This window comes from Micromonospora sp. NPDC048999, from assembly GCF_040649295.1.
GTDB lineage: Bacteria > Actinomycetota > Actinomycetes > Mycobacteriales > Micromonosporaceae > Micromonospora.
In genome coordinates this window covers 1-113,114 of record NZ_JBEZFI010000010.1, presented here as the reverse complement: position 1 = coordinate 113,114, position 113,114 = coordinate 1, and the positions used below count along the sequence as shown (strand labels likewise).

Below are 113,114 nucleotides of genomic sequence, written 5' to 3'. Positions count from 1 at the left end.
CACTTCCGGGCCCGCCGCTTACCGGGTCGTGGTCACGTCCGGTGAGTTACGGCCGGATTGGATGTCGCGTTCGGCGGTTTCGCGGATCCGCTCCACCGTCTGCTGCATGCCTGCCCGGATGCTGGCGCGGCGGTCGCGGTCCCCGTACAGGCGGCCGATGATGAACCAGCCCAGGCGGGAGATGGGTTGGGTCACGTCGTAGGACTCGGTGAGGCGGGTGGCGGCGCCCTCGGGTTCGATCAGGTAGCGCCAGACGAGGGTGCCGGAGAACTTTTCGGTGCGGGAGAAGGTGAACTCTCGCCCCAGTTGGGCGGCGATGACGACCGGTCGGTTCTTCCATGCCGGGCCACGGCCAGCCTTGTTGACCGCTTCGAACCGGGCCCCGACAGCCGGGCCGGTGGCGCCGTCCAGCCAGGTGCAGCGCAAGATCTCTGGGCTGAACTCGGGGGTACGGGTCACGTCGGCCACGAGGGCATATACCACTTCGGGTGGGGCGTCGATGTGTACGGTCACGTGATCATGGTCGAGGGATTGCATCGGGTCCTCCAGGCGTGTAGCGGGCGAAGAACATGTCCAGGGCGGCGTCGGTGAGGCTGCTGAAGATGCCGGTGTCGTAGCCGGCACCGGGCTCGTTGGCCATCTGCTGGGAGATGACGCCGCTGAGTACGACCGTGTACAGGCGCAGCGCCTCGACGGACGCAGCCTCCGGGCGCAACTCGCTTGCACGTACCGCCTCGGTGAACTCCGCGTGCACCTGCTCCATCTGCTGGATGCTGGCGGCGAACGTGGCCTCGGTGGGGGCGAACCCCGGCACGGGGCGCCAGACCAGCAACTGGGCCAGGGCTGGATTGTCCACCGCCCAGCGGACCCAGGCCCTGGCCCCGGCCCGGATGCGCCGCACTCCGGCCGGCTGTGGCTCGGCGGCGGCCAGTACGGCGGCGTGGCTGCGGGCCAGACCGCGAGCGAACAGGGCGTCGTAGACCGCGTGCAGTGAGGGGAAGTACTTGTACAGCGACGGCTGGCGGATTCCGAGCCGACGTGCGATCTCCGACATCGACAGGCCGCCGACTCCGACCTCCGTCATGATCGCCGCGGCGATGTCGAGGGCCTCCTCGATCGTCTGCTGGCGTCGGATGAGTCGCCGGTTCAGCCCCACCCCAACGCTAGGTGTGTTAGCCACAGCTATAGCCTATAGCTCATCTGAAGTCTGTCAATTCTCTACGGGTCGCAGCGAATCAAGGCCATGCATGTTCCCGCGTCTCCATCGAGGTGCGCGCCAACAGCGCTGCGGCCTCTCGCTGGCAGGTCCGTACCGCACGGTGCTTTCGCGTTGCAGCCATAGCACCCGCAGCAGCGCCAAGTGCGCGAAGTCCAACCCGGTCACGGCCGTCTCATCCTCCGGCCAGGGGGCGCGGGCGGCGAGGTCAACGTTCGCCGGCTCGCTGACACGCCGGGCGGTGCCCGCATGGACGAGGCCACCACCGGTCGGCCAACCTGGATAAGTAGTTGCCGAAGACCGAGGGCTAGGTGTCGTACTCGCCGCTGTCCCAGGGCGCGGTGAAAGCCATGTAGTTGCCCGGGTGCAGCTCCACCCACCAGGAGTCGCCCTCGTCCTCGGGCGGGCGGGGGATCAGGCCGAAGGTGGTGCCGAACCGCTCCACCGCGAAGGGCGCCACCTCGACCCGGCCGAACGTCACCGGCCCGAGCTCCGCCAGCCGTGCCTCGTACGCCCGCCGCCGCGCGTCGCGGTCCATCAGGTGCCGGGGGCCGAACGCCTCGATCGCGGCGTCGAGCAGCCGACCTGAGGCGTCGAACAGGAAGCGGGCGACGAACTCGCCGCCTCCGCCGGTCTCCCCGCTGCCTGGCTCGAACGGCGTGGTGAGGAAGAACTGCCGGCCGTCGGCGGTGTGCCCCACATGTTCGGCGTGGTAGTCGTCGTGGTCGATCGCGATGAGCTGCGGTGGCCCGTCGTCCACGGTGTCCTCCCTGCTGCCAGCGGGGTGCCGGTCAGCGTGCGGAGGGTACCGACCCACACCGACATTCGCCCGGCCATGGCGCCGTGGGATGGCGTCGCAGGAACGCGCCGCCGCGTGCCGGTCCGGGCATAGCAGCCCGTGGCCGGCGGGTCGCGTTCTGGCATACCCGCACGATACTGCCTGTCCGATCGAGCCTCGGCAATCCGCCCAGCCGCTCTTCTTGATCTAGCCATTTGCATGTGGAGCTATCTGGATTGATTGCGTAGGGTTCCGTCAGCACCACGGGGAGCGCATCTGTTGGGCGTATTTCGCCCATTTCTGAGGATGGGTGGTGGGCGGTCGTGACTGGGCAATCTGAAGCGCAAAATCCGTCGGGGGCAGCGGCGAGCTGGGTGGACGACATTCTGTTCACCGGGCATTCCAGTGACATATGTCTGCGCCTGCCGGATTTAGTGGATAAGGGCACCCTGCATCGTCTGGTGAGCGAGGCGCAGACCCGGCTGGCCGACGCCGGCCTGCGCCGCGGCGGCGCCGCCGCACTACGCCTGCCGCCGTCCCTGGCGTACGTGGTGAACCTGCTCGCCACCTGGCGCAGCGGCGCCCAGGCCATCCTGCTGGACCACCGGCTCACCGACCACGAGGTCGACCGGGCCCTGCACCGGCTGACCCCGCAGGTGGTGGTCGCCCCCGTGCGCACCGGCGGGGGCGCGCTGCGCATCTTCGTCGACGTCACCGAGGGGATCACACCGTGGTCCGACCGCCCGGCCGGCAGCCCGCACGCGGTCATCCAGCTCAGCTCCGGCTCCACCGGCCCGTCCAAGGTGATCGGCCGGACCGCCGAGGACCTGGTCGGCGAGGTGCGCCGGTACACGCTGATCGACGGGGTGGCGCTGCCCGGCGAGCGGATCATCCTGCTGCCCTCCATGGTGCACGTGCTCGGCCTGGTCGGCGGCCTCCTCTACGGGCTGCACGCCGGCGTCGAGCTCTGCCCGCCGCAGCGCCTCAGCGGCGACGCCATCCTCGCCGCCGTCGCCGCCCAGGACAGCCCGGCCACCGTGCTCGGCGTGCCCTTCCACATCGGGCTGCTCGCCTCCACCGCACCGCCGGGAAACCTGCCGCAGCTCAAGCGGATGACCACCGGCGGCGAGCTGGTCCCGGCCGCGGTCGCCCGCGCCTTCACCGACCGCTACGGCGTTCCGCTGGGCAACATGTACGGGATGACCGAGGTCGGCGTCATCGGCACCGACCTGTACGGGGCGAACCGCCCGGCCATCGCCCCCGCCCCCGGCATCCAGGTGCGCGAACAGGGCGGCGAGCTGCAGGTGAGCTGCCCGGCTTCCCCGTACGTGGGGCTCACCGATCCGACCCGCTGGGCCGACGGCTGGCTGCACACCCGCGACGCCGGCACCGTCGACCCGGACACCGGGCTGGTCACCGTCAAGGGCCGCCTCGACTCGCAGGTGTCGGTCGGTGGCATGAAGGTGGACCTCACCGAGGTGGAGACCACCGTCGCCGGGCTGCCCGGGGTGGGCGCCGCGGTGGTGGTCTGGGACGACGGCATCACCGCGTACGTGCAGCCCGACGGGCCGCTGTCCGAGGAGACCCTGGACAAGCTGCTCGCCGAGCGCCTCGCCGGCTACAAGCGACCGCGCACCCTGCACCTGCTCGACCAGTTGCCGCGTACCACCACCGGCAAGCTGGTCCGCTCGGCCGCCGTGCTGAGAGACGCGGCGTCGTGACCGGCCCGCTACGCGAGGGCGACGTCGACCTCCCCGGCCGCCCCGACGACCGCCACCGCGAGCACCAGGCCGTCCCCGGCCTCCGGGTGGCCCACCCGTACGCCGGGGCAGCCGGGCACCGGGCGCAGCAGCTCAGCCGGGCCGCCGGGGGCAGGCATCCGGCGGCGCAGTCCGCCGTCGCGCAGCCCCGTGCCGAGCGCCTTACCGACCGCCTCCTTCGCCGTCCACAGGCGCAGGAAGTCCAGGTCCCGGCCGGCCTCCGCCTGAGTCGCCAGCCAGGCCGCCTCCTCGGGGTCGTACCAGCGGCCCGCGAGGGGCACGGCGGGCAGCGGCCGACGTCGCTCGACGTCCACCCCGACCGGTCCATCCGCTCGGGCGGCGACCACGACCAGCCCCTCGCCGTGGCTGACGCTGACCGGCAGCGTCCGCCCGCCGTCGGCGTACACCTCCGGGCGTCCGCCGGGCGTCCGCCGCACCCCGATCTCTGCCCCGGACCGGCCGAGCAGCGCGCCACCCGCGCGCCGCAGCAGCCGCCGCACCAGCTCCGGCCGATCGCCGGCGCTACGGCCGATCCACACGTACACGGTGTCCCGACCGGGCACCGGTAGCTGGTTCACGGAAAGAGGTTAACGCCATGCGAGATGAGGTCCGCGCCTTCGTCATCGAGCAGCTCGCCGACATGAACTACGACGTCGAGGACGTCGACGACGACACCACCCTGGGCCCCTCTGGCGTCGACCTCGAGTCGCTGGCCCTGGCCGACCTCGCCGTCCGGGTCGAGGACCGGTACGCCCTGAAGTTCGCCGACGACGAGTCGGAGCAGCTGGCCCTGATGACGGTCGGCGAGTTCACCACGATGGTCGCCGACCGGGCGGCCGGCGCGAAGAGCGACGCCGTCTGATGGCCGGTCAGCCCGACCTGGGGCGAGCTGACCTGGTGAGCATGCTCGCCGAACTGACCGCGAAACCCGTCGACCAGGTGTCGGACCGGGTCGGCTCGATGGAGCTGGCCTGGCTGGTGCACCTGGTCGAGCAACGCTACGACCGCCGGATGGAGCTGACCGACGACCAGCTCGCCGGCATCCGCACCGTCGACGACGCCCTGGCGGTGTTCCAGACCTCGCTGACCGTACCCGCCGATGGTTGAGCGGGAGCAGGTCCAGATCACCGGCGTTCACGCGCTCAGCGCCCTTGGTCGGGGCGCCGACGCGCTGCTCGCCGGGGTGCTCGCCGGCACCCCGGCGTTCGCGCCGGTACGCCGCTTCGACACCACCGGCCGTCGGGTCACCGTGGCCGCCACCCTGCCGGAGGTCGGCACCCTCGCCGACGAACTGGCCGACGCGGTCGACGTCGCCTGCCGGACCGTCGGGCTGGACCGGGCCGGGCGGGCGGAGGCGGCGCTGTTCCTCGCCACCCACGGCGGACCGCCCTCGTTGCCCGGTGGCGGGCCGGAGACGCCGGCGCTCGCCGGCCACCTGGCCCGGCGCGGCGGGCTCGCCGACCGCACCCGGGTCTACACCACCGCCTGCGTTTCAGCGAGCACCGCGGTCGCTGACGCGGCGACGCTGATCGGCCGGGGCGACCTGGACCGGGTCGTCGTCGCGGCCGGCTACCTGGTCGAGCCGGACCAGTACGCGCTCTTCGACGCCGGCCGGGCGTTCGCCGCGGACGGGGCGGTCCGCCCGTTGAGCGCCGGACGGCAGGGGCTGCTGCTCGGCGACGGGGTGGTCGCGGTGGTGCTGGAGTCGGCCACCGCCGCCGTACGCCGCGGCGCCCCGGCGCTGGCCACGGTGCGTGGTTGGGGGCGGGCCGGGGACGCGTACCACCCCTGCCAGCCCGACCCCGACGGTCGCGGGCTGGCCCGGGCGGTCGACGCGGCGCTGCGCCGGGCCGGGCTGCCGGCCGGGGCCGTCGGCTACGTCAACGCCAACGCCACCGGCACCTCGTACAGCGACGCCTCCGAGGCGGCGGCGCTGCGCCGGGTGTTCGGCGACCTGGCGGACCGGCTCCCGGTCAGCTCCACCAAGTCCGTGCACGGGCACGCCCTCGAAGCGTCCGGCCTGCTCGAACTGGTGGTCACCGTGCTGGCGTTGCGGCACGGCAAGCTGCCGGTCAACGCCGGGTTCCTCGCCCCCGACGAGGCCTGCCCCCTGGACGTCATCACCGACGCCCCCCGCCCTACCCCCACCCCGTACGCCCTGACCCTCAACGCCGCCTTCGGCGGCGCCAACACCGCCCTCCTGGTCGGTGCACCGTGACCGGGGCGGCCGGGCTCCAGGTACTCGCCGAGGCGCGGTGGCCGGAGGCGGGGGACGGGGCACCGACCCCGGTGGCGGGGTTCGTCCACTCGGGGTTTCCGCCGGTGGTGGCGGCGGTGGCCGAGCGGTGCCTGGGCCGCCGGTACGGCGACCGCCCCCTGCCGCCGGGTAACCGGACGGCGGTCGTGCTGCTCAGCGCGAGCGGCGACCGGGCCAGCGCGGAACACGTCCGGGCCACCGTCGCCGGCGGCGGTCGGGTCGGCCCGCTGTTCTTCTTCCAGTCGGTGCCGAACAGCGTCGCCGGGCACGTCGCGGCGCGCTGGGGGCTGGACGGCCCGGTGGTCTGCCTGAGCCCGACCGGCGATCCGCGGGCCGACGGCATCGCGGAGGCCGAACTGCTGCGGTACGACGGCGACGCCGACGAGGTGTTGCTGGTCCTTGTCGAACAGGCATCCGACGGTACGCCGGGCGAGGCGGTCGCGGTGCTGCTGGGGGAGGGAACAGACCCATGAGGAAGGGAATACGCGGCGCGCTGGCCGCCGACACCGAGCTGGGCGCGGGCAACGTGCTCGCCCGGGTGCTGGCGCACGGCGCCGACCCGGACGGGCCGGGGCTCACCTTCGACACGGCGGTCGACGGCCACCCGGCCGAGCACCCGCTGACCCTGGGCCAACTCGACGAACGGGTCGCCGCCCGGGCCGGCTGGCTGCACGAGCGCGGGGTGAAACCCCGCGACCCGGTGGCCGTCTGGGCGGGCACGGCCGCCGACATGGTGCTGTCGTTCCTGGCGCTGACCCGGCTCGGCGCGATCCCCGCGCTGATGAACGGCAGACTGCGCCCGGAGATCGCCGCCGAGTACATCCGCCGGCTGCGGGCCGCCGGGGTGCTCGCCGACGCCGCCCACGCCGAGGCCCTTGAGGGGCACGACCTGGGCGCCCCGCTGCTCGGCCAGCCCGCCGAGGCGGGCACCGGCGACCCGGCCGCCGCGCCGGCCCACCACCGGCACCACCCGGACGATCCGATCGTCATCACCCACACCTCCGGCACCACCGGGGTGCCGAAGGCGGTGCTGCACTCGCACGCCAGCCTCTTCGCCGCCACCCGGCACCTGCTGTCGATGCCGCAGGCGCAGGGCACCAGCCGGATCCTCAACGCGCTGCCCGCCCCGCACACCGCGACGGTGCTGATGGTCAACCAGGCGCTGGGCAACCGGGCGGAGATGTTCCTCCTCTCCGAGCAGGGCGGCGAGCAGGTGCTGGAAGCCATCCAACGGTGGCGGCCGGACGGCGTCTTCGGCTTCTCGGTCACCTGGGCGGAACTGGCCCGCTTCGACCTGTCCGCGTACGACCTGGACTCGGTGCGGCTGTGGTTCAACACCGGTGACTGCTCGCACGAGCCGCACGTACGCGGGCTGGTCAAGGTCGGCTCGCGGGACGTGATGACCCGCGACGGGGTGACCCGGGTGCCCGGCTCGGTCTTCATCGACGGCCTCGGCTCCAGCGAGATGGGGCACTCGATGTTCCACATCACCCACACCGTGGACACCGACCGGTATGGCCGCTGCATCGGCCGCCCGTACCGGTTCACGAAGGTGGCCGTGCTCGACGCGGAGGGCAACGAGCTGCCACCCGGGCAGGTCGGCTGGCTCGGCATCGACTCGCCGTCGCTGTTCCGCGGCTACTGGAACGACTCGGTCACCACCTACCGGTTCCGGCTGCGCGGCTGGTACGTCACCGGCGACCTGGTCCGCGCCGACACCGACGGGCGCTACTACCACCTGGACCGGGCCGTCGACTCGGTCGAGGCCGGCGACGGGAAGCGCTTCTTCACCGCACTGTCCGAGGAGCGGGTCCTGGCCGCCTGTCCCGACGTCACCGACTGCACCGTGGTCATGGTCAAGGAGAACGACACGATCGAGCGACCACTCCTGCTCGGCGTGTCTGACGCCACGCCGCGACCCGGAGTAGTCGTCACCGATGTGCTGCTCGAACTGGCCGCCGGGGCGGACCCGACGGAGGACCGCACCGAGCGGGTCCGCGCCGCGCTCGGGCCGGACGTGGGCGCGACCCTGCGCCGGGTGGTGCCGGTCCGCCCCGACGACATCCCGGTCACCGTGACCGGCAAGGTCCGCAAGGTGGCGCTGCGCGAGCGCTACCTGACCGAGGCGCCCTCATGACCGCCGTCATTACCGGGATGGGGCTGTTCACCCCGGCCGGTCGGGGCGCCGAGGAGACCTTCGAGGCGCTCACCACCGGCCGCTCCGGGCTGCGCCGCCCACCCGAGGAGCACCCGGCGCGGGACTGCCTGGAGGTGGCCGGGGTGCTGCCGGACATCGACCCCCGCAGCGTCGCGTCCGGGCCGGAGACCAAGGTGCTCGACCGGGTCGTGCTGCTCGCCCTGATCACGGCCGCCGAGGCGCTCGCCGACGCCGGCATCGAGGTGGGGCGGGACGTCCACCCGGACCGGATCGGCGTGATCGTCGGCGGGGTCGGCGGGATGTCCACCCTGGAGAGCCAGGTCCTCGCGCGGGCCGCGCGCGGACGCGCGGCGGTCAGCCCGTACCTGCTCACCGGGATCCTGCCGAACATGCCGTCGGCGCGGATCGCCATCGCCCACGGCATCCGGGGCTACAGCTCGTCGGTGGGCACGGCCTGCGCGTCCGGCGCCCAGGCCGTCGCCGACGCGGTACGCCTCATCCGGGCCGGCGAGGCCGACGTGGTGCTCTGCGGAGCCAGCGAGGCGCCGCTCTTCCCGACCTTCGCCGACACCTTCGGCAACGCCCGCGCCCTGGCCCGGGGCTGGGACAACCCCGCCGAGGCCAGCCGGCCGTTCGACAAGCGGCGCAACGGGTTCGTCCTCGCCGAGGGGGCGGCGCTGCTGGTGCTGGAACGCGCCGAGCACGCCGCCGCCCGGGGCGTCACCGGCTACGCCGAGGTCGCCGGCTACGGGGTGAACACCGACGCATACCACCCGACCGCGCCGCGACCGGACGGCGCCGGGGCGGCCGAGTGCATGCGCCGCGCCCTGGCCGGCGGGGCGGTGGCAGCGGCCCAGGTCGGCTACGTCAACGCGCACGGCACCAGCACCAAGCTCGGCGACATCGTCGAGACCACCGCCCTCGCCGACGTCTTCGGCGTCGGTGGGGTTCCGGTCAGCTCCACCAAGGGGCTCACCGGGCACCTGCTCGGCGCCTCCGGGGTGCTGGAAGCGGCGGCCACCGCGCTCGCGCTCGGCCGGGGGCTGCTGCCGCCCACCTACCACCTCGACGACCCGGATCCGGACTGCGAGGCGGACCACGTCCGCGGCACGCCTCGGACCACCCGGGCCGAGTACGCGCTGACCAACTCGTTCGGGTTCGGCGGCCAGAACGTCAGCCTGCTGCTCAGGCGGGCCGCCGGGGCGGGGAGGTGATCCGACGTTCCATCCCGGGCCAGGGGCGTCCGGGGCCGGCAGGCACGGGGGACATCGGAGAGGGCTGACAGATGGACATCAACGGCATAGACCACATCGAACTGTACGTGGGGGACGCCCGGCAGGCCGCTTACTACTACCGCACCGCGGTCGGTTTCCGATTGCGCGGACAGGGTGGACCCGAGACCGGGCTGACCGACCAGCGTTCGCTGCTGCTGGCCCACGCCGACATCCGGATGCTGCTCACCACAGGGCTGACCGCCGAACACCCGGCCTCGACGTACGTGCAACGGCACGGCGACGGCATCGCCGTGGTGGCCCTGGAGGTCGACGACGTCGCCGGGGCGTACGCGGAGCTGGTGGACCGGGGGGCGACCGGGGTGACCCCGCCGCGCACCTTCACCGGCGCGGACGCCGAGGTGGTGATCGCCGAGGTCGGCGGCTTCGGGGACGTGCTGCACCGCCTGGTGCAGCGGCGGGGCGACCGGTCCGAGTTCCTGCCCGGCGCGATCGAGCCGTTGCCGCCCGGCGGCGACGACAAGCTGCTCGCCGAGATCGATCACCTGGCGGTCTGCGTGCCGCCCGGCCAGCTCGACGAGACGGTACGGCACTACGAGCAGGTCTTCGGCTTCACCCAGACCTTCGAGGAACACGTCGAGGTCGCCGGGCAGGCGATGAACTCGAAGGTGGTGCAGAGCCCGTCCGGCCGGGTCACCGTCGTGCTGCTGGAGCCGGACACCAGCCGACGGCCGGGGCAGATCGAGGACTTCCTGCGCTGGCACGCCGGCGCCGGGGTGCAGCACCTCGGGCTGCGTACCGACGACATCGTCACCGCAGTCGGCGCCCTCGCCGATCGGGGCGTGCGCTTCGCCGGCACCCCGGCCGCCTACTACGACGACCTGGAGCGGCGGGTCGGGCCGATCGACGCGCCGCTGGACCGGCTGCGCGACCTGAGCATCCTGGTCGACTCCGACCACGGCGGCCAACTGCTGCAGATCTTCACCGAGTCGATGCACGTGCGCCGCACCCTCTTCCTCGAGCTCATCGAGCGGCGCGGGGCGACCACCTTCGGCAGCGGCAACATCAAGGCGCTCTACGAGGCCAAGGAACGGGAGCTGGCCGCGGCGGGGGCGACCCCCGCCGTCGCGGCCGGCACGGCAGAAGGAGCTGGGGCATGACCATCACCCATCCGACCCTGACCGCCGAGGAGGAGGCGCTGCTGCCCTCCGACTCCGACGTGCGTCACTACGCCGAACACGGCTGGTACCTGTCGAAGAAGCTGCTCACCGACGACGAGGTGGACCAGCTCGTCGCGGCGACCGACCGCTACTACGCCGGTGAGCGCGACCGCCGGCTGCCCGTCCGGCCGCCCAAGCTGGCCTACTGGGAACCAGGCAAGGGCGACGTGCAGCGGCACAACGACTACGTGCACTACGAGCACGACGCGATCAGCCGGATCCTGCGCAAGCCGCTGATCGGCGCGGTCGCCGCCCGGCTGGCGCAGGCCGACGAGATCCGGGTCTTCCAGTCCACGCTGATCTACAAGCCGCCGATCTCCGGCGAGCCGTCCAACATCGTGCCGTGGCACTTCGACAAGCACTACTGGGCGTCCTCGTCGTCGGAGAACATGCTCACCGCGTTCATCCCCTTCCACGACTGCGGGGAGGAGATGGGCACCATCACCATGGTCGATGGGTCGCACCGCTGGCGGGAGATCGGCGCCGACGACACCGTGGTCCGGCACTTCGCCGACCGGAACCGCGACCAGCTCGAGGAGATGCTCGCCCAGAACGCCGCGTACAACGACGCGGAGATCCGCAAGATCCCCATGTTGATCCCCAAGGGGCACATGAACTTCCACCACTGCCGCACCTACCACGGCAGCGGCGCGAACGTCAGCGGGCGGCCCCGGCGGGCCATCTCGCTGCACCTGCAGGACGGCGGCAACGCCTGGCGGGAGTTTCCGCTCTCCGACGGCACGCTCGCCGCCTACAACCACGACGTGCTGGTCCGGCGCACCCACGAGGGGCGGCCGGACTACGCGGACCCCGAATTCTGTCCGGTCATCTGGCGCGACCGCGCCCAGCAGGGAGGCTGACAATGTCACGGTACGACTGGGGTAAGACGCACCCGGGCATCGAGCGGCTGGAACGGGCGGTGACCGAGCGCCGCGACCTGGTGGTCCAGCACCCGCTCTACGCCAACCTGGACACCCACGACGCGCTGGTCACCTTCATGGAGCACCACGTCTTCGCGGTCTGGGACTTCATGTCCCTGCTCAAGTCGTTGCAGCGCCAGCTCACCTGCGTCACCGTGCCGTGGATCCCCACCGGCCCGACCGGCAGCCGCCGCCTGATCAACGACATCGTGATGGTGGAGGAGAGCGACGAGCTGGGCGACGGCTACATCAGCCACTTCGAGCTCTACGTGCAGGGCATGGCGGAGGCCGGCGCGGACACCACGGCGGTGGACAAGCTGGTCGACCTGCTACGCGCGGGCCGGCCGGTGACCGAGGCGCTGGCCGAGGCCGGGGTGCCCGGCCCGTCCGCGGCGTTCGCCGGCACCACCTGGCGGATCATCGAGAGCACCCCGGTGCACTGCCAGGCGGCGGCCTTCGCGTTCGGCCGGGAGGACCTCATCCCCGAGATGTTCACCCAGGTAGTCGCGGTCAACGAGCGCAGCCGACGGCTCAACAAGTTCGTCGACTACCTGGAGCGGCACATCGAGGTCGACGGGGAGCAGCACACCCCGATGGCCATGCAGATGCTCGCCGATCTCTGCGGCGACGACGACGCGAAGTGGCAGGAGTGCGCGGACACGGTCAACGACGCGCTCGCGGCCCGGGCCCGGCTCTGGGACGCCATCCTGACCGCGATCAAGGAGGGTCGCCCGGCGTGACCGACTCCGACCCGGTCCGGCTCTACCGCACGGTACGGCTGATCCGCCGCTTCGAGGAACGGGCCATCGAACTGGTCCGCGCCGGCGAGATCGTCGGCGGCATCCACCCGTACCTCGGGCAGGAGGGGATCGCCGCCGGGGTCTGCGCGGCACTGCGCGGCGACGACCTGGTGACCGGCACCCACCGCGGGCACGGGCACGTGCTCGCGAAGGGCGCCGATCCGGCCCGGATGCTCGCCGAACTGTGCGGCCGGGTCACCGGGCTCAACCGGGGCCGGGGCGGGTCGATGCACGCCGCCGACTTCGGCGTCGGGGTGCTCGGCGCCAACGCCATCGTCGGGGCCGCCGGCGCGATCCTCACCGGAGCGGTGTGGGCGCGCCGGCGGCGCGGCGACGACCTCGTGGGGGTGACCTTCTTCGGCGACGGCGCGGTCAACGAGGGGATGCTGCTGGAGGCGTTCAACCTGGCCGCGCTCTGGCGGGTGCCGGTGCTGTTCGTCTGCGAGAACAACGGCTACGCCACCACCATGCCGGTCGCCGGCGCGGTCGCCGGCACCATCGCCGGCCGCGCCGAGGCGTTCGACATCCAGGCCGCCGCCGTCGACGGGCAGGACCCCGAGCAGGTACGCGCGGCCACCGCCGCCGCCGTCGACCGGATGCGCGCCGGCGGCGGACCGGAGCTGCTGGAGGCCCGCACCTACCGCTTCGACGCCCATCACACCTTCGAACACGTGGTACGCCTCGACTACCGCCCGCCCGAGGAGGTGGCCGCCGGTCGCTCCCGTGACCCGGTCGACATCCAGGGCGCCCGGCTGCCGCTTCCCGTGCGGGAGTCCGTCGACGCCGAGGTCGAGGCGACCCTGGCCACGGCCGTCGAGTACGCCCTGGCCAGCCCCGCACCCGACCCGGCCGGGGCTCTGGAGCACCTGTACGCCAGTGGGCTGACCGCCCGGACCGGAGGTGGCTGATGCCCCGGCTCTCCTATCGCAGGGCGCTCACCCGGGCGCTCGCCGACGAGATGACCCGCGACGAGTCGGTCTTCCTGCTCGGCGAGGACATCCGGGTGGCCGCCGCGAACGTCACCTCCGGGCTGCTGAAGAAGTTCGGGCCGGAGCGGGTCATCGACACCCCGCTGTCGGAGCAGGCGTTCACCAGCTTCGCCACCGGCGCCGCGCTGGCCGGGCTGCGGCCGGTGATCGAGTTCCAGATCTCGTCGCTGCTGTTCCTGGTCTTCGAGCAGATCGTCAACCACGCGCACAAGTTCCCGCTGATGACCGGGGGGCAGTGTGCCGTGCCGGTCACCTACCTGGTGCCCGGGTCCGGCTCCCGTACCGGGTGGGCCGGGCAGCACTCCGACCACCCGTACAGCCTGTTCGCCCACGTCGGGGTGACCACCGTGGTCCCGGCCACCCCGGCCGACGCGTACGGGCTGCTGGTGTCGGCGATCCGCTGCGCCGACCCGGTGGTGGTGTTCGCCCCCGCCGGGGCCCTCGACGTGCGGGCCGACGTCGACGAGTTCACGCCGGTGCCGTTGGGGCGGGGCGTGGTGCGCCGCCCGGGCGCGGACGTCACCGTGGTTGCGGTCGGGCACCTGGTGCACGACGCGCTCGCCGTCGCCGACGAACTGGCCGACCAGGCGTCGGTGGAGGTCTTCGACCCCCGGACGCTCTACCCGTTCGACTGGGACGGGCTCGTCGAGTCGGTGTCCCGCACCGGGCGTCTCGTCGTGATGGACGACTCCAACCGGTCCTGCGGCATCGCCGGCGAGATCATCGCGACCGTGGTCGAGCGGGTGCGGCTGGCCGCGCCGCCCCGCCGGGTCACCCGCCCGGACGGCGCCGTCCTGCCCTTCGCGCCCGCCCTGGACCAGGCCGTGCAGCCCGGCCGGGACCAGCTCACCGCCGCTATCCAACTGACCCTGAAGGACGGATGACCGATGGACCCGAACTACGCCTGGCCGCCCCTCGGGCAGCCCTGGATCGACCTTCCCGAATCCACCCGTACGGCGATGGTCGCCGCCGGCGCCGAGGCCTGGGAGAAGATCTTCTACGGCTGCGCCTCGTACAACAAGCAGTGGCGGCTGGCCCGGCCGCCGGCGCTCACCGCCGACGCGTTCCGCGAGCTCAACGAGGTGTGCGACCGGATCGTCCAGCTCATTTTCGAGGCCTGCCAGCGGCGGGCCCGGACCGCGGGGGAGCTGCGCCGCAAGCTCGGCGTGCCGCAGGGGGAGACCCGGCTGCTCGACGAGGACGAGGTCCTGCACGACGGGCTGCTCGCCGCGTACCGGCCGGACGTGCTGTTCTCCGGCGGGGTCCCGTGCATCGTCGAATACAACATCGACAGCAGCCTCGGCGGCGGCTTCGACGCGGACACCGTCATCCACCGGTACGCCGACCTCTACCGAGAGCAGGGCCTGCTGGACGGGTTGTCGGCGCGCCCGGCACCGTCCCTGCTGGACCAGCGGTTCGTGGCGATCCGGGACACCCTCGGGCTGGCCGACGGCGCGCGGGTGGCGCTGCTGCTGGACTTCGAGGCCGACTACCCGGGGCTGGAGACCCCGGACGACTTCCTCCGAATCCTGTCCCCGCTCGCCGACCGGGCCCGCAACTTCGGGATCGACCTGATCATCGCCCCGGTCGAGACCTGCACCCTGAGCGACGACAAGCGGCTGGTCGTGGGCGGCGCCCCGGTGGACGCGCTGTTCCGGCTCTTCGTGCCCAATCGCGTCACCCCCAGTTCCGGCGTGGACGCGGTGGCCGACGCCCTGGCCGCCGGCACCCTGCCGATGTACGTCAGCAGCGCCGCCTGGCTGCTCAGCAACAAGCTGAACTACGCCTGGCTGTGGGAGGACCTGGACCTGCTCTCCACGACCGACCAGGCGCTCATCCGCCGGTACGTGCCGCACACCGTGGCGCTCACCGCCGACCAACTCGACCGGGCCCTCGCCGAGCAGGCCGACCTGGTGGCGAAACCGGCCGGTGGCTCGGCCGGGCACGGGGTGCTCATCGGCCGGGAGATGAGCGCGGTGGCCTGGGAGGACGGCGTACGCGCCGCGATCGACGCGGGCGGCAACATCCTGCAGCGCTACCACGAGGCGGACCGGGTGGCGATGGACTTCGTGCAGATCGAGACGGGTGAGACGGTCAGCGCGGTGGTCCCGTACAGCCTGGCCCCGTACCTGTTCGGCCGGACCGGTTCCGGCGCCCTGGCCCGCGTCGGCTACCCCGGCTGCGAGCAGGTGCTCAATCTGGCCCGCGGCGTCCTCATGACCGGCATCCTCCTCACCGACTGACCCTCCCACCCCACTCTTGCCACGTTGATCAAGGAGTTTGCGTCAGGATCCGGGCTCCGGCTGACGCAAACTCCTTGATCGGCGTGCGTGGGTCGCAGCTCGACGTTGAGCCGGGTACCGGGCAGAATGCGCCGGTGAATGGGGTGCGGGGGCGGCTGGACCGCGGGGAAGTGGGCGCGCTAGTGCGCCAGGTGTACGGCGGAGCGCGCACGCTGCGGGAGGTGGCGCGCCTTGCCGGCGGTACGAGGAAGGGCGTCTACCGGCTCACCCTGGACGACGGGACGAGCTGTGTCCTGCACTGCTGGGACGACGCCGAGAACTGGTGGCCTGCCACCGACGAGGACACGACCGGGCCCTTGGCCCCCGCCAGTGGCCTCGACCTTTTCCTTGCCGCGCACGGCGAGCTGACCGCAGCCGGCGTTCGCGTAGCCGAGATCCTGCTGCTCGACCGTAGCCGGGGTGACCTGGCGATCGTGGAGGACGTCCGGGGCGGAAACCTGGAAGCCCTGCACGCCCGCGATCCCGGCCGGGCCGCGCCCGTGCTGGCCCTGCTGGCCGAGCTGGTGCGTGCCCTGCACGACCGGCGCGGCGACCGGTACGGCCGCCCCCTCACCCTCGCGCCCGCGGACGCGCCACCGCCGCAGACCGTCGTCCGCGACCGGGCGCTGCGCCACCTGGCCGAGTGCGCCCGCCGGGTGCCCCGCATCGCCGCGGCCCGGGACCGGATCGCCGCGCTGGTCGACACCGCGTACGCCGCCGTGGCGCCCCGGACCGGGTACGCGCTGATCCACGGCGAGCTGGGCCCCGATCACGTCCTGGTCGACGACCGCGACCGGCCGGTGCTGATCGACATCGAAGGCGCGATGTACTTCGACCCGGAGTGGGAGCACGCCTTCCTGCGGCTGCGCTTCGGCGACACCTACCACCACCTGGCGGTCGACAGCCTGGACGAGGCCCGTCTGCGTCTCTACCGTCTGGCGCTGGATCTGTCCCTGGTGGAGGGCCCACTACGCCTACTCGATGGCGACTTCCCCGACCGCGCCTTCGCGCAGTTCATCGCGGACCAGGCCACCCGCCGTGTCCTGGCCCGCGTCCTGCCCCGTTGATCACCCTCGGTCGGCGGACGCGCCGAGCCGGGTGTCCAGCACCCGCAGCGTTTCGGCGGTGGCGATGGCGTCGCTGCGGGCGCTGCCGTGCCGGCCGTCGCTGCTGTACATCGATGGTTCCGGACCGGCCGGATGATCAGTCAGGTGTACGTGCAGGGTGCCGAGCCGCTCGGCCAGCCGGCCGGTGTGGGTGGAGAGCAGGCGCATCCGCTCACCAAGGCCGGCCCGCAGCGTCGCCGGCACGGCGGGGCTGTGCGAGACGTCGAACATGCCGACCGTGATCACGTCCGCCCCGGCATCCTGTAGCGCCGTGACCATCACCGTGAGTTCGGTGTCCACGGCGTCCGGGTCGTACCCGGACCGGAAGGCGTCGTTGCCGCCGCAGACCACCAGCGCCAGGTCCGGCCGGTATGCCAGCGCAGGCGCCAGCTGCGTCGCCCGCACCTCGTACGCGCGCAGCCCGCGCCGCCCCAGGTTGAGGTACGCCAGCTCAGGCTGGACCGCCCGCAACTCGGCGGCGATCCGATCGGCCCACTGCAGGTCGGGATAGCCGTCGACCGGTTCGCACATCCCCTCGGCCACGCTGTCGCCCAGCACCACGAACCGCCGCCACCGATGCCCCCGCAACAGCTCCTCGGCCTCGCCCGGCCGCAAACACCATGGATCCGACGCTTCGCCCAACACCGCTCCCACCCCCGAAACGCTAACCCACCCGCCCCCGACCCGTCGATCATGAGGTTGGCGGTCTCCCAACCGGCGTGTCGTGCGGCCAACCTCATGATCACCGGCCGCAATGGAGGGATGCGGGTGCAGGTGGCGGTGTGTGGGCCGGCGGAGGCGACGCCGGTTGAGGTGGCGGGCGCGCGGCGGGTGGGGGAGTTGCTGGCCGGGCGTGGAGTGACCGTGTTGTGTGGCGGGGGCGGCGGGGTGATGGCCGCGGTCGCTGCCGGCGCCCGGTCCCGCGACGGCCTGGTGATCGGTGTACGCCCCGACGACGGCACTGACCCGGGCGAGAGCGACGTGTCCGCGTCGGTGGCGACCAACATGGGGCAGGCGCGTAACGCGATCCTGGTGTGGAGCGCCGACGCGGTGATCGTCGTCGGCGGCTCTTGGGGAACGCTCAGCGAGATGGCGCTGGCGTTGCGGCGGGGCGCTATCCCGGTGGTGGTGCTCGGCGGCTGGCAGGTCCTCGACGCCCACGGCTACCCGGTTGCGGGGCCGGTCCACGTGGACACCCCCGAGGCGGCGGTCGCGGCCGCGCTCGGCGCGCGGCGCTGATCGAAACGACTGTCACGACCCTGGTCGACCGTGCGCCCAGCGGTCCCTGGTCGCGGAGCAAACGCACCGGCCCGGCCGCGCGCCGGGGGGATGCCCACGCCGGAATCCTGGCAGACTGGCCTCCCGCCCGCCGAGCGAATTGGTGCGAGATGCGCAAGATCATCGTGTGGATGTCGATTTCGCTCGACGGCTTCTTCGAGGGGCCCAAGGATGACCTGAGCTGGCACCGGGTCGACGACGAGCTGCACCAGCACTTCAACGACGAGCTGCGCACCGCAGGGGCCTTCCTGGACGGCCGGCGCACCTATGAGCTGATGGCCGGGTTCTGGCCCACCGCCGACCAGGATCCGCAGGCCAGCGCGACAACTCAAGACTTCGCCGCCATCTGGCGGGACATGCCGAAGATCGTCTACTCGCGCACCCTGGACCGGGCCGACTGGAACGCCACGGTGGTGCGCGAGGTCGTGCCGGAGGAAGTGCGGGCGCTCCAGGAGCAGCCCGGCGGTGACCTGATCCTCGGCGGGGCGGAGCTGGCGGCCGAGTTCGCCCGGCACGGGCTGATCGACGAGTGGCGCATCTACCTGCACCCGGTCGTCGTCGGGGGTGGCAGGCCGCTGTTTCCCGCCGGCACCACGCTCGACCTCGAGCTGACGGAGACCCGCCGGTTCGGCAACGGGGTGGTGCTGCTGCGCTACCGCTGACCGCTCAGGCCGGCGTGGACACGGTCGGTTCCGGCTCCGGCTGGTCGGCCCGCGACCGGGGCAGCAGCAGCGGCCCCACGGTGAGCACCAGGCAGGTCACCGCCATCACCAACAGCGCCGGGGACAATCCGAGCGCCGCCACCGACCAGCCGCCGACCAGGGCGCCGACCGGCATGCCGACGAAGGCCACCGAGCCGGAGATGCCCAGCACCCGGGTCTGCAGCGACTCCGGCACCCGCTCGTAGAGGGCCGCGCCGAGCAGCGGGTTCACCGTGGCGATCGCGATGCCGGACACGAACGTCACCGTGAGCACCACCGCCAACCGGTCGGTGAGGGCGAGCGTGACCAGCCGGGGCGCCCCGCTGAGCGCCAGCCCGAGCGCGAACATCGCCCGGCGGGGCAGTCGCGGCCCGGCCACGGTGAAGAGCAGGTTGCCCAGCAGCGCCCCGCCGGAGAACACCCCGAGCACCAGGCCGAATCCGGCCGGGTCGCCGAGCACCCGGCTGACCCAGAGTGGGATCCACACCGCGACGCTGGCGGTGGCGAACATGTTCGTTGCCGAGACCGCCACCAGCATGGTCAGCAGCGTCCGGTCGCTTCGCAGGTAGCCGAAGCCGCCGCGCAGCGCGCGCAGGTAGCTTTCCCGGGGGGCCGGGTTCGCGGGTGCGGGCGGGCGGACCAGCAGGCCGATCAGCAGTGCGCACACCACAAAGGTGGCCGAGTCGATCCAGATCGCCCGGGTCACCCCGACCCAGTCGATGAGCAGCCCGCCGAGCACCGCCCCGAACAGCATCAACCCCCGGACCAGCCCGTCGTAGGCGGAGGTGAGCCGGATCAGCGGCACCCCGGCCCGCTCGGCGGCGGGCTTGAACATCACGTGCTTGACCCGGTCGCCGATACCGCGCAGGCCGCCAGCCACCGCCACCAGCGCCACCAACGCACCGAACCCCAGCCAGGGTGCCAGCGCCACCACCGCCATCGCCGCCGCGCTGGCCGCGTCCACGGTGACGGCGGTACGTCGTACCCCGAACCGGTCGGCCCACGGGGTCGCCAGGGCGCTGGAGAGCATGTACGGCAGGGTCTCCGCCGCCGCGACCAGACCCATCCGGGTCGGGCTGCCGGTGGTCTCCAGCACCAGCCAGGGAATGGTCACCACCGAGATCCGGGTGCCCAGGTTGGACAGCAGGTCGGCCCCGACCAGGGTGTACAGCTCCCGGCGCGGGTTCACGCCCGGGTGCCGATCGTCGTCGCATCGGTGTCGGCGGGGCGTGCGGCGGCGTACCGGGCGCGCAGGGCGCGTTTGTCCACCTTCGCGGAACGGTTCAGCGGCAGCGCGTCGACGAACTCCACCGCGCCGGGAGCCCAGGTCTCGCTCAGTTCCCGGGTGACCAGCGTGATCAGCTCGTCCCCGGTCACCGTGGCCCCCGGTGCCGGCACCACGTACGCGTACGGCAGTTCCCCGGCCACCGGGTCCGGCACGCCGATGACGGCGGCGGCGCGTACCTGCGGGTGGGCGGCGAGCGCGTCCTCGATCGGGCGGGAGTAGATCGGCCAGCTCCGCTGCCGGGTGAGGATCCGGTCCTGGAGCCGGTCGACCAGGTAGAGATAGCCGTCGGCGTCCAGGTGGCCGATGTCGCGGGTGCGCACCCAGCCGTCCACGAGCGTCTCGGCGGTCAGCTCGGGCTGGCCGTGGTAGCCGGCGAAGCTGAGCTTGGTACGCGCCCACACCTCGCCGTCGGAGCCGGGCGGCAGCACCCGGCCGTCGGCGTCGCGGATCTGGACCGTCACGTCCCCGTACGGCCGGCCGCAGGACAGCAGCCGCTCCGGGTGCTCGGGGTCGTCGGTCAGCCCCGGCAGCGCGCAGATCACCACGGCCTCGCTGAGCCCGTACACGATGCGCAGGCACGGGCCGAAGCGGGCGATGGCCTGGCGCAGCCGGGCGGGCGCGGCGGGCCCGGCGCCCACGTTGAACATGAACATGGCGGAGAAGTCGGCGCCCGCCAGGGCAGGGTGGTCGAGCACCTCGTAGAGCATCGGCGGGGTGACAAAGGTGGAGGTGAGCCGCTCGGCGTCGACGGTACGGATGAACGCGGCCGGGTCCCACCGCTCGCGCAGGAAGAGCACCCCGCCGGTGAACAGGTTGAACAGCGTGGTGATCTGGCCGCTGGCCAGCCACATCGGCGAGTGCGACAGGTGCCGCAGCAGTGGGAAGCCGGCCGTCCGGAAGTCGGCGGCCAGGGCGAGGATCTGGCGGTAGAAGCTCTCCCGGTGGTGCACCAGTTTGGGGGTGCCGGTGGTGCCGCTGGTCTGCAGGAACGACTCCGGCGCCGGCACCTCGGCGGGCAGTTCCACCGGTGCGGGCCCCCGGGCGGTGAGATTGGGCCCCACGCCGCCGGGCCCGAGGCAGAGCACCGGTACGCCGGACAGCCCAGCGGCGATCTCCGCGCCGAGCGAGTCCGTGGCGCGCGGGTCGTGGACGAAGGCGTCGGGGCGGGCCAGGGCGACGAACTCGTCGATCTCCCGTCGGGAGGTCACCGGGGCGATCCACATGCTCCGGCAGCCGAGCAGGTGCAGCGCCAACTGGAGCAGCGGCGACTCCACGGTGTTGCCGAGCATCACCAGCACCGCGCCGCCGGGGCGTACGCCGTGCCGCAGCAGCGCGCCGGCCAGGCCGCGCACCTCGGTGGCGACCTGGGGGTAGGTCAGCCGGCGGCCCCCGCCGACGAGGGCCTCCCGATCGCCGAAGCCGGCGAGGAGATTCAGCGCTTGGTGCACGTAGTTCGGCTGATCAGTCATCGCAGCGCCCCCATCGTGATCCAGGCATCGAGACTAGGCACCGCAGGTCCGGCGTGGACAGAGCCGAACGGCGTCCGACCGCACCCCCCGGACATTTGATCATGTCGATCAGGTTGATTGACGCTCTTCACCGGCGGCGGCTAGTTTCCGGTCCATCGTCCGGGCGGTGCCGTCGATGGGACCGTGCCCCGGGCCGCCAACGATGGAGGTTCAATGTCGACCCCGAAGAGATGGCACGTCATAGCCGTCGCCGCGACGTTGCTGATCGCCACTGCCCCGGCCGTCACCGCGAGCGCCGGCCCCGCCGACACCGACAGCGCCCCGAAGGGGAATGCGGAGTGGGCGGCCAGCTGGGCCACCGCGGTGACCCGTGGAAACAACGTCGGCCTGACCGACACCGGCCTGAACAACCACAGCATCCGGATGATCGTGCACACCTCGGTGGGCGGGGATCGGCTCCGGGTGCGGCTGACCAACATCTATGGCGAGAAGGCCGTGAAGGTGGGGCACGCCACCATCGCCCGCCCCAACACCGCCACCGTCAACGACCTGTCCGACATCGACCCGGCCAGCCTGCGCGAGCTGACCTTCAACGGCGCCACCTCGGCCACCATGAACCGCGGCGCCGAGCTGCTCAGCGACCCGGTGGGCTTCCGGGTTCGCGAGCAGGAGGACCTGATCGTCACCCTGTACTTCCCGGTGCTGACCGGCCCGGTCACCTTCCACGGCCAGTCCCGGTCCACCAACTTCATCGGCGCCAACGACCTCACCACCGCGGCGGGCGGCGCGGGCTTCACCACCAGGCCCGACTGCTGTTGGATGTTCCTGTCCGGCATCGACGTGGAACGCAAGAAGACGCCCGGCGCGGTGGTCGTCTTCGGTGACTCGATCGCCGACGGCAACGGCAGCACGGTCAACGCCAACAAGCGCTGGCCGGACCTGCTCGCCGGCCGGCTGATCACCTCCCGCCCCGAGGTGCACCAGCCGGGCGTGCTGAACATGAGCCTGGCCGGCAACCGACTCAACCACGAGGGGCCGGAGCCCGGCGCGGACAACTTCCCCGGCTACTACGAGCTGGGCCCGAACGCCCTGGCCCGGCTCAACGAGGACGTCTTCCCGCAGACCGGGGTGCGGACCGTCATCACCCACCTGGGCATCAACGACATCTGGATGAACGGCGACAGCGCGGAGAGCATCATCGCCTCGCTGCGGCAGATCAACCAGCAGGTCCAGGCACGCGGCCTGACCAGCCTGGTCAGCACCCTCACCCCGTACGAGGGCAACGGGGGTCCCGGCGTGTGGACGCCGGAGAAGGAGGCCACCCGGCAGACGGTGAACTCCTGGCTGCGCGGCCAGGGCGCGAAGGAGTTCGACGGGTTGATCGATTTCGATAAGGTGCTACGTGACCCCGGGCGCCCCAGCCGGCTGCTGCCGGCGTACGACTCGGGTGACCACATCCACCCGAACGACACCGGCAACAAGGCGATGGCGGACGCCGTACCGCTGAAGCTGCTCGATCTGTGACATCGCAGGGGGCGGCGTGCGACCCACGCCGCCCCCGGCGCCGATTCCGGGGAGGCACCAGAAAGTGGACGTTGGTCAGATCCTGACCGGCCTGTACAGCGAGCAGGGCCGGCAGAATCCCTATCCGTGGTACGCGGCCCTGCACGAGCAGGCGCCGATCAGCGCTCTCCCGAACCGCCCCGCACAGAGCACCCTCACCGCGGTGGCCGGCGGGTACGACGTGGTCGACCAGGTGCTCCGCGACCCCGCCTGGTACAAGGGGGCTCCGCCCGGCTGGCAGGAGCAGGAGATCCTGCGTACCTTCCTGTCCTCGATGATGTTCATCAACCCGCCTGACCACACCCGGATGCGGGCGGTCTTCGCCAAGACGTTCACGCCGCGCCGGCTGGGCGCGCTGGAGCCGGTGATCGTCCGGATCGTCGAGGAGCGGCTGGACCGGATGGCCGAGGCGGGCGCCGACGGCGGCGAGGTGGACTTCGTCGCCGACTTCGCCTACCCGGTGCCGGCGCTGGTGATGGCCGAGTTCATCGGCCTGCCCGAGGCGGATCTGGCCTGGTACCGGCAGCGGGTCGACTGGATCGACGAGTACATGGACGTCGCGGGCAAGACCCCGGAGCGGGTGGCCCGCGCCAACCAGGCCGCCGAGGAGCTGCGCGCCTACTACCGTGACCTGATCGCCCACCGGCGCCGGCAGCCCGGCGAGGAGCTGATCAGCGGCCTGGTCGAGGTGCTGGACGCGGGCGGCATGGAGCTGACCGAGGAAGAGTTGATCAGCAATCTCATCGTGCTGTTCAACGCCAGCTTCGTCACCACCGTCTACATGTTCAGCAACGGGCTGCCGCTGCTGCTGGCCCGCCCCGACCTGGTCGCCGCGCTGCCCGGCGACGACGCCCTCGCCCGAGGCTGCGTCGACGAGATCCTGCGGATGGAGAGCCCGGTCCACTTCCTGGCCCGCTCCGCGCCGTACGACACCGAGCTGGGCGGGGTGCCGGTCAAGCAGGACGAGGACGTGCTGCTGCTGATCGCCGCCGCCAACCGGGACCCGGCCCGGTTCCCCGACCCGGACCGGTTCGACCCCCACCGCACCGGCCCGCCCTCCCTCGCCTTCGGGGTGGGGCTGCACTTCTGCCTCGGCTCGGCGGTGTCCAAGCTGGAGGGGCGCCTCGCTCTGCCCCGGCTCTTCGCCCGCTTCCCGGACCTGGCCGTCACCCAGCCCTACACGTACAGCGGGAGCCTGTTCCTGCGCGGCATCGACAAGCTCTTCGTCACCGCCGACGGCCGGGAGCACTGATGGCGCTCGACCCGCAGGTGGTCGCGTGGCGGGCGGCGCGGGCGTCCGCCGCCACCGCGCCGCTCTACACCCAGACCCTGGCCGAGGCCCGCGCCGCCGACCTCGCCGCGATCCGCGCCGGCGCCGGCGCGGTCGAGCCGGTTCACGAGGTACGCGACACCCACCTCCCCGGCCCGGGAGGGCCGCTGCCGGTGCGGATCCACCGGCCGGCCGGCGACGGCCCGCTGCCCACCCTGGTCTACTTCTTCGGCGGCGGCTGGACGCTGGGCAGCGTGGACACCGCCGACGGGATCTGCCGCCGGCTCGCCAACGCCACGCCCTGCCAGACGGTGACCGTCGGCTACCGGCTGGCCCCCGAACACCGTTTCCCGGCGGCCGTGCACGACTGCCACGCCGCGCTGCGCTGGCTGGCCGGGCACGCCGACGAGTACCGGATCGACCCGGACCGGCTCGCCGTCGGTGGGGACAGCGCCGGCGGCAACCTGGCCGCCGCGGTCACCCTGCTGGCCCGCGCCGACGGTGGTCCCCGACTCGCCGCCCAACTGCTGGTCTATCCGAACACCGACCAGCGGCCCGGCCCGGGTCCGGCCGACGACGAGGATTCGCTGCTGTTCAACCGGCACTCGGTGGCGTGGTACCGGCGGCACTACCTCGCCGACCCGGCCGACGCGGCCGACCCGCTCGCCTCGCCGCTGCTCGCCGAGGAGCTGTCCGGGCTGCCCCCGGCGCTGGTCATCACCGCGGAACACGACCCGCTGCGCGACGAGGGGGAGCGGTACGCGGCGCGGCTGCGGGAGGCCGGTGTGCCCACCGAGGCGACCCGGTACGACGGGATGATCCACGGCTTCTTCGCCATGCCGGGCGTGTTCGACGCGGGCCGGCGGGCGCAGGAGCAGGCGGCGGCCTTCCTGCGTGACCGGTTCGGGCTGGACCCGGCCACCTCGGCGGCCGGCGCGACAGTGGGCGGGGCGGACCATGGCTGAGCCGATCAGCCTGGCCGACTTCGCCGAGTTGGCCCGGGCCGTGCTGCCCGCCGCCGTGTGGGACTTTGTCAACGGCGGCAGCGGCACGGAGACCACCCTCGCGGGCAACCGGGCGGCCCTGGACCGGGTGGCGGTGCTGCCTCGGGTGCTGACCGGGGTGGACCGCCCGCGCACCGACGCCGTGCTGCCCGGTGGGACGTACGCCATGCCGGTGGCGGTCGCGCCGATGGCGTACCAGAAGCTGCTGCACGCGGACGGGGAGCCGGCCCTGGCCGCCGCCGCCCGGACGGCCGGGGTGCCCTACGTGGCGAGCACCCTGTCCAGCACGCCGATCGAGGAGATCGCCGCGGCCGGCGGCACGGTCTGGTTCCAGCTCTACTGGCTGCGCGACCGGGGCCTGGTGGCCGACCTGCTGGACCGGGCGCACAGCGCCGGCTGCGCTGCGGTGATGGTCACCGTCGACGTGCCGGTGCTCGGCCGGCGGCTGCGCGACGTCCGCAACGGCTTTGCCCTGCCACCGCACGTCAGCGCGGCGAACCTGCCCGAAGGCCGCGACGAGCTGGCTCACCAGGGCACGCCCGGGGTGTCCGCGGTCGCGGCGCACACCAGTGCCGTCTTCGCCCCCGCGCTGAGCTGGGCCGATCTGGCCTGGCTGCGGGCGCGTACGACGCTGCCCCTGCTGGTCAAGGGGGTGCTGGACCCGCGCGACGCGGTCCGCGCGGCCGAGACCGGCGTGGACGCGGTGGTGGTCTCCAACCACGGCGGCCGGCAGCTCGACGGGGCCCCGGCCGCCGTCGCCGTGCTGCCCGAGGTGGTCGCGGCGGTCGGGGAGCGGTGTGCGGTGCTGTTGGACAGCGGCGTGCGCAACGGCACCGACGTGCTGCGCGCTCTCGCGCTCGGCGCGGCCGGCGTGCTGGTCGGCCGGCCGTTGCTGTGGGCGCTGGCGGCCGGTGGCCGGGCCGGCGCCGAGGCGGCCCTGGCGTTGCTCGCCGCCGAACTGCGCGACGCGCTCACCCTCACCGGCTGCGCCGACCCGGCGGCGGCCCGGCACCTGCGCACCCTGATCGGAGGTTGACGTGCAGCCGGTTGACCTGACCGTCGACAGCCTGCACGCCGCCGTCGACGATCCCGCGCTGAATTCGATGAACTTCCTCAACGAGGTGGCGCAGCACTACCCGGACGCGGTGTCGCTCGCCGCCGGCCGGCCGTACGAGGAGTTCTTCGACTCCGCCGTGCTGCACCGGTACCTGGACACCTTCCGCCGGCACCTCGCCGACGATCTGGGGCTGAGCCCCGACCAGGTCGACCGGACGCTGCTGCAGTACGGCCGGACCAAGGGCATCGTGCACCACCTGATCGCCCGCAACCTCGCCGTCGACGAGCAGCTCACCGTCGACCCGGAGGCGATCGTGGTGACCGTCGGCTGCCAGGAGGCGATGTTCCTGGTGTTGCGGGCGCTGCGGGCCGGGCCTCGGGACGTGCTGCTCGCCGTCGCCCCCACGTACGTCGGGCTGACCGGCGCGGCCCGCCTGGTCGACCTGCCGGTGCGCCCGGTGGCCGGTGGGCCGGCCGGGATCGACCTGACCGACCTGCGCGAACAGCTGCGCCGGGCCCGGGCCGAGGGGCTGCGCCCGCGCGCCTGCTACGTGATGCCGGACTTCGCCAACCCGTCCGGGGTCAGCATGGACCTGGCCCAGCGGCGGCGGCTGCTCGACCTCGCCGCCGACGAGGACCTGCTGCTGATCGAGGACAACCCGTACGGCCTCTTCCCGGCCACGGACACCGAGCGCCCGCCCACGCTCAAGGCGCTGGACACCCGCCGCCGGGTGGTCTACCTCGGCTCGTTCGCCAAGACCGTGCTGCCCGGGGCCCGGGTCGGCTACGTTGTCGCCGACCAGCGGGTGGCCGGCTCCGACGGGACCGTCGGCCCGCTCGCCGACCAGCTTGCCAAGATCAAGAGCATGGTCACCGTGAACACCTCACCGATCGCCCAGGCGGTGATCGGCGGGGCGCTGCTGGCCCACGACTGCTCGCTGGTCGCGGCGAACGTCCGGGAACGGGCCGCGTACGCCCGCAACCTGCGGCACATGGTCGATGGGCTGGCCCGGCGCTTCCCGGCCGGCGGTCCGGTGCGGTGGAACGTGCCCGCCGGTGGCTTCTTCGTGGTGGTGACCGTGCCGTTCAACGTGGACGACGCGCTGCTGCACCGCTCGGCTCGCGAGTATGGCGTGCTGTGGACGCCGATGGCCCACTTCTACGACGCCAGCACGCCGGTGAACGCGCTGCGATTGTCGGTCAGCGCGGTCACCCCGGAGAAGATCGACCTGGGCCTGGACCGGCTCGCCGCGTTGGTCACCGCCGAACTGGCCGCGTTCTCTGCGCCGGCATGACACCGCGGCCTCGCCGTCGCGCCAACTGATCTTTTTGTAGATAATGGACGGATGGTCTACTGGGAGTACGCGTTGCTGGTCCGTCGGTATCAGGGGCAGGGCCGACAGTTCACCGTCTCGTTCGTCTGGTACGGCCCGGACGGGTCGCGCGTCGACGTGACCCCGTACGGCGACACCGCCGTCGCACACCTCAACCGGGTCGGCCGGGAGGGCTGGGAGCTGGTCAACGCCGCCGAGGACGTGAACAACGTCCAGGGCAGCACCGAGGTGCACCGCTACTACCTCAAGCGCCCGCTGGAGCGCCGGTAGGGTCTTTGCCTCACCGCCGTTGACGAGCGGTGGCGGTGGCGGAGGAGTCACGGTGGACCGCGATGCCCCGCTCGGCGGGCCGGGCGGGGCATCGGGGACCGCGGGCCGGTCAGCCCAGATCGACGGCGGGGTAGAGGGGGAAGCCGGTCAGCAGCTCGCTGGCCTGCTTGCTCACCTTGTCGGCCAGGGCCGGGTCGAGCACGTACTTGGCCTTCGACGGGGTGCCGTCCGGGTTCGACCCCTGGGTGGTCTGGGTGAGCACGGTGTGGATCAGCTCGGCGGTGGCGTCCATCTCGGCGGTGCCGAGGCCCCGGCTGGTCAGCGCCGGGGTGCCGACCCGGATGCCGGAGGTGTACCAGGCGCCGTTCGGGTCCTGCGGGACACTGTTGCGGTTGGTGACGATGCCCGAGTCGAGGAGCGCCTGCTCGGCCTGCCGGCCGGTGAGCCCGTACCCGGAGACGTCGATCAGCACCAGGTGGTTGTCGGTGCCGCCGGTGACCAGCTTCGCCCCCCGGCGCAGCAGCCCGTCGGCGAGCGCCTGGGCGTTGTCGACGATGCGCGACGCGTAGTCGGCGAACTCGGGGCGGCGGGCCTCGGCGAGGGCGACCGCCTTGGCGGCCATCACGTGCGGCAGCGGGCCGCCGAGCACCATCGGGCAGCCCCGGTCGACCTGGTCGGCCAGCTCCGGGCCGCAGAGCACCATGCCACCGCGCGGGCCGCGAAGCGACTTGTGGGTGGTGGTGGTGACGATGTGCGCGTGCGGCACCGGGTCGAAGTCGCCGGTGAACACCTTGCCGGCGACCAGGCCGGCGAAGTGGGCCATGTCGACCATGAAGGTCGCCCCGACCTCGTCGGCGATCTCCCGCATGATCCGGAAGTTGACCTTACGGGGGTACGCCGAGTAGCCGGCGACCAGGATCAGCGGCTTGAACTCGCGGGCCGCCTCGGCGACCTTGTCGTAGTCGACCAGGCCGGTGACCGGGTCGGTGCCGTAGCTGCGCTGGTCGAACATCTTGCCGGAGATGTTCGGGCGGAAACCGTGGGTCAGGTGGCCGCCGGCGTCCAGCGACATGCCCAGCATCCGCTGGTTGCCCAGCTCCCGGCGCAGCGCGAACCAGTCCGCCTCGGTCAGCTCGTTGACCTGGCGCACCTGGGCCTTCTTCAGCGCGGGGGATTCCACCCGATCGGCCAGGATCGCCCAGAAGGCGACCAGGTTGGCGTCGATGCCGGAGTGCGGCTGCACGTACGCGTGGGCCGCGCCGAACAGCTCCCGGGCGTGCTCGGCGGCGAGCGCCTCCACGGTGTCGACGTTCTGGCAGCCGGCGTAGAAGCGGCGGCCGATGGTGCCCTCGGCGTACTTGTCGCTGAACCAGTTGCCCATGGCCAGCAGCGTGGCGGGGGAGGCGTAGTTCTCGCTGGCGATCAGCTTGAGCGACTCGCGCTGGTCGGCCAGCTCCGCCCCGATGGCGTCGGCCACCCGCGGCTCGACGGCGCGGATCACCTCCAACGCGCTGCGGAAGGCGGTGGATTCGGCGTTCAGCGACATGGAACCTCCTGGTGACGTGCGGAAGGCCCAGGCGCTCGGCGTGCGTCCTTGCGACGGGACCGCTTCCCGATGGTGCTCCATCCCCACGCGCCAGTCACGGCCCGCGCCGATCCTACCGGGTGGGCTGCGGAGACGGACGGGGCCCGGCGACTGCTCGCCGGGCCCCGTCACTGGTGGTGCGACTGTTACTTCACGACGTTGTACGCGTCGACCATGCCGAACCCGTAGAACCCGTTACGGTTCCCGCCCGAGCAGGTCGCGTCGTAGCCGTTCGGGTTGTTCGGCCACAGCGGCACCGGGTTGTAGACACCCTTCGGGCAGGACATGCCCACCGCCGTGCGCTCCAGGAACGAGGACAGCGCGCCCGGGGTCATCCCCGGGTGAGCCGACAGCGCCAGCGCCGCGACACCGGTGGCGTGCGGGCCGGACATCGACGTGCCCTGCTTGTAACCCCAACCGTTGGTCTTCGTCGCCGTGTTGAAGGTGGTCGACAGAATCGCGTCGGTGGAGGTGGAGCTACGGCCCTGGGTACGGACCCGGCTGTCGCCACCCGGCGCCGTCACGTTGATCTCACCCTGGCCGTACGAGGAGTAGTAGCTCTTCTCCCCGGTCGGGCCGACCGCCGAGACGGTCACCACGCCCGGGGCCTGGGCCGGGAGGTCCAGGCAGGCGCTGGTGAGGTTCTCGCGGTTCTCCGGCGTCCCGTTGTTCGGGCTGCCGGTGTCGGTGATCTTGTGAGCGAGGTCGTAGTTCGAGTTACCCGCGGACGCGATGTTGAGCACGCCCTTGTTCTGCGAGTAGCGGATCGCTCGCTGCACGGCCTGCCACACCGGACGCTGGCGGGCGTCGTTGCGGCAGTTCAGCTCCCACGGGTCGATGTAGTAGCTGTTGTTGGTGAGCTGGAACCCGTGGTCGGCGGCCCACATGAACCCGCAGACCGCGGCCTCCGGGTAGATGTAGCCGTCGTTGTTGACCACCTTGACGGCGGCGACCTTGACACCCGGCGCGATGCCGGTCACGCCGACGCCGTTGACGGCGGCGGCGATGGTGCCGGCCACGTGGGTGCCGTGGTCGCTGGTGGTCGGGTTCCAGGCCGCCTCGGCGGTGTTGGTGACGCCGCCGATGCAGGACACGCTCTTGTCCTTGGCGATCTGGGTGGCCAGGTCGGGGTGGGTGCTGGAGATGCCGCTGTCCAGCACGCCGACGACCACGTTCGGGCTGCCCATGGTGACCTTGTGGGCCTGCGGGACGTGGATCATGTCCATGTCCCACTGCTGGCCGTACATGGGCTCCTTGGTCGGGTCGCCGGTGGCGTTGGCGAGCTCCTCCGCGGACACCTCGACGGTCTCGCCCTCGTCGAGGGCGGTGCCCAGGCCGGCGGTGGTGGCGGCCGCCTCGACGCCCGCCCCCGCCACCGCGGTGGCGAAGTTCGGGTTGGTCGAGCGGACGACGAGCACGCCGATCTGGTCGTAGCTGGCCACCACGGTGCCGTTGGCGGCCGCCACGCGGGCGGCGGCCTTGTCGGTCTTGCCGTTCTGCGGGGCGAGGACCAGGAACGTGTTTTCCGGTCCGGCTGCCGAGGCGGGCGCCAACCCGCCGATGGCGGCGAGGCCGACGCCGAGCGTCACGACGGACGCGGCGGCGAGGGTCTTGCGACGCAGGTTCTTCACACAGACTCCCAGGGGGCTGATCCAGCCGGCCCTACTACCTGGCGGGAAGCGGACCGGCGGAAAACGAGCGGGATGCTCACTTTCCAGTGGTTCAGCGTAGGGTTGTGATGTTGTGTTACACACAGCCGAACGGATGAACAACAACTGTCAGAAGGTGGCAAAGCCCCCGAGGTCGGGACCGGGCGTGTCGGCGGGGTGCCAGCGGGTAATCGCGCTGCTCCACCGGAAGCCGACAGCACGGGGAGGTGCGCCGTGGCGACCATGGTCCGAGAGTCGATGAGCCCGGTAAAGGACAAGAACTACGACCTGATCCACGCGGTGCAGATGTCACTCCAGCACCTCTGGCAGTTGGAGACGTACATCGCCGATGCCGAGGAGCGGGGCGACAGCGAGCTGGCGACCTGGTTCCGGAAGATCCAGGACAACAACCGCAAGGCCGGCGACCAGGGCAAGAAGTTGCTCGTCGACCGGCTTCAGCGAGAGAAGGGCTGACCGGTACGTCCCGGCCGGGGTGGGCTTGACCACCCCGGCCGACGCGTGCGGACTCCGCGACCCGCAGGCGCGGGCAGCGGCCGGACACGTCGATGGCGCAGAATGTCTCGTCCGACACGACGGGATGGAGCCATCAATGACGGTCCTCAGGGGTCTGCGCGAAGCACTGGTGCTGTTCGTGATCGCGCTGGTGGTGGTCGCGGTCGCCGCCGGCGTCTGGGTCGCGGTGTCCGGCGGCGAGTTCGTCACCCGGTTGGGCATCGCCCTGGTCATCGTCGGGGGGTTGCTCGGGGTCACCGGCGACCTCACCCTCAGCCGGGTCGGCATGCTGGGCGCCCGGGCCACCTTCGGGCTCGCGCCCGAGCGGGAGACCGGCGGCGGTGGCCGCGTCCTCACCGGTGTCGGGATCTTCCTGTTCGTCGGGCTGCCGCTGGTCGTCGCGGGCATCATGCTGCTCTCCTGACCGCCCGCCACACGGCTCGTTGCCCGCTACCCTGTGCAACATGGCGACCGCGGCGGCCGAGGAGATCCGGGTGGGACAGCGGGTGGTCCGCGTCTCCAGCCCCGACAAGCCGTACTTCCCGGAGCGCGGGCTGACCAAGCTGGACGTGGTCCGCTATTTCCTCGCCGTCGGCGACGGCATCCTGCGCGCCCTGCGCGACCGGCCGACCATGCTGGAACGGTGGCCGCGCGGGGTGTTCGAGGGCGCGAAGGTCGCCACCCGGCAGGACAACCGTGGCGACGCCTTCTACCAGAAGCGCCTGCCCGCCGGCGCGCCCGACTGGGTACGCACCGCGCACCTCACCTTCCCCAGCGGTCGGACCGCCGACGAGGTGGCCCCGAGCGAGTTGGCCGTGGTCATCTGGGCGGTCAACCTGGGCACCCTGCGCTTCCACCCCTGGCCGGTCTCGGCCGGCGACGTGGAGCGCCCCGACCAGCTCCGCATCGACCTGGATCCGATGCCGGGGGTGGACTTCGCCCAGGTGGTCCCGGTCGCCCACGAGGTGCGCGCGTTCCTCGACGAGTTGGGCCTGGTCGGCTATCCGAAGACCACCGGCGGTCGGGGTATCCATGTCTACCTGTCGATCGAGCCGCGGTGGGGCTTCGGCGAGTGCCGGCGGGCGGTGCTGGCGCTGGGCCGCCAGCTGCAGCGCCGGCTGCCCGAGCTGGTCACCACCACCTGGTGGCGGGAGCAGCGGGACCGCCCGGTCTTCGTCGACTTCAACCAGATGGCCCGCGACCACACCATGACGTCGGCGTACTCGATCCGGCCCACCCCACGTGCCCTGGTCTCCGCGCCGCTGGACTGGTCGGAGCTGGACGACGCGCGGCCGGAGGACTTCGACGTGCTTAGCCTGCCGGCCCGGTTCGCCGAGCGGGGCGACCCGCACGCGGGCCTGGACGACCGGCGCTTCTCGCTGGAGCCGCTGCTGGAACTGGCCGACCGGGAAGGGCTGGCGGCCCCGCCGGAACGCTGAGCCCTACTACCAGGAGTTCTGCGCCCCGTCGAACTCCTCGAAGACCAGCCACGAACGCGTCGACAGCACCCCGGCGATGCTCTGCACCCGCTCCAGCACCACATTCCGCAGGGTGGCGTTGTCCGGCGCCCGGACCAGGGCCAGCACGTCGTGCTCGCCGCTGAGCAGCGCCACGTGCTCGACGTAGCGCACCCGGGCCAGCTCCTCGGAGACCTCCCGCCAGGTGTTCTGCTCGATGGTCAGCGCGATGTACGCCGACGTGCCCAGCCCCGCCAGCTCCGGCGCCACCTGGGCCCGGAATCCGGTGATCACCCCGTCCTGGATCAGGCGCTCCACCCGGGCGTATGCGTTGGTGCGCGAGACGTGCACCCGTTCGGCCAGCGTACGAATGGAAAGCCGGCCGTCGCCGACCAGCTCGCGCAGGATCCGCCGGTCCACCTCGTCGAGCGGCCCGGCCGAACGTCCCGTTCCGCCTGTCGCGCCCGGTGCCGGGTTGGTCGCCTGGCTCATGGATCACCTCGTGTTCTGCCATTCGTCCCGCGTTCCACGGGCAACTTGAGTCAATCATCCGAGGGCGTGAGCATAGTCCCACCACACGTCCAGGAGGTCCCCGCCGTGACGACCACACCCCAGGCGGCCCGCAGGGCATCCCCCCGCGCCCGCCGGAAGGCCACCCCGGCCATTCCCGACCCGTCGGCCGGCCTGCTGCCGCACGCCGAGCCCGTTCGGCTGTTGAACCCGGACGGCACCCCGCTGCCGGCCCGGGACGACTACCCCGAGCCGCCGGTCGAGGCGCTGCGCGAGATGTACCGGCGAATGGTCGTCGGCCGCCGCTTCGACGTCCAGGCCACCGCGCTGACCAAGCAGGGCCGGCTCGCCGTCTACCCGTCCTCTCGCGGCCAGGAGGCGTGCCAGGTCGGCGCGGTCCTCGCGGTGCGCGACACCGACTGGGTCTTTCCGACCTACCGCGAGTCGATGGCGCTGACCGCCCGGGGCATCGACCCGGTCGAGGTGCTCACCCTGCTGCGCGGCGACTGGCACTGCGGGTACGACGCGGCGGCCCGGCGCACCGCGCCGCAGTGCACCCCGCTCGCCACCCAGTGCGTGCATGCCGCCGGCCTGGCCTACGGCGAGTCGTACCAGGGGCGGGACACCGTGGCACTGGCGTTCATCGGCGACGGCGCCACCAGCGAGGGCGACTTCCACGAGGGGGTCAACTTCGCCGCCGTGTTCAAAGCCCCGGTCGTCTACTTCGTGCAGAACAACAAGTACGCGATCAGCGTCCCGCTGTCCCGGCAGACCGCCGCGCCGAGCCTGGCCTACAAGGGTGTCGGGTACGGCGTACCCAGCGAGCAGGTCGACGGCAACGACCCGGTGGCGGTCCTCGCGGTGCTCACCCGCGCGGTGGAGCATGCCCGCGCCGGCAAGGGGCCGTTCCTGGTCGAGGCGCACACCTACCGCATGGAGCCGCACACCAACGCCGACGACCAGACCCGCTACCGGGACGCCGACGAGGTCGACGCGTGGCGGGACCGCGACCCGGTCGCCCGGTTGGAGGCGTACCTGCGGGCCCGGGGCGTGCTGGACGACGCCGCGGTCGCGGCGATCGCCGATGAGGCCGAGGCGTACGCTGCCGCGCTGCGCGACCGGATGAACACCCAGCCGACGGTCGACCCGCTCAGCCTCTTCGACCACGTCTACGCGGAGCCGACCCCGCAGTTGGTCGAGCAGCGCGAGCAGGTCCGTGCCGAACTGGCCGCCGCCCGCGACGAGGAGGGGAACGCCTGATGGCCACCGTGACCATGGCGAAGGCGCTCAACGCCGCGCTCGCCGACGCGATGCTGGACGACGAGCGGGTGCTCGTCTTCGGTGAGGACGTCGGGCAGCTCGGCGGCGTCTTCCGGATCACCGACGGGCTCCAGGCCCGCTTCGGCGACAAGCGTTGCTTCGACACCCCGCTCGCCGAGGCCGGCATCGTCGGCTTCGCCGTCGGCCTGGCCATGTCCGGGCTGCGGCCGGTGGTCGAGATGCAGTTCGACGCGTTCGCGTACCCGGCGTTCGAGCAGATCGCCTCGCACGTGGCGAAGCTGCGCAACCGCACCCGCGGCGCGCTCAGCGTGCCGATCGTCATCCGGGTTCCCTATGCCGGCGGCATCGGCGGCGTCGAGCACCACTGTGACTCGTCCGAGGCCTACTACGCCCACACCCCGGGCCTGAAGGTGGTCACCCCGGCCACCGTCGAGGACGCGTACTCCCTGCTGCGCGAGGCGATCGACGACCCGGACCCGGTCGTGTTCCTGGAGCCGAAGAAGCTCTACTTCTCCAGCGGCGAGGCGGAACTGCCGGCCCGCACCGCGCCGTTCGGCCAGGCCGTCGTGCGCCGGGCCGGCACCGACGCCACCCTCGTCGCGTACGGGCCGGCGGTGCCGGTCGCGCTGGAGGCAGCCGAGGCCGCCCGCGAGGAGGGCTGGGACCTGGAGGTCGTCGACGTGCGCAGCATCGTGCCGTTCGACGACGCCACGGTCACCGCGTCGGTCCGCAAGACCGGCCGCTGCGTGGTGCTCCAGGAAGCGCAGGGCTTCGCCGGGGTCGGTGCGGAGATCGCCGCCCGGGTGCAGGAGCGCTGCTTCCACGCGCTGCACGCCCCGGTGCTGCGGGTGTCCGGCCTGGACATCCCGTACCCGGCGCCGATGCTGGAGCACACCCACCTGCCCTCGGTCGACCGGGTCCTGGACACCGTGGCCCGGCTGCAGTGGGACGACCAGCCGGACAACCGGTGGGTGAAGGCATGAGCACGAAAGATTTTCTCCTGCCCGACCTTGGGGAGGGGCTGAGCGAGGCGGAGATCGTCGAGTGGCGGGTCGCCGTCGGCGACGTGGTCACCGTGGACCAGAGCGTGGTCGAGGTGGAGACCGCCAAGGCCGTGGTCGACGTGCCCTGCCCGTACGCGGGTCGGGTCGTCGCGCTGCACGGCGCGGCGGGTGAGGTGCGCCCGGTCGGCCAGCCGCTGATCACCATCGCCTCCCTCGACACCGGCGACGGCGCGGAGCCCGCCGGGCACGCCACCTACCGCGAGGAGGAGCGGGCCGGCTCCGGCAACGTGCTGATCGGCTACGGCACCGGCCACGGTGGCTCCGGCCGTCGGCGGCGCCGGCCCCGGCTGGCCGTCGCGCCGGAATCCACCGCCGAGACCCCGGCCGGCCCGGCGGAGAGCGGTGCCCCGGCGGCGCCGTCCGCCGGTCCCGGCCGGAACGGCGGGGCGTCGGCCGGCGGAGGCACCCCGGCGGCCGACGCCCCGACCGGAACCGGCGGGCGCGCGGGTACGGCCGGGCCCGTCCTGGTCATCTCGCCGATCGTGCGTCGGCTGGCCAGGGAACGCGGTGTGGACCTGGCGTCGCTGCGCGGCACCGGGCCCGGCGGGGTGATCCGCCGCGCCGACGTGGAGGCCGCGCCGGCGGCGGGCCGCGCTGCCGTGCCGGACGCCCCCGAGGCGCATGTCGGGCTCGCGGCCGGCGGCGACGGGGACACGGTCATCCCGCTCACCGGCATCCGCCGGGCGATCGCCGACAAGCTGTCCCGCAGCCGGCGGGAGATCCCCGAGGTGACCATCTGGGTGGACGTGGACGCCACCGGGCTGCTGGAGACCCGGGCGGCGATCAACGCGGCCAGCCCGGACGCCCCGGTCAGCATCCTCGCCCTGCTGGCCCGGATCTGTCTCAGCGGGCTGCGTCGGTATCCGCAGCTCAACGCCCAGGTCGACACGGCGGGGCAGCGGATCATCCAGTCTGCCGGGGTGCACCTGGGCATCGCCGCGCAGACCGACCGTGGCCTGGTGGTCCCGGTGCTGCGGGACGCGCAGCGGCTGACCACCCGCGAGCTTGCCGCGGCGCTGGCGGAGACCACCGCCGCGGCCCGATCGGGCACCCTGCCTCCGGCGCGGCTGACCGGCGGCACCTTCACCCTGAACAACTACGGGGTGTTCGGGGTGGACGGCTCGACCCCGATCATCAACCACCCCGAGGCGGCGTTGCTCGGGGTGGGCCGGATCGTCGACAAGCCCTGGGTGGTCGACGGTCAGCTCGCGGTTCGCAAGGTGACTCAGCTCAGCCTCACCTTCGACCACCGGGTCTGTGACGGCGGTGTGGCGGGTGGCTTCCTGCGCCACGTCGCGGACTGTGTCGAGCAGCCCGCGCTGCTGGTGGCGAACGTCTGAAATCCGCCCCCCGGGGCCGGTCACCCTCTGCTGGGTGACCGGCCCCGTCGCGTTGGACGACCGACCCTTTCGGCCCGCCGGTAACCCAACCGCCTCCGGCAACCGATCCGGGACGTCGCCTTCTCGCGGCGACCTGTCCGGCACCTCGGTGACCAGGTGCCCGTGGTTTCACGGGCGTTTCTCGGGGAAGAGCGCCGGGGCCTGGGAAACGCCGTACAGAATGTGGCCGAGGGGAGTGGAAATGGGGGACCGGATATGGACGTGAGGCGACGATTCACGCTATTGGCGGTAACCATGGCTACCACACCGTTGGTTGTCGCCGGCTGCACCGCCGCACCGAAGGCGATGAGGCCGGGCAAGGAGAAGAAGCCCCCGTCGCTGACCGTCACACCGTCGGACCACGCGAAGGACGTGCCGATCAGCGCCGAGGTGGGCGCCACCGTCAGCGGCGGGAAGATTACCGCGGTCCGGCTCACCGACGACAAGGGCGCGCAGGTGCCGGCGGAGCCACGGGAGGACGGCTCCAGCTGGGTGCCGACCAAGCCGTTGCAGAATTCACGGACGTACACCGCGGAGGTGACCGCGAAGGGCGATTCCGGGAAGTCCGCCACGCAGAAGACGACCTTCACCACGGCGGGCGCGTCGGACAGGTCGCAGATCACCAGCACGCTCTATTTGACCGACAACGAGACGTACGGGACGGCGATGCCGTTGGTCGTCAAGTTCGATCCGGCGATTCCGAAAGAGGCCAGGGCGGACGTGCAGCGACGATTGTTCGTGAAGACGGACCCGCCGCAGCCGGGCACGTGGTCGTGGATCGCGGATGGCACCCAGATCGAGTACCGGGCCCCCGATTTCTGGAAGTCGGGCACCAAGATCAACGTGCGGAGCGCCCTGCAGGGGCTACCGATCGGCAAGGACGCCATCGGTGACGCGGACCACACGGTGGCATCGAAGATCGGCCGGCAGGCCTCGCTCGACATCGACAACGCCACCAAACAGATGTCGGTCTATGAGGACGGCAAGCTGCTCCGGAAGGTTCCGGTGAGCCTCGGTAAGGAGAGCACACCGACTTCCAGCGGCAACATGGTGATCATGGAGAAGTTCGACCGGACCACGTTCGACACCCGGGGTGACCCGAACGGCGGCTACGTGGTCGACGTCGACGACGCGCAGCGCCTCACCTGGGGCGGCGAGTTCATCCACGCCGCGCCGTGGTCGGAGGGGGACCAGGGCAGCACCAACACCTCACACGGCTGCACCAACGTCTCGTCCACTGACGCGCACTGGCTGATGAGCGTCACCCAGGTCGGCGACCTGGTGACGGTCAGGGGCACCGAGGTGAAGTTGGACCAGGGTAACGGCTTCACGGCCTGGAACGTCAGCTGGGACGACTTCGCCAAGGGCAGCGCGCTGCCGGTGCCGGCCGGGCTCAAGCCCACGCAGAGCGCGACACCGCACCCGGGTGCGGTGGCCGGCGGGTCGGCGCCCGCACCCGCCCCGTCGGTGACCGGCGGCTGAGGACCTGGGGAGAACGACCGACGGACGGCCCGCCGAGGTGGCGGGCCGTCCGTCGCACGTGGTCCGGGGGACACCCTGAGCGTCTCGGGGTCCGACCCGGGACGAACCCGGATTCCGGGCCCGGCCAGGCGAAAATGTCGGGCCCGGCGGATAGGTTGACGGGCATGGGGCAGCACAGCGAGCGGTTCCACGTGGAGATCAGCGTGGCCGACGACGTGGTCGACGTCCGGGCGGTCGGCGAGATCGACATCGCCACGGTCGGGGCGTTCCGGGCGGCGCTCTGGGCCGCGCCCGCGCGGCCCGTGCTGCGGTTGGATCTGTCCGAGGTTCGGGTCCTGTCGGCGGCCGGGGTGCGCGCGCTGGTCGCCGCGCACCTGCGGGCCCGGGCCCGCGGCGGCGAGCTGCTGCTGGTCGACCCCGACCCGGTGGTCCGTCGGGTGCTGCGCGCCACCGGGCTGCACCGGGTGATGGCGATCGTGGAGTCGGCCCCGGCGGCGGAGCTGGTCCCGGCCTGACCGCCGGCCATCCCGGCAGGCGGCGCCAGGCCACCAACTATCCAGGACGGCGCCAGGGGCCGCCGACCACCCGGGACGGCGCCGGGGCCGCCGGCACGGGTGCCGACGGCCCCGGCGCGGGTCGGTCCGCGGTGTCAGCGGACGCCGAGCAGGTCCACCACGAAGATCAGCGTCTCGTTCGGCTTGATGACCCCTCCGGCGCCCCGGGCGCCGTAGCCCAGGTGCGGCGGGATGGTCAGCTTGCGCCGGCCGCCGACCTTCATCCCGACCACGCCCTGGTCCCAGCCGGCGATGACCTGCCCGCCGCCGAGCGGGAACTCGAACGCCTCGCCCCGGTTCCACGAGGCGTCGAACTCGCGGCCGGTCGAGTGGGACACGCCGACGTAGTGCACGTTGGCGAGCTGGCCGGGGCGGGCCTCCGGGCCCTCGCCGACCGTGATGTCCTCGATGACAAGATCGGCGGGCGGCGCCCCCTCGATCGGGCCAACCTCGGGCTTCTCCATGCCGTGTCTCCTCGGTGCTTTCGGGTGCAATCTCCGTCGATCCTGCCGGATCGTGACCGGCCGATACGCGTCGGTCCCCGCCGCGACGGCGGCGGGGACCGGTGGACGGACGAGATGGCGGGCGCCACCTTCGGTGACGCCCGCCCGGTGGGTACTGCCTCACCTGAGCCAGGGGAGCCGCTGGACGATGGGGAGCTTCGCCCAGGCCCGGCCGAGTCCGAGGGTGTTGCCGGCGCCGACGAGGGCCAAGCCGGCGAGCAGACCCGCGTAGACCAGGTGGTCGTCCATGAACGGGTTGTTCGCGGGAGGCAGCACGACCGTCCACATCATGACCAGCAGGAGCCCGCCGGCGACCGCGGCGACCCGCATCCCGATCCCCACGACCAGGGCGACGCCGATGGCCGCCAGTCCGATCATGAACAGCCAGTCCGCCCAGGCCGCCCCGGCGATCCCGTGGTAGAGGCCCTCGAACGGGCCCTTGGCACCGAAGGTCAGGAAGCCCTTGGTGGGGCTGCCGCCGTTGAGCCAGGCGTTCTTCGCCGTGGTCTCGTGCCCCAGGCCGAACATCTTGTCCAGGAAGGCCCAGAGGAAGATCCAGCCGAGGGCGATCCGCAGCCCGGCGAAGACGTACCGGGTGGCCTTCTGCCGGATGGTCTCGACCTGGCGGGTGGTCTGCACCGCCGGAGCGACGGTGTTGGCGGTGATCCGCTCGACAGTCGCGGTCATGGTCTCCACGTCCCTTCCCATGCCTCGCACCGCGCTTCCCGGTGGCATCTTCACTCCACCTCCGCCGCTGTCGTGCGGCCAGGGTCGACCGGGCCGCTCCTGACCGGGACCTTGGACCCGTCCGGGCCCGGCCCGGACGGCCTTACCCGGCCTGCCGATCGCCTCTGACGAGGGTGGACGCCCCCGCCCTACCGTCGTGATCGAAACACCGGACCAGGAGGTCGTGATGCGTACATGGCAGGTGGGCGACGTGATGACCAGGGACGTCGCGACGGTGGGGGAGGAGAGACCGTACCGTCAGATCGTCGATGTGCTGATCCGGCGGGCCGTCAGCGCCGTGCCGGTGGTGGACGGCCACCGCCGGGTGCTGGGCCTGGTCTCCGAGGCGGACCTGCTGCACAAGGTGGAGCGGGCCGGGCAACCCGACGAGCGGCGGGTCTTCGAGGGGCGGCGCCGGCGTACCGCCCGGGAGAAGGCGGGCGCGCTGCTCGCCCGGGACCTGATGACCGCGCCGGCGGTGACCACGTACCCGCAGGCGTCGCTGCCGGCGGCGGCCCGGCTGATGGACCGCGAGGCAGTCAAGCGGCTGCCGGTGCTGGACGACCTCGGCCGGTTGGTCGGTATCGTGACCCGTGGCGACCTGCTGCGGGTGCACCTGCGCACCGACGCGGAGATCCGCGAGGACGTGGTCCAGGAGGTGCTGCGTCGGGTGCTCGCGGTGCGGGACGGCCTGGTCACCGTCCAGGTCCGTGACGGTGCGGTCACTCTGGACGGCCGGTTGGACCGGCGTGGCGCCGTCGAACTCGCCGGCCGGCTCGCCGCCCAGGTCAGCGGTGTCGTGCAGGTTCACAACGCCATCGCGTACGACGTGGACGACGGCACGCTGAGGGAGCTGGATCCGGTGCATGCCACGCCGGTCGCCTGACCGTCGGCCGGCCGGCCCCGACCGGGCCGGCCGGCCGCTGCGGCGAGCGGGATTGTCCGCCCGGTCCGGTGGTCAGACGGTGTCGGCGAGCTGGGCGGCGAGCAGCGCGGGCGCCTCGGCGAGCGACGGGCCGTACCAGGTCAGGTGGCGGCCCGAGACGAGCGCGGCCGGTATGCCCGGGAACGCCTCCGGCCCGTCCTGCGCGGTGAACCGGTACGGCTCGTCCGGCAGTACCACCAGCTCGGGCGCCCGGGCGCGCAACTCGTCCAGGCTCGGGCGGGGGTAACGCTCCGCGTGGTCGGCCCACTGGTTGGCGACGCCGAGCCGGCGCAGCACGTCACCGGCGAAGGTGTCCCGGCCGAGCACGATCCACGGCCGCCGCCACACCGGCACGACCGCGTCGCGCGGTGCCGCCGGGCCGGGCGGCGCGGCCCAGGCGAGGCGGGCGTCCCGCAGCCAGTCCGGCTCAGCCGGCACCCCGATCGCCGTCAGCAGCTCGCCGAGCTGGGCCAGCGCCTCGGGCACCGTACGGGGAAACGTGACCCAGACCGGTACGCCGGCCGCCCGCAGGGCGTCGGCGTCGGCGAGCCGGTTCTCCTCCTCGTTGAGCAGGACCAGGTCGGGCCGGAGAGCGAGCACCCGGTCCAGGTCCGGGTATTTGCTGCCGCCGACCCGGTCGACGTCCAGCCCGGCCGGATGGGTGCACCAATCGGTCGCGCCGACCAGCACCTCGGGCCGGGTCAGCGCCACCGCCTCGGTCAACGACGGCACCAGTGACACCACCCGCACGACGGCTCCCTTCCTCGCTGCGGAGCATCCTCGCGTACCGAGGGCGTCCACCGTCGGGCGGGCCGGTCAGTGCGGTGCCGCGTCCACCACCGCCGTCACGTCCAGATGGGCCGGGCGGCAGCCGAGGGTCGCCGCGAACCGCCGGACCGCGGCGTCGACGTGGGCGCGGGTCGTGCCGAGGTCGGCGGAGGCAGCCAGCCGCACCTCGACCCAGACGTCCGGCTGGCCGACCGGGCCGGTGAGCAGCACCCGGGCCCGGTGCACGCCCTGCGCCCGGAGCAGATCGCGCTCCAGCGCGCCGGTCAACACCTCACACGCCACCCGGGTACGCCCACCACCGTTCCCCGGATGGGTCAGGGTGCCGGCCAGCCGGCCCGGCGCCCGCAGCCCGGCGGCGAGCAGGCGTTGCCCGAGCAGGGCCAGCAGCACCCCGCCGACCGCCACCGCGAGGGCGCTCCACGGCGTACCGGCCTGCCACCAGGTGACCGGCCCGGCCCCGAGCAGCGGGGCGCCCCCGCCGGGCAGCCAGCCCAGCCCGACCGCGGACGCGACCCCGCCCGCCGCGACGAGCAGCAGGGCGAGCACCGTCCAGAGCAGCCGGTGGGCGGCGTTGCTCACGTCGTTCGCCGGGTGGGGAGGAGCCGGACCTCGATCGGGCCACGGCACGGGGCGGCCAGTCGGTCGAGTTCCCGGCGCAGCGCGAACTCCACGTCGGCGCGGGCCTCCGGGTCGCCGGTGGCGGTCACCCGGGGCCGCCACATGTCCCCGTGCGGGCGGACGCGCACCCGGGCCCGTCGGACGCTCGGCACGGTGCGGGCCGCCCGAGCCAGCCGCCGTTCGACCGAACGGCGGTGCCAATGCCAGCCGTCGTTCTCGGCGAGGCGTAGCCGGACCGGGCGCCACCGGCGCAGCTGCGCGACGAGCGCGACCACACCGAGCAGGGTGACGCCTGCGGCGACCGCCCGGACCGGGGCGTCCTGCCAGTGGGTGGTGGTGAGCGTGGCGTACCACCGGCGGACCGGCGAACCGGGGTGCCCGGCGGCGGCGAGCAGCGCCCCGACCGCGACGAGCGTCCCGCCGGCGAGCAGGGCGACGGCGAGCAGCAGGGTGGCGATGCGGTTGACCGTCCGCACGTCAACCGCCGGCCGTCGGGCCGGCGCTCATGTCGCCTCCAGGAGCGTTGGCGTCGGCCCTCGGCTCCGGGCCCGCCGCGTCGGGCAGGCGCAGGTCCACCACCGTGACGGTGACCGTCTCGACGGTGAGACCGGCGTCCGTCTCGACCCGGGCGGCGACCCGGGCGCGTACCGCCTCGGCGACCGTCGGAAGGTGGGTGCCGTGGTCGACGACCAGGTCCAGGTCGATCCGGACGACGCCCCCGTGCGCGCGGACGGTCGCGGCGGCGCCGGTGGCGCCCGGCAGGCCTTCCGCCGCCTCCTCGACCAGCCGGCCGGTGTGCTCCTCGCTCCACGGTCGCGCCGGGGCGCCGGCGTGCCTGCGGCCCAGCCCGCAGCCCCCGCCGTCGGCGCTACCGAGACCGGGCGCGGACGCGCCGCGCCGGGGCAGGGCGTTGGTCATCGTCGCGGCCTCGCTCAGCCTCGCCGGTCCGTGCCACGGTCGGCGAACCCGGGCGCGTTGACGTCACCGTCGAGGACCCGGACCAGGAGCCAGCCGACGAGCCCGGCCAGGGCGGCTGCTGCGGCGGCGCCGGCGCCGCCGAGCGCCCAGACCACCACCAGGAGAAACCCAGCGAGGAACCCGAACTGCTGCCGCGTCATGCCCACCTCCGCCCAGCGACGACCGACCGGACCGGCGTGGCGTACCCGTTTCCGTGCCGCGCAGTCATCGCCGACGGCCCGAGCTTTCGCAAGCCGGGGAGGTGGTGTCCGTGGTCGATCGACGGCCTAGACTCGGGCGTCGATCGAGCGATGGATGGATCTAGCGAAGATGACGAGTACCGGCAGCGTGGCGGTTTCCTGGCTGCGTCCGATCACGGCCGGGCCCGCCCCGCTGCTCACCCGGGTTGGCCACGTCGGGTACGCGTCGCGGCGGCTGGGTGAGCTGGTGCAGGGGCGGCCGCCGGGCATCACCGGGCACCAGTGGAGCAGCGCCCTCCGGGAGAGCTTCGACCAGGTGGTCTGCGCGGCCGACAGCGGCCGTCCGGTCTTCGCCGTGCAGGTCGCGCCGCCGCCTGCCGGCTCCGCCGCCCGCCGTGCCGAGCGGATCACGAGTGTGGTCTGCGACGCCGTCGGCCTGCCGGTGCTGCGGGTCGAGTCGGCGACGCTGTGCGGCGCCGACCATGCCCGCCGTCTCGTCGAGTACGTCATCGACGCGCGGAGCTACGCCGCCGGCTCGGCGCCGGAGAGCGGGTACGTCGTCGAGTTCCGGGAGATCGTCGGCCGGCTGCCGGACGGCCGCAGCGGGCCGGTGAACGATCTCGGGGCGCTGGCCCGGGCCGCCGTCGTCGAGGCGTACGTCGAGCGTCGGCTCGCCGATCCGATCGTCCGCGGCATGCACGTGCGGTGGGCGGGCGGCCCGGCCGAGGGGTGGAGTTGGGTCGAGGTGCGGCCCGGCCGGTGCCTGGTCGAACGGGTCGACCTGTTCGCGCAGCGGTTCTCCTGCGGCGTGGATCCGGGCCAACTCGCCGAGGACCTGGCCGCCGTGGCGGTGGGGGAGCGGCTGCGCGACCTCGACGCCGTCGAGCCGTCGCTGGTCGACCGGGACGAGTTGCGTGGGCGTCTCCGGATGCTGGCCGCACGGCGGGACGAGCTCGACGGCGGCTTCGCCTTCGACCACCTCTGCGCCGACTGACCGCCCGCGCGCCGCCCGGGTCGTGTCCCGGCTGACACCGGGCGGTGCCGGCCGGGCATGGGTCACACCGGCGCGGTCGCGGGCCGGGCGTGGGTCACACGGGCGCGGTCGCGGGCACGGGCCGGGCCGGTTGCGGCGCGGGTGCCCGGAGCGTCTCGATCCGGCGGGTACGGGCCGGACCGGCGAGCAGGTTGCCCACCGCGACCAGCAGGGCCAGTCCGCTCAGCCCGAGCCAGAGCACGGTAACCCCGAACCACCCGGTGACCAGGCCACCGAGCGTCGGGCCGGCGAAGCTGGCGAAGGCGTACCCCAGTGAGTAGACGCCCTGGTAGCGGCCGCGCTGCGCGGCCGGGGAGAGGTCGGCGCTGAGCGCCGAGTTGGCGGGCGTCATCATCATCTCGCCGAGCGTCCAGATCAGGACGCTGAGCCCGTAGAACGGCACGGTGTGGGCCATGGCGGTGACCGTGAACCCGACGCCGACCACCACCGCCGCCACCGCGATCGTGCGGTTCCGGTCGAAGCGGGCGATCAGCCGGGGCACGAACAACTGTCCCGCCACGATCATCAGCCCGTTCACCGCGATGACCGGCCCGTACGCCGACGCGGGCAGCCCATCGGCCTGCAGTGCCACCGGCAGCATCGCGTTCGCCTCGATGCAGAGCCAGATCAGCCCGGTCAACGCGGTGAAGGTGAGGAAGACCCGGTCGCGCAGCACCGCGCCGAGCCCGCCTCGGTCGGCCCGTACGCGGGGCCCGACGGCCTCCGGGGCCGGCCGGGACTCCGGCACCTTCAGGGCGATCAGGGTGGCGGTGCCGAGCAGCACGGCCGCGTTGATCGCGAAGAGCAGCAGCGGGTCGACGCGGATCAGCACGCCGGCCACGATGGCGGCCACCGAGAAGCCGATGTTGATCGCCCAGTAGTTCAAGGTCAGTGCCCGCAGCCGGTCGCGTTCGCCGACCACGTCGATGATGGTGGCGGTGAAGGCGGGCCGGGCCACGCCGAGGAAGAGCCCGAGGGTGAGGGTGAGCGCCGCGATGGCGACGGGGTGCCCGGCCAGTCCCATCCTGGCGGCGGTGGCCGCGGCGGCGACGTTGCCGAACAGCATCGCCGGCCGCCGTCCCCACCGGTCGGCGACGATGCCACCGACCAGCGTGCCGAGCGCGCTGCCGGCACCGTGCAACCCGATCACCATGCCCGCGTACGACGGGTCGAAGTGGCGCACCGAGACCAGGTAGACGCCGAGGTAGATGGCGACGAAGCTGCCCAGCCGGTTGATCAGCGTGGCGGTCCACAGATACCAGAACGTACGGGGCAACCCGCCCCCGGTCTGCCGCCACCACGTCACCATGCGCCATCCCCCGTGCGTCGTTCGTGTAATGAGCTCCGGCCGTGCCGGTCATTACAACCTAGGGGTACGACGGGGGGTCGGTCACCGGGCGATCATGGTGGCGCGGCTCACGGTCGGGGTGGTTGCCGGATGGCCGGCACACTCCGCCGGGGTGAAAATTGTCAACGTTGAAAACGCCAACCGGGGCCACGCCGATTTCTCAGCGTGACCCCGGTGTGCCCGACGGTGAACCAGGAGGGCTCGGCGGTTCTCAGCGGTTCTTGTAGGCCTCCACCACGGAGACCGGGATGCGGCCCCGCTCGGAAATCTCGTAGCCGTTCTTCGTGGCCCATTCCCGGATGGCGCGGTTCTGCTCGCGGTCCATTCCGGAGGTGGCCGGGCGCGCCGGCCGCCGCGCTGCGCGTCCAGCCTCCAGCGGTCCACGCCCGATCCGTCGGCCAGCGCTGATGTACGGGTCCAGCGCCTTGCGCAGGACGCCGGCGTTCTCGTCCGAGACGTCGATCGTGTACGTCACGCCGTCCAGGCCGAACTCGACGGTCCGATCGGCCTTTCCGCCGTCGAGGTCGTCGGTCAGAACCGTGATTACTTTCCTTGCCATCGCCATTGCTCCTTGTGTCGGGCAGGGTCCGGCTAAGAGTTTGACCTACGGCGCGGCAAATTCGCAACAATATCGGTCGTTCGCCATTCGGTGGGTCGGCTAATCCCGTGCCGGGAATGGCGGGCCGACGCGCTGCGTTCCGCCACCGAAGGCGTCGGGAAGTGGGGTGGGTCACAAGCTGGCGCGGGTCGCCCGCACCGCTGGCGGGAGGCGGCGGGAGAGTCAAATCTGAGCCGAACTCACATCCATCGAGCCGGGTAACGGTTGCCGAATTCCGGCCGAACCTGAGCATCTGTCACTATCGTGATGTTCTGGTCCGCTTGCCCCTCGGAACCTTGCGTCCTCGCGCAGGACCCGGCGATGGTGCCGTTGGCCGGGACCCGGTCTGGTTGGCTCGGGGCGAGCGGCCGGCGAAGATGAGGCGAATTCGGCTCGGCGATCAGTGATCCTCGCATTTCTCGGGTGGATCACCGCCTGAATGGCGCGACGGGGCCGAGGGTGAGGCGTGTTCGCGTCAGTGGAATCCGTGCCACGGGTTGCTGAAAATTGTTCTGTGATCTGCTTGGCTGTCGTCGGCGCGCCGTTCTGCGCTGCTAGCCTGGCGTCGATCGACGCATTTGATTGCCAGTCATTCGGCGCAGCGATCGCTTTGTGGAAGGAGCCTCACGTGTTCCCGCGGCCATCACACGGAGTCGAGCATCGATCCGTGATCAGGAACCTGGCTCGTGGTTTCGCGCTGGTGGGCGGTGTGGCCTGGCGAGCGTGCTCGCCCTGACCAGCCCAGCATCCGCCCAGCACAGCGGGCCCGCCAGCGCCCACGTCGTGGCCTTGCCACCCGCGTCCGGCGGTGCCCAAGCGGCGCCTGTCGCCCTCGCTGGCGTGACGGCCGCGACCGGGCAGCCCGAGAGTGGGGTGGGTGCAATTTCGCCGACGATTTCACCGGCGGCCCACCGAGTGCGGCACGTGTCGAACCCCGACACCACCAGTTGTCCCCCGGGGAACCTCTGAGCCTTGGGTGGGATCCGACGACCAGCGACTGGAAGGTGTTCGACCTCTATTCCTGCAACCTGTACCATCTGTCCTATTGGCAGGGCGCGGGTAGCTACGACAACGAACAGACCGGCGGTGTTCGCGTGACCTTCTACGGCCAGAGCGGCAACGTCCTGAAGACCTTCACGGCCAAGGGTAAAGGCACCCAGAACTGGGACGCGGTCTGGTCGATCCGCAACTGCTGAAGCCGGACGTGCATTTCCCGGGTCGGCCTCGATCAGCGGGATCAAGGCCGACCCGGGTTCTTCGTGAAAACGGCTCCAGAACCGTGCTCGGAAGTTCTACCGGCGCTCGCCGTCGCCGTCCCGGTCCCGGCGTACGGTCGCCTTACGGCCCTTGATGGTGCTGTCCCGCAGCCCCCGGATCACCTCGTCCGCGAGCGCGGACGGGACCTCCACCAGGGAGAAGCGGTCGGCGATCTCGATCGAGCCGATGTCCCGGCCGCTGGCCCGGGTCTCCCCGGTGATCGCCCCGACCAGGTCCTGCGGCCGGACCCCGGCGCGCCGGCCCAGCCCGATGAAGACCTGCGTCGTACCGCCCGCACGGGGCCGCCCGCCGCCGCGTCGCTCCCGGCCTTCGTACCCCGGTCGGACCTCCCGGGTCGGACGGACCGCGACCTGCGGGATCTCCTCCTCCTCGTCCGTGGTCCCGGGCAGGGTGGCCTCGTGAGCCAGCTTCACCGCGGCGAGTGCCACCTCCATCAGGTCGAACTCGTCGGTCAGCGACTCCACGATCGCCCGGAACGGCTCCAGGTCGTCCTCCAGCAGCGACTCCCGCAGCGCGGCCTGGGTCAGCTCCAGCCGCCGGGTCCGCAGGTCCGCCACCGTGGGGATCTTGTCGACGGCGATCCGCTGGCCGGTGACCCGCTCGATGGTCTTGAGCATCCGGTGCTCACGCGGCTCGGCCAGGGTGATCGCCACGCCCTCCCGGCCGGCCCGGCCCACCCGGCCGATCCGGTGCACGTAGGACTCGGGCGCCGACGGGACGTCGTAGTTGACCACGTGGGTGAGCTGCTCGACGTCCAGGCCGCGGGCCGCCACGTCGGTGGCCACCAGGAGGTCGGCGGTGCCCGCCCGCAGCCGGCCCATCACCCGGTCCCGCTGCTCCTGGCTCATCCCGCCGTGCAGCGCCTCGGCCCGGTAGCCCCGGCCGTTCATCGTCTCGGTGAGCCGGTCCACCTCCTCCCGGCTGCGGCAGAACACGATCGCCGCGGTCGGCGACTCCACGTCCAGCACCCGGCCCAGCGCGGCCGGCTTGTGCGCCCGCGCCACGATGTACGCGCTCTGCCGCACCCGGGGCGCCTCGCCGGCCACCGGCCGCTCGCGTTCGATCTGGATGCGGACCGGATCGGTCAGGTGCTGGCGGGCCAGCCCGTCGATCCGGGCCGGCATGGTCGCCGAGAAGAGCACCGTCTGCCGGTCGGCCGGGGCGTGCTCCAGGATCGCCTCGATGTCCTCGGCGAAACCCATGTCGAGCATCTCGTCGGCCTCGTCCAGCACCACCGTGGTCAGCGAACCCAGCCGCAGGGTGCCCCGGGCGATGTGGTCCAGCGCCCGACCCGGCGTCGCCACCACCACGTCCACGCCCAGGTCGAGGGCGCGCAGCTGCCGGCCGATCGGCTGGCCGCCGTAGATCGGCAGGACCCGGGTGCCCAGGTCCTTGCCGTACCGGTGGAACGCCTCGGAGACCTGCACCGCCAGCTCCCGGGTGGGCACCAGCACCAGCGACACCGGATCCCCACCGGGCCGGTCGTCGGGCATCCGCTGCAACAGCGGCAGGGCGAAGGCGGCCGTCTTGCCCGTGCCGGTCGCCGCCTGCCCGAGCAGGTCCTGGCCGGCGAGCAGCGGCGGGATCGCCTCCCGCTGGATCGGGGTGGGTTCCTCGTAGCCGAGCGCGGCCAGCGCGCCCAGCAGTTCGGCGCGCAGCCCGAGATCCGCGAAGGTGGTTGCCGCGTCGGCGGCGTCGGGGGTGGTGGTGTCGGTCGGCGTTGGTGCGGAACTCATGGGCCAAGCCTTTCATCACCGCCCGCGGGCCGTCGCGGCGACCGGCACAACCGTCGGCATGGCCACTTTCCGCCCGCGGTCAGCGCGCCTCGACCGGCATCCGGGCCTCGGCGAGCAGCGCCGGGCCGGCGTACGCCACCGGAGGAGGCGCCGGTGCCGGACGCAGGGCCGCCAGCTGCTCGGCGCTGAGCGCGTACACCACCCGGCCCAGGCCGGAGCGCTCGATCGCCGTCGCGCACATGCCGCACGGCTGGCAGCTCGTGTACATGGTGGCGACGGCGGCCGCCTCGGCGGGCAGGTGCCGGGCCGCCCAGCGGGCCAGCTTCAGCTCCGGATGCGCGGTGATGTCGTCGTCGGTGCGCTCGGTGTTGACCTCCTCGGCCAGCACCCGCCCCTCGGTGTCGACCAGCAAAGAGCCGAACGGTCCGTCTCCCGCGTCCCGGGCGGCGGCGGCCAGCTCGATGGCCCGGCGCAGATGACGTTCGTCGGTTTCGGTCAGCACACTCATTCCGTGGGCATTCCCCACGGGACGTCGCGGCACACCGCCGACGGATAGCCTGACGGCGTGCGTACGGTCGAACTGCTCTGCTCGCCGGAGCTGGAAGAGGCGGTGCGGGCAGCCTGGCACCGGCTGGCCGAGGCCGGGCTGCCCAGCCTGGCGCGCAACATCCACCCGACCAACCGCCCACACCTGACCCTAGCCTCGGTCGACGAGTTCCCACCCGGCACCGAGCAGCGTCTCGCCGACCTCTGCGCCGCGGCGCTGCCCCTGCCCACCCGCCTCGACCGGGTGGCGGTGCTGAGCGGGAACGCCCCGCTGGTCTGGCTCGTCCGGCCCGGCCCTCAGCTGTTCGCCCTGCACGGCGCGGTCTGGGACGTGCTCGCCGAGGCCCCCGGCCCGCACCCGTGGCACCTGCCCGGGCGCTGGGTCCCGCACCTGAGCCTGGCGCTGCGGTTCGGCGACGCCGACCGGCGTCGAGCCCGGGCGGTGGCCGGGCTCGACCGCCCCGCCGGGGAGTTCGTCGCGGCGCGCAGCTTCGACAGCGACACCCGCGCGGTCAGCGACCTGACCGCGACGGGTCCGCGCCTGAGCGGCTGACGTGCGGCCCGGGCCGAACCGTGCCCGTGCCAGCATCAGGACATGACACCGATCGGCACCGACGGCCGCTCACTGGCCGGGCTCGCCGCGCTGCTCGCCGACCGTACCCGGGCCAGCTTCTGCCTGGCCCTGCTCGACGGGCGGGCCTGGACGGCGGGGGAGCTGGCCCGGGCCGTCGGGGTGGTGCCCTCCACCGCGAGCGACCACCTCACCCGGCTGGTGCGCGGCGGGCTGCTGCTGGAGGAGCGGCAGGGCCGGCACCGGTACGTCCGCCTCGCCGACGCGTCGGTGGCCCAGCTCATCGAGGATCTGGCCGGGCACGCGCCCGCCGCTCCGACCCCGCCGCGCACGCTACGCGCTGCCTCGGCCGGTGCCGCCCTGGCGTACGCCCGGACCTGCTACGACCACCTGGCCGGCCGGCTCGGCGTGCTGTTGCACGACGCGCTGCTGGCCCGGGGCTTGCTGGACCGGACGAGTGGGCTCGCGCTCAGCTCGGCCGGTGTGCAGTGGCTGGCCGGAATCGGCGTGCCGGTCGAGCCGCTGCGCGCCGCCCGCCGGCCGCTGGTCCGCGACTGCCTGGACTGGACCGAGCGCCGCCCGCACCTGGCCGGAGCGCTCGGCGCGGCGCTGTGCGGTCGCTTCCTCGACCTCGGGTGGACGGTACGCGGCGCCGGCCGGGCGATCCGCCTCACCCCGGCCGGTCGGCCGGCCCTCGCCGCGGCCCTCGGCGTCGCCGCGGCGGAGCTGGCCCCGCCCCGCGATGCCACCGCCCATCGCGCCTGAGTGCCCCCGCCGATGGTTCGGCCGAGGCCGAAGCAAACCGGCCCTATCGTCGGCGTCCCACCCTCCGTGTCGCCACGAGCATCGAGGTGAGCGTCCGATGAGCGACCGTGCCGCCGCTTTCCACGCCCTGCATCGGCCGGGCCGACCGCTGCTGCTGCCCAACGCCTGGGACCACTCCTCCGCCGCCGCCCTCGCCGCCCGAGGGCATTCCGCGATCGGCACCACCAGCCTCGGTGTCGCCGCGGTCGGCGGAAAGCCGGACGCGGCCGGCGCCACCCGGGCCGAGAACCTCGACCTCGCCCGCCGGCTGCGCGACCTGCCCGTGCTGCTCACCGTCGACATCGAGGGCGGCTTCAGCGATGACCCGGCGGCGGTGGCCGACTACGTCGCCGAGCTGGCCGCGCTTGGCGTGGTGGGAGTGAACGTCGAGGACGGCCGCCCGGACGGCAGCCTCGCGCCGCCGGAGCTGGCCGCCGCCAAGATCGCCGCGGTGAAGGACGCCGTGCCGGGGCTCTTCGTCAACGCCCGCACCGACGCCTGGTGGCTCGACGTGCCCGAGCCGCGGTACGAGGCCCTGCTCCGGGCTCGGGCGTACCGCGAGGCGGGCGCCGACGGCCTGTTCGTACCCGGGGTGCCGGACGACACCGTCGGGCTGCTCGCGGCGCAGGCCGGCCGTTGAACGTGCTGCACCGCCCGGGCGGGCCCGGCCTGGCCGAGCTGGGCCGGCTCGGGGTGGCCCGGGTCAGCACCGGCTCTCTGCTGTTCCGGGCCGCGCTCGGCGCGGCGCTGGATGCCGCCGACGCGATCCGGGCCGGCCGCGAGGCCGACCTGTCCGCCGTGCCCTCGTACGGATGGGTGCAGGAGCTGACCGGGCGGTTCCGGACCGACGGCCCCAGCTGATGCCGCTCGCCTTCCTTTGGGGGGATACGGGAAAATTGTTCGCGGAACACCCAATCTCGGCTACTACGGTGTGTTCAGTATCAATCACGCCGTGGCCAGCCTGGAGAGGGGACCGACCATGCGAGTGCCCAGCCGAAGCCCCGGCCAGCAGCCCGGTCCCGCGGTCGCGTCCACCGCTCCCGGCCACCGACGCCCCTCGGCCGCCGGCCGACGCCCGGACACTCGGGTGCCGGACCTGGCCACCTACCGGACGGCGGTGGCGGAGCTGCTGGTCGAGGCCGGCGCCCTGGCGGACGCCCCGTCGACCAACGCCCGCCAGGTGCTGTTGGACCAGCGGCTGCGCGAGCCGGCCATCGCCACGGTCCTCGACGCCACGCCGCAGGGGCTCATCGGCGCCCGGGAGACCCTGCTGCTGGAACTGGCCCGCCACCAGTCCGACGCCCACCGCACGGCGCGCGACCTCACCGCGCTGATCCGGATCTACCTGCTCACCCGCATCGACGTGATGTGGTGGCGGGACACCCCTGCCTTCCTCACCGACCGGCAGGTCGACACCAGCATCGACCTGGTGGACCTGGAATGGCTGCGCCGACGCGGTCTGCTCGCCTTCCGCTACCAGGAGCAGCCCACGACCCTCGCCGGCCGCGGGTGGCGGGCCGTGCGGCGGCTGCTGCCGGACGCCACCCCGCGCACCGCGGGGTTGGTGTTCCGCCGTACCCGGCGCGAGGTGGTGGCCCTCCTCAACGACATCGCTCGGCAGTTCGCGCTGGCCACCCCGCAGGGCACCCCGCCGCTCTGGGTCACCAGCATGGCCCGCAGCGCCGAGCACCAGTATCGGCTGCGCCGCCTCGGGCACCCCGCCACGATGCCCAGCGGGCACTGCCTCGGCTGGGCGGCCGACCTGGAGATGGCCTGGTTCCGCCGTTTCGGCGCCCGGGACACCCTGGCGGATCTGCTGCTGGCCCGGCAGGCGGCCGGTGAGATCAACGTGGTCGACGAGGGGCAGACCTGGCACGTCTGCCTCGCGCCCGCCGCCCGTGCCCGCCTCCGCCGGGCGTACGAGGCCGAAATGAGCGTTTGACTGCTCCTGGACAGCCCGGTGGACAACCGTCGCCGCCGCCTCTAACGTCCTCGGGCATGCGCCGGATCCTCCTCGCCACCGGTCTCGCCCTGCTGCTCGCCGGCACCGGCTGCGCGGCCAGCGAACGCGTCCCAACGCCGTCCGCGGCCGGCGCGCCGACCGCATCGCGGCAGGACGCCGGCCAGGTCGAGCGGACCCTGGCCAGCCTCCGCAAGGTCGACGACCTGCCGCTGTACGAGATGACCTACGTCGGCGACTACGACCCGACGGTCGGCATCTCCGGCGACACCGAGGCGATCCCGTTCGGCTGTTCGCTGTTCGCCGCGCTCGGCGACCGGAGCCGCCCGCTGTTCGGGCGCAACTTCGACTGGGAGCCGAACCCGGCGCTGGTGCTGCGCACCGACCCGCCCGACGGGTACGCCTCGATCTCCCTGGTGGACATGTCGTACCTCGGCGTCGAGGACGATCCGACCGGGGACCGTCGCCTGCTCAACGCGCCGCTGCTGCCGTTCGACGGGATGAACGAGCGCGGCCTGGCCGTGGGGCTGGCCGCCGACGACGGGGCGACCGCGCGGCCGCTGCCGGGCCGTCCGATGGTGGGTTCGGTACGCATCCTCCGGCTGGTGCTGGACGAGGCCGCCACCGTGGACGAGGCGATCGCCGTGTTCGAGCGGTACAACCTCGACTTCAACGGCGGGCCGCCGCTGCACTACCTGCTCGCCGACGCCACCGGCGCCTCGGCGGTGGTCGAGTTCGTCGACGGCGCGATGCGCGCGGAGCGGGGCCGGGGCACGTGGCAGGCGCTGACCAACGTGCCCGCCGTCGGGGTGGCCGACCGCGACCTGCGCCGGGACCACCGGTACGGGCTGCTGGCCGAGGCGCTGGACCGGGCTGGCGGTGCGGTGGACGCGCCGACCGCGCTGCGGATGCTCGGCTCGGTGCGGCAGGCGCACACCCGCTGGTCGGTGGCGTACGGCCTGAAGACGGGCGAGGTGCGGCTGGTCACCGCCGGGGGCGGCGAGCGCGCCTACCGCCTGCCGATGAGCTGAGTCACTCCGGTGCTCCTCGCGGCACGCCGTTTGCCGCACACTGCTGGGGTGCCGCAGTCGCCGGAATGCGCGAGGGGGCCACGCCCGACCAGGGCCGCAGGCGTGCCTCGTCGGTGCATTTCGAGCTGAATCGATGGTGGTGTCAGGCGCCGCTCGACGTCGCCAGTGTTACGTCGAGCATGGCGAAGCCGTCGAGCACCACCCGCCGGGCGGCGGCGGTAAGCATCGATGGCCGGCCTGCCCCGCGATGCAGTGCCTGCCGGTGTGAACCGGGTCATCGGTGGTCATGAACGTAATGTAGGATTCGGGGTGTGAAAGGGACGCCGGTCGGCGTTACCGGTTGTATCCCGCGCACGATCAGGCGGATCGCATGACCGGGTGGGGGCATACGTGCCGGTGGTTGTACAACACCGCGTTGGAGCAGCGTCAGTTCGCGTGGCAGCAGCGCAAGGCCACGCTCGGGGTGACCGCCCAGTGCGCCTACTTGACCGAGGCGCGTAAGGACTTCGATTGGGTGGCGGATCTGCCGGCGCAGTCCGGTCAGCAGGTGTTACGTAACCTGGATCAGGCGTACCGGAACTGGTGGAACCCGCAGCATTCCGCGGGAGCGCCGACCCGTAAACGTAAGTCGGCGCGGTTGTCGGTTCCGTTTCCCGGTCAGGCGATCGCGGTGCGCCGCCTCAACCGTCGGTGGGGTGTGGTCAGCCTGCCGAAGGTCGGCGGGGTCAAGTTCCGCTGGTCTCGTCCGTTGGGTGGCTCGGTCCGCAACGCGGTGGTGTCCTTCGACGGTGTCGCCTGGCACGTCGGGTTCGGCATCCACGCCGGCGTCACCACGCCCGAAGCGCACGCCCAGCTCGACAGGGTGGTGGGTGTCGACCGTGGGGTGAAGGTCGCGTTGGCGATGTCCGACGGGCGTATGTGGAACCGCACCTTCACCACACCCGGCCAGGAACGGCAGTTGGCCAGGCTGAAGTCGAAAGCCGGCCGGCAGGAGACCGCCCGCCGCAGACGCGGCGCGAGGACCTCGAACCGGGCCCGCAAGATCAGGGCGGAGATTGCCCGGGCCGAGGCGAAGGTCCGTAACCGGCGCCGTGACTTCGTGATGTGGGCGGCGAACCGACTTTGCCATCAGTACGCGGTCGTCAAGATCGAACGGCTTGACATTCAGGCGATGACCGCCACCGCGAAAGGCAGCATCACCGAGCCCGGCAGGAGCGTGCGGCAGAAGGCCGGGTTGAATCGGGCGATCCTCGACAAGGGCTGGGGTCTGTTTCACACGGCCCTGGACAACAAGGCACGTGCCACCGGCACCCGGATTGGTCGGGTGCCTGCCGCGTACACGTCTTGGCGGTGCAGCCGCTGCGGGTACACCGATCGGGACAATCGCGATAGCCAAGCGGTGTTCCGGTGCGGGTCCTGCGGATATGAGGCCAACGCAGACGTGAACGCGGCGATCAACGTCAGGGACGCCGCCGAGGCGGCGTCCCCACTCACCGGGCGGGCAGTCCGGGACAGGAACCGCAAGGCGTCCTGTCGACCACCCACCCAACGCCGACCAAATACGGCGCTGGAAACGGGCATCTCCCGCCTGTTTTAGGCGGGAGAGGATGTCAAAGCGTGGTCAAGTACGCCGACCGACCGGATCCGCGACGGGGTGATCGCCGGGCTGGTCGCGGCGGTCGGCGTGGTGCAGGCCGCCGTCCAGATGCGCGGCCCGGCAGCCTGGTGGGCGAATGCGCTTTTCTACGGCCTGGTCACCGGCGCGGTGTGGCTGGTCGGGCTGAACGTGCGCACGCGCCGGCTCTATGTCCTGACCCTGGAGAGCGGGCGGCCACGCTGGAACGCGAGCGGGAGGCGGAGGCCCGGGCGGCGGTGGCCGAGGAGCGGAGCCGGATCGCCCGTGAGCTGCACGACGTGGTCGCGCACGGCATGGCCGTGATGATCGTGCAGGCCGACGGGGTGCGGTTCACCATCGACCGCGAATCCCGCGACCGCCCGCGAGGCGGCCAAGGTCGTGGCGGACACCGGCCGGCAGGCGCTGGAGGAGATGCGCCGGCTTGTGGGCGTACTGCGGGAGGCGAGCCGGCCGGAGCGGGTGACCGAGCCCGGCTCGGCGGCCGAGCCCGACGACGGCCTCGGCGCCGAGCCGGCGCACCGCCGGCCGGCGGTGGTGGAGCTGCCCGCCCTGCTGGACCGCTTCCGCGCCGCCGGGCTGCGGGTCAGCTACCGTGCCACCGGCGAACCGACGCCCCTGCCGCCGGGTCTGGAGTTGACCGTCTACCGGGTGGCGCAGGAGTCGCTGACCAACGCGCTCAAGCACGCCGGGGTGGGCGCGTCGGTCGAGTTGAGCTTGAACTGGTCCGCGAGCGACGTCGCGGTCCGGGCCGTGGACGACGGGCGCGGCCGGCCGGTGGTCCGGTCGGCGCCGTCCGGCGGGCACGGCCTGCTCGGCATGCGGGAGCGGGTCGGGGTGTACGACGGCAGCCTCACCGCCGGTCCCACGCTGGCCGGGGGCTGGCGGGTCGAGGCGCGGCTACCGCTACCGTCGACGCCGGGCGTCGAGCAGGGGGAGGCGGCATGACCGTCCGCGTGGTGATCGTTGACGACCAGGCGCTGGTCCGCGCCGGGTTCCGCGTGGTGCTGGACTCTCAGCCGGATCTGACGGTGGTCGGTGAGGCGATCGACGGCGCCGACGCGCTGCGGGTCCTCGACCGGGTCGGGGCCGACGTGGTGGTGATGGACCTGCGGATGCCCACCATGGACGGGGTGGAGGCGACCCGGCGGATCTGCGCACGCCCGCCCGCCGAGCGGCCCCGGGTGCTGGTGCTCACCACCTTCGACACGGAGGCGGACGCGTTCGCCGCGCTGCGGGCGGGTGCCAGCGGGTTCCTGCTCAAGAACGTCCCACCGGAGGAACTGCTCGCCGCGATCCGGGTCGTCGCCGAGGGCGACTCGGTGGTGGCCCCGTCGATCACCCGGCGGCTGCTGGACCGGTTCGCCGGTCAGCTTGGCCCCGGCCCGACCGAGGATCCGCGGTTGGCCCAGCTCACCGAGCGGGAACGGGAGATCCTGCTGCTCGTCGCGCAGGGACTGTCCAACGCGGAGATCGCCGCCCGGGTGCACGTCGCGGAGGCGACGGTGAAGACCCACGTTGGCCGGATCCTGGCGAAGCTCCAGCTCCGCGACCGGGTGCAGGCGGTGGTGCTGGCGTACGAGAGCGGCCTGGTAATTCCGGGTGGCTGAACTGGCGTACGACCCGGGTCGTACGGGTTCACCCGGTCAGGGGCGACGCGGGGCGCACCGAGGCCGAGCGGGTAGGTGGAGATCGATCCGGGGGTGCCGCCCATAGCGTCGGAGGCATGCGGATCGGTGGTGACTTCACCCTGGTCATGCCGTGGGGACGGCTCGGCCTCGTCGTCGCGGTGGCGGTGCTGGCCGCGCTGGCCGCCAGCGTCCTCCCGGCCCGGCGGGCGCTGTCCCGGCCGGTGGTGGAGGCGCTCGGCGCGGAGTGACCGGTGCCAGGACCCGGTGAGGGCGATCAGCCGCCCGCGCCCATGGGCTGCTGATTGCCCTCACCGACGTCCGGGGTGCTCGGTGCCGTGGTGCCGGTCGATGGCGGGTTGCTCGGGGTCGAGGGCGGGTTGGTCGGCGGCGTCGTGGTCGGACCGGCCGGGGTGGTCGGCGGCTCCTCCGACGACGGCGGGTCGACGGGCGCGCTCGGGGTACCGGTCGGGGTCGGCGTCGGGGTCGCGGTCTCGGACGGGCGGCTGCCCGAGTCGGGCCAGCGCGGATGGTTGCTCTCCTCGGCGGACACCGATTCGGCGGCTGCCGGCGCGTCGTCGCTGGGGGCGGCGGCCGGCGAGTTGGTCGGGATGGTGGTCGCGGGCTCGCCGGGACTACTGGAGGCGGCCAGCGTCGCGCCGAGCGCGCCCAGCGCCACGAGCACCGCGGCCAGCGCGCCGACGAGCGTCCCCCGCCGGCCCAGACGCACCGGCGACGCCGGTGGCACGACGGGAAGGTCGTCCCTGGTGTCCGTCGCTCCGGCCGCATTTCGCAACCGGGCCGGCACCACCGAGGTCGGCGACTCGGAGACCACCGCGCGGGCGGCGGCGGCCATCGCGGCCCCGCTGGGGAAGCGCTCGGCGGGGTCCTTCGCGAGGGCCCGGGCGACCAGGTCGCGGACCGGCTGCGGAATGTCCGCCGGCAGCTCCGGCGGCTCGTCGTCCAGATGGCGGACGGCCACCTGCAGCGGGTTCTCTCCGGTGAAGGGCGGGCTGCCGGTGAGGCAGCAGTAGGTCACCGCGCCGAGCGCGTAGACGTCGGTGGCGCCGGACACGGGGCGACCGGCGGCCTGCTCGGGGGCCATGTATAGGGCGGTGCCGGGGACCGCGTTCGTGCTGGTGATGCTGGTCACATCCGTCGACCGGGCCACCCCGAAGTCGATCAGCACCACGGTGCCGTTCTCCTGCACCAGGAGGTTGCTCGGCTTCACGTCCCGGTGGACGATGCCCCGGGTGTGCGCGGCATCCAGGGCCTGGGCGACCTGCGCCACGATCGACATCGTCTCGGCGACCTCGAGTCGGCCGGCCGCCTCGATCCGTCTGGACAGCGGCTCACCCTCGACGAACTCCATGACCAGGTAGTCGGCCCGCCCGCCGTCGGGCAGTTCGTCCTCGCCGCAGTCGAAGACCTGCACGACGCCGGGGTGGCGCAGCGCCGCCATGATCCGCGCCTCGGCGCGGAAGCGTGCGATGAAGTCGGGATCGGAGACCAGCGCGGGCAGCAGGATCTTCACCCCGACCTGGCGGCCGAGCACCAGGTCCGTGGCGCGCCAGACGTCGCCCATGCCGCCGGTGGCGACACGGTCGTCCAGGCGGTACCGCCCGCTGAGTACGACCCCCGAAGACAACATCTCCATACCGTACCCAGAGCGGTCGCGAAGTATTTCTCGCGATCTCCCCGTCCCCGGCCGTCCCTGTCGGTGTTGTCGCCGGACGCCTTCCGAATTCCGGACAAACATTCATCTCTCCGGCCGCACGGATTCCGTCCTGGTAAACAGACCATGGTGGGGCTGTGCGTGGTTGGACGGTGACGCTGCGTGTAGGTCGATGCGGTGGTCGCCACCCGCGGAGAGGAGCCGTCTCTTGGTGATGTCGCCGGAGCTGGATCGGGTCACCGTCCTGCGGGACCAGGCCACCGCGGCCGGCCACCTCCGCAGGATCTGCTTCAAGACCGGCCCGCCGACGTTGACCGGTGTCGAGCTGGAATGGACGGTGCACGACGCCGCGGACCCGGCCCGCCCGGTCGACCGCGAGCGACTGCGCCGGGCGCTGGGGCGGCACAGCCCCGTCACCATCGACCCCGACAGCCCCGCTCAGCGGCTCCGGCACGGGGGAACCGTGACCGTGGAGCCGGGCGGGCAGGTCGAGATCTCCTCCGCACCGCGGCCGTCGGTCGCCGCGCTGATCCGGGCCTCCGAGGCCGACGTCGCCGAACTGACCGCCGCCCTGGCCGCCGACGGTCTCGTCCTCGGCAGCACCGGGATGGATCCCTGGCGGGCCCCGCGTCCGGTCGTGGAAACGCCCCGCTACCGGGCGATGCGCTGCGTCTTCGACCGGCACGGCCCGGCCGGTCGCGTCATGATGTACAGCACCGCCGGCCTGCAGATCTGCCTCGACGCGGGGGAGCCGGACCGGTTGACGCGGCGGTGGGCGGCCGCCCATGCCGTCGGGCCGCCGTTGCTGGCCGCGTTCGCCACCGCGGACCGGCACGCGGGCCGGCCCACCGGCTGGGCCTCCGCCCGGATGGCCGCCTGGCTGGCCATCGACCCGACGCGCACCCGCCCGGTCTGGTCGCCCGACCGGGCCGACCGTGACCCGGTCGCCGCATGGACCGACTACGCACTCGACGCACCGCTGCTCTGTGTGCGAGGCGACGGCCCCGACTGGACGCCGCCGGCCGGCGTCACCTTCGCCGACTGGCTGGCCGGAGCGCTGCCCCGCCCGCCCACCAGCGACGACCTGGAATACCACCTCAGCACGCTCTTCCCACCGGTACGCCCGCGGGGCTACCTGGAGATCCGCTACCTGGACGCCCAGCCGGGCCGGGACTGGACGGTGCCGCTCGCGGCGCTGGCCGCGCTCTTCGCCGAGCCGGCCACCACCCGGGAGGCCCTCGCGGTCGCCCTCCCGGTCGCCGACCGGTGGCACGCCGCCGCCCGCTACGGGCTGGCCGACGCCGCGCTGGCCGACGCCGCGGCGGCGCTGCTCGAACTGGCCCTGGCGGCCCTGCCCGGGCTGGACCTGCCGGCCGGGATCCACGAGGAGACGAGCCGAGGAATCCGGCGGCGCCGTGTCGCCGCGGAGAGGAGGCAGCGGTGACCACGACCGAGCGGCCGGGTACGGACAGCGAACGGCTGCGCAGCCGGATCGCGGTGGAGCTGGACCGCAGCCGGGCCCGCACCGCCCTGCTGACCGACGCGGTCGACGACGACGACCTGATGCGGCAGCACTCCACGCTGATGTCGCCACTGGTATGGGACCTGGCCCACGTCGGCAACCAGGAGGAACTCTGGCTGGTACGCGACGTCGGCGGCCGCCCGCCGGTCCGCCACGACATCGACGACCTGTACGACGCCTTCAAGCAGCCCCGCCGGGACCGCCCGGCGCTGCCGCTGCTGCCCCCGGCCGAGGCGCGGGCGTATGTCCGCACGGTCCGGGACAAGGTCTACGACCTGCTCGACGGGATCCGGTTCACCGACCGAAAGCTGGTCGAGGACGGGTTCGCGTTCGGCATGATCGTGCAGCACGAGCAGCAGCACGACGAGACCATGCTCGCCACCCACCAGCTGCGCGCCGGCGGGCCGGTGCTGGACGCGCCGCCGCCGCCCGAACCGCGCGCCCGGGGGGCCGGCGAGGTGCTGGTGCCGGCCGGGCCGTTCACCATGGGCACCTCCACCGACCCGTGGGCACTGGACAACGAACGCCCCGCGCACACCGTCGAGCTGCCGGCGTACGCCATCGACGCGGCGCCGGTCACCAACGGGCAGTACCGGGCCTTCATCGCCGACGGCGGATACGACGAGCCGCGCTGGTGGGGCGCGGCGGGCTGGCGGCACCGGGTCGAGGCGGACCTGACCGCGCCGATGCACTGGCGGCGGGACGGCCAGGGCTGGGCGTACCGCCGGTTCGGCCGCTGGTCACCGGTCCGCGACGACGAGCCGGTGGTGCACGTCTGCTGGTACGAGGCCCAGGCGTACGCGGCCTGGGCCGGCAAGCGGCTGCCCACCGAGGCGGAGTGGGAGAAGGCGGCCCGCTGGGACCCGGCGACCGGCCGCTCCCGGCGCTACCCGTGGGGCGACGGGGAGCCGACCATCGCGCACGCCAACCTGGGCCAGCGGCATCTGTGGCCGGCGCCGGTGGGCGCGTACCCTTCGGGCGCGTCGCCGCTGGGCGTGCACCAGCTCATCGGTGACGTCTGGGAGTGGACCTCGACCACCTTCCGGGGGCACCCAGGCTTCGTCGCCTTCCCCTACCGGGAATACTCCGAGGTCTTCTTCGGCGACGGCTACCGGGTGCTGCGCGGCGGCTCGTTCGGCACCGACCGGGCGGCCTGCCGGGGCACGTTCCGCAACTGGGACCACCCGATCCGCCGGCAGATCTTCAGCGGCTTCCGTTGCGCCCGGGACGCCCGGCCGGATGAATCGCAACCCTGATGTGCCGCCACCTGGCGTACCTCGGTCCGCCGGTCCCGCTGCGCAGCCTGCTGTACGACCCGGCGCACGGGCTGCTGCCGCAGTCCTGGGCGCCGTGGGACATGCGCGGCGGCGGCACGATCAACGCGGACGGCTTCGGCGTCGGCTGGTATCCGGGCGGCGGCGACCCGGTGCGCTACCGGCGTGCACAGCCGCTGTGGAGCGACACCACCCTGCCCGAACTGGCCGCGGCGACGGCCGCCGGGGCGGTGCTGGCCGCCGTCCGGTCCGCGACTGTCGGCATGCCGGTGCAGGAGACGGCCGCCGCGCCGTTCGCCGAGGGGCGCTGGCTGTTCAGCCACAACGGTGTGGTCCGGGGCTGGCCGGACGTGCTGGTGCCGCTCGCCGCCGGGCTGCCGGTCCGCGACCTGCTGACCCTGGACGCGCCGACCGACGCGGCGCTGCTCTGGGCGCTGGTGCGGCACCGGCTGCGCGCCGGCGAGGACCCGGCCCGGGCGGTGGCCGCGACCGTTGCGGCGGTCACCGCGGCCGCCCCGGGGTCACGGTTGAACCTGCTGCTCACCGACGGCGCGACCGTGGTGGCCAGCGTGGCCGGGCACGCGCTGTCGCTGCGCCGTACCCCGGAGTCGGTGCTGCTGGCCTCGGAACCCCTCGACGACGACCCGGGCTGGCGAACGGTGCCGGACGGGCAGTTGGTGGTGGCCACCGCGACCGGGGTGCGACTGCGGGACTTGATGGCCGCCTGACATTTCACGAAAGGGAACCTCATGGGCGCGGAGCCGTTGGAGATCTACCTGGAGGAGCAGGATCTCGGCCGCAGTCTGCGGGAGGACGTACGGGTCGGGCTGACGGCGCGGCCGAAGTGGCTGCCGCCGAAGTGGTTCTACGACGCTCGGGGCAGTGAGCTCTTCGAGGAGATCACCGGGCTGCCGGAGTATTACCCGACCCGGGCCGAGCGGGCCGTGCTGGCCGAGCACGCCGATGAGATCGTCGAGCTGACCGGCGCGAAGACGCTGATCGAGCTGGGCTCCGGCTCGTCGGAGAAGACCCGACTGCTGCTGGACGCCTTCACCCGCCACGGCGAGCTGGGCACGTTCGTGCCGCTGGACGTCTCGGTCAGCGCGCTGCGCCGGTCCACCGGGCAGATCGCGGCCGAATACCCCGGGCTTCGGGTACGCGGCATCGTCGGCGACTTCACCCGGCAGCTGGATCGGCTGCCGGCCGGCGGCCGGCGGCTGGTGGTGTTCCTCGGCGGCACGATCGGCAACCTGCTTCCGGTGGAGCGGGCCGAGTTCCTCACCGCCATGCGCGCCGCGCTGGAGGTCGGCGACTGGCTTCTGGTCGGCACCGACCTGGTCAAGGACCCGAAGATGATCGTGCCCGCGTACGACGACGCGGCCGGGGTGACCGCCGACTTCAATCGCAACGTGCTCCGCGTGATCAACCGGGAGTTGGGCGCGGACTTCGACCCGGCCGGGTTCGCCCACGTGGCGGTCTGGGACCCGGAGCACGAGTGGATCGAGATGCGCCTGCGCGCCGAGCGGCCGATGCGGGTCCACGTGCTGGACCTGGACGTCGAGTTCGCCGCCGGCGAGGAGCTGCGGACGGAGATCTCGGCGAAGTTCCGGCCGGAGCGGATCGCGGCGGAGCTGGCCGACGCCGGGTTCGAGCGGCGGGCGTTCTGGACCGACCCGGACGCGCTGTTCGCCGTCAACCTTGCCCGGGCCGACTGAGCGGGCGCACCGTCAATGGGGCCGCGGCGGTGGCCGGCGGCGAGTGGGCTAGGCTCGGTGGCGCGAAGGGGAGTAGCCCCCAATGTCGTGGTCGACATACTGATGCTCCGCATCCGGCCACGCGGCCTCGGTTTCCGCAGGCGGGCGAGACCTTCGACTCAGGCTGTCGTAGCCGGGTCGAGGGTGTCCCATACCTTCTCCCGGCTTGATCGGGAAGGTTCGGATGGACGGTTTCCTCGTCGCGCTGGTGGTCAGCTTCGGCGTTATCTTCGTTGCCGAGCTGGGCGACAAGTCCCAGCTCATGGCCCTGACGTTCGCCACGCGGTTCAAGCCCCTGCCGGTGCTCATCGGCATCACCGTCGCCACCGCGGTCGTGCACCTGGCGTCGGTGGGAATCGGTTACGGCCTGCACGCCGTGCTGCCCACCAGCTGGATCTCGCTCGTCGCCGGTGTGGCGTTCCTCGGTTTCGGCGCGTGGACCCTGCGCGGCGACAAGCTCACCGAGGAGGAGAAGCGCAAGGCCGAGAAGAGCAGCCGAAACGTCATCATCACCGTCGGTGTCGCCTTCTTCCTGGCCGAGCTGGGTGACAAGACCATGCTGGCCACCATCACCCTGGCCACCAAGTACGGCTGGTTCGGCACCTGGCTCGGCTCGACCATCGGCATGGTGGCCGCCGACGCGTTGGCGATCATGGTGGGCCGGCTGCTCGGCCGGCACCTGCCGGAGAAGGTCATCCGGTACGGCGCGGCGGTCCTGTTCGCCGTCTCCGGCCTCTGGCTGATCCTCGAGGCGGTCAGCAAGTTGACCTGAGCCCGCGCGGGATTCCGGCGCCGCTGGGGACGAACATCTGCGGCGGTCCGGATCAGCGCCTAACGTGACCACGAGAGCCGGACACTGCCCACGAGCGGAGGTCGAGCGCATGAGCAGGCACGACGAGCCCAACGAGTACGGCTTCGCCGGTGACCCGACGGCTCCCGAGCCGCCGCCCGGCGGGCGTCCCGACGAGGAGGACAAGGTCGAGTGGGTCGCGGTGCCGGCTGACGACCTGATGGAGCCGTACGCCGAGGCGGTGGAGGAGGAGACCGAGGAGCGGGAGGAGCCCGAGGAGAAACATCGGGGGTGACCGGGCCGCGTTACGCCGACTCCTCCTGGTAGACGTCCGGCACGCCGTCGCCGTCGCTGTCCCGGCTCTCCCGTTCCGAGATCCGCCGGTAGACCCGGTTACGCCGCACCAGCACCGTGCAGGCGAGCAGGGCGGAGACGAGTGACCCGAGCAGGACGGCTGCCTTCACCCGGTCGTCCTCGGGGCTGCCGGCTCCGAAGGCCAGCTCGCCGATGAGCAGCGAGACGGTGAAGCCGATGCCGGCCAGCAGCGCCAGCCCGAACAGGTCCGCCCAGGTGATGTCCTCGTCGAGTTCGGCCCGGGTGAACCGGGCGAGCAGGAACGTCGAGCCGAACACGCCGACGGTCTTGCCGAGCACCAGTCCGGCGATCACCGCGAGCACCACCGGGTCGGTGATCAGGCCCACCAGGTCCACGTCGACCAGCGACACGCCGGCGGCGAAGAACGCGAAGACCGGCACCGCCAGGCCCGCCGAGACCGGGCGCCACCGATGCTCCAGCCGCTCGGCCAGGCCCGGTCCGTCGCCCCGTCGGGGCCGCACCGGCACGGTGAAGCCGAGCAGTACCCCGGCGACCGTCGCGTGCACCCCGGAGGCGTGCACCAGGCCCCAGGCGAGCACGGCGAGCGGCATGAGCGCCCACCACCAGGTCCGCCGTCGCCGTACCAGCAGCGCGAAGACGGCGATCGGCGCGAGCGCCCCGAGCAACGGCAGGAAGTGGAACTCGGCGGTGTAGAAGACCGCGATGATGATGATCGCGAAGAGGTCGTCGACCACCGCGAGGGTGAGCAGGAAGGCGCGCAGGCCCTGCGGCAGGTGCGAGCTGACGACGGCCAGCACGGCCAGCGCGAAGGCGATGTCGGTGGCGGTGGGGATGGCCCAACCGCGCAGCCCCGTCCCGCCGGCGGCGACGGTCACCGCGACGTAGCACAGGGCGGGCAGCAGCATGCCACCCAGCGCGGCCACCACCGGCAGCGCCGCCCGCCGGGGATCCCGTAGGTCCCCGGCGACGAACTCGCGTTTGAGTTCCAGTCCCACCACGAAGAAGAAGATCGCCAACAGCCCGTCGGCGGCCCAGGCGGCCAGGTCGAGGTCCAGGTGCAGCGGGGCGCCGCCGGACCACGGCACCCAGCCGGCGAGGGTGGCGTACCCGGCGCGCCAGGGTGAGTTGGCCCAGGCCAGGGCGACGACGGCGCCGAGTAGCAGCAGGCCGCCACCGACGGTCTCGGTACGCAGCACGTCGGCCAGGAAACGGGCCTCCGGCCAGGAACGGCGGGCAAACAGGCGTCTCGGCCGGCGGGACGGCGGGGCACCGTTGGTCATGCGGTGGTCACCTCGGGAAAATCGGGGCTGTTGTCAACAATCGCCGACCAGACTTCCCGGCACACCGCCTTTGACCCTATCCGGGCCGGCGCGTCCGTAGCGAATCGGGCCCCGGTGGGACCTTCGTCTCCCGGGGCCCCCGCCGGCCTCAGCGCTGTCCGGGCAGCACCGACAGCGACGCGCCGATGCCCTGGGTGAGCGTCGCCAGTCGCTTGATCAGCTCCTCCGGGTCGGCGTACGGGTCCAGCCCGCGGGCCTCCTCGGGCCGGAGCGCCGGCACGCGGACGTGCGAGATGAGCGGGTGCAGCCGCCGGTGGTCGGTCTCGTCGGGTCCGAACAGGTGCTCGTGGAGCTTCTCACCTGGGCGTAGCCCGGTGTAGACGATCTCGACCGGGGTGTCCGCCTCGGCGGCGAGGCGGCGGGCGACGTCGGCGATGCGTACCGGTTCGCCCATGTCCAGCACCAGCGCCTCGCCGCCGCGGCCGATGGCCGCCGCCTGGAGCACCAGGTGCACCGCCTCCTCGACGGTCATGAAGTAGCGCGTCACCTCCGGGTGGGTGACGGTGATCGGCGCCCCGGCCTTGAGCTGCGCCTGGAACGCGGTCAGCACCGAGCCCCGGCTGCTGAGCACATTGCCGAAGCGGACGCTCAGGTACGACTCGCCGAGCTGTTCGGCGTAGTGGGCGGTGAGCCGCTCGGTGATCCGCTTGGAGTAGCCGAGGACATTGATCGGACTGGCCGCCTTGTCGGTGGAGATGTTGACGAACTGGGCGACGTCGCGGCATGCCTCGAGCACGTTGAGGGTGCCCCAGACGTTGGTCTTGATCGCCTCGCCGGGGTGCCGTTGGAGCATCGTGAGGTGCTTGAGGGCCGCCGCGTGGAAGACCACGTCCGGTTGCCGGTCGGCGACGACCCGGGCGATGGCCTCCGCGTCCCGGATGTCGGCCAGGATCAGCTCGGGGCCGTCCAGCAGCGCCCGGCCGTGCAGCGACATCTGGAGGGCGTGCAGCGCCGACTCGTCCCGGTCCAGCATCATCAGCTCGCCCGGCTCGTTGCGGGCGATCTGCCGGCACAGCTCCGAGCCGATCGAGCCCCCGGCCCCGGTGACCAGGACGCGGCGCCCGGCCAGGCCCTTGCGTTCCACGGCCAGCTCGGCGACCCGGTGTGCCCGGCCGAGCAGGTCGGTGATCTGCATGTCCCGGACGTCGGTGACCGCGACCGGACGGTCCAGCAGCTCCCGCACCGGGGGCAGCACCTTGAAGGCGGCGCCGGCCTGCAGGGCGCGGCCGCGTACGTCGCGCAGCAGCGCGGCGTCCGCGCCGCTCATCGAGAAGATCACCGTACGTGCTCCGGTCCTGCGCACCGCCGCGCCGATCTGCTCCCGGCCGCCCAGCACGCGTAGCCCGTCCAGGCGCAGCATCCGGTTGTCGGGGTCGTCGTCGAGCAGGCCCACCGGCAGGTACCGGCTCTGCGGGTCGCCGAGGAGCACCCGGATCAGCCGCTCGCTCGCCGCGTCCACGCCGTAGACGAGGCACCGTTCGGCGCTGCGTACCGGCCGGCGGTGCCGTTCCTGACGTTCCCGCCACAGCGCGCGACCGGTGGCCATCAGCACCAGGGCTACGGCGCCGCCCACCAGGGGAGTGGTGGCCGGCACCGGATGCTGGGCGAACGGCAGCAGGCCGGCGAGCGTGGCCAGGGCGGCGATCCCGGTGGTGCTGGCCAGGCGGCGGGCCTCGCCGGCGCTGCCGATCGGGTGGCGTCCGTGCGTCCGGAAAGACAGCAGGGTGAGCGCCGCGTGGATCGCGGCGCAGAGCAGCGCCATGGTCAGCGCACGCGCGCACGCGTCGGCGGTGAGCTCGAACTCGTAGCGGGTCCAGGCCGCCCCCAGAAATCCCCCGCACCATGCGGCGGTGTCCAGCGTTAACAGGGAAAGGGTGGCCGCGCGGCGGGTGACCCAGTCGCGGGGTCGGGCGGCCTCTTCGGTGGCGGTGGCTTCGCGATCCATGGTTGCCCTTCACGTCAGATCCGGATTTAGAAGGATTTAGACCGTCTATGCGCCTTGGGTCGTTTACATTCGTCGAGGCGCTTGCTGTGATGTTTAGGCGGTTTGGATCCTGGCACGATTAATGAACGGTTTGGGCGCTTTAGGGGGTTTCGTGCAGTTTCAACGGCTGATCGGCGTGTCGCGAGGGGGAACGTGATGGACGTTCTCAATTACCTGCGCCTGATCCGACGGCACTGGTGGATCGTCCTGATCGCCGTGATGCTCGCTCTGGGCGTCGCCGCACTGACCACGGTCCGCACCCCGGCCCGATACCAGGCCTCGGTGACCTTCTTCGTCACCACCCCCAGCCAGGGCGTCACCGACGCCTACCAGGGCGGCCTCTTCCTCCAGCAACGGGTCAAGTCCTACGCCGACCTGCTCACCAGCGATCGGCTGGCGCAGAGCGTGGTCGCGGAGAGCCCGCTCGGCCTGACCGCGGACCAGGTGCGGGCCCGGATCAGCACCTCCACCGACGCCGGCACCGTGCTGCTGAGGGCCACCTTCACCGACACCGACCAGACCCGTGCCCTGAAGACCACCGAGACGCTCTCCGCCAAGTTCGTCGAGCTGGTGCAGAAGGTGGAGACGCCGCCGGACGGCCGGTCGCCCCTGATCAAGATCGAGGTGGTGAGCGGCCCCCGGGTGACCGCCAGCCCGGTGTCACCACAGCCGGTGCGGAACCTGGCCGTCGGCGGGTTGGTGGGCCTGCTGCTCGGCGCGGGACTGGCCGTGCTGCGCGGAATGGCCGACGTCCGGATGCGGGACGCAGCCGGGCTTCAGCGGGTGACGGGCAGCCCACTGCTCGGCGAGATCCCGTTCGAGACCGGCGCCAAGTCGGCCCCGCTGATCGTCGGCGAGGCGGCCAACTCGGCGCGCGCCGAGGCGATCCGCAAGCTCCGGACCAACCTGCGCTTCGTCGACGTGCACGAGCCGGCCCGGGTCATCGCGGTCACCAGCGCCCTGCAGGGGGAGGGCAAGACCACCATCGCCTGCAACACCGCCATCGCGCTGGCCGAGGCGGGCTGGCGGGTGCTGCTCATCGACGCCGACCTGCGTCGGCCCAGGGCCGCCGACTACCTCGGCCTCGACGGCGCGGTGGGTCTCACCGACGTGCTGGTCGGCGACGTCGAGGTCGGCGACGTGGTGCAGCGGTGGGGGGAGAAGTCGCTGCTGGTGCTTCCCAGCGGCGCCAGCCCGCCCAACCCCAGCGAGCTGCTCGGCTCCAAGGCGATGTCGGACCTGCTGGTGGCGCTGCGGGAGTCGGCGGACATCGTGGTCATCGACACCGCGCCGCTGCTCGCCGTCACCGACGGCGTGGTGGTGGCCGTGCAGGCCGACGGCGCGCTGTTGGTCACCCAGCAGGGGCGGACCTCGCGCAGCCAGGTGGCCGCCGCCACCCGCGCGTTGACTTCCGTCTCGGTCCGTCTGCTCGGTTGCGTGCTCAACATGGCCAAGATCGCCAAGGTGGACGCCTACCAGTACGAGGCGTACAAGGTGGCCGTGCCGCCCGCGCCGTCGGTGCCCGTCGATCGGGCCCGGGCCGGCCGGCAGAACGAGTCCATCGCGGCCAGGGTCGGCGACCGTACCCAGGAACTCACCCGGCTGTCCCGATGAGCGCCAGCACGGGTCGGTCGGACCGCTCGATCTCCTCGGCGCGCCGCCGCCGGTCGGCGGAGTCGCCGACCGGAACGCTCACGTCGCCCGCGTCGGGGCCGGCGGGTCGCCGCCGCCCCCGGGCGCGGGCCGCCACCGCGCGCCGCCCGTGGTACGGGGTGCGTCCCGCCGGGTGTCGGGCGATCACGTCGGGAGCCCGGTCATGAAGATCGGTATTTTGTCCTATCACTTCCCGCCGGAGCCGGCGTTCATCCCGGGGAGCCTCGCCGAGGAATTGGCCACCCGGGGCCACGAGGTACGCGTCCTCACCGGCTTTCCGGACTATCCCGGCGGGCACGTATATCCCGGCTGGCGGCAACGCTGGCGGTACCAGACCCACAGCGAGCGGCTGACCGTGCGCCGGGTGCCCCGCTACGCCGGGGGCGACGGCTCGGCCAAAGCGCGGATGGCCAGCTGGCTCTCCTTCGCCGGCAGCGCGGCGCTCGCCGGCCGCCGTTATTTCGGCGCGGTGGACGCCCTGTACGTCTTCCAGCTTCCGGCGGTGACCTTCGCCGCCGCCGGCCTGTTGCGACTGCTCGGCCGGCTGCCGACCGTGCTGCACGTGCAGGACGTCTGGCCGGAGGAGGACCTGAGCGGGGCCGGCGAGGCCCGTCGGCTCTCCGGACGGCTCGACGCCACGCTGCGCCGGATCTACCAGGAGGCCGACAGCATCGCCATCAGCGCTCCGTCCATGCGGGACCTGCTGGTCTCCGGCGGCACCGAGCCGGACCGGGTGCGGGTGGTGCTCAACTGGACCGACGAGCGGATCTTCCGGCCCACCGAGCCGAGCCGGGCAGCCCAACGGTTGATCCGCCGGGACAACCGCTGCGTGGTCATGCACGCCGGCACCATCGGCGTACGCCAGGGCCTGGAGACCGCGGTGCGCGCGGCGGCGGCGCTGGGTGACCGGATGGACCTGGTCCTGGTCGGCTCGGGGGCAGAGGAGCGGCGGGTGCGGGGGCTCGCCGACGAACTGCGGGCCGACAACGTCCGGTTCGTCGAACGGCGGTCGCCGCTGGACATGCCGGAGCTCTACGCGGCGGCCGACTACCAGCTCGTCATGCTGCGGAACCTGCCGGAGCTGCGCGGCATGGTGCCCGGAAAGCTGCAGGCGGCCCTCTCCTGCGCCTCGCCCGTGGTCGCCTCCGCCGGCGGTGACACGGCGGTGGTCGTGGAGCGCGCTCGGGCCGGGCTCTCCTGCCCACCCGAGGACTGGGCCGCGTTGGCCGACCGGTTCTGGCTGGCCGCGGCGATTCCGCCGCCCGCGCGGGTCGAGATGGGTCGGCGGGGGCGCGACGCCTACCTGCGGGAGATGTCGCTGCGGGCCGGCGTCGACCGGATCGAACACCTGCTCCACGAGGTCACCTCGCGGGGCGCCCGCCCGCGTCGGTGAGACCACTTCGTAGAACAGGACGCGAACCACCAAAAAACCTGATAAGGGCTGAAACTCGCCTACTTCATGCTAGAAAAGCGATTAATCGACAAGCATGTCCGGTTTCGAGGTGGGAGAGTGGTGTGGCGGATAGTGGTGTGTCGCGCCGTCGTCGACGAAGCTCCCGGCGATCGACCCGGGCCCGCGTACGCCGGATCCTGCTCGCCGGCCTGGTGGTCTGCTCGCTGCTGATGACCCTCGGTGGCTGGGTCGCCTTCCGCGGCTGGCAGGCCCGGGCGCACCTGCTCAACGCCGCCGGTCTGGCGCGCGAGTTGAGTTCGCAGGTCGTGGGCGGGGATGTCGATCGGGCCCAGCGCACCCTGGCCGCCCTTCAGGAGCAGGCCGGTGCGGCGCGCAGTGCGACCGGGGACCCGGGCTGGTGGGTCGCCCAGCACGCGCCGTACGCCGGGGACGACCTGGCCGCGGTACGCCAGATCGCCGTGGCCGTGGATGATCTCGCCCGCCGCGCCTTCCCGGCCCTGCTGCGGATCGACCTGGCCTCGCTGGTGCCCAAGAAGGGGAGCCTGGATCTGACCCGCCTCCGCGCGGTGTCCGGCGAGGTCTCCGCCGCCGACCGGGTGGTTCGGGAGACCGGTGAGCGGCTGCGGACGGTGCCGACCGGCCATCTGCTCGGGCAGGTGCAGGATGCGCTCACCGGCCTGCGGACCGAGTTGGACAATCTCGCCGGGCTGACCGCCGCCGCAGACCAGGGTGCCCGACTGCTGCCGCCGCTGCTCGGCGCCGACGGCCCCCGCCGCTATCTGCTCGTCTCCCAGAACCCCGCGGAGTTGCGGTCCACCGGCGGCATGTTCGGCGCGTACGCGGTGCTCAACGCGGAGAAGGGCCGGATCCGGATGGGCCAACAGGACGCGAGTTCCGGGCTGGGGCTGTTCGATCCGCCGCTGCGCGTGGACCCGCAGGTGCGCGAGCTCTGGTCCGACCTGCCGGGGAGGTATCCCGCGGACGTCAACCTCAGCCCGGACTTCCCCACTGCGGCGGCGCTGTACCGGGAGATGGTCCGGCGGCGGACCGGCACGACGGTGGACGGGGTCCTCGCGGTGGATCCGGTGGCGCTGTCGTATCTGCTCGGCGTCATCGGGCCGGTGGCCGTGCCCGGCCGGCCCACGCTGTCCGGGGGCACGGTGGTCCGGACGCTGCTCAGTGACTCCTACCGCACCCTCGACAAGCAGGCGCAGGACGAGTACTTCGGGCAGGCCGCTGCCGCGGTCTTCACCGATTTTTTCACTAAGAGCGTCGACCCTCGCGAGCTTTTGACCGTTTTCAGCCGGTCTGTTGACGAACGTCGGATATTGTTCTGGAGTGACCATCCCGAGGAGCAGCGTGTCCTGGCCGACAGCCGGTTGGCCGGGACGCTCCCCGAGAAGGACACCGTGCCGACCGTTGGCGTGTTCCTCAACGACGGCAGCGGCGCGAAGCTCGGCTACTACCTGAGGTTCTCGGCCAACCTGACGGTCGGCGACTGCCAGTCGGACGGACGCCGGGAGCTGCGCCTGCGCGTCACGGTGCACTCCACCGCGCCGCGATCGGGCCTGAAGGCGTCGGTCACCGGCCTCGCCCTCTCCGGCGATCCGTACACCGCCCGCACCCTCGTGTCGGTCTACAGCCCGACCGGCGGAGCGGTGCTCGGCGGCCGGCTGGACGGGCGGGACAGCGCGATGAGCAGCGGTCTCGACCGTCGCCGCCAGGTCACCGTGGCGACCGTCGAGGTCAAGCCGGGAGGCACCCGCACCCTCGACGTCTCGCTGCTCACCGGGCAGACCGGCGCGGGCGCGGCCGAGCTGGTGCTCACCCCCACCGTCACCCCGTGGACCACCCGAGTTGCCACCGCACCAAGCTGTGAACAGTAGGAGGGAATCCATCATGCGGCTATCCCGCATCATCATGGCGCTCACGGCCGGACTGGCCGTGGCGGCCGTGCCGACCGTGGCCGGGGCGGCCCAGCCGCAGCCGTCGCCGTCGGCGTCGCAGCCACAGCCGTCGTTGTCGCCATCGCAGCCGCAGCCGTCGGTAACGGTCTATCCGCCCGGCCGGGGCCTCGCCAGCCTGACGGTCACCTTGCCGACCATCACCCTCGGCCATACGTTCACGCTGCACGGCAGCGGCTTCGCGCCGGACGAGACGGTGGAGATCGACGTCTCCATCTCGGCGTTGCCGGGCGCAGCCCCCGCAGCGGGAACGGCGCGGCGCGGCGACGGCAGCACGGTGGCGATGGCCGCGGTGGCCTACGCCCGGCCGCTGGACGCCCAGCCGGAGCCGGCACCGCTGCAATTCGAGGTGACCGCCGACGCCACCGGCGCCTTCACGGTCCCCTACCGGCCGACCGAGGTGGGGCGGTACACCTTCTCCGCCACCGGGGAGTCCTCAGGCCTGACGGCCAGCGCGACGGGCACCGTACTTTCGCCGAGAGCGGCGAGCCCGTCGCCGAGCAGCGGGGGAGGTCTCCCGGTGACCGGCTCGAGCCTCAGCACCCCGCTGAAGATCGGTGTCGGCCTGGCGGGCGTGGGCGCGCTGCTGGTGCTGCTCTCTCTGGCCTGGCGGCGGCGCGGCGGCTTCGGGATGGGCCCGCGCTGATCCTGAGCGCGCCGGGCAGGGCCCGGACCAGCGAACGGGTGCCCGCCGGACGACCGTCCGGCGGGCACCGTCCGTGAGCAGGCAATATTCACCGATCACGTTGCACGACAACACGGTCAAATTCGGCTGATGGCATGGACATAAGCCCATGGGCGGATGGTATAGAAATATAGGACTAACCGGATCTATTGCGAATAACGGTCGCAATCTGCTACACGTCCGTCCGCGCGTACATCGAGCGCCGGCCGCCGGCCCGTTCGGCGATCGGCGCTCAGCTAGGAGTAGCCATGTCCCTGTCGCACCGCATCCGTCGGCTGGCCGCCTCCGCAGTGGCCTTGACGCTGGCGCTGGCGGCCGTGTCGGCGCCGGCCGCAGCCCGGGATCCCGTCCAGTCCGGACGAGCCGCGGCCGCCGCACCGGCCGCGGCCACCGCCGCGCTACCCGCGGCGGAGCCGCTCGTCGCCACGCCGAAGCCGGCCAAGCCCGCCGCCCCGGCCGCCCCGACGGCCGCCAAGGAGGGCACCACCGCCGTGGTGACCTGGAAGGCCCCTAAGGACAACGGCAGCAGGATCACCGGGTACGTGATCACCTCGTACCGCAACGGCAAGAAGGCCACGACGCTGTCCTTCGACGCCTCGACGACCAGCCGGAGGCTGACCCTGCCGGCGGCGAAGGGCACCTGGACCTTCACCGTGGCGGCGAAGAACGCCGGCGGCGTCGGCCCGGCCAGCAGGCGTTCCGCCGCGCCCCGGATCCTCGCCCGGCCCACCGCGCCGACCATCATCGCGGCGACTGCCGGCGTCACCATCGCGACGCTGACCTGGCTGCCACCGTCGTCCGACGGCGGCTCGCCGATCACCAACTACGTGGTTTTCCCGTACGTCGGCGGGGTGCGGCAGCCGTCGCAGACGGTGGGGCCGGTCCTTACTGCCATGGTTTCCGGCCTCAACGCGAACGTCACATACACCTTCACGGTCGCGGCACTGACCAGCCAGGGTCTCGGCCCGGAGTCCGCGCCGACCTTTCCGATCCAGACCGGCGTCTCGCCGTCGGTGACCTTCGTCGGCGGCAGCGCCGAGGTGAGCGTCGCCTACAGCGCGACAGTCCAGACCTCCCTCGGCCGGCCGCCCTACGCGTTCTCCATCACCTACGGCAGCCTGCCGCCGGGGCTGACTCTCAACGCCGGCACCGGCACCGTCAGCGGCGTCCCGACCACCGCCGGCACCTATGCCTTCGTGGCCCAGGCCAAGGACAGCGGCGGGCTGCTCGGCAGCCTGCTGATCAGCATCACCGTCGTGCCGGCGCCGCACATCGTGATCACCTCGGTGCCGCTGGCCGAGGTCAACGCCTCCTACTCGTTCCGCCCCACCGTGCTCGGCGGCCTGGCACCCTACACCTGGGCGTTGGTCGCCGGACCGATCCCACCCGGCCTGACCTTCAACCCGTTCACCGGTGAGCTCAACGGCGTGCCCACCACGCCCGGGGTGTACGGACTCAACCTTCAGGTCACCGACGCGGCCGGGCTCACCGACGTCCAAGGACTCACGGTCGTGGTTCAGGCCGCCAGCGTGGTCGCCCTCAGCGGCTCGTCGACGTCGGTCTTCTTCGACAGCCCGGTCACGCTCACCGTCACCATCAACCCCGGCGAGGGCCAGGGCACGGTGACGCTGTTCGACCGGCAGAGCAACGGGGTGACCGTCAACCTGGGCGTGCAGACCGTGGTGCTCAACAAGGCGAGCTTCGCGGTGAAGCTGCCGACGTTCGGCCTCAACCAACTCACCGTCCGGTACAACGCCACCAACACCAACGCCGTCGTCACCTCGAACGAAGTCGACGTCCAGGTCAACGGGCGGCCGGGGCAACTGCTCGTCGACCAGTTCCGGCAGTCCGGCCTCGCCGGCCCGCTGGACCAGTACGTGGTGCTCTACAACAACACGTCTATCGACATGCCGTTGGCCGGCGTGCAGGTGCAGGGCTCCGGCGTCTCCTGGACAGTTCCCACCAGCGCGCAGCCGCTGAGCCCCAGGCGCGGCTACCTGGTCGCCGCCCCCAACCTTTCGCTTGCGGCGCAGTATCCGTCGGACCTGACCGTATCCAACCTCGGGCCGGCGCAGAACGACACCGGCATCCGGCTGCGGGTGCCGGACGCCGCCAACACCATCACCGACGCCGCCGGCAGCCTGCCGGGCTACTCCACCGGCACCGCGCTGCCGGCGTTCACCAGCCCGCCGACCGTGCGCAACGCCTGGATCCGGCTGCGGGTCGCCGGCCTGCCGCAGGACACCCGGGACAACAAGACCGACTTCCGGCTCGTCGCGACGGTGTTTGGCCCGATCAACGGGGTGCCGTCCATCCTCGGCACGCCCTCCCCGCTGCGGCAGTTCGGCCCGTACCAGCAGAGTGACCTGCTGCAGACCACCTTGCTCGATCCGAGCCAGGGCGCCAACGCGGCACCCAACCAGGAGGTCGTATCGGCCACCGGCAGCACACCGCGGCAGCTGATTATCCGCCGGACGGTCACCAACCGGGGCGTGACGCCAGCCTCCCTGGTCCGAATCCGGATCACCGCGTTGAGCCAGACCAACGGGGCGCCGATGCCGGGCTCCCCACCCCCGGCGAACCCGGCGCAGCTGCGGCTTGCGAATCCGACGACCTCGACCGGCAGCTTCGTCGTCGGTGGCCGGACGCTCACCGTACAGAATCTCAGCATGGACTTCCCCGCCACGGATCCGCCCGGCGGCGGGCTCTCCACCACGCTGACGGTGTCGCTACCGGTCGGTGGCCTGGCACCCGGTCAGTCTGTCAACGTCGCGCTGACGTTCTACGTGGACCAGGGCGGCACCTTCTGGGTCGGCTGGGACATCGATGCCCTCGGCGCCGGTCCCGTCACACCGCCCAGCTCGGCGACGGCCTTGGCGGTCACCGCCGCGAAGGAGCAGGCGGCCAAGAAGGCCGCGCAGCAGGCGGCGAAGAGCCGCAAGCTGACCAACGTCAAGGGCACGCTGCGGCACTGATCCGATCGCGGCGTCGGGTGGGAGGCGACCGTGCCTCCCACCCGACGCCGTCCGCGTCCCTGATCGTCGTACGAGGTGTGACATGCCAATCAGATCCGCCTACGGGCTGCACATCCGCGGTCTGGACGCCGTCGCCGAACTGCCGGCCACGGCGTACCCACCCGCCAGGAGCCGAACCGTGACGGTGCGCCAGCGCCACGCCCCGCCCCCCGAACCCGCACCCCTGGACGCCGACCGGGTGGTGCGGGTGCTCACCGACGGCCGCACCCTGGACCTGCACCGGCGGCGCGGCACCGCCACCTTCTACGGCCCGCCGCTCGCCCCCGACGTGCTGGCCCACCCGTATCTCGGCCCGGTGGCCGTCATCGTCAACCGCTGGGCCGGGCGGGAGACGTTCCACGCCGGTGCCTTCGTCCACGCCGGACGGGCGTGGGTCGTGCTCGGTGACCGTACCGCCGGCAAGAGCAGCCTGCTCGCGGCGCTCGCGGCCCGGGACGTGCCGGTGCTGGCCGACGACATCGTCGTCCTCGACGGCGGCGACGTGCTCGCCGGCCCGCGCTGCGTCGACCTGCGCGAGCCGATCCCGGGCGTGGACCTCACCACCCGCCCGGTGCGCCAGGACACCCGGCTGCGGATCACCCTGCCGGCCGTGCCACAGCGGCTCCCGCTGGGCGGCTGGATCTTCCTGGGCTGGGGCGAGCGGCTGGCGCTGACGCCGGTGGGCCCGGCGGAGCTGTTGGCCCGGCTCGCCGCCCGGCGCTCGTTGCCCGAACTGCCCTCGGACCCGGCCGGGCTGCTCGCGCTCGCCGGGCTGCCCGGCTACGACCTGACCCGGCCCCGGGACTGGGCCGTTCTCGACGCCACCTGCCGGCTACTGGACGCCGTCCTCGCCCCCGCCGAGGCGCCGCGGTGACCGACGCCGCCACCCCCAGCATCGATCTCGGCGTCGGGATGGCGCTGCGTTGCCTCGCCCTCGACGCCGCCGCCGCGGCCGCCGTCGACACCCTCCACAAGGCCGGTGTCGATAGTGTGCTGCTCAAGGGTGCGGGGCTGGCCCGGCGGCTCGGTGCCGAGCGGCTCTACGCCGACGTGGACCTGTTGGTCGCGCCGGCCGCGTTCGGCCGTGCCCAGGCGGCCCTCGCCGCCGCCGGCTACCGGCCGCATGTCGGCGACGAGCTGCCCGCAGAGGGGGACGCCTGGCACCAGCGTTCCTGGTACGCCCCCGGCCCGCTGTCGCTCACCGTGGACCTGCACCGCGGCTTCGCCGGCGTCGACGATCCCGAGGAACTCTGGCGGGCGCTGCGCGCCGGGGCGGAACCCATGGCGCTGGGCGGCGGCACGGTGCTGGTGCCGGACACGGCGGGCTGTGCCCTGCTGGCGGCCCTGCACGCGGCCAGTCCCGGCCGCTTCGTCAAGCCCGCGGCCGACCTCGCCCGCGCCCTTGACGTGCTGCCCGCCGACGCCTGGCCGGCGGCGGCCCGTATCGCCGCCCGCTGCGCCGCCACACCCGCGTTCGCCGTGGCGATGTGGCTGCTGCCGGCGGGCGTGACGGTGGCGGCCCAGCTAGCCCTGCCCGTGTCCGGCCCGCCGCTACGCTGGCTCACCGCCCACCGGGCCACGCCGACCGCGATCACCCTGGCCCGGCTCACCGAGCTGCCGGGCTGGCGGCGGCGGCTGCGCCATCTCGCCCGCCTCCTGCTGCCTTCTGCCGGCTACCTGCGCCACGTCGACCCGCGCGCCCGGACCGGTCCGAGCGGGTTGCTGCTGGCCCACGCGCGACGGTACGGCCGGCACACCCGCACGCTGCTGCGGGCGCTGCGCGAGCTGCGTACCGCCCGGAGGATTGGCCGTGGCTGACCCGGTACGCGCGCTGCGCGCCCTGATCCGGGTGACCCGCCGGCACGGGCCGCCCGGCCTGGCCCTGGTGGCCTGGACGATGCTGGCCTGCCGGCGGGTGCGCCGACAGCTCGCCCGGGGCGGCCTGGACGCCGTACGCATCCCCGCCCCGCCGGCCGGCGGCACCGACGCGCTGGTACGGCTCGCACTGCTTCGCTGCGGCGGCAACTGCCTGGAACGCTCGCTGGTGCTGCAGCGCTGGCACGCCCGGCGCAGGGTCGACCGGACGGTGGTCATCGGGGTGAGTCCACCCGGCGCCGGCTTTCACGCCCACGCCTGGCTCGACGGCGACCCGGACCCGCACCGGCGCGAGCTGATGGAGATCCTGCGCCGCCCCGCCCCACCCACCTGGCTGTAAGGAAGGGCCCCCTGTGAACGGGCCGGGGCGGGTCAGACCCGGTCGACGAGGTCGGCGGACTCCAACTCGGCCAGGAACGTACGCACGTCGGCCGCGGCCCGCTCCCGGTCCACCGGGGTGCGCTCGATCAACGCGGCGGTCAGTTCCGCGGCGGTGGCTCCCGCCACCAGGTGCGGCCAGAGCAACGCCGCAGAGCGGTCCAGCGCGAAGTACACGGACTGCCGGGTGTCCAGCAGCACCGCCTCCTCGCCGGCCGTACGCCAGGCGACCCGGTCCGCCCGGACCCGGTACACGGTTGCTGCCTCGGTGCTCAACTCGGTGCCTCCACAGTCGGTTGCCGCCCGGCCCGTTGACCGGCCAGCCAGAGGTGCTGCACGAGTGCCGCGGTCAGTGAGCTGACCGGCCAGTCGGACCACTCTCGGCGCAGCGCGTCCACGTCCACCAGCGTCTCGTCGGCGCCGGTGCCGTCCCAGGATCGGATGAATTCGCGGGTCGCGGCCCGGAAGAACACCTCGTCGAAGGTGGCCTTCGGCCGTGGCGCGACGACCAGCGGCGGCAACTCGGCGTCGGCGATGTCGGCCAGCAACTCCCGGCGCGACGGCGAGCGCAGCCGGCCCCGACGCGCGGCCAGGGCAGCGGCGAAACCGTCATCACACAGCGGATGCACGGCCAGCACATCGTGGTCGGCGGCGACGGCGGCCAGGCTGGCCCGGGTCATCGACAGATCCCGGCGGCGCAGGTGCCAGGCGATCCGCCCGGCCAGCCGATGCGGTTCGGCGCGCTGCTCGGCGCGCAGTTCCTGACGCACCTGCCGGGACACCCGCGGGTGCAGCCACGGGAACAGGTCCGGCTGCGGGCGCAGCCAGCGGGCCCGAAAAAGGCCGAGGCGCATCCGCAACGTGCCGGGGCGACGCCGCCAGCCGGCCAGGACCTGGTCGCCGCCGGCGCCGGTGAGCAGGGACCCGCCCCGGGCCAGTTCGACGATCGGCAGGTGGACGTGCAGGTTCGGCGGGTGCACCGGCCCGTATCGTGCCAGCAGCCGGCGGGCGACCGGGCCGACCAGGTCGAGGTCCTCACCGGCGCGCAGGATCTGCCATTCCCGCCCCAGGCCCAGTTCGGCGAGCAGTCGATCCTGCCACTGCGACTCCTCGGCCCGGGGCGCCCCGGTGAACCGCCAGGTGACCGGCACCGGGTCGGGCAGCCCCTCGTGTCGGGCGACCCGGGCGGCGACGGCGAGGACCAGCGAGGAGTCCAGCCCGCCGGAGAAGCTCACCAGGCACGGTGGGCGGCGCAGCGCCGGTAGCACCGCGTGTTCCAGCGCGACGATGGGGGTCGGTGCCGGGCCGGGCCGGGCAGCGGGCGGGGGCGCGGCCGGGTTCAGGCCCAGCACGATGCCGCAGGCCACGTCCCGGGCGGTGGGCCGGGGGAGCGCGATGTCACTCACGGGTGAGCACTCCTCTGCGTTTGGCGATCCACAGCGCACGGTCGAAGACCCAGGCGGACAGCGGCAGCAGGATGGCGGCCACCCCGGCCAGGATCAGCGCGCTGTGGCCCCAGCCCGCGCCGGTCAGCGCGTGCCGCAGCCCGTCGAGGGCGATCCGGCTGGGTAGCGGCTCGGCCATCGCGCGCAGGGCCGTCGGCAGCGCTGAGGCCGGGAAGTACGCGCCGGACAGGAAGGACAACGCCACCACCGTCAGCCGCGCCACCGGATCGCCGTGGCCGACCGCCACCGTAAGCCCCATCAGCGCCACGCCGAGCGGCAGCGTGCCGAGCATGCCGAGGATCAGCACGGCGACCACGCCGGGCCAGTCGGCGTGCCCGAGGTGCAGGCCGAAGAACCCGCCCAGTACCGCCAGGTAGACCCCGGCGCGGAGTAGGGCGAAGGCGAACGAATAGCCGGCCAGCCCGAGGGCGAGCGCCCAGCCCGGCATTGGCTGGGTGACCAGCAGTTCGAGAGTCCCGGCCCGCTGTTCGGCGGCCACCTGCACGACGAGTTGCACGGTGGCGGCCTGCAGCACCAGCAGGAAGACGATGCCCACCGCCACGAAGTCGAAGTAGCTGGTCGCGCGGGTGAAGTCGGCGTGCGGGGCCAGGGTTAGCACGCGGGAGACGAAGAGAAAGACCAGCAGGTTCAGCAGCCCGAACGCCAGATCCAACAGGAATGGCAGCCGCAGGCCGCGGCGTTCGGTCAGGTCGCGGCGCAGCAGCGCGAGCATCGCCCGCCCGGCAGCCGCCTCGCGCGCCGCCGCCGGGGGGACCGTGGCCGACACGGCATCCGGACGCGTCGAGGATAGTGTCCGCACGACACTCCTCATCGGCGTGCCGGCATGGTCAGCACCCGATCGCACCGTTCGCGGTCCTCCGCCAGGTGCGACGCGAGCACACAGGTCAGTGCGGGGCGGCGGGCCAGAGCTGACCAGACCCGCTTCCGCCCGTCGGCGTCCATGCTGCGGCCGGGCTCGTCGAGCAGCACCACGGCCGGGTCGCCGAGCAGGGCTCGGGCGACGACGACGCGTGCCCGCATTCCGGCCGAACATCGTTCCACCGGCACGCTGGCGTAGGCGTCGATACCGAACTCTCGCGCCAGCCCGGCAACCGCCGGGGCCGCCTTCCGGGCGGGCAGGCGCATCCGGGCCACCAGCATGAGGTTGTCGTGCCCGGTGAGCCGACCGTATAGGCCCTGCTCAGGAGCGAGGGCGGCGCCGACCAGGCGACGAGCCGCCGGAGAACCGGCCGGCCGACCGGCGATCAGCGCCTGCCCGGCGCTGAACGCGAGGCTCCCCGCCAGGCACCGCAGCAGGGTCGTCTTGCCGGAGCCGTTGCCGCCGCTGAGCAACAACCGCGTTCCCGCCGCTATCTCAAGGTCGAGGCCGGAGAAGATCGAGCGGCGCCCGAAGACGCGCCCGGCACCGATGAGCCGCAGCATCCGGTCAGCCGGTGGGTGGATCTCGGCGGAATCAGATGGAACCCAAGGCACCGGCTTGGCCGACCGCGTCGGTGACGCCGGGCGTGCCACCCTGGGTCAGCTCGGCCAGCGTGCCCAACCGGCGCAGTTGCGGTGGCTGGTAGTCCCGCGGCGCCTCGTCGACCTTGCTGGGTGCCGGAAGATCCTTCACGAATTCCTCCAATTGGGTAAATATAGACTGCCCGGATCATACCTCCTTTGGCTGGTTACCGGCCGTTTTGCTCCTTCAATTGTCGCATTGCACAATGAGGAATGATCGCGAGGCAGGCCTGGACCGACCGGAGTGGATTGCTGGTGCTGCCCGGTGGCGCGACCGTACGCGGGCGGCGGCTCGCCGACCCGGCGACGCCGGCCGACTTCGCCCTCGTCCTGGCCGGCGGACCGACCCCGCCCTGGCCGTACCGCCGGCTTCGCTGGCCCGACTTCTGGGTGCCGCTCGACACCGCCGACGCGGGCGACGCGCTGCGCGAGGCATGGCGGCGGGCGTACGCGGGGCAGCGGGTGGAGGTCGCGTGCCACGGCGGCGTCGGACGCACCGGCACCGCGCTCGCGGCCCTCGCCGTGTTCGACGGGCTGGCCCCCGAGGAGGCGGTGCCCTGGGTACGCGCCCGCTACCACCCGCGCGCGGTCGAGACCCCGTGGCAGCGGCGCTGGCTGCGCCGGCTGTGAATCCTGCCGGCACCTCCGGTCGCACCCGCCCATGGGCGAAGAACGTTCGCAATTGGTCCATAACGTGATACCAAGTCGGATTCCGCCGAACGCCCGTTGGCCCACGGATCTCCACCCAAAGAGGGTTCGGCAGGCGGGACTGAGGGCTGCCGTAGAGCGATCTTGCGGTTAGTCTCCCTGGACATGAGAGCTCGGGCACTGGCCGCACTCACCGCCGCCGTCTTTCTGGGCGCCGCCCCCGCCGCGCAGGCCGCCCCGGCGGCGCGAGCCGCACAGGCCACGCCAGAGGCTCCGCTCGTAACCGCCCCGGCCTCCGTGCCGTGCCCGAAGGCGAAGGTGCCGGCCCCGAAGGTGTCCCACCCGCCCCGACCGGTGCCCCCGCCGGACGTGCCGGCCGACCGGGTCGTCGGCGGCGAACTGCTCGACACGCCGGGGTTGGTGACACCCGACGGCGCACCCGCGCCGCCGGCCGTCACCGCGCGGTCCTGGCTGGTCGCCGACCTGGACACGGGCGCGGTGCTGGCCGCCTGCGGCCCGCACGAGTACGGCATCCCGGCCAGCACCCAGAAGCTGCTGCTGACCGCCACCATGCTGCCCCGGCTCGACCCGAAGCAGGTGGTCACGGCGACCCGTGGCGACCTGGACATCGAGCCGGGCAGTTCTGCCGTCGGCCTGCTCGTCGGCGGAAAGTACACCGTCGAGACGGTGTGGCTCGGGCTGCTGCTCAACTCGGGCAACGAGGCGGCCAACCTGCTGGCCCGGCTCGGCGGCGGCGCGGACGGCCTGCCCGGCGGGATACGGGCGATGAACGAGGAGGCTCAACGGCTCGGCGCCCGGCAGACGCACGCCGTCACCCCGTCGGGCCTGGACGGGAAGGGACAGTTCACCAGCGCGTACGACCTGGCGCTGATCGCCCGGGCCTGCTTCGCCGACCCGTTGTTCCGCCGGTACGCGCTCACCGAGCACACCAAGATCCCCGCCCAGCCGGCCCTGAAGAAGGGCGGTTTCCAGATCCAGAACGACAACCAGCTCATCTACCGCTACCGGGGTGCCCTGGGCGGCAAGACCGGCTACACCGATCTGGCCCGGCACAGCTACGTGGGCGCTGCCGAGCGCCACGGCCGGCGGCTCGTGGTGACCCTGCTCGGCGCCGAGGCCCGTCCGGTACGCGGCTGGGAGCAGGGCGCGCAACTACTCGACTGGGGTTTCTCCCTGCCCCGGGACGCCTCGGTGGGTCGGCTGGTCGAGCCCGGCGAGCTGGACGTGGCGGAGCCGGCTCCGAGCAACTCGCCGACCGCGCCCCCGCCGACCCCGTCGCCGCAGTGGCGGGGACCGGTCGCGACCGCGCTGCACCGCATGGCCGACGGCGACTGGCAGATCATCGTGCCCACCGCCGGCCTCCTCGCGCTCACCGTCGGTGGTCTCGTGGCGGCACTGGTCGCCCGCCGGAATCGCCCCCGCCGAATCGGCCGCCGCCGCGCGTAGGACCGCCGTCTTCCGCCGAGTAGGTGACCCGCCACGCCGGGTGCCGCCGGGTGGAGCGGTGCGGTTGCCGCCCGGCGTACGGTGGCATCGCCCTATGGTCGGAGCATGCGGGACAGCGGCGGGAAAGGCACCGCCGGGCTGGTCCGCCAACTCCTCGCCGAGCGGGGAGTCTCGGTGTGTGCCGTCGCGCCGCTGCCCGGCGATCGTCGCGGCTCCCACCCGTGGCGGGTCACCACCACCGACGGGCGTGACCTGTTCGTGAAGCTTTCCGTCGGCCGGCAGCGGGACGCCGGCCACCTGCGCCGGTGGGGTCGGCGGCTGCGCTACCGCCACTTCGGCGACTACCCGGGCTACGCCGGCGCGGCGCAGAAGGCCGAGCGTGAGGCACGCCTGCTGCGGCTGGCCGGGCGGGCCGGTGTCCGGGTGCCGCGACCGCTGGACGAGGCCGCCGGACCGGCCGGGGAGGGGTTGCTCGTCGAGGAGTTCACGCCCGGTCGGCCGCTGGACGCGCTCGGCGCCGGCGAACTCGGCGGCGACGCGCTGGCCGACGTCTGGCGGCAGGTCGCGTTGCTGCACCGGGCTGGACTCGCCCACCGCGACCTGCGCGGCGCCAACATTCTGGTGACCGACGCCGCGGCCCGGCTCGTCGCGCTGGCCGCCGGCACCGACCGGGCCACCCCCGAGCAGTGCGCCCGCGATCTGGTGGAACCGTTGGTGGTGCTCGCCGGGCTGGCCGGCGTACGCACGACCGTCACGGCCGCCGTCGACCACCTGGGCGCCCCGGCGGTGGCCGACAGCCTGCCCTGGCTGCAACCCGCGCTGCTGTCCCGGACCACCCGGCATACGCTGACCGACCGGCCGGGCCTGCTCGACGAACTCCGCTCCGAGATCGCCCACCGCTGCCCGGGCCGCCCGGTGCGCACCGCCCGGGTCGTCCGGTTCACCGGCCCGGACCTGTTCCTGCTGGTCATGCTCGGTGTCCTGGGCTATTTTCTGGTGACCGACTTCGGCCGGGTGGCCGTGGCGACACAGGCCCTGGGCCGGGCCGACCCCGCTGCGGTGGTCGGCGCGCTGCTGGCCGCCGCGGCGACGTACCCGATCAGCGCCCTTGCGCTGCGGCTCGCGGCGGCGGGCCGGATCCCCTTCGGCACCACCGTGTCGGTGCAGGTGGCGGCGGGCTTCGTCAACCGGATCGCGCCGGGCGCGGTCGGTGGGTTCGCGCTCAGCCTGCGCTACCTGCGTCGGCAGGGACTGCCGCTGCCGGTCGCGGCGACCACGGTCGCCGTCGACCGGGCCGCCGGCTTCCTCGCCTTCACCCTGCTGCTGCCCGTCCTGCTGCCCTTCGCGCGGGGCTCGGTGCAACACCTGCGCGCCGCGTTCGCCGGCCGGGGCTGGATGGTGCTGCTGGTCGGGCTCGGTCTGCTGGCGCTGGCCGCCGTGGCGCTGGCCAGGCCCCGCTGGCGGGCCCGCACCCGGCACGCCGGACGCCAGGCGCTCGACGCGCTACGCCTGCTGGTGCGCAGCGGTCGGATGCTGCGGCTGCTGGCCGCCGGCCTGGCGCTCACCCTGGCGTACGGGACCGCGTTCTGGCTCTCGCTGTTCGCCGTCGGGCTGTCCGCCCAGCCGGCCCTGGTCGCACCAGTGGTGTTGGTCTGCTTGGTGGGGGAGGGGGTGGCCACGGCCGCGCCGACCCCCGGCGGGCTGGGTGCCACCGAGGCCGCTCTGGTCTCCGGCCTGCTGCTCTACGGTGTTCCGGCGGGCATCGCGGTCGCCGGGGTGCTGATCTACCGGCTCGCCACCTTCTGGCTGCCGGTGCTGCCCGGATACGTGGCGCTGCGGCTGCTGGTGCGCCGACGTGCCATCTGACCCGGCGTGGATGGCACCACCCTGGGTACACCAAGGCGGTGGTTGCCGCGTTGCCGCAGTCCGCGGGTGGCCCCCCGGTGAGGGCCGGTCCCGTGCGTGCCGGCTGGGCCCTGGCGGCGGCGCTGCCGGCGTTGCACGTGGCCCCGATCGTGACCGCGCTGCCGTTCGTCCGGCGCCGGTTCTTCCCCGCCCTGCACGGTGTCGGCCCGCCCGATCGGGTCGCGCTCACCTTCGACGACGGCCCCGACCCGGAGTCGACCCCCCGGTTCCTGGAGGTGCTGGCCGAGCATCGGGTCCGGGCCACGTTTTTCCTGCTCGGCGTGATGCTGCAGCGCTCGCCCGAGCTCGGGCGGAAGATCGTCGCCGCCGGCCATGAGGTGGCGGTGCACGGCTGGCGGCACGACAACATGCTGCGGCGCGGCCCGGTGGCGACCGTCCGAGACCTGGCCCGCACCCGTGCGCTGATCACCGCCGTGACCGGCCAGACGCCCCGGTTCCTGCGCCCCCCGTACGGGTTGCTGACCGGTCCCACCCTGCTGGCGGCGCGGCGGTTGGGGCTGGCGCCGGTGCTGTGGAGCTGCTGGGGCCGGGACTGGGCCGCCACGGCCACCGCCGAGTCGGTGTACGACACCGTACGGGCGAAACTCTCCGGCGGGGGCACGATCCTGCTGCACGACTCCTCGTGCACCTCCGCGCCGGGCGCCTGGCGGGCCGGGCTGGGCGCCCTGCCCCGGCTGCTGGCCGAGTGCCGCCGCCAGGGCTGGACGGTCGGCCCGCTCGGCGGGCACCGGGACGCGGTCGGCTGACCCTGCGGTGCTGGCCTGCCGCACCCGTACCGGCCGTCCGGTCAGCCGGACGCGAAACTGACCGGCCCGTCGGCGGGCACCGGCCGGGCCGGCCCGGCCGGGGTGGGTTCCGGCACCCGCAGCCCGATCCGGGCACCGCCGCTCGGTCCGCTGCCGACGGTGATCCGGCCGTGGAGCGTGGCGGCCACCGCGCGGACGATGGCCCAGCCGAGACCGGTGCCGGTGGCGGTGGGGCGACCGGGCTGCCCGGCGAGGAGATCGGGTACGGCCTCCGGCGGGATGCCCACGCCCGAGTCGATCACCTCGACCGTCCACCCGGCCGCGTCCCGGTGGCCCACCAGCGCGATCCGGTCGCCCGGGCCGGTGAACTTCACCGCGTTCTCGATCAGGCAGTCCAGCGCCGCCTCCAGCCGCTCCGGGTTGACCCGGGTGAGCCCGATCGCCGACCGGCAGGACCATTCCCGGTCGGCGGTGGGCGCCCAGCGCCGGGCGATCCGGGCCAGCTCGGTGTCCAGGTCGACCGGGCGTACCGGGTGCTGCTGTTCGAGCTGCATCAGGGTGACCAGTCGGTGCGCGATCCGGGACACCTTGTCCAGCTCCTCGAGCACCACCGCGGTGTCCGCCAGGGTCGACGGGTCGTCGTGGGCGGTGCGCAGCAACTCGGTGTAGCCGCGGGCGATGGTCAGCGGCGTACGCAGTTCGTGCGAGGCGAGCCGGACCAGCAGCTCCTGCCGGTGCGCCCGGTCCCGTTCGGCCTCGCCGATGCGGCGCATCTCGTGCAGCAGGAGGTGCCGACGGTGTACGTGCCAGGCCATGACGCCGAAGACCACCGTCATCAGCGGTTCCTCGCTGGTCTCTTCCCAGCGGATCTCGCCGACGGCCGCGTGGTGGGCCAGGATCAGCCCGGTCGTGGTGGTCACCGCCACGAGCGCGGCCACCATCCAGGAAAGCCGCCAGGTGGTGAAGCCGTATACCAGGGCCAGGCTGATCCAGACCAGGTGGAACGGCACCGTCTCCTGCCCGGGCAGGTACCACATCAGCACCACGTTGACCGCGGCGAAGGCGATCCAGACGCGGGCCAACAGTCGGTCATTCGGCGGCGTACGCATAACCCACGCCGCGTACCGTCTCGATCCGGTCCGGCCGGTCCAGCCGGCCACGCAGCCGGCGGACCGACACGTCGACCACGTTGCTGCCCGGGTCGAAGTGCAGTCCCCACACGTCGGCCAGCAGCTCCTCGCGGCTGCACGGGCGGCCGGCCCGGCTCATCAGATGCTGCAACAGCAGGAACTCGCGCAGCGGCAGATCCACCCGTACTCCGTCGACGGTGGCCTGGCGCCGGTGCAGGTCCAGCTGCACCGGACCGATCCGGAGCCACCGGCCCGCGTCCCCGGTGGGCGCGCCGCGCATCCGGGCGCGTACCCGGGCCAGCAGCTCGGCGACCGCGAACGGCTTGCCGAGGAAGTCCGCCGCGCCCGCCTCCAGCACCGCCACCCGGGTGCTGATCTCCGGTACCGCCGAGAGCACCAGCACGGGCTGCGCGGGCCGTCGCTCCAGCAGCCGGTCCAACACCTGGCGGCCGTCCAGGCCGGGCAGCATCAGGTCCAGCACCACCAGGTCGAAGTCCCGGCGCAGCGCCGCGTCCAGGCCGGACGTGCCGGACGACGCCCGCTCGGTCAGCAGGCCACCGCCCTCCAACGCCCGGGTGACCAACCGTCCGATCCGCTCGTCGTCCTCGATCACCAGTACTCGCCCCACCGTGCCCCCACAGACGTCGGTGACGTTTTATCCCTTCATGGAGCGCGCTTCGTGTTTGTTCGCGCCACGGCCGAACGGCGCACCTTTGTGTCGCGGATCCGACACAGAGGGTTGTCGGCCTGATGACGCTCGCATGACGACGCCGTCATGAACGGTCGCCGGCGCGGCGTCACCGCCCATGCTCCTCACACCGGCCCGGCCGCATACCGGCGCGGCCGTTCTCGTTGACCGAGGGGGTGAGGGCATGCCGCGCCGTTCCGTCTGGCCGCGCTGGTTCGTGTCCGTCAGTTGCCTGTTACTCGTCGGGTTCGTCGTACCGCCCGGTCCGGCCGCGGCCGCCGCCGAGCCCACCACGGGTGACATCACCCTCAAGGTGGTCAGCGCCCGCACCGTCGGGCCGGCGCCGCAGATCCAGCGGGGCGATCCGGTGACCGACTACCGCTGGATGATCACGGCGGACGACACCGGCGACCCGCACGACGCGCCGGCGCACTGCCTGCCGGCCCGGGCCGGGGTGGCCAGCGCGCCGGACTTCGCCGACCACTGCCGCTGGCCGTCCATCCGCAACACCCCCGGCGCGGTCCCGGTGATCGCCCAGGGCGACCAGAAGGCACTGGCCACCGGCAAGGCGCTGGGCCATCTGCCGCCCGGCCGCTACCTGATCTCGGTCACCGCCGACGGCTACAAGATCGATGGTGAGCACTTCACGGTCACGCCGGGCCGGACCACCGCGGTGACCGTCGGCATGCAGCCGTACCCGCTGCCGCTCGGCACGGTCCGGCTGCGGGTCTTCGAGGACAGCGCCCCGGTCGACGGCACGTACGAGGTCGGCGCCGAGCGGGGCCTGGCCGGCTTCACCGCCCACCTGGCCGACGTGATGGGGGAGGTGACCGTCGACTACTACGGCAACCCGCTCTGCACCGAGTACGAGCACACCGCCCCGGACGCCACCCACCCGGCCGGGAAGGTCGTCTTCGACGACGGCGCGCCGGTCATCGCCGAGGAGTCCACCGGCTGCCGCAGCGACGCGAACGGCGACATCGTCATTCCCAACCTCGGCCCGAACCGGTACGCCGCCTCTGTCGTCGCCCCGAGCGGGCAGACCTGGGTGCAGACCACCACGCTGGAGGGCGGCCACGACTGGGACGTCTGGGTGCAGGAGAACGACACCGGCTACGACACGGAGCAGAGCCTCGGCGGCGAGCTGGTGCCGTACGTGGACTTCGGCTTCGTCTCCCCGAAAGCGCTCACCGGCAGCGCCACCGGCGCGATCACCGGCACTGTGGTGCAGATCCTCACCTACATCGGCGGGCAGGGCGGCGTGACGGTGCCGGAGACCGGGGTGGCCGGCGGGAAGATCGCCGGCCCGGTGCCCCGGCCCTGGGTGGCCCTGTCCGACCTGGGCAACGGAGACCAGATGATCTACCTGGATCGCGGTGCCGCGGACGGCTCGTTCCGCATTCCACACGTGCCCGACGGCGACTACCAGCTGACCCTCTGGGACGGCCCCCAGGAGATGCTGCTCGACTCGTTCAACGTCACGGTCAGCGGCGGGAAGACCGTCAACGTCGGCACCAAGCCCCTGGCCGGCTGGTTCACCGAGATCACCGGCACGGTCTTCGTCGACACCAACGGAAACGGCCGGCAGGACCCGGGCGAGAAGGGCGTGCCCCGCTTCCCGTTGGCGGTCCTGGAACGCGACAACTCCCTGATGGACCAGGCCACCAACACGGTGATCACCGACAGCAACGGCCACTACAGCATCAAGGAGGTGTACCCGCTGACGAAGTGGCTGGTGCTGGAGGCGTTCCACACCCGCTACAAGACCACCGGCATCACCTACCAGGCGCCGAACGACCCCACGCCGACGACGCTGCTCGGCTCGGCCGTCGACGTCGACGTGCTGCCGATCATCGGGCTGTCGGGCCGGGTGGACTGGGGTGTGCAGCCGTACCGGGGAACGGAGAACGGCGGCATCGCCGGCACCGTCACGTACGACACCACCCGCAACGAACTGGACCCGGCGTACGCGGTCACCGAGCCGTACCAGCCGGGCATCCCCGGTCTCCAGCTGCACCTGCACGCGGTGGTCCGGGACGAGAACGGGGACCCGGTCCGGGACGAGGACGGATCGCTGAAGAAGGGGCCGGAGCTCAACGACGCGTACACCTCGGAGACCTGGGCGCCCGGACGGGGCTGCACCGCGCGGATGTTCGACGGGCGCCCGCTGACCGACCAGCTCGCCCTGCCGGAGTTCGGCACCGAGGCGAACCAGATGTGCGTCGAGGCGCCGATGATGGGCTTCCAGGCCGCGCCGACCGACAACGATCCGACCAACTTCGGGCAGACCGTCAACGGCAACTACGCGTTCGCCGACTCCAAGCTGAACCTGTTCCCGCCGGGCGACCCGGCGAACCCCGGCCCCGACCACGACATGCCGCTGTACGCGCCGCTGCCGGATGGCGAGACCCAGCCCCTGGTGCCGGACGACTACCTGGTGTCGGTGGAGTTGGGCGAGAACCCGGTCGGCGGCGGGTCGATGTACCTGCCGACCCGGGAGGAGGACGTCAACGTCTTCGACGGTGACGGCTACCTGCCCCAGGAGAACTTCCCGCCCTCGCCCGACCAGGCCACCGACCAGCCGGCGCCACCCGACCCGCAGCCCGACCCGGGTGAGCCGCCGTCGCAGGGCAACGGCATCACCTCGTCCTGCGCGGGCGCCCTGCACGAGGTGCACGTCACCAACCCCGCCTTCCTCGACGGTGGCGGCAGCCCATTCGAGGGTCAGCGGCGCCCGCTCTGCGACACGAAACTGGTCGAGGTCCGGGCCGGGCAGACCAACGCGCCCAGCTTCAGCCTGTTCACGCCGGTGCCGCTGCCCACCCACTTCTGGGGGCTGGTGATCAACGACCTCGGCCTGAGCCACGACAAGCGCAGCATCAACTACGGCGAGGCCGAGGGCATCCCGAACATCCCCGTCGGCCTGTACGACTGGGCCGGCCGCCTGGTGGACACCGTCGACACCGACTTCAACGGCATGTACGAGGCGATCGAGCCCTCGACCAGCACGTACAACTGCCCGCTGCCGGCCGGGCCGTGCCCGAACATGTACCGCTTCGTCGGCAACGACCCCGGCCAGCCCGGCCACCTGAACGCCAACTACAACCCCCGCTACCGCACCATCGGCACCAACTTCCAGGCCTGGCCCGGCCTCTACACGGTGACCGACACCGCACCCACCGGGGTCGCGGCCATCGGCATCTCGCCCGGCTCCGGGCAACTCGGCCCGGTGCAGTGCGACCCGGGCGGGGACAACCCGCAGTTGTACGCGGTCTCCCGGCCGTTCCTGCGCAGCACCGACACCGACCGCCGGGTCACCATCACCGGCACCGGGTTCGGCACCCGCGGTCCGGGCAGCGCGGTCCGGTTCACCTCGGCCGGCACCAACCCGACGCTGACCGTCAACTCCTGGTCCGACCAGAAGATCGAGGTCACCGTCACCGGTGGCTCGGTCGGCCCGGCCGACGTGAGCGTCACCGCCGCCAACGGCCGGCAGACGATCAACGGCCTCACCTTCCAGATCCTCGGCGCCACGACCGGCAGCGGTATCGGCGGCGCGAACAACCCCCGGCTGTTCCAGGTCAAGCCGCCCGCCTCGGCGGTACGCACCGGGGAGACCACCTACGCCAGCGTGCAGGCGGCACTGGAGGCGGCGGCCACCCTCGGCGGCATCGGGGTCGTCGCGGTCTGGCCGAACACCCCGGGCCCGGACAACCCGGCCGGCGCCTACCTGGAGAACGTGGTCGTGCACTCCTCGGCACGGCTGCAGGGCGTCGGCCCGGGCGGCCGGTACGCAGACGGGACCGTCGTCGCCGGGTCCATCCTCGACGGCCGGGCGTTCCGCATCGACAACCCGGACGGCACCGCGTGGCTGAACCTGGTCGCGTCCCTCCCACACGCCGGGCCGGAGGCGGTGCCGGACGGCGCGGTGGTGACCGTGCTGGCCCGTCCCGGGCAGTTCGGCGCGAGCAACGGCGTCACCATCGACGGCTTCCGGATCACCGGCGGCAACCAGGCCGACTTCCCCGGCAATCTCAACCCGGTGACCGGCGGGGTGAACACCCCGTACGGCGCGCCGGGCGCGGTGGTGACCCAGGGCGGCGGCATCTACCTGCACGGGGCGGCCCGCTACACCCGGATCACCGACAACGTCATCGTCGGCAACAGCGGCTCGTACGGCGGCGCGATCCGGATCGGCACCCCCTACCTGAACACCACCAACGATCACGTCACCGTCTCCCGCAACCAGATCCGGGACAACGGCGGGACCAACCTGGCCGGCGGCATCGGCATCTTCGCCGGCAGCAACGCGTACTCGGTGGACCACAACGCCATCTGCGGCAACTTCTCCGCCGAGTACGGCGGCGGCATCAGCCACTACGGCCTGTCGTACAACGGCCGGATCGCGAACAACCGGATCTGGCTCAACCAGTCGTACGACGAGGGCGGCGGCATCATGGTCGCCGGTGAGCTGCCGTCGGACCCGACGAAGCTGTCACCCGGCACGGGCGCGGTGCAGATCGACGCCAACCTGGTGGAGGCCAACCTGGCCAACGACGACGGCGGCGGCGTCCGGGTGCTCCAGGCCGGCAACGTGCCGATCTCGGTGATCAACAACATGCTGGCCGACAACATCTCCACTCACGAGGGCGGCGGGATCGCGCTCGACGACGCGCCGGACGTGCGGTTCGTCAACAACACCGTCGCCGGCAACATCACCACCGCGACCGCGGCGACCAGCACCGGCCGCGCCGCCCCGGCCGGCCTCTCCACCACCGAGAACAGCAAGCAACTGCAGGCGACCCTGCCGGCCGACTCGCCCAACTTCAGCAAGCCGAAGCTGTTCAACAACGTGTTCTGGGACAACCGGGCCGGCGAGTGGACCGGTGAGTACGTCAAGGGCATCGGTGCCGCCGGCGCCCCGGCCGGGGACACCGTCCGGCACTGGGACATGGGCTCCGCCGACGGGGTGGGCCCGCTGACCCCGACCAACTCGGTGCTCCAGGACACCACCGGCACCACGCTCGTCGGCACCAACCGGGTCGGAATCGACCCCCGGTTCCGCAGGCCGTTCCCGGTGTCGGTGCAGATCCTCACCTCGCGCACCTTCCCGTCGTTCCGGCAGGCGGTGATCGTGCTCCAGGAGGTCCCGCAGGCCGAGATGGGTGACTGGCACCTCGCCGACGCCACCTCGCCGGCGCGTGGGCTGGGAGTGCTCTCCCGCACCTACGGCACGTTCACCGTCACCGCCCCGACGGTCGACATCGACGGACAGGCGCGCAGCACCACGCGGCCGGACGCCGGCGCCGACGAACTGTCCTGACCGTCCGCGGGCGGCCGGCGCACACCGGCCGCCCGTGGGCCCCGCGCCCGTCCCACCCATCGAGGAGGAGATCGTGACCGATCCCGTACGGCAGCGGAGCCTCAGCCGGCGTGCCCTGCTCGCCGGCGTCACCGGTCTGGGCACCTGGGCGGTCCTGCCCGAGAGCGGCTCCGACGCCCAACCGCGCCGCCCGGCGGCGGTCCTGCCCCGCGCGGTGCCCAACCCGTCGGTGGCCCTGCACCTGGCGGCCACCGACGGCTGGGTCTCCATGCCGCAGGGCTCCCCGGCGATCAGCCCGTTCTGGCCCGACCCGCTTGCCCCGCCCAACACCGACCTGTACGTCTTCGGCTTCCGCGACGTCACCGGCCTGTCCGCCACCGAGGTCACCGCCCAGCGCGGCAAGGCGCAGATCACCGCCCCGCTGCTCGGCTTCGACCAGGAGACCGACATCAAGATCAAGCTGACCAACCTCGGCCTGGCCCAGCGCCCCGACCTGGTCGACGGGCACACCGTGCACTGGCACGGCTTCCGCAATGCCATCCCGCTCTTCGACGGCGTGCCGGAGCTGTCCATCTCCGTGCCGATCGGCCGCGAGTTCACCTACTTCTTCCGGCCGCACGACGCCGGCACGTACATGTACCACTGCCACTTCGAAGACGTCGAGCACGTGCAGATGGGCATGACCGGCATCGTCTACGTACGGCCCACGCAGAACGCCGGCACCGTTGACGTCCCGCCCGGGAAGTACGCCTACAACGACGGCGACGGCAGCACCCGGTACGACCGGGAGTTCGCGCTGATGCTCACCGAGGTGTGGGCCGAGGCGCACTACCGCGACGCGCACATCCAGACCACCGACTGGACCGACTACAAGCCGTCCTTCTTCGCCTTCAACGGCCGCTGCTACCCGGACACCCTCGCCCCCAACGGCGACCCGCTCAGCCCCGCCGCCGGGCGGCTGCGCTACCAGCCGATCTCCTCGGTGATCATGGCGAACGCGGGGGAGCGGGTGCTGTTGCGGCTGGCCAACCTCGGCTACTGGAACCACACCCTCACGGTCGACGGCATCGACCTGCTGGTGGTCGGCAAGGACGCCGCGCTGCTGCGCGGCCGGGACGGCAGCGCCGAATATCAGGTGACCAGCACCGTCGAGATCGGGCCGGGGGAGAGCCGCGACGTCATCTTCACCGCGCCCGACGCCGGCACGTACCTGCTCTACGACCGCGACCTGATGTCCCTGGCCAACGCCGGCGGCGGACGGGGCGGGCAGCTGACCGAGATCCGGATCTCGCCGCCCGGCACGCTCGCGGCGCAGACCCGGGCGAACGCCTGAGATGGGGGTACCGATGCTTCGTCTCGACCGCGGCCGGTGGAAGCGGCTGAGCGCGGTGCCGCTCGTCGCGGCCATCGTCGCCGTGCTCCTCGTCCCCGGGCCGCACCGGGTGGCCGCCAGCCCGCCGGCCGGCCTGGAATGCCTGACGTCCCGCGACAACGCCTTCGACCTCACCGCCACCGGCGGATACGCGGGCATGCCGGACGGCAACACCATCTACATGTGGAGCTACGCGGCCAGCGGCGGCGAGTTCCAACTGCCCGGCCCGACGCTCTGCGTCACCTCCGGGGTGAAGGTCACCGTCGTGCTGCACAACACCCTGCCGGAGCCCACCTCGATCACCTTCCCCGGTCAGGCGCGGGTGCTCGCTGACGGGCGGCCGGCCCAGCCGGAGACCGACAGCGCCGACAACCTCACCTCGCTCACCACCACCGCCGCGGCCGGCAACGGTTCGGTCACCTACACCTTCACCGCCGGCCCGCCCGGCACCTACCTCTACCAGTCCGGCACCGACGTGCAGAAGCAGGTGCAGATGGGGCTCCACGGGGCGCTGGTGGTGCGCCCGGTCGGCCACCCGGACCGGGAGAACGACCGGGCCGACTCGGCGTTCAACCCCGACCACGAATACCTCTACCTGCTCGGTGAGATCGACCCGGACCTGCACCTGGCCGTCGAGCGCAAGCGGGCGTACGACTTCACGAAGTACAAGGCCCGCTATTTCACCATCAACGGGCGCAGCATGCCGGACACCCTGGCCCCCAACCACGCCGACTGGCTGCCCGACCAGCCGTACGGTGCGTTGATCCACATCCAGCCGTACGACCCGACGAGCAACCCGAAGCCAGCCCTGATCCGCTACCTCAACGCCGGCTCGGTCAGCTACCCGTTCCACCCGCACGGCAGTGACGAGCAGTTGATCGCCCGGGACGGCCGGCCCGCGCAGGGCCCCGGCGGGCAGGACCTCTCGTTCTCCAACTTCCTCATCGACGTCGCGCCCGGGCAGACCGTGGACACGCTGATGGTCTGGAAGGACGCCGAGCACTGGAACCCGAGCACCAACCCGATCCCGGTGCCGCTGCCGTCGTTGCAGGACCAGATCGTCGGCCCCGGTCCGGAGACCTGGTTCGCGGAGAACCCGTACCTCGGCGGTGCACAGGGCGAGCTGCCGCCCGGCGTGGTGCAGAACAACCAGTGCGGCGAGTACTACCACGTCGCGCACAGCCACGCGCTGGAACAGGCCACCAACTACGGGGCGAGCTTCGGCGGAATGATGACGCTGATCCGCATCGACCCGCCCGCCGGATGCCCGGCATGACACGGCAGGGGAGGGCGACGATGACACTGACCCGTACGCCTCGGCTGGTCGCCGGGATCGCGGCGGCGCTGCTGGTGCTGGGCCCGGCCCCGACGAACGCCGCGGCCCGGCCCGCCGCCGGATCCGCCGGCCCGGCCACTCTCGCGGCAGCACCCTCCGGTCGGGCGTCGGCTTCCCTCGCCGGGCCACCCGGCCCGCCGCAGGGCACGTTGCCGCAGACCGGCTGCCGGCTCGCCGCCGGCACCGCGACCTGCGACCTGTGGGCCAAGCCCGGTTCGGTGGTGCTGCCCGGCGCCGCCGCGCCGGTGCCGATCTGGGGCTTCGCCTCGACCGACGCCGCCACGGCCACCCTGCCCGGCCCGGTGCTCGTGGTCGACCAGGGCAACCGGGTGACCATCACCGTGCACAACGGGCTCACCGACAACCTGTCGCTGGCGTTCCCGGCGGTCACCGGGCTCGCCCCGGACCGCACCGGCGCCGCCCCCGGCGGCACCCGCGGCTACACCTTCACCGCCTCCCGCCCGGGCACCTACCTCTACCAGGCCGGCCACACCACCTACGGGGCACGGCAGATCGCCATGGGCCTGGTCGGCGCGCTGGTGGTCCGTGCCCCCGCGGTCGGCGGGCGGCCCAGCGCGTACGGGGACACCGCCTCGACCTACGACGACGAGGCGGTGCTGGTGCTCACCGAGGTCGACCCGGCGTTCAACGCCGCCCCGCGCACCTACGACATGCGGGCGTACGCCCCGAAGTACCGCCTGATCAACGGCAAGGCCTTCCCGGAGACCGACGTGGTCGCCACCGACGCCGGCCGCCGGGTGCTGCTGCGCTACGTCGCCGCCGGGCTGCAGCCGCACCCGATGACCCTGCTCGGGCTGGACCAGGCGGTCGTCGGGCAGGACGCCCGCCCGGCCGCGTACCCGGAGGCGGCGGTGACCCTGCCGCTGCAACCCGGGCAGGCGGTCGATGCGGTGGTCGATTTGCCGGCCGGGTCGGACGGGCGACGCTTCGCGCTGTACGAGTCGGGCGGGCAGCTCAACAACGCCGGCCAGCGCTACGGCAGCACGGTCAACGGGATCAGCCCGCAGCAGGCCTTCGGCGGCATGCTGACCTTCCTGGACACCGACCCGCCGCCGATCAGCGGCGACCACGTCGGCCCGACCTCGGCGAACGTCCGGGTCGCACCGAACCCGGCCAGCGTGCGGAACACGATCACCGTCACCGCCGACTTCACCGACGCGCGCAACGGCAACTCGGTGGTGGACCGGGCCGAGGCGGTCGTCGACGACCTGCGGATCGCCGAGGGCACGGGCACCGCGTTCACCGCCGCCGGCTTCGGCGCCGGCCCGACCGTCACCGGGGCCACCGCCATCCTCCCCGGCGACCTGCTCGGCACGCTCAGCCAGGGCAAGCACACCATCTGGGTACGCGGCCACGACGTCGCCGGCAACTGGGGGGTGGTCGGCAGCACCACGCTGAACCTCGCGGTCACCGGCGCGGTCACCACCGCCGTCAGCCTCAGCCCCAACCCGGCCAACGGCACCGCGGGCATCGCCATCTCCGCCACCGGCGACGACCGCGGCCTGGGTGGCACGGTCACCGCCGCGGAGTACTTCGTGGACGCCACCGGACCCAGCGGCACCGGCGCCCCGCTCACCCTGGCCAACCCGGGTACGTCGGTCAGCGCCGAATCCGGCGTCATCCCCGCGGTGGTCGCCGCAGCCCTGTCCGAGGGCCGGCACAGCGTGCACGTGCACACCAGGGACTCGTTCAACTTCTGGGGCCCGTACGGCACCGTCGACCTGGTGGTGGACCGGACCGCGCCGACCCTGCTCTCCGCGGCGATGGAACCGGCCGCCACCGACGGTCGTACCGGCTCGGCGGCCGACCCGGCTCACCTGCGGATCAACGCGGCGTTCACCGATCCGGTCGGGGGCGGCGTGCGCTCGACGATCGCCGGCGCGGAGGGCTTCCTCGACGTCGGCGGAGCGGACGGCGCCGGGTTCACTCTCCTGGCCCTGGACGGGTCGTTCAACAGCGCCACCGAGAACACCTACGGGCTGCTGCCGCTGAGTGAGCTGACCGGGGCCGCCGACGGCATCCACCAGGTGCTGGTGCACGCCCGCGACTCGGCCGGGAACTGGGGACCACTCGCCGCGGTCACGTTCGTCCTGGACCGGACCGGGCCGGTGATCACCGCCTTCACCGCGACGCCGAACCCGACCGCCCGGGCGGCGACGCTCTCCCTGACCGCCGCCGCCACCGACCTCTCGGCGGTCACCGACGCCGAGTGGTACGAGGGCGCCGACCCCGGCGTCGGCCACGGCCACCCGATGACGGTCAACGGCAGCGCCGTCTCCGCCACGGTCGCCCTCAACGGGTTCAGCAAGGGCAGCCACACGTTGTGGGCCCGGGCCCGGGACGCGCTGGGCCACTGGGGGACGGCCGCCTCGGTGACGGTCGACGTCGACCCGCCCGACGCGATCTTCTCAGACGGGTTCAGCAACGGCACGAAGGCGTGGTCGCAGGTGTTCGGCACGGTGTCGGTCAGCGCCGGCCAGTTGGTCGCCAGCACGGTCGGCTACGTCCTGGACGACACCCCGGCCGCCGAGCGCACCATGCACACCAAGGCCGACGTCATCCTCGGCACGTTCAACCCGCAGACCGCCGTGGTCACCGTCCACCAGCTGCGCAACGCCGCCGGCAGCCCCCTCGCCGTGGTGCAGTACCAGCGCAGCAACGGCGTCAACCAGTTCCGGCTCGGGCTGCTCCGGCCCGCCGGATGGGCGTACACCGCGTGGGCGAACGTGAACGGGGGGACGTTCCGCCTGGACTGGGCGTCGGCCACCGCGGGCTCGGCCACCCTCAAGGTCGGCACGGTCACGGTCGGCACCCTGACCGGCGACACCAGCGGCTACACGGTGGAGTCGGCGACGCTGGGCCTGATCGCCCGTACCGCCACCACCACCGGGTCGCTGAGCTTCGACAACTACGCCTCCACCCGCTACACCGCACCCTGAGCCGACCCGTGGGGGTCGGGCACGCGCCCGGCTCCCACCCTCCCCGAGGAGTCCTGACGATGGTCGCGATCCCGTTCCGCATCCCGCGTCCCCGCCTCGACCGGGTGCTGCTCCCGCTGCTCGTGCTGGCGCTGGTCGCGGTGTCGATCGTCCGCTTCGGCGGCTACGCCGACGCCCGGCAGGGCTACGCCGTCCCGCAGGACGGGCAGTTGGAGAGCGTCCTGGGCATCCGTTTCACCCAGGCCGCGGTGGTCGGCGACGGCGGTCTGGTGGAGCTGCGCTACGTGGTGCTGGACACCCAGAAGGCATCGGCGTTCCAGAACGACACCAAGCACCCGCCGCGGCTGCGCAACGAGCGCTCCGGCAAGCTGGCCTGGCGGGCGGCCCTGATGAAGCAGGGCCACGAACTGCGTCCCGGCCAGAGCTACTACCTGCTGTACTTGAACAACGACAACGCCATCAAGCGCGGCGACAAGATCGAGATCACCTCGGGGCAGCGTCGCCTGGCCCACGTTCCGGTGCGGTGAACTTCATGTGCCGCCTGTTCGCCGCGCTCTTCCTGGCGGGCCTGGCCGTGGTGGTCGGACCCGCGCCGGCGCAGGCCCACGCGTACCTGGTCCGCAGCGCGCCCGCGGACGGCGCGGTGCTCGACCGGGCGCCCGAGACGCTGACCCTGGCCTTCACCGAGCACGTGGAGCTCTCCGCCGCCCGGGTCAGCCTGTTGGACGGCGACGGCCGGCAGTGGTCGGTGACCGGGCTGGCGCTGCGCGGCGAGGACGGCGAACCCGCCGCGGACGTCGGCACCGAGGAGCCGGTCACCCTGGTCGCCGGCCTGCCCCCGCTGCCGCCGAACACCTACCACGTCGCATGGCGAACCCTTTCCTCCGACGACCTGCACATCACCAGCGGCACCCTGGTCTTCGGCGTCGGCCGGCAGGTCACCGCCGCGGGCGTCGCCCGCCCGGCCGGCCCCGGTCCGCGGGAGACCGTCGCCCGGGCGCTCGGGCTGGCCGGACTGGCCGTCCTGCTCGGCGGCGCCGCCCTGGCCGCGCTGCACGCGGCGGCCACCAGCCGTGGTGGGTGGGCCGGTGGAGATCTTGGAGAGTTGCCGTCCACCACGAACGGGAACTCTCCAAGATCCAGCGCGGATCTCGCCCTGCGTCGCCGGTTGCTCGTGGTCGCCGGGTACGCGGGGGTGGTGGCGTTACTCGCCGCGCCCCTGCAACTGGCCATTCAGCTCGCCGGAGCGGGCGGCGGACGGTGGCGGCTCCTGGCCGACCAGCTCACCAGTGGCCGCTGGCTGCTCCGCGAGGCCGGCACCGCGATGCTGCTCGCGGCCGTGGTGATCGCCGCCCGTCGGCTCGAGCCGGGCCGATCGGGCCCCGGCGCCGGCCGGTCCGCCGCCCCCGCCGGTTCGGGCACCGCCGACCGTCCTGTAGTCCGCGCCGCCCCCGGCACAGTGGTCGTCGGGCTGCTCGGGGCGCTCGCCGCCGCCACGGGCACCGCCTTGCTCGGCCACTCGATGGGCGGGCCGCTGCGCACCGCCCTGGTCGGCGGTGTCCACGTGCTGGCCGCCGGCGGCTGGGCCGGCGCGGTACTGGCCGCCGTGCTCGCGCTGCTGCCGTCGGCCCGCCGGGCGGCCGACCGGGCCGCCCAGCTACGCGCGCTGCTGCGCGCGTTCGCGCCCCTCGCCGCGGGCTGCCTCACCGTGCTGCTGCTCAGCGGGCTGCTGCTCACCGGCCCCCAGGTGGCCACCGTCGATGCCCTGCTCGGCTCCCCGTACGGGCAGCTGCTGCTCGCCAAGGTCGGCACGGTCGGGGTGGCGGGACTGCTGGGTCTACGGACCGCCCGTCGCCTGCGCCGGTCCGACCTGCCCCGGCGGGGCCTGCTCGCCGAAGCGGGGCTGCTCGTGGCCGTCCTCGGGCTGGCCGGGGCGCTGGCCGCCGCCGGACCCGGCCGGGGTCCCGCCTTCCCGGTGACCGACGCCCCGCGCGCCGTACCCCAGGTCAGCGGGCAGGTCGCGGACCTCGTCGACACGGTTGCCGTACGCCCCAACCGCCCGGGCCGCAACATGGTCACCGTCGGCGTCGAGGACACCCGCCGCCCGGCCCCGGGACCGGTGACCGGAGTGTCGCTGCTGCTCACCGGCCCGAACGGGGAACGGGCGGTGCATCCGGTCACCCGGACCGGCGACGGCTGGGTGGTGGCAGTGGACGACATCCGTAGCCCGGGCGGGTGGCAGGTCGGGGTGACCGTGCTCCGCGACGGCCTGCCGCCGGTGACCGACACCCATCCGTGGCTGGTACCGGCCGGCGACACCGCCACCACCCCGGTACGCGTCTCCGCGGCCCCGCTGCGGCCGATGCTGGACCGGTCCGCGCAGTTGGGCACGCTCGTCGCGGCCGTCGTGGCGGCCATGGCCGGCTGGCGAGGGTGGCGAAGGAGCCGCCGCTGGTCAGCCGGCGGGCGCCGCTGTCAGTGACGCTCGCCGACAGGAGCCGCGCAGCTGTCCCGGACCACCAGAGCGGTCGCCAGTTCGACCCGGGGCGACTCGATCTCCTCGCCCTGGGCCAGCCGCAGCACGGTGCGCGCGGCGAGCCGCCCCATCTCGGCCAGGGGCTGTCGCACCGTGGTCAGCGGCGGCGACGCCCACTGCGCCTCCGGCAGGTCGTCGAAGCCCACCACGCTCACGTCGTCGGCGACCCGCAGCCCGCGTCGGCGGACCGCCTCGTAGACCCCGAAGGCCATCTGGTCACTGGCCGCGAAGATCGCGGTCGGCGGGTCGTCGAGGTCGAGCAGGGCGGCGCCGGCCGCGAAGCCCGACGCGTGGTAGAAGTCGCCCGGCTGCACCAGTCGCTCGTCCAGCGGCACGCCGGCCGCCTCCAGGGCCGCCCGGTAGCCGTCCAGCCGGGCCCGGCTGCACAGCAGGTGGGTGGGCCCGGTCACGAAGCCGATCCGGCGGTGCCCGAGCCCGAGCAGGTGCTCGGTGGCGGCGAGCCCGCCGGCCCAGTTGGTCGCGCCGACGCTGGGCACGTCCGTCGCCGGCACCCCGGCCGGGTCGACCACCACGACGGGCACGTCGAGGCGGCGCAGCTGGGCCTGCACCGGCGAACTCAGGTGAGAGGTCACGACGATGACCCCGTCGGAGGCGCGCGTCCGCAGGTTCTGCAACCACTGCCGAGTTGAGTGGGACTGACGGTGGATCGCGGAGACGACGGTGCCGACCCCGGCGGCGTGACTGACGTCCTCCACGCCTCGGATGATCTCCACGGCCCACGGGCTGTCCAGGTCGTTGAAGACCAGATCGACCAGGTTGGCCCGGCGCGTCGTACGGCTGCCGCGTCGGCGGTATCCGTGGTGGCGCAGCAGCTCCTCGACCCGCTCGCGGGTGTCCGGGGCGACGTCCGACCGTCCGTTGAGCACCCGGGAGACGGTGGGCACCGAGACGCCGGCCTCCTGCGCGATCGCGGTGATGGTCACCCTGCGCCCGTCGTCCGCGCTCACGCTGTCTCCCCACCGGCCGGAACACCGACCGAAACCTTGCCGCCGACGTGGCGGAACCGCCCTGCCCAGCCCGCCGCCCATCTTGCCGCAGCACAAGAGGTTGACGACAACTCGGGGTCGTTCTAGCGTTCCCGAGGTTCCGGAACCCTGCCGGAAATTCCGCCCCGCCGTGGCCCTCGGCGTCCTGAGGAGCAGTGATTGCACACCGACCTACCCGAGGCGGACCTGCGCGCCTACCGCAGCGACCTGCGTGAGCCGGAGGACTTCGACGGGTTCTGGGCCGACACCATCGCGGAGGCCCGCGCGCGGGCCGGATTCGTCGAGGTGACCCCGCTGACCACCCCGCTGACCACGGTCGACGTCTCCGACGTCACCTTCCCCGGGTTCGCCGGGCAGCCGATCAAGGCGTGGTTGCGGGTCCCGCGCGGCGCCGCCGGGCCACTGCCCACCGTGGTCCAGTACGTCGGCTACGGCGGCGGCCGAGGCCACCCGCTGGAGAACCTGCTCTGGGCCTCGGCGGGCTTCGCGCACCTGCAGATGGACACCCGCGGCCAGGGTTCCGGCTGGAGCCGGGGCTCCACCCCCGACACAGCCGCGGCCGGCCCGGAGGCGCCGGGCGTGGCGACCCGGGGCATCGAGGACCCACGCCGGTACTACTACCGCCGGCTCTTCACCGACGCGGTCCGGGCCGTGGACGCCGCACGGAGCCTGCCAGTGGTGGACGCGGCGCGGGTGGCCGTGCTGGGGCACAGCCAGGGCGGCGGCACCGCGCTGGCGACCGCCGCCCTGGTCCCGGACCTGGCGGCCGTCGTGGCGTACGTGCCGTTCCTCTGCGACATCCCGCGGGCGATCGTGGTCACCGACGCCCATCCCTACCGGGAAATCCGGGACTACCTCGCCGTGCACCGCGACCGGGAGGAGCAGGTGCTGCGCACCCTCGGCTACGTCGACGGGGTCGCCTTCGCCCGGCGGGCCACCATCCCGGCCCGCTTCTCCGTCGCGCTGATGGACGAGATCGTGCCACCCTCAACGGTCTTCGCCGCCGTCAACGCGTACGCGGGAGAGAAGGAGTTGGCGGTGTGGCGGTACAACGGCCACGAGGCGGGCGGCATCGACGACGACGCGGCGGCGCTGACCTTCCTCCGGCAGGCGCTCGGCGGCTGACCGTCCGCCGATCGCCGCCGTCGCGCGGGCGCTGCCGCGTTGTCGGCCCGACGGCCCACCGATTCTGGTAGACACAGCAGGGTGAGGGCCGGCAGAGGAGCGGCAGCCCGCGCGGCGGCGCTGGCCGTCGCGGCCGTGGCGTTCACCGTCGGGTGCCAGCGGCCCGCGCCGAGCCCGTCACCGTCACCCCCGCCGGCCCCCTCCGCGACGCCGTCACCCTCCGCGCAACCGTCGCCGTCCGTCACGCCGACCGGCCCCCGCGCCCCCGCCGACTTCGTCAACATCACCGACGTCGACCCCAGCATCCGCACCGACATCCGGTACGCCACCGCCCACAACTTCGTCGGCCGGCCGATCACCGGCTACCCGGAACCACTCTGCCTGCTCACCCGCAAGGCGGCCGACGCGCTGCACCGGGTGCAGACCGCCGCCCTGGCCCAGGGCCGCAGCCTGAAGGTGTACGACTGCTACCGCCCCCAGCGGGCGGTGAACGAATTCGTCACCTGGGCCAAGCTGCCCGGCGAGCAGCAGATGAAGGGCGAGTTCTATCCCGACGTGCCCAAGGACCGGCTATTCGCCGACGGGTACATCGGCGCGCCGACCGCGCACAGCCGGGGCAGCACCTTCGACCTCACCCTGGTCCCGGTGCCCAGCCCCGAGCAGCCCGCGTACGTGCCGGGACAGCCGCTGGTCGCCTGCACCGCGCCCGTCGGGCGCCGCTTCCCGGACAACTCAATCGACATGGGCACCGGGTTCGACTGCTTCAACCCGCGCGCCCACACCGCCGACCCGGCGGTCACCGGGGCGGCCCGAACCAACCGGGACCTGCTGACAAAGCTGATGGCCGCGCAGGGGTTCGAGAACTACCCCGAGGAGTGGTGGCACTACCGCTACACCGCCGAGCCCTACCCGGACACGTACTTCGACTTCCCGGTGGCCCGGTCCTCGCTGCGCTGAACGCCGCCCCGGCCCGTCCCGACCCGGTCCAACCTGGACGAAAGCGGGGACTAGGCTCACGGCTTTCGGGAGCGGGCCGCCGGCCCGCGCAGGAAAGGACACCCCGTGGAGACCGAACGGATCGGCCCGCCCCTGATGGCCGGAGAGCGGGAGACGCTGCGCGCGTTCCTCGACTACCACCGGGCCACCCTGGCGATGAAGTGCGCGGGTCTCACCGACGAGCAGCTGCGCCAGCAGTCCTCGCCGCCGTCGACGCTGTCGCTGCTCGGCCTTGTCCGGCACATGGCAGAGGTGGAGCGGACCTGGTTCCGCCGGGTCATCAACGCAGAGGATATCCCGCTGGTCTGGTCGGAAACCGGCGACTTCCAGGAGGCGTACGACGCGAGCACGGCCAGCCGGTCGGAGGCGTTCGAGGCGTGGCAACGGGAGGTGGAGCACGCCCGCCGCATCGAGCGGGAGGCCGAGTCGCTGGACGTCACCGGCCACCAGGCCCGGTGGGGCGAGGACGTGTCGCTGCGCCTGGTGATGCTGCACATGATGCACGAGTACGCCCGGCACAACGGCCACGCCGACTTCCTCCGCGAGGCCATCGACGGCACCGTCGGCGCCTGACCTACGTCTATCAAGGCGGCCCTTGACGGGTCGTACGCGCCGCCGCCAGGGCGCGCGCTGGCGGCCCGTTCTCCAGAAGGGCGGGTCGATGGCAGACAGGGATGGCAAGCCGGTCGCTACAGGGTGGACAAGCGTGGGGTGCTGATCGGAGCCAAGGAGTTCATCGCCGTGTCGAAGGCCGCCGCCTGCACCCCCTCTTGATCAGGGCACCGAACACGCCGGCGCACACAACCGAACAGACGCCCGTGACTACCGCCGCGAACGGATCACTCTTCGGGCCTGACAGAAGGCTCAGCGACGTAATTCCGAACCCGATGGCAAAAATGGGCAATATCATGCGCGCCGCACGGCGGTGATGACGCCGATTGTGTGCGGCGTTAATCCGCCGTTGCTCGGAACTGAGCTCGTCCTCCCACGGGGTGTTGAAGGGCCAGTTGGCAACCCAGATTATTGCGGCCAACCCTGCAATGGTCACCAGCACCACAATGATGGCTTTGAAGAGCATGTTCTACCTCCAGAAGCCGTCAGGCCATCACCGAACCGAAGGCGTTGGTAAAGGTCATGGTCGGCGGGGGCGGGGCCTGGGTCAGAAGGTGCGGGGTGATGGTGACTGGGAAGCTGATGGTTTGTAAAGCGAGGCCGTCGGCTGGTGCGGTCGGGGCTGGTCCGAGGATCGCTGACGCCCACCTGGTGGCCGGCGGACGAGTCGACCCGTACGCCGGATTCCGTATCCTGACGGCCATGGCACGCGGCCTTCCCCTCCTCCTGCTGGACGTCGACGGGCTCCTGAACCCGTTCGCGGCTGACCAGTGCCCATCCGGCTACGAGGAGTTCGACTTCTTCCCTGGCGAGGAGCCGGTACGGCTGTGCCGGGCTCACGCGGATTGGCTCCAGGAACTGGGTGACTGGTTCGAGGTGGTCTGGGCAACCGCGTGGGGTGCCGAGGCGAACCGGCTTCTCGCGCCTGTACTCCAGCTTCCGCGGCTGCCCGTGATTGCCTTTCCGCCCGTCCCGTTCGACCCTCGCGAGAAGGTGCCTGCCATCGCCAGGTACGTCGGCTCACGCCCTGCGGCTTGGATTGATGACGGGCTGACTCCCGAAGCGCGTGCATGGGCCGAAGCTCGTGAGGTGTCGACCCTGCTTGTCGATATCGATCCCGCCGAAGGGCTGAGCCAAGCGGAAGTCCGCCGGTTGCTCCGGTGGGCAGAGGACTTGCTCGATGGCGAGCGCGCCCGATGACAGCAACACCTCGGGCTCGGGGCACACATAGGGCACAGGCAACGTGAAACGTCGGCAACCAGCGACCAATTACGCGAGCCCGGACGGCCGTGACCTGCGTGCCGAGTAGCTTGACGCAGGTCAGGCCAAGGTGGCTCTAAGTTCCGCTTCAACGTCTGGCCCTCGGGCTGGGTAACCAACTTGGTGACGCCCGGGGCGGCCGACGCCGGACGACCACGGACGATGGTGGACTGCTCCGGCAATTCGCCCCATGGTGGCCGTCGAGCACGCGGGCGAGGTGCGGTGCCGCGAAGACCTGAAGGGCCGCCGCAGACGACAGGCCATCCGACGGGTGAGATGGTGGGCCGGCAGCCGGCCGGGCCGCGCGGCCCGGACTGGCGCGGCGTGAGGGAGGACACGCCGGCCACGTCGGCGGGCTGGCGACGGTCGCGGGGTCGCGGTCACTGCGCCTCCGGCGAGGGCGCTCCGGCTCCAGGATGGCCGGAGACGGTCGGCAACCGCCGGGTCCGTGGGTGGTCGCGGTAGGCCATCCGGCCCGCCATCGACCCGGGCAAGCCAAGCAGACCGCAGCCCGACCCGCCTGCGTCCGAACGAGCCGTCAAGGTCCGCTTGACGTGGCGGGCCGGGCGGCGGCCCGCTCCCCAGGATGGAGGGTCCCGAGTTGGCCTGGCTGGCCGCCGACCGGGCGATGGTCACCGCGACCGGCGACCCCATGTTGGCGGCCGCCGCCACCGTGCAACTCGGCCAGGTGCTGCGCGCCTCGGGGCGGGCGCGGGCGGCCCTGTCGACGGCGCTGGCCGCCGCGTACCGGATCGCCCCGCCCGACCCGGCCGACGCGGCAGCGCCCGAGATATCGCTGTGCGGAACGCTGCTCGTCCAGGCCGCCCTGGCCGCAGCCCGCCACGGCGACGACCACAGCACCGCCGAACTCGTCGAGGACGCCGCCACCATGGCCGCGCGCGTCGTTGACGGCCACGACCACCACCACACCGCGTTCGGGCCGACAGCCGTGGAACTGGCCCGGGTCGCCGCCGCCCTCGACCTGGGCAACGCCGGCGACGCCATCGCCTGGCACGAGAAGGCCACCACGCGAGACGCCTGGCGGTGGCTACCCGCCGCGCACCGCGCCGCGCACCTGCTCGACGTCGCCCGCGCCTACCTCCACACCGACGATCCGATCAACGCCGGCCGGATCCTGGTCGAGGCCGACCGCACGGCACCCGCCGAGGTACGCCAGCGCCCCGCCGCCCGCTCGGTGCTCGCCCAAGTGGCCCGCGATCCTCGCGCCCCGGCGACGATCATCCAGCTCGCCGCCGCCCTCGGCGTGACCTGACCATGACCGCACCGTTCCTCTCCCTGGCCCAGATCCGCAACACATGTTCGATTCACCCAGAATGCCAGTGGCGGCCGTCCTGGGGTCCAGGACGGCCGCCACTGGTTTGTGCGGGTCAGACGGTCACTTCACCTTCAGCTTGACGAGCTGCGCCTCGTCCGCGCTCGGGTTGTCGTGGCTGACGATCATCAGCCCGAGCGGCGGGGTCTTGGCGAACTCGGCCGTGTTGACTGAGACGGTCTCAGTCGCCGAGGCGCCCGGGGCCACCTCGTCGAACATGCCGGTGCTGACTGCCGGCGCGAACGCGTTGAACGACGCCACGCCGTCCACCACGTCCACGGTTTCGTCGGTCACGCCGAAGGCGACCGCGTGGTACCTCAGCCGCGGGTTGCTCGCCGACAGGCACGGCGACGAGGAGTCACACAGCTGCGAGATGTCCACCGGCAGCACAATGGTGCTGCTGTCGGTAGGCGCATCGGCCAGGTATTCGATCGAGCCGTCGCCGGTCTTCAGGTTGAACACCGCCACGGCCATCTGCCCGTTGAAGGAACCCGACGTCAACGCACCGTAGTCCGAGCCGACCACGGCGTAGTCGTCGACTCCGTCGCCGTTGACGTCCACCAGGATGTCGAACTCGTTGGCCGCCGCGTTGGACCAGCGGTGGTACGTGCTGATCGCGAACGCCAGCCCGCCCGGGAAGGCCTGCACGCCGACGGCGTGGACGTCGTTCGAGCCGAGGCCCTTGGTCTTGCGGTCGGTCAGCCCCCAGGCGTACCAGTCGGCGGTACCTGTGGTGGCGCCCTTCTTGTTCGTCACCGTCGCGGTGGCCGAGCCGTTCTTGGTCAGCTTGTTCTCGTCGATCTTCGTTTCGATGTGCGACACCGCCTGCGGCACGAAGTAGTACGGCACGCGCAGCGCCACGCCGTTGCTTCCGCCGCTGGTCGGGGTGAACTGCACCAGGCCGGCGACATCGCGGAACTTGGACGAGTCACCCGCGGTGGCCGACGGTACGGACAGCTGGACCTTGACCTCCGCGTCGCCGCGCGCCGGCACCGTCACCTTGGTCTTGTTGGGCGAGACCGAGTGCGGCTGGCCGGCCCCCCGGGTCGTGGTCACGTCGAACGAGGCGGCCACGCTGCCGAAGTTGTGCAGCTTGACGGTCTTCGTGGCCTTGTAGTCCTTGTCCAGCTCGGCGAAGCCGTAGTTGAGCGTCGCGGTGCCCTTGTCACCGAGCGCGACGACCTGGGTCTGGGTCGCCCCGACCGCCTGGATCAGGCCGGCGCCGGCGATCCTGGTGCGGTAGTTGTTGACCTGGCCGGGGTCGGCCGTGTTGACGATCGCGGCCTTCCAGTTCTCCACCTTCTTCCAGGTCGGGTGCGCCTGGCGGACCAGGGCAGCCATGCCCGCGGTGTGCGGCGACGCCATCGACGTGCCCGACAGCACCGAGAAGCCGTTGCCGGTACCGACGCCGGCCGAGAAGATGCCGACGCCCGGCGCGGTGACGTCCGGCTTGAGCCAGCTGTCGCCGGTACGCGCGCCACCCGAGCTGAAGGTCGCCGAGGCAAGGAAGCTCGGGTTCGGGATGGTGAACGCCGACAGCGCCACCGAGCCGCCGTCCGCGGCCAGCAGCGCCGTGCCGTCATTCCCCCGTACCCCGAGGAACGGGATCGTGACGTTGTACTTCTCGCCGGTGTCCGGGTTCTCGGTGATCGGGCCCTCGTACGCCGGCAGGTTGTTGTCGGTGTTCACCATGATCACCGCCGCGGCCCCGGCCTGCTGGCCGAAGACGGCCCGCGCGACCCGCGCACAGGTACCGCGTTTGACCACGACGATCTTGCCGGCCACCCCGGCGTTGACGTACTCCTGCGGGTCGCAGCCCAGCGAGATGGCCGAGCCCGTCTTGAGCACCTTCACCGGGAGCGTGGTGCCGTCGGCGAACGCGGCACCGTTGGCGTCGATGGCATCCACTGTGAGTCCGGTGCTCAACGCGAGGCGGGCACCCGGGTTGTTCGCCGTCGAGTCGTTGGCTGCGACGCTGATGACGCCCGTGCCGCTGGCGGGCGAACCGGTCATGTACGGGTTGGCCCCGTTGTTGCCGGAGGACGCCACGACGATGACGCCGGCCTTGGCGGCGTTGGAAGCGGCCACCGCGCTCGGGTCGTCGGCGCTGCCGAACGGCGAGCCGAGCGACATGTTGATGACATCCATGCCGTTGTTGACGGCCCACTCGATGGCGTCGACGGTCATGTCCGTCGAACCCTGGCAGCCGAACACCCGCACGGCGTAGAGGTCAGCCTTGGGCGCCACGCCCGGACCGACCAGCCACGAGCGCCCGCTGACCGTGGTCTGGTTGTACGGGCCGGTGTAGGTGGTGCCGTCGGCGAGCACGCCGAAGCCGACCGCTGTGCCGGCAACGTGGGTACCGTGCCCGTTGCAGTCCAACGGGTTCGGGTCCGGGTGCGGTACCGGCTGGTACGACGGGCTGTCCGGGTTGGCGTTGTAGGTGTCGCCGACCAGGTCGATGCCGCCCTTTACCTTCGGCGCGTTGGGTCCGAAGTAGGCCGGGTTGGCCGGCTGGGTCTCGGCGGCGTGCGCCGCGTCGTAGGCCGCCGCGGTGCCGGGTCCGCCGAAGTCGGCGTGGGTCCAGTCGATGCCGGTGTCGATGACCGCGACCTTGATGCCCTCGCCGTGGAGGCCGTTGAGGCCGTTCCACACCGCGGGCGCGCCGATCAGCGGTACGCCGCGGACGTTGTCCGGCTCCATGAGCTGGACACGGTGCAGCCCGACCACGTTCGGGATGTCCATGAGCGCGGCGGCAGTGCGCGCCGGGATCCGCACCTTGATGCCGTTGTACGTGGACTGGTAGTTGCCCACGACGTTGCCGCCCAGCTCCCGGACCCGCTTTTCGACCGGTACCTGCGCGGCGCGCAGTTGGCTGCGGCGGGACTGCTTCTCGCTGCTGGTCAGTGGCGTCGCGGCGTCGGCGTCGGTCACGGTGACCGGGTCGCCGGACAGCTCCACCATGACCGTGGTCAGCGCGTTGCTGAGCCCCAGGGGCAGGTGAGTGACGACGGAGCCTGCGGGAGCCGGTGTGAAACGGGGGGTTTGGGCTGCGACGGCCGGGGTGGTGGCGCCGCCGAGAACGGCGAGGCTTGTGGCGAGCACCCCGACGCCGGCAAGCCGGGCGGCTTGCCGGCGTCGGCCTGTGAAGGGCAGCAGTCTCCAGGGACGCATGTCTACTCCACTTCTACGCCCGCATGGGTGCGAAGCGTTTAAGGTGACCTTTACACCGTCGGGCGTCGATCAACAATCGACGTTTGGAGGGATGACATTCCGGCCGGTTTGTTGTAGAGGCAGGTGCCAATGTCGGGTCGCGTTGTAGGCCGGCCCAGGGCAGCCTCCTATCCACGGCCCAAGCCCTGCCTGGCGGACGTCGGTAGCTGGCAACCCCTTGCCCTCGGCGAGGTCGGTTCAGGACGGACCGGGGAGCGGCGGGATGAGCGCGACGTCGTTGGGGCCGGCGAGGGACTCGGCCAGCTCGCGGCGCCGCCGCTGCGCCCAGCGATGGTCGAGCCGGTGCAGCAGTTCGAACTGCCGCCGCGTCAAGGTCCGCTTGACGCGGCGGACCCTCTACCTCGGTTCCTGTTTCGCCCAGGCCTCCGAAGAAATGGCCTGGACGCCAGTGGCGTCCCTGATAGTGGTGTAACGCGGTTGGCGTGATCGCCGGACAACTCGTCCGGCATAGAGCGCGGCCATCGCGTGATCTTTCGAGTGAA

General features: G+C 72.7%; 107 protein-coding genes, 1 pseudogene and 1 riboswitch. Of the genes and pseudogenes, 72 read left to right on the top strand and 36 right to left on the bottom strand.

The genetic code is table 11. The features are described 5' to 3' along the window. Nucleotides 1-18: 18 nt before the first annotated feature. From AB0C02_RS14665 to AB0C02_RS14655, 3 genes are all read right to left on the bottom strand, one after another. The gene (locus tag AB0C02_RS14665; protein WP_357548223.1) at nucleotides 19-513 is read right to left on the bottom strand and encodes an SRPBCC family protein; all 495 of its coding nucleotides are present in this window, start codon (nucleotides 511-513) and stop codon (nucleotides 19-21) included. A 4-nt stretch (nucleotides 514-517) separates the two neighbouring features. Continuing rightward, nucleotides 518-1,180, bottom strand: coding sequence for a TetR/AcrR family transcriptional regulator (locus AB0C02_RS14660; RefSeq protein ID WP_357548221.1), 663 nt, complete (start codon nucleotides 1,178-1,180; stop codon nucleotides 518-520). A gap of 343 nt (nucleotides 1,181-1,523) precedes the next feature. Then, nucleotides 1,524-1,976, bottom strand: a complete 453-nt coding sequence (locus AB0C02_RS14655) for a hypothetical protein (RefSeq protein WP_357548218.1) — start codon at nucleotides 1,974-1,976, stop codon at nucleotides 1,524-1,526. Nucleotides 1,977-2,317: 341 nt separating this feature from the next. Between AB0C02_RS14655 and AB0C02_RS14650 the strand changes: the two genes are divergently transcribed. Continuing rightward, nucleotides 2,318-3,715, top strand: coding sequence for a class I adenylate-forming enzyme family protein (locus AB0C02_RS14650; RefSeq protein ID WP_357548217.1), 1,398 nt, complete (start codon nucleotides 2,318-2,320; stop codon nucleotides 3,713-3,715). 8 nt (nucleotides 3,716-3,723) lie between these two features. Here the strand turns inward: AB0C02_RS14650 and AB0C02_RS14645 are convergent, their stop codons facing one another. Then, complete coding sequence (locus AB0C02_RS14645; RefSeq protein ID WP_357548216.1) at nucleotides 3,724-4,332, bottom strand: 4'-phosphopantetheinyl transferase superfamily protein; 609 nt, start codon at nucleotides 4,330-4,332, stop codon at nucleotides 3,724-3,726. Between the two features lie 17 nt (nucleotides 4,333-4,349). On the opposite strand from AB0C02_RS14645, the gene AB0C02_RS14640 reads away from it, so the two are divergent. The 13 genes from AB0C02_RS14640 (at nucleotide 4,350) to AB0C02_RS14580 (ending at nucleotide 16,679) form a co-directional block, all read left to right on the top strand. Further along, the gene (locus tag AB0C02_RS14640; RefSeq protein WP_357548214.1) at nucleotides 4,350-4,616 is read left to right on the top strand and encodes an acyl carrier protein; all 267 of its coding nucleotides are present in this window, start codon (nucleotides 4,350-4,352) and stop codon (nucleotides 4,614-4,616) included. After that, entirely contained in the window at nucleotides 4,616-4,861 is a 246-nt protein-coding gene (locus AB0C02_RS14635; protein ID WP_357548212.1) for an acyl carrier protein, read from the top strand. Before AB0C02_RS14640 ends, AB0C02_RS14635 begins: the two co-directional genes overlap by 1 nt. Further along, nucleotides 4,854-5,972 (top strand): beta-ketoacyl synthase N-terminal-like domain-containing protein, encoded by a 1,119-nt coding sequence (locus tag AB0C02_RS14630; protein WP_357548211.1) that lies wholly within the window; start codon nucleotides 4,854-4,856, stop codon nucleotides 5,970-5,972. Before AB0C02_RS14635 ends, AB0C02_RS14630 begins: the two co-directional genes overlap by 8 nt. Then, the gene (locus AB0C02_RS14625) at nucleotides 5,969-6,484 is read left to right on the top strand and encodes a beta-ketoacyl synthase chain length factor (protein ID WP_357548209.1); all 516 of its coding nucleotides are present in this window, start codon (nucleotides 5,969-5,971) and stop codon (nucleotides 6,482-6,484) included. The genes AB0C02_RS14630 and AB0C02_RS14625 overlap by 4 nt, the downstream gene beginning before the upstream one ends. After that, complete coding sequence (locus AB0C02_RS14620; protein ID WP_357548208.1) at nucleotides 6,481-8,148, top strand: class I adenylate-forming enzyme family protein; 1,668 nt, start codon at nucleotides 6,481-6,483, stop codon at nucleotides 8,146-8,148. Before AB0C02_RS14625 ends, AB0C02_RS14620 begins: the two co-directional genes overlap by 4 nt. Further along, nucleotides 8,145-9,383, top strand: a complete 1,239-nt coding sequence (locus AB0C02_RS14615; protein WP_357548206.1) for a beta-ketoacyl-[acyl-carrier-protein] synthase family protein — start codon at nucleotides 8,145-8,147, stop codon at nucleotides 9,381-9,383. The genes AB0C02_RS14620 and AB0C02_RS14615 overlap by 4 nt, the downstream gene beginning before the upstream one ends. Before the next feature lie 71 nt (nucleotides 9,384-9,454). Next, nucleotides 9,455-10,561, top strand: a complete 1,107-nt coding sequence (gene hppD, locus AB0C02_RS14610; protein ID WP_357548204.1) for a 4-hydroxyphenylpyruvate dioxygenase — start codon at nucleotides 9,455-9,457, stop codon at nucleotides 10,559-10,561. Then, on the top strand, nucleotides 10,558-11,481 hold the full coding sequence (locus tag AB0C02_RS14605) for a phytanoyl-CoA dioxygenase family protein (protein ID WP_357548203.1): 924 nt from the start codon (nucleotides 10,558-10,560) through the stop codon (nucleotides 11,479-11,481). Before hppD ends, AB0C02_RS14605 begins: the two co-directional genes overlap by 4 nt. 2 nt (nucleotides 11,482-11,483) lie before the next feature. Then, complete coding sequence (locus AB0C02_RS14600) at nucleotides 11,484-12,281, top strand: DUF3050 domain-containing protein (protein ID WP_357548202.1); 798 nt, start codon at nucleotides 11,484-11,486, stop codon at nucleotides 12,279-12,281. Further along, nucleotides 12,278-13,249 carry a thiamine pyrophosphate-dependent dehydrogenase E1 component subunit alpha gene (locus AB0C02_RS14595; RefSeq protein WP_357548201.1) on the top strand — a complete coding sequence of 324 codons (972 nt, stop codon included), beginning with the start codon at nucleotides 12,278-12,280 and terminating at the stop codon, nucleotides 13,247-13,249. Before AB0C02_RS14600 ends, AB0C02_RS14595 begins: the two co-directional genes overlap by 4 nt. Beyond that, nucleotides 13,249-14,214: a transketolase C-terminal domain-containing protein gene (locus AB0C02_RS14590; protein WP_357548199.1), complete on the top strand. Its 966-nt coding sequence runs from the start codon at nucleotides 13,249-13,251 to the stop codon at nucleotides 14,212-14,214. Before AB0C02_RS14595 ends, AB0C02_RS14590 begins: the two co-directional genes overlap by 1 nt. Before the next feature lie 3 nt (nucleotides 14,215-14,217). After that, entirely contained in the window at nucleotides 14,218-15,573 is a 1,356-nt protein-coding gene (locus AB0C02_RS14585; RefSeq protein ID WP_357548197.1) for a hypothetical protein, read from the top strand. A gap of 134 nt (nucleotides 15,574-15,707) precedes the next feature. Continuing rightward, nucleotides 15,708-16,679, top strand: a complete 972-nt coding sequence (locus tag AB0C02_RS14580) for a phosphotransferase (protein ID WP_357548194.1) — start codon at nucleotides 15,708-15,710, stop codon at nucleotides 16,677-16,679. Here the strand turns inward: AB0C02_RS14580 and AB0C02_RS14575 are convergent, their stop codons facing one another. Continuing rightward, the gene (locus AB0C02_RS14575) at nucleotides 16,680-17,372 is read right to left on the bottom strand and encodes an SGNH/GDSL hydrolase family protein (RefSeq protein ID WP_357548191.1); all 693 of its coding nucleotides are present in this window, start codon (nucleotides 17,370-17,372) and stop codon (nucleotides 16,680-16,682) included. A 108-nt stretch (nucleotides 17,373-17,480) separates the two neighbouring features. On the opposite strand from AB0C02_RS14575, the gene AB0C02_RS14570 reads away from it, so the two are divergent. Together AB0C02_RS14570 and AB0C02_RS14565 are read left to right on the top strand one after the other, a co-directional pair. Next, complete coding sequence (locus tag AB0C02_RS14570; protein WP_357548190.1) at nucleotides 17,481-17,957, top strand: dethiobiotin synthetase; 477 nt, start codon at nucleotides 17,481-17,483, stop codon at nucleotides 17,955-17,957. Between the two features lie 149 nt (nucleotides 17,958-18,106). Further along, nucleotides 18,107-18,658, top strand: a complete 552-nt coding sequence (locus AB0C02_RS14565) for a dihydrofolate reductase family protein (RefSeq protein WP_357548189.1) — start codon at nucleotides 18,107-18,109, stop codon at nucleotides 18,656-18,658. A gap of 4 nt (nucleotides 18,659-18,662) precedes the next feature. On the opposite strand, the gene AB0C02_RS14560 is transcribed toward AB0C02_RS14565, so the two are convergent. Next, nucleotides 18,663-19,886, bottom strand: a complete 1,224-nt coding sequence (locus AB0C02_RS14560; protein WP_357548188.1) for an MFS transporter — start codon at nucleotides 19,884-19,886, stop codon at nucleotides 18,663-18,665. After that, nucleotides 19,883-21,454 carry an AMP-binding protein gene (locus AB0C02_RS14555; RefSeq protein WP_357548186.1) on the bottom strand — a complete coding sequence of 524 codons (1,572 nt, stop codon included), beginning with the start codon at nucleotides 21,452-21,454 and terminating at the stop codon, nucleotides 19,883-19,885. The genes AB0C02_RS14560 and AB0C02_RS14555 overlap by 4 nt, the downstream gene beginning before the upstream one ends. Nucleotides 21,455-21,694: 240 nt before the next feature. On the opposite strand from AB0C02_RS14555, the gene AB0C02_RS14550 reads away from it, so the two are divergent. The 6 genes from AB0C02_RS14550 to AB0C02_RS14525 all read left to right on the top strand — a co-directional run bounded on the left by AB0C02_RS14550 (nucleotide 21,695) and on the right by AB0C02_RS14525 (nucleotide 27,951). After that, the gene (locus AB0C02_RS14550; RefSeq protein WP_357548340.1) at nucleotides 21,695-22,978 is read left to right on the top strand and encodes an SGNH/GDSL hydrolase family protein; all 1,284 of its coding nucleotides are present in this window, start codon (nucleotides 21,695-21,697) and stop codon (nucleotides 22,976-22,978) included. Nucleotides 22,979-23,042: 64 nt separating this feature from the next. Further along, nucleotides 23,043-24,269, top strand: coding sequence for a cytochrome P450 (locus tag AB0C02_RS14545; protein ID WP_357548184.1), 1,227 nt, complete (start codon nucleotides 23,043-23,045; stop codon nucleotides 24,267-24,269). Continuing rightward, the gene (locus AB0C02_RS14540; protein WP_357548182.1) at nucleotides 24,269-25,252 is read left to right on the top strand and encodes an alpha/beta hydrolase; all 984 of its coding nucleotides are present in this window, start codon (nucleotides 24,269-24,271) and stop codon (nucleotides 25,250-25,252) included. Before AB0C02_RS14545 ends, AB0C02_RS14540 begins: the two co-directional genes overlap by 1 nt. Then, nucleotides 25,245-26,327 (top strand): alpha-hydroxy acid oxidase, encoded by a 1,083-nt coding sequence (locus AB0C02_RS14535; RefSeq protein WP_357548179.1) that lies wholly within the window; start codon nucleotides 25,245-25,247, stop codon nucleotides 26,325-26,327. Before AB0C02_RS14540 ends, AB0C02_RS14535 begins: the two co-directional genes overlap by 8 nt. A 1-nt stretch (nucleotide 26,328) precedes the next feature. Next, nucleotides 26,329-27,642 carry a PLP-dependent aminotransferase family protein gene (locus AB0C02_RS14530; protein ID WP_357548176.1) on the top strand — a complete coding sequence of 438 codons (1,314 nt, stop codon included), beginning with the start codon at nucleotides 26,329-26,331 and terminating at the stop codon, nucleotides 27,640-27,642. A 51-nt stretch (nucleotides 27,643-27,693) separates the two neighbouring features. Further along, complete coding sequence (locus AB0C02_RS14525) at nucleotides 27,694-27,951, top strand: hypothetical protein (protein WP_357548172.1); 258 nt, start codon at nucleotides 27,694-27,696, stop codon at nucleotides 27,949-27,951. A gap of 109 nt (nucleotides 27,952-28,060) precedes the next feature. Here AB0C02_RS14525 and AB0C02_RS14520 read toward each other — a convergent pair whose 3' ends face one another. Both AB0C02_RS14520 and AB0C02_RS14515 read right to left on the bottom strand, forming a co-directional pair. Next, entirely contained in the window at nucleotides 28,061-29,497 is a 1,437-nt protein-coding gene (locus AB0C02_RS14520) for a glycine hydroxymethyltransferase (protein ID WP_357548170.1), read from the bottom strand. Between the two features lie 18 nt (nucleotides 29,498-29,515). Further along, nucleotides 29,516-29,605, bottom strand: a riboswitch (ZMP/ZTP riboswitch). Nucleotides 29,606-29,682: 77 nt separating this feature from the next. Continuing rightward, on the bottom strand, nucleotides 29,683-31,167 hold the full coding sequence (locus AB0C02_RS14515; RefSeq protein WP_357548168.1) for a S8 family serine peptidase: 1,485 nt from the start codon (nucleotides 31,165-31,167) through the stop codon (nucleotides 29,683-29,685). Between the two features lie 261 nt (nucleotides 31,168-31,428). Between AB0C02_RS14515 and AB0C02_RS14510 the strand changes: the two genes are divergently transcribed. The 3 genes from AB0C02_RS14510 to AB0C02_RS14500 all read left to right on the top strand — a co-directional run bounded on the left by AB0C02_RS14510 (nucleotide 31,429) and on the right by AB0C02_RS14500 (nucleotide 33,137). Continuing rightward, nucleotides 31,429-31,659, top strand: coding sequence for a hypothetical protein (locus AB0C02_RS14510; protein WP_357548338.1), 231 nt, complete (start codon nucleotides 31,429-31,431; stop codon nucleotides 31,657-31,659). A gap of 136 nt (nucleotides 31,660-31,795) precedes the next feature. Continuing rightward, nucleotides 31,796-32,122 carry a hypothetical protein gene (locus AB0C02_RS14505; RefSeq protein WP_357548167.1) on the top strand — a complete coding sequence of 109 codons (327 nt, stop codon included), beginning with the start codon at nucleotides 31,796-31,798 and terminating at the stop codon, nucleotides 32,120-32,122. 40 nt (nucleotides 32,123-32,162) lie between these two features. Beyond that, complete coding sequence (locus AB0C02_RS14500; RefSeq protein WP_357548166.1) at nucleotides 32,163-33,137, top strand: DNA primase small subunit domain-containing protein; 975 nt, start codon at nucleotides 32,163-32,165, stop codon at nucleotides 33,135-33,137. A 6-nt stretch (nucleotides 33,138-33,143) separates the two neighbouring features. Here the strand turns inward: AB0C02_RS14500 and AB0C02_RS14495 are convergent, their stop codons facing one another. After that, nucleotides 33,144-33,647, bottom strand: coding sequence for an Lrp/AsnC family transcriptional regulator (locus AB0C02_RS14495; RefSeq protein ID WP_357548165.1), 504 nt, complete (start codon nucleotides 33,645-33,647; stop codon nucleotides 33,144-33,146). 72 nt (nucleotides 33,648-33,719) lie between these two features. Here AB0C02_RS14495 and pdhA point away from each other — a divergent pair, with 72 nt between their 5' ends. The 5 genes from pdhA to AB0C02_RS14470 all read left to right on the top strand — a co-directional run bounded on the left by pdhA (nucleotide 33,720) and on the right by AB0C02_RS14470 (nucleotide 39,386). Next, nucleotides 33,720-34,925: a pyruvate dehydrogenase (acetyl-transferring) E1 component subunit alpha gene (pdhA, locus tag AB0C02_RS14490; RefSeq protein ID WP_357548337.1), complete on the top strand. Its 1,206-nt coding sequence runs from the start codon at nucleotides 33,720-33,722 to the stop codon at nucleotides 34,923-34,925. Beyond that, the gene (locus tag AB0C02_RS14485) at nucleotides 34,925-35,929 is read left to right on the top strand and encodes an alpha-ketoacid dehydrogenase subunit beta (protein ID WP_357548163.1); all 1,005 of its coding nucleotides are present in this window, start codon (nucleotides 34,925-34,927) and stop codon (nucleotides 35,927-35,929) included. Before pdhA ends, AB0C02_RS14485 begins: the two co-directional genes overlap by 1 nt. Next, the gene (locus AB0C02_RS14480) at nucleotides 35,926-37,350 is read left to right on the top strand and encodes a dihydrolipoamide acetyltransferase family protein (protein WP_357548160.1); all 1,425 of its coding nucleotides are present in this window, start codon (nucleotides 35,926-35,928) and stop codon (nucleotides 37,348-37,350) included. The genes AB0C02_RS14485 and AB0C02_RS14480 overlap by 4 nt, the downstream gene beginning before the upstream one ends. 255 nt (nucleotides 37,351-37,605) lie before the next feature. Next, nucleotides 37,606-38,871: an Ig-like domain-containing protein gene (locus AB0C02_RS14475; protein WP_357548159.1), complete on the top strand. Its 1,266-nt coding sequence runs from the start codon at nucleotides 37,606-37,608 to the stop codon at nucleotides 38,869-38,871. A gap of 164 nt (nucleotides 38,872-39,035) precedes the next feature. Next, nucleotides 39,036-39,386 carry an STAS domain-containing protein gene (locus AB0C02_RS14470; RefSeq protein WP_357548157.1) on the top strand — a complete coding sequence of 117 codons (351 nt, stop codon included), beginning with the start codon at nucleotides 39,036-39,038 and terminating at the stop codon, nucleotides 39,384-39,386. Nucleotides 39,387-39,520: 134 nt separating this feature from the next. Here the strand turns inward: AB0C02_RS14470 and AB0C02_RS14465 are convergent, their stop codons facing one another. Both AB0C02_RS14465 and AB0C02_RS14460 read right to left on the bottom strand, forming a co-directional pair. Continuing rightward, the gene (locus AB0C02_RS14465; RefSeq protein WP_357548155.1) at nucleotides 39,521-39,889 is read right to left on the bottom strand and encodes an FKBP-type peptidyl-prolyl cis-trans isomerase; all 369 of its coding nucleotides are present in this window, start codon (nucleotides 39,887-39,889) and stop codon (nucleotides 39,521-39,523) included. A 159-nt stretch (nucleotides 39,890-40,048) separates the two neighbouring features. Next, complete coding sequence (locus AB0C02_RS14460; RefSeq protein WP_357548335.1) at nucleotides 40,049-40,624, bottom strand: hypothetical protein; 576 nt, start codon at nucleotides 40,622-40,624, stop codon at nucleotides 40,049-40,051. A 217-nt stretch (nucleotides 40,625-40,841) separates the two neighbouring features. Here AB0C02_RS14460 and AB0C02_RS14455 point away from each other — a divergent pair, with 217 nt between their 5' ends. After that, complete coding sequence (locus AB0C02_RS14455; protein WP_357548153.1) at nucleotides 40,842-41,540, top strand: CBS domain-containing protein; 699 nt, start codon at nucleotides 40,842-40,844, stop codon at nucleotides 41,538-41,540. A gap of 72 nt (nucleotides 41,541-41,612) precedes the next feature. Here AB0C02_RS14455 and AB0C02_RS14450 read toward each other — a convergent pair whose 3' ends face one another. From AB0C02_RS14450 to AB0C02_RS14430, 5 genes are all read right to left on the bottom strand, one after another. Then, nucleotides 41,613-42,329 carry a helical backbone metal receptor gene (locus AB0C02_RS14450; RefSeq protein ID WP_357548151.1) on the bottom strand — a complete coding sequence of 239 codons (717 nt, stop codon included), beginning with the start codon at nucleotides 42,327-42,329 and terminating at the stop codon, nucleotides 41,613-41,615. A 66-nt stretch (nucleotides 42,330-42,395) separates the two neighbouring features. Further along, nucleotides 42,396-42,947 carry a hypothetical protein gene (locus tag AB0C02_RS14445; RefSeq protein WP_357548150.1) on the bottom strand — a complete coding sequence of 184 codons (552 nt, stop codon included), beginning with the start codon at nucleotides 42,945-42,947 and terminating at the stop codon, nucleotides 42,396-42,398. Further along, nucleotides 42,944-43,462 (bottom strand): hypothetical protein, encoded by a 519-nt coding sequence (locus tag AB0C02_RS14440; protein WP_357548149.1) that lies wholly within the window; start codon nucleotides 43,460-43,462, stop codon nucleotides 42,944-42,946. Before AB0C02_RS14440 ends, AB0C02_RS14445 begins: the two co-directional genes overlap by 4 nt. A 1-nt stretch (nucleotide 43,463) precedes the next feature. Then, complete coding sequence (locus tag AB0C02_RS14435) at nucleotides 43,464-43,904, bottom strand: Asp23/Gls24 family envelope stress response protein (protein ID WP_357548148.1); 441 nt, start codon at nucleotides 43,902-43,904, stop codon at nucleotides 43,464-43,466. Between the two features lie 14 nt (nucleotides 43,905-43,918). Continuing rightward, a complete protein-coding gene (locus AB0C02_RS14430) occupies nucleotides 43,919-44,104 on the bottom strand; it encodes a hypothetical protein (protein WP_357548146.1) in 186 nt (61 codons plus the stop codon). A gap of 169 nt (nucleotides 44,105-44,273) precedes the next feature. Here AB0C02_RS14430 and AB0C02_RS14425 point away from each other — a divergent pair, with 169 nt between their 5' ends. Beyond that, the gene (locus AB0C02_RS14425) at nucleotides 44,274-45,137 is read left to right on the top strand and encodes a hypothetical protein (protein ID WP_357548144.1); all 864 of its coding nucleotides are present in this window, start codon (nucleotides 44,274-44,276) and stop codon (nucleotides 45,135-45,137) included. A 94-nt stretch (nucleotides 45,138-45,231) separates the two neighbouring features. Here AB0C02_RS14425 and AB0C02_RS14420 read toward each other — a convergent pair whose 3' ends face one another. Both AB0C02_RS14420 and AB0C02_RS14415 read right to left on the bottom strand, forming a co-directional pair. Further along, nucleotides 45,232-46,485, bottom strand: a complete 1,254-nt coding sequence (locus AB0C02_RS14420) for an MFS transporter (protein ID WP_357548143.1) — start codon at nucleotides 46,483-46,485, stop codon at nucleotides 45,232-45,234. Between the two features lie 250 nt (nucleotides 46,486-46,735). Beyond that, a complete protein-coding gene (locus tag AB0C02_RS14415; RefSeq protein ID WP_357548141.1) occupies nucleotides 46,736-47,083 on the bottom strand; it encodes an Lsr2 family protein in 348 nt (115 codons plus the stop codon). Between the two features lie 1,043 nt (nucleotides 47,084-48,126). Here AB0C02_RS14415 and AB0C02_RS14410 point away from each other — a divergent pair. Continuing rightward, nucleotides 48,127-48,318: a hypothetical protein gene (locus AB0C02_RS14410; RefSeq protein WP_357548138.1), complete on the top strand. Its 192-nt coding sequence runs from the start codon at nucleotides 48,127-48,129 to the stop codon at nucleotides 48,316-48,318. 96 nt (nucleotides 48,319-48,414) lie between these two features. Here AB0C02_RS14410 and AB0C02_RS14405 read toward each other — a convergent pair whose 3' ends face one another. Continuing rightward, nucleotides 48,415-50,136, bottom strand: coding sequence for a DEAD/DEAH box helicase (locus tag AB0C02_RS14405; protein ID WP_357548136.1), 1,722 nt, complete (start codon nucleotides 50,134-50,136; stop codon nucleotides 48,415-48,417). 79 nt (nucleotides 50,137-50,215) lie between these two features. Beyond that, nucleotides 50,216-50,638, bottom strand: a complete 423-nt coding sequence (locus tag AB0C02_RS14400; protein ID WP_357548134.1) for a nucleoside deaminase — start codon at nucleotides 50,636-50,638, stop codon at nucleotides 50,216-50,218. A 63-nt stretch (nucleotides 50,639-50,701) separates the two neighbouring features. Here AB0C02_RS14400 and AB0C02_RS14395 point away from each other — a divergent pair, with 63 nt between their 5' ends. The 10 genes and pseudogenes from AB0C02_RS14395 (at nucleotide 50,702) to AB0C02_RS14350 (ending at nucleotide 58,560) form a co-directional block, all read left to right on the top strand. Next, nucleotides 50,702-51,235 carry a 2'-5' RNA ligase family protein gene (locus AB0C02_RS14395; RefSeq protein ID WP_357548133.1) on the top strand — a complete coding sequence of 178 codons (534 nt, stop codon included), beginning with the start codon at nucleotides 50,702-50,704 and terminating at the stop codon, nucleotides 51,233-51,235. Between the two features lie 42 nt (nucleotides 51,236-51,277). Then, nucleotides 51,278-52,018 carry a helix-turn-helix domain-containing protein gene (locus AB0C02_RS14390; protein WP_357548132.1) on the top strand — a complete coding sequence of 247 codons (741 nt, stop codon included), beginning with the start codon at nucleotides 51,278-51,280 and terminating at the stop codon, nucleotides 52,016-52,018. Nucleotides 52,019-52,115: 97 nt separating this feature from the next. Then, nucleotides 52,116-52,697, top strand: a complete 582-nt coding sequence (locus tag AB0C02_RS14385) for an isocitrate lyase/phosphoenolpyruvate mutase family protein (protein WP_357548130.1) — start codon at nucleotides 52,116-52,118, stop codon at nucleotides 52,695-52,697. 2 nt (nucleotides 52,698-52,699) lie between these two features. Continuing rightward, entirely contained in the window at nucleotides 52,700-52,918 is a 219-nt protein-coding gene (locus tag AB0C02_RS14380) for a hypothetical protein (protein WP_357548332.1), read from the top strand. Between the two features lie 118 nt (nucleotides 52,919-53,036). Further along, nucleotides 53,037-53,999: a hypothetical protein gene (locus AB0C02_RS14375; protein ID WP_357548129.1), complete on the top strand. Its 963-nt coding sequence runs from the start codon at nucleotides 53,037-53,039 to the stop codon at nucleotides 53,997-53,999. Between the two features lie 56 nt (nucleotides 54,000-54,055). Next, entirely contained in the window at nucleotides 54,056-55,048 is a 993-nt protein-coding gene (locus tag AB0C02_RS14370) for a carcinine hydrolase/isopenicillin-N N-acyltransferase family protein (RefSeq protein WP_357548128.1), read from the top strand. Between the two features lie 340 nt (nucleotides 55,049-55,388). Continuing rightward, nucleotides 55,389-56,645, top strand: coding sequence for a transposase (locus tag AB0C02_RS14365; protein ID WP_357548127.1), 1,257 nt, complete (start codon nucleotides 55,389-55,391; stop codon nucleotides 56,643-56,645). Nucleotides 56,646-56,662: 17 nt separating this feature from the next. Further along, nucleotides 56,663-57,629 (top strand): annotated as a pseudogene (locus tag AB0C02_RS14360) (histidine kinase); the annotation flags it as partial. Further along, nucleotides 57,626-58,291 (top strand): response regulator transcription factor, encoded by a 666-nt coding sequence (locus tag AB0C02_RS14355; RefSeq protein ID WP_357548125.1) that lies wholly within the window; start codon nucleotides 57,626-57,628, stop codon nucleotides 58,289-58,291. The pseudogene AB0C02_RS14360 and the gene AB0C02_RS14355, both read left to right, overlap by 4 nt. A 116-nt stretch (nucleotides 58,292-58,407) precedes the next feature. Further along, nucleotides 58,408-58,560, top strand: a complete 153-nt coding sequence (locus AB0C02_RS14350) for a hypothetical protein (RefSeq protein WP_357548124.1) — start codon at nucleotides 58,408-58,410, stop codon at nucleotides 58,558-58,560. Nucleotides 58,561-58,586: 26 nt separating this feature from the next. Here AB0C02_RS14350 and AB0C02_RS14345 read toward each other — a convergent pair whose 3' ends face one another. Further along, complete coding sequence (locus tag AB0C02_RS14345) at nucleotides 58,587-59,966, bottom strand: serine/threonine-protein kinase (RefSeq protein WP_357548123.1); 1,380 nt, start codon at nucleotides 59,964-59,966, stop codon at nucleotides 58,587-58,589. Nucleotides 59,967-60,192: 226 nt separating this feature from the next. Between AB0C02_RS14345 and egtA the strand changes: the two genes are divergently transcribed. The 6 genes from egtA to AB0C02_RS14315 all read left to right on the top strand — a co-directional run bounded on the left by egtA (nucleotide 60,193) and on the right by AB0C02_RS14315 (nucleotide 65,619). Next, nucleotides 60,193-61,428: an ergothioneine biosynthesis glutamate--cysteine ligase EgtA gene (egtA, locus tag AB0C02_RS14340; protein ID WP_357548121.1), complete on the top strand. Its 1,236-nt coding sequence runs from the start codon at nucleotides 60,193-60,195 to the stop codon at nucleotides 61,426-61,428. Continuing rightward, nucleotides 61,425-62,762: an ergothioneine biosynthesis protein EgtB gene (gene egtB / locus AB0C02_RS14335; protein WP_357548120.1), complete on the top strand. Its 1,338-nt coding sequence runs from the start codon at nucleotides 61,425-61,427 to the stop codon at nucleotides 62,760-62,762. The genes egtA and egtB overlap by 4 nt, the downstream gene beginning before the upstream one ends. Continuing rightward, nucleotides 62,762-63,508 carry an ergothioneine biosynthesis protein EgtC gene (egtC, locus tag AB0C02_RS14330; protein ID WP_357548118.1) on the top strand — a complete coding sequence of 249 codons (747 nt, stop codon included), beginning with the start codon at nucleotides 62,762-62,764 and terminating at the stop codon, nucleotides 63,506-63,508. Before egtB ends, egtC begins: the two co-directional genes overlap by 1 nt. A gap of 21 nt (nucleotides 63,509-63,529) precedes the next feature. Further along, complete coding sequence (egtD, locus tag AB0C02_RS14325) at nucleotides 63,530-64,495, top strand: L-histidine N(alpha)-methyltransferase (RefSeq protein ID WP_357548114.1); 966 nt, start codon at nucleotides 63,530-63,532, stop codon at nucleotides 64,493-64,495. 223 nt (nucleotides 64,496-64,718) lie between these two features. Then, a complete protein-coding gene (locus tag AB0C02_RS14320) occupies nucleotides 64,719-65,306 on the top strand; it encodes a TMEM165/GDT1 family protein (protein ID WP_357548330.1) in 588 nt (195 codons plus the stop codon). A 109-nt stretch (nucleotides 65,307-65,415) separates the two neighbouring features. Next, nucleotides 65,416-65,619, top strand: a complete 204-nt coding sequence (locus tag AB0C02_RS14315; protein WP_357548113.1) for a hypothetical protein — start codon at nucleotides 65,416-65,418, stop codon at nucleotides 65,617-65,619. Nucleotides 65,620-65,629: 10 nt separating this feature from the next. Here AB0C02_RS14315 and nhaA read toward each other — a convergent pair whose 3' ends face one another. Further along, on the bottom strand, nucleotides 65,630-66,940 hold the full coding sequence (gene nhaA, locus AB0C02_RS14310) for a Na+/H+ antiporter NhaA (protein WP_357548111.1): 1,311 nt from the start codon (nucleotides 66,938-66,940) through the stop codon (nucleotides 65,630-65,632). 148 nt (nucleotides 66,941-67,088) lie between these two features. Then, nucleotides 67,089-68,945, bottom strand: a complete 1,857-nt coding sequence (locus AB0C02_RS14305) for a polysaccharide biosynthesis protein (RefSeq protein WP_357548109.1) — start codon at nucleotides 68,943-68,945, stop codon at nucleotides 67,089-67,091. A gap of 195 nt (nucleotides 68,946-69,140) precedes the next feature. On the opposite strand from AB0C02_RS14305, the gene AB0C02_RS14300 reads away from it, so the two are divergent. Beyond that, nucleotides 69,141-70,598: a polysaccharide biosynthesis tyrosine autokinase gene (locus tag AB0C02_RS14300; RefSeq protein WP_357548107.1), complete on the top strand. Its 1,458-nt coding sequence runs from the start codon at nucleotides 69,141-69,143 to the stop codon at nucleotides 70,596-70,598. Here the strand turns inward: AB0C02_RS14300 and AB0C02_RS14295 are convergent. After that, nucleotides 70,579-70,785, bottom strand: a complete 207-nt coding sequence (locus AB0C02_RS14295; protein ID WP_357548105.1) for a hypothetical protein — start codon at nucleotides 70,783-70,785, stop codon at nucleotides 70,579-70,581. The genes AB0C02_RS14300 and AB0C02_RS14295 overlap by 20 nt on opposite strands. A 15-nt stretch (nucleotides 70,786-70,800) precedes the next feature. Between AB0C02_RS14295 and AB0C02_RS14290 the strand changes: the two genes are divergently transcribed. The 7 genes from AB0C02_RS14290 (at nucleotide 70,801) to AB0C02_RS14260 (ending at nucleotide 79,929) form a co-directional block, all read left to right on the top strand. Continuing rightward, the gene (locus AB0C02_RS14290) at nucleotides 70,801-72,030 is read left to right on the top strand and encodes a glycosyltransferase family 4 protein (protein WP_357548102.1); all 1,230 of its coding nucleotides are present in this window, start codon (nucleotides 70,801-70,803) and stop codon (nucleotides 72,028-72,030) included. A gap of 137 nt (nucleotides 72,031-72,167) precedes the next feature. Then, nucleotides 72,168-73,937 carry a DUF4012 domain-containing protein gene (locus AB0C02_RS14285; protein ID WP_357548100.1) on the top strand — a complete coding sequence of 590 codons (1,770 nt, stop codon included), beginning with the start codon at nucleotides 72,168-72,170 and terminating at the stop codon, nucleotides 73,935-73,937. A gap of 13 nt (nucleotides 73,938-73,950) precedes the next feature. Next, the gene (locus AB0C02_RS14280) at nucleotides 73,951-74,661 is read left to right on the top strand and encodes a hypothetical protein (RefSeq protein ID WP_357548098.1); all 711 of its coding nucleotides are present in this window, start codon (nucleotides 73,951-73,953) and stop codon (nucleotides 74,659-74,661) included. A 287-nt stretch (nucleotides 74,662-74,948) separates the two neighbouring features. Then, nucleotides 74,949-77,675 carry a putative Ig domain-containing protein gene (locus AB0C02_RS14275; protein ID WP_357548095.1) on the top strand — a complete coding sequence of 909 codons (2,727 nt, stop codon included), beginning with the start codon at nucleotides 74,949-74,951 and terminating at the stop codon, nucleotides 77,673-77,675. Between the two features lie 82 nt (nucleotides 77,676-77,757). After that, entirely contained in the window at nucleotides 77,758-78,588 is an 831-nt protein-coding gene (locus tag AB0C02_RS14270; protein ID WP_357548094.1) for a hypothetical protein, read from the top strand. Beyond that, the gene (locus tag AB0C02_RS14265; RefSeq protein ID WP_357548093.1) at nucleotides 78,585-79,532 is read left to right on the top strand and encodes a nucleotidyltransferase family protein; all 948 of its coding nucleotides are present in this window, start codon (nucleotides 78,585-78,587) and stop codon (nucleotides 79,530-79,532) included. The genes AB0C02_RS14270 and AB0C02_RS14265 overlap by 4 nt, the downstream gene beginning before the upstream one ends. After that, on the top strand, nucleotides 79,525-79,929 hold the full coding sequence (locus AB0C02_RS14260) for a lasso peptide biosynthesis B2 protein (protein WP_357548091.1): 405 nt from the start codon (nucleotides 79,525-79,527) through the stop codon (nucleotides 79,927-79,929). The genes AB0C02_RS14265 and AB0C02_RS14260 overlap by 8 nt, the downstream gene beginning before the upstream one ends. A gap of 32 nt (nucleotides 79,930-79,961) precedes the next feature. On the opposite strand, the gene AB0C02_RS14255 is transcribed toward AB0C02_RS14260, so the two are convergent. The 5 genes from AB0C02_RS14255 to AB0C02_RS14235 are packed head-to-tail and all read right to left on the bottom strand — an operon-like array spanning nucleotide 79,962 to nucleotide 83,057. After that, a complete protein-coding gene (locus AB0C02_RS14255) occupies nucleotides 79,962-80,243 on the bottom strand; it encodes a PqqD family protein (protein WP_357548088.1) in 282 nt (93 codons plus the stop codon). Further along, complete coding sequence (locus AB0C02_RS14250) at nucleotides 80,240-81,373, bottom strand: asparagine synthase-related protein (RefSeq protein ID WP_357548085.1); 1,134 nt, start codon at nucleotides 81,371-81,373, stop codon at nucleotides 80,240-80,242. The genes AB0C02_RS14255 and AB0C02_RS14250 overlap by 4 nt, the downstream gene beginning before the upstream one ends. Then, nucleotides 81,366-82,232, bottom strand: coding sequence for an ABC transporter permease (locus AB0C02_RS14245; RefSeq protein WP_357548083.1), 867 nt, complete (start codon nucleotides 82,230-82,232; stop codon nucleotides 81,366-81,368). Before AB0C02_RS14245 ends, AB0C02_RS14250 begins: the two co-directional genes overlap by 8 nt. An 8-nt stretch (nucleotides 82,233-82,240) precedes the next feature. Next, nucleotides 82,241-82,855 (bottom strand): ABC transporter ATP-binding protein, encoded by a 615-nt coding sequence (locus tag AB0C02_RS14240; RefSeq protein WP_357548080.1) that lies wholly within the window; start codon nucleotides 82,853-82,855, stop codon nucleotides 82,241-82,243. 31 nt (nucleotides 82,856-82,886) lie between these two features. Beyond that, on the bottom strand, nucleotides 82,887-83,057 hold the full coding sequence (locus AB0C02_RS14235; protein WP_357548077.1) for a lasso RiPP family leader peptide-containing protein: 171 nt from the start codon (nucleotides 83,055-83,057) through the stop codon (nucleotides 82,887-82,889). 89 nt (nucleotides 83,058-83,146) lie between these two features. Here AB0C02_RS14235 and AB0C02_RS14230 point away from each other — a divergent pair, with 89 nt between their 5' ends. From AB0C02_RS14230 to AB0C02_RS14215, 4 genes are all read left to right on the top strand, one after another. After that, nucleotides 83,147-83,563 carry a protein-tyrosine phosphatase family protein gene (locus AB0C02_RS14230; protein ID WP_357548074.1) on the top strand — a complete coding sequence of 139 codons (417 nt, stop codon included), beginning with the start codon at nucleotides 83,147-83,149 and terminating at the stop codon, nucleotides 83,561-83,563. A gap of 183 nt (nucleotides 83,564-83,746) precedes the next feature. Continuing rightward, the gene (locus tag AB0C02_RS14225) at nucleotides 83,747-85,048 is read left to right on the top strand and encodes a D-alanyl-D-alanine carboxypeptidase (RefSeq protein ID WP_357548072.1); all 1,302 of its coding nucleotides are present in this window, start codon (nucleotides 83,747-83,749) and stop codon (nucleotides 85,046-85,048) included. 105 nt (nucleotides 85,049-85,153) lie between these two features. Next, nucleotides 85,154-86,914 (top strand): lysylphosphatidylglycerol synthase transmembrane domain-containing protein, encoded by a 1,761-nt coding sequence (locus tag AB0C02_RS14220; RefSeq protein WP_357548070.1) that lies wholly within the window; start codon nucleotides 85,154-85,156, stop codon nucleotides 86,912-86,914. A 77-nt stretch (nucleotides 86,915-86,991) separates the two neighbouring features. After that, nucleotides 86,992-87,720 (top strand): polysaccharide deacetylase family protein, encoded by a 729-nt coding sequence (locus tag AB0C02_RS14215; protein WP_357548069.1) that lies wholly within the window; start codon nucleotides 86,992-86,994, stop codon nucleotides 87,718-87,720. Between the two features lie 41 nt (nucleotides 87,721-87,761). Here AB0C02_RS14215 and AB0C02_RS14210 read toward each other — a convergent pair whose 3' ends face one another. Further along, complete coding sequence (locus AB0C02_RS14210; RefSeq protein WP_357548067.1) at nucleotides 87,762-88,802, bottom strand: HAMP domain-containing sensor histidine kinase; 1,041 nt, start codon at nucleotides 88,800-88,802, stop codon at nucleotides 87,762-87,764. A 7-nt stretch (nucleotides 88,803-88,809) separates the two neighbouring features. Next, nucleotides 88,810-89,463, bottom strand: coding sequence for a response regulator transcription factor (locus AB0C02_RS14205; RefSeq protein WP_357548065.1), 654 nt, complete (start codon nucleotides 89,461-89,463; stop codon nucleotides 88,810-88,812). A 259-nt stretch (nucleotides 89,464-89,722) separates the two neighbouring features. Between AB0C02_RS14205 and AB0C02_RS14200 the strand changes: the two genes are divergently transcribed. The 6 genes from AB0C02_RS14200 (at nucleotide 89,723) to AB0C02_RS14175 (ending at nucleotide 103,011) form a co-directional block, all read left to right on the top strand. Next, nucleotides 89,723-94,861 (top strand): SdrD B-like domain-containing protein, encoded by a 5,139-nt coding sequence (locus AB0C02_RS14200; RefSeq protein ID WP_357548064.1) that lies wholly within the window; start codon nucleotides 89,723-89,725, stop codon nucleotides 94,859-94,861. 73 nt (nucleotides 94,862-94,934) lie between these two features. Beyond that, nucleotides 94,935-96,194 carry a multicopper oxidase domain-containing protein gene (locus AB0C02_RS14195; protein WP_357548063.1) on the top strand — a complete coding sequence of 420 codons (1,260 nt, stop codon included), beginning with the start codon at nucleotides 94,935-94,937 and terminating at the stop codon, nucleotides 96,192-96,194. 13 nt (nucleotides 96,195-96,207) lie between these two features. Further along, on the top strand, nucleotides 96,208-97,509 hold the full coding sequence (locus AB0C02_RS14190) for a multicopper oxidase domain-containing protein (protein WP_357548060.1): 1,302 nt from the start codon (nucleotides 96,208-96,210) through the stop codon (nucleotides 97,507-97,509). A gap of 20 nt (nucleotides 97,510-97,529) precedes the next feature. After that, a complete protein-coding gene (locus AB0C02_RS14185) occupies nucleotides 97,530-100,529 on the top strand; it encodes a multicopper oxidase domain-containing protein (RefSeq protein ID WP_357548058.1) in 3,000 nt (999 codons plus the stop codon). 59 nt (nucleotides 100,530-100,588) lie between these two features. Continuing rightward, entirely contained in the window at nucleotides 100,589-101,056 is a 468-nt protein-coding gene (locus tag AB0C02_RS14180) for a hypothetical protein (protein ID WP_357548055.1), read from the top strand. Between the two features lie 5 nt (nucleotides 101,057-101,061). After that, nucleotides 101,062-103,011: a copper resistance CopC family protein gene (locus AB0C02_RS14175; protein WP_357548054.1), complete on the top strand. Its 1,950-nt coding sequence runs from the start codon at nucleotides 101,062-101,064 to the stop codon at nucleotides 103,009-103,011. Here the strand turns inward: AB0C02_RS14175 and AB0C02_RS14170 are convergent. Then, nucleotides 103,005-104,033 (bottom strand): LacI family DNA-binding transcriptional regulator, encoded by a 1,029-nt coding sequence (locus AB0C02_RS14170; protein WP_357548052.1) that lies wholly within the window; start codon nucleotides 104,031-104,033, stop codon nucleotides 103,005-103,007. The two genes, AB0C02_RS14175 and AB0C02_RS14170, sit on opposite strands and share 7 nt — an antisense overlap. Nucleotides 104,034-104,231: 198 nt before the next feature. Here AB0C02_RS14170 and AB0C02_RS14165 point away from each other — a divergent pair, with 198 nt between their 5' ends. The 3 genes from AB0C02_RS14165 (at nucleotide 104,232) to AB0C02_RS14155 (ending at nucleotide 106,766) form a co-directional block, all read left to right on the top strand. Then, nucleotides 104,232-105,197 carry an acetylxylan esterase gene (locus tag AB0C02_RS14165; RefSeq protein WP_357548051.1) on the top strand — a complete coding sequence of 322 codons (966 nt, stop codon included), beginning with the start codon at nucleotides 104,232-104,234 and terminating at the stop codon, nucleotides 105,195-105,197. A 120-nt stretch (nucleotides 105,198-105,317) separates the two neighbouring features. Next, a complete protein-coding gene (locus tag AB0C02_RS14160; RefSeq protein ID WP_357548326.1) occupies nucleotides 105,318-106,154 on the top strand; it encodes a M15 family metallopeptidase in 837 nt (278 codons plus the stop codon). Between the two features lie 105 nt (nucleotides 106,155-106,259). Further along, a complete protein-coding gene (locus AB0C02_RS14155) occupies nucleotides 106,260-106,766 on the top strand; it encodes a DinB family protein (RefSeq protein WP_357548047.1) in 507 nt (168 codons plus the stop codon). A gap of 160 nt (nucleotides 106,767-106,926) precedes the next feature. Here the strand turns inward: AB0C02_RS14155 and AB0C02_RS14150 are convergent, their stop codons facing one another. Then, on the bottom strand, nucleotides 106,927-107,271 hold the full coding sequence (locus tag AB0C02_RS14150; RefSeq protein ID WP_357548044.1) for a hypothetical protein: 345 nt from the start codon (nucleotides 107,269-107,271) through the stop codon (nucleotides 106,927-106,929). Between the two features lie 236 nt (nucleotides 107,272-107,507). Between AB0C02_RS14150 and AB0C02_RS14145 the strand changes: the two genes are divergently transcribed. Together AB0C02_RS14145 and AB0C02_RS14140 are read left to right on the top strand one after the other, a co-directional pair. Continuing rightward, nucleotides 107,508-108,005, top strand: a complete 498-nt coding sequence (locus AB0C02_RS14145) for an HAD domain-containing protein (protein ID WP_357548042.1) — start codon at nucleotides 107,508-107,510, stop codon at nucleotides 108,003-108,005. Nucleotides 108,006-108,651: 646 nt separating this feature from the next. Further along, nucleotides 108,652-109,338 (top strand): hypothetical protein, encoded by a 687-nt coding sequence (locus AB0C02_RS14140; protein WP_357548041.1) that lies wholly within the window; start codon nucleotides 108,652-108,654, stop codon nucleotides 109,336-109,338. A 123-nt stretch (nucleotides 109,339-109,461) separates the two neighbouring features. On the opposite strand, the gene AB0C02_RS14135 is transcribed toward AB0C02_RS14140, so the two are convergent. Beyond that, nucleotides 109,462-112,572, bottom strand: a complete 3,111-nt coding sequence (locus AB0C02_RS14135) for a S8 family serine peptidase (RefSeq protein ID WP_357548038.1) — start codon at nucleotides 112,570-112,572, stop codon at nucleotides 109,462-109,464. Nucleotides 112,573-112,809: 237 nt separating this feature from the next. Beyond that, complete coding sequence (locus AB0C02_RS14130; RefSeq protein ID WP_357548036.1) at nucleotides 112,810-112,944, bottom strand: hypothetical protein; 135 nt, start codon at nucleotides 112,942-112,944, stop codon at nucleotides 112,810-112,812. Between the last annotated feature and the right edge of the window lie 170 nt (nucleotides 112,945-113,114).

Bases quoted from the DNA above. Each gene is read 5' to 3' on its own strand.
- AB0C02_RS14640 (WP_357548214.1), top strand. From the start codon at position 4,350: ATGCGAGATGAGGTCCGCGCCTTCGTCATCGAGCAGCTCGCCGACATG.
- AB0C02_RS14635 (WP_357548212.1), top strand. From the start codon at position 4,616: ATGGCCGGTCAGCCCGACCTGGGGCGAGCTGACCTGGTGAGCATGCTC.
- AB0C02_RS14630 (WP_357548211.1), top strand. From the start codon at position 4,854: ATGGTTGAGCGGGAGCAGGTCCAGATCACCGGCGTTCACGCGCTCAGC.
- AB0C02_RS14620 (WP_357548208.1), top strand. From the start codon at position 6,481: ATGAGGAAGGGAATACGCGGCGCGCTGGCCGCCGACACCGAGCTGGGC.
- AB0C02_RS14615 (WP_357548206.1), top strand. From the start codon at position 8,145: ATGACCGCCGTCATTACCGGGATGGGGCTGTTCACCCCGGCCGGTCGG.
- hppD (WP_357548204.1), top strand. From the start codon at position 9,455: ATGGACATCAACGGCATAGACCACATCGAACTGTACGTGGGGGACGCC.
- AB0C02_RS14605 (WP_357548203.1), top strand. From the start codon at position 10,558: ATGACCATCACCCATCCGACCCTGACCGCCGAGGAGGAGGCGCTGCTG.
- AB0C02_RS14600 (WP_357548202.1), top strand. From the start codon at position 11,484: ATGTCACGGTACGACTGGGGTAAGACGCACCCGGGCATCGAGCGGCTG.
- AB0C02_RS14590 (WP_357548199.1), top strand. From the start codon at position 13,249: ATGCCCCGGCTCTCCTATCGCAGGGCGCTCACCCGGGCGCTCGCCGAC.
- AB0C02_RS14585 (WP_357548197.1), top strand. From the start codon at position 14,218: ATGGACCCGAACTACGCCTGGCCGCCCCTCGGGCAGCCCTGGATCGAC.
- AB0C02_RS14570 (WP_357548190.1), top strand. From the start codon at position 17,481: ATGCGGGTGCAGGTGGCGGTGTGTGGGCCGGCGGAGGCGACGCCGGTT.
- AB0C02_RS14565 (WP_357548189.1), top strand. From the start codon at position 18,107: ATGCGCAAGATCATCGTGTGGATGTCGATTTCGCTCGACGGCTTCTTC.
- AB0C02_RS14555 (WP_357548186.1), bottom strand. From the start codon at position 21,454: ATGACTGATCAGCCGAACTACGTGCACCAAGCGCTGAATCTCCTCGCC.
- AB0C02_RS14540 (WP_357548182.1), top strand. From the start codon at position 24,269: ATGGCGCTCGACCCGCAGGTGGTCGCGTGGCGGGCGGCGCGGGCGTCC.
- AB0C02_RS14535 (WP_357548179.1), top strand. From the start codon at position 25,245: ATGGCTGAGCCGATCAGCCTGGCCGACTTCGCCGAGTTGGCCCGGGCC.
- AB0C02_RS14525 (WP_357548172.1), top strand. From the start codon at position 27,694: ATGGTCTACTGGGAGTACGCGTTGCTGGTCCGTCGGTATCAGGGGCAG.
- AB0C02_RS14520 (WP_357548170.1), bottom strand. From the start codon at position 29,497: ATGTCGCTGAACGCCGAATCCACCGCCTTCCGCAGCGCGTTGGAGGTG.
- AB0C02_RS14510 (WP_357548338.1), top strand. From the start codon at position 31,429: ATGGTCCGAGAGTCGATGAGCCCGGTAAAGGACAAGAACTACGACCTG.
- AB0C02_RS14505 (WP_357548167.1), top strand. From the start codon at position 31,796: ATGACGGTCCTCAGGGGTCTGCGCGAAGCACTGGTGCTGTTCGTGATC.
- AB0C02_RS14500 (WP_357548166.1), top strand. From the start codon at position 32,163: ATGGCGACCGCGGCGGCCGAGGAGATCCGGGTGGGACAGCGGGTGGTC.
- AB0C02_RS14495 (WP_357548165.1), bottom strand. From the start codon at position 33,647: ATGAGCCAGGCGACCAACCCGGCACCGGGCGCGACAGGCGGAACGGGA.
- AB0C02_RS14485 (WP_357548163.1), top strand. From the start codon at position 34,925: ATGGCCACCGTGACCATGGCGAAGGCGCTCAACGCCGCGCTCGCCGAC.
- AB0C02_RS14480 (WP_357548160.1), top strand. From the start codon at position 35,926: ATGAGCACGAAAGATTTTCTCCTGCCCGACCTTGGGGAGGGGCTGAGC.
- AB0C02_RS14475 (WP_357548159.1), top strand. From the start codon at position 37,606: ATGGACGTGAGGCGACGATTCACGCTATTGGCGGTAACCATGGCTACC.
- AB0C02_RS14470 (WP_357548157.1), top strand. From the start codon at position 39,036: ATGGGGCAGCACAGCGAGCGGTTCCACGTGGAGATCAGCGTGGCCGAC.
- AB0C02_RS14465 (WP_357548155.1), bottom strand. From the start codon at position 39,889: ATGGAGAAGCCCGAGGTTGGCCCGATCGAGGGGGCGCCGCCCGCCGAT.
- AB0C02_RS14455 (WP_357548153.1), top strand. From the start codon at position 40,842: ATGCGTACATGGCAGGTGGGCGACGTGATGACCAGGGACGTCGCGACG.
- AB0C02_RS14435 (WP_357548148.1), bottom strand. From the start codon at position 43,904: ATGACCAACGCCCTGCCCCGGCGCGGCGCGTCCGCGCCCGGTCTCGGT.
- AB0C02_RS14430 (WP_357548146.1), bottom strand. From the start codon at position 44,104: ATGACGCGGCAGCAGTTCGGGTTCCTCGCTGGGTTTCTCCTGGTGGTG.
- AB0C02_RS14425 (WP_357548144.1), top strand. From the start codon at position 44,274: ATGACGAGTACCGGCAGCGTGGCGGTTTCCTGGCTGCGTCCGATCACG.
- AB0C02_RS14420 (WP_357548143.1), bottom strand. From the start codon at position 46,485: ATGGTGACGTGGTGGCGGCAGACCGGGGGCGGGTTGCCCCGTACGTTC.
- AB0C02_RS14415 (WP_357548141.1), bottom strand. From the start codon at position 47,083: ATGGCAAGGAAAGTAATCACGGTTCTGACCGACGACCTCGACGGCGGA.
- AB0C02_RS14405 (WP_357548136.1), bottom strand. From the start codon at position 50,136: ATGAGTTCCGCACCAACGCCGACCGACACCACCACCCCCGACGCCGCC.
- AB0C02_RS14390 (WP_357548132.1), top strand. From the start codon at position 51,278: ATGACACCGATCGGCACCGACGGCCGCTCACTGGCCGGGCTCGCCGCG.
- AB0C02_RS14385 (WP_357548130.1), top strand. From the start codon at position 52,116: ATGAGCGACCGTGCCGCCGCTTTCCACGCCCTGCATCGGCCGGGCCGA.
- AB0C02_RS14375 (WP_357548129.1), top strand. From the start codon at position 53,037: ATGCGAGTGCCCAGCCGAAGCCCCGGCCAGCAGCCCGGTCCCGCGGTC.
- AB0C02_RS14370 (WP_357548128.1), top strand. From the start codon at position 54,056: ATGCGCCGGATCCTCCTCGCCACCGGTCTCGCCCTGCTGCTCGCCGGC.
- AB0C02_RS14355 (WP_357548125.1), top strand. From the start codon at position 57,626: ATGACCGTCCGCGTGGTGATCGTTGACGACCAGGCGCTGGTCCGCGCC.
- AB0C02_RS14350 (WP_357548124.1), top strand. From the start codon at position 58,408: ATGCGGATCGGTGGTGACTTCACCCTGGTCATGCCGTGGGGACGGCTC.
- AB0C02_RS14345 (WP_357548123.1), bottom strand. From the start codon at position 59,966: ATGGAGATGTTGTCTTCGGGGGTCGTACTCAGCGGGCGGTACCGCCTG.
- egtC (WP_357548118.1), top strand. From the start codon at position 62,762: ATGTGCCGCCACCTGGCGTACCTCGGTCCGCCGGTCCCGCTGCGCAGC.
- egtD (WP_357548114.1), top strand. From the start codon at position 63,530: ATGGGCGCGGAGCCGTTGGAGATCTACCTGGAGGAGCAGGATCTCGGC.
- AB0C02_RS14320 (WP_357548330.1), top strand. From the start codon at position 64,719: ATGGACGGTTTCCTCGTCGCGCTGGTGGTCAGCTTCGGCGTTATCTTC.
- AB0C02_RS14315 (WP_357548113.1), top strand. From the start codon at position 65,416: ATGAGCAGGCACGACGAGCCCAACGAGTACGGCTTCGCCGGTGACCCG.
- nhaA (WP_357548111.1), bottom strand. From the start codon at position 66,940: ATGACCAACGGTGCCCCGCCGTCCCGCCGGCCGAGACGCCTGTTTGCC.
- AB0C02_RS14305 (WP_357548109.1), bottom strand. From the start codon at position 68,945: ATGGATCGCGAAGCCACCGCCACCGAAGAGGCCGCCCGACCCCGCGAC.
- AB0C02_RS14300 (WP_357548107.1), top strand. From the start codon at position 69,141: ATGGACGTTCTCAATTACCTGCGCCTGATCCGACGGCACTGGTGGATC.
- AB0C02_RS14290 (WP_357548102.1), top strand. From the start codon at position 70,801: ATGAAGATCGGTATTTTGTCCTATCACTTCCCGCCGGAGCCGGCGTTC.
- AB0C02_RS14280 (WP_357548098.1), top strand. From the start codon at position 73,951: ATGCGGCTATCCCGCATCATCATGGCGCTCACGGCCGGACTGGCCGTG.
- AB0C02_RS14275 (WP_357548095.1), top strand. From the start codon at position 74,949: ATGTCCCTGTCGCACCGCATCCGTCGGCTGGCCGCCTCCGCAGTGGCC.
- AB0C02_RS14270 (WP_357548094.1), top strand. From the start codon at position 77,758: ATGCCAATCAGATCCGCCTACGGGCTGCACATCCGCGGTCTGGACGCC.
- AB0C02_RS14240 (WP_357548080.1), bottom strand. From the start codon at position 82,855: ATGCTGCGGCTCATCGGTGCCGGGCGCGTCTTCGGGCGCCGCTCGATC.
- AB0C02_RS14230 (WP_357548074.1), top strand. From the start codon at position 83,147: ATGATCGCGAGGCAGGCCTGGACCGACCGGAGTGGATTGCTGGTGCTG.
- AB0C02_RS14225 (WP_357548072.1), top strand. From the start codon at position 83,747: ATGAGAGCTCGGGCACTGGCCGCACTCACCGCCGCCGTCTTTCTGGGC.
- AB0C02_RS14220 (WP_357548070.1), top strand. From the start codon at position 85,154: ATGCGGGACAGCGGCGGGAAAGGCACCGCCGGGCTGGTCCGCCAACTC.
- AB0C02_RS14200 (WP_357548064.1), top strand. From the start codon at position 89,723: ATGCCGCGCCGTTCCGTCTGGCCGCGCTGGTTCGTGTCCGTCAGTTGC.
- AB0C02_RS14190 (WP_357548060.1), top strand. From the start codon at position 96,208: ATGCTTCGTCTCGACCGCGGCCGGTGGAAGCGGCTGAGCGCGGTGCCG.
- AB0C02_RS14185 (WP_357548058.1), top strand. From the start codon at position 97,530: ATGACACTGACCCGTACGCCTCGGCTGGTCGCCGGGATCGCGGCGGCG.
- AB0C02_RS14180 (WP_357548055.1), top strand. From the start codon at position 100,589: ATGGTCGCGATCCCGTTCCGCATCCCGCGTCCCCGCCTCGACCGGGTG.
- AB0C02_RS14175 (WP_357548054.1), top strand. From the start codon at position 101,062: ATGTGCCGCCTGTTCGCCGCGCTCTTCCTGGCGGGCCTGGCCGTGGTG.
- AB0C02_RS14150 (WP_357548044.1), bottom strand. From the start codon at position 107,271: ATGCTCTTCAAAGCCATCATTGTGGTGCTGGTGACCATTGCAGGGTTG.
- AB0C02_RS14145 (WP_357548042.1), top strand. From the start codon at position 107,508: ATGGCACGCGGCCTTCCCCTCCTCCTGCTGGACGTCGACGGGCTCCTG.
- AB0C02_RS14140 (WP_357548041.1), top strand. From the start codon at position 108,652: ATGGAGGGTCCCGAGTTGGCCTGGCTGGCCGCCGACCGGGCGATGGTC.
- AB0C02_RS14135 (WP_357548038.1), bottom strand. From the start codon at position 112,572: ATGCGTCCCTGGAGACTGCTGCCCTTCACAGGCCGACGCCGGCAAGCC.